Here is a 115,343-nt window from a genome sequence, read left to right on the forward strand (position 1 = left end):
TTGCGGCGCAGATCATCACCCGCTACTCCAACCTGACGGACGTCGTCTGGAACGGCCAGAGCAAAGTCATCCTCAACAACCGGATCGTACCGTAAGCGGCTGACGAGGTGATTAGCTGAAGCTGCTTTGGCTTTACGAGCAACGCCCCGCTCCCCGAATCCGGGGAGCGGGGCGTTTTAACTTGCACGACCACGGTGACGCTCTGGATACCCGCTTTCGCGGGTATGACTGTTGTGGTGTTTGATAGCTGGATCAACTGCTGGCGATCGCGTTGAATGATTTGGCCGACCAGGCATGACTTTGCAGCATTTGCCGGCTTCTATTCATTGCGTGCGGGAACCAGTACTTCCCGGTTACCGTTGGTCTGCATGGCTGAAACCAGACCGGCGCGTTCCATTTCTTCAATCAGCCGCGCCGCCCGGTTGTAACCAATGCGCAAATGCCGCTGTACCAGTGAAATGGAGGCACGGCGGGACTTGAGCACCACTCCCACGGCTTCGTCATAAAGCGGATCGGATTCCCCGCCTTCCTGCGCTGCCATGCTCCCACTGTCGCCCGCCCCGTTATCCTCTTCCAATGCGTTAAGCACGCCATCCACATAACGCGGCTCACCGTGCTCCTTCAGATATTCCACAACCCGGTGCACTTCCTGATCCGCAACGAACGCGCCATGCACTCGTTGCGGATACCCACTGCCCGGCGGCAGATAAAGCATATCGCCCTGCCCCAGCAGCGCTTCCGCCCCCATCTGATCGAGTATCGTGCGGGAATCAACCTTGCTGGATACCTGAAACGCGACCCGCGTCGGAATGTTCGCCTTGATCAGGCCGGTAATCACATCCACCGAGGGCCGCTGGGTGGCGAGCAATAAATGTACACCCGCGGCACGCGCCTTTTGCGCAAGCCTGGCAATCAATTCCTCCACCTTCTTGCCGACCACCATCATCAGATCCGCCAGCTCATCTATCACCACTACAATCAGCGGCATCTCTTCCAGCGGTTCCGGCGCATCGGGCGTAAGGCTGAATGGGTTGGTCAGCGGTTTCTCGTTCTTGATCGCGTCGCGGATCTTCTGATTGTAACCAGCGAGATTACGCACCCCCAACGCAGACATCAGCTTATAGCGCCGCTCCATTTCCGCCACACCCCATCGGAGCGCGCTCGCCGCCTGCCGCATATCTGTTACCACAGGTGCCAGCAGATGCGGAATGCCCTCATATACGGACAACTCAAGCATCTTCGGGTCTACCAGGATCAGGCGCACCTGCTCAGGCGTCGCCTTGTAGATGAGGCTTAGTATCATTGCATTGATCGCCACCGACTTGCCTGATCCCGTCGTTCCCGCCACCAGTACATGCGGCATTCTTGCCAGGTCCGCCACGACCGGATGTCCGCCGATGTCCTTGCCCAGCGCAATCGTCAAAGGCGACGCCATCTCCGCATAGGCCTGCGAACTGAGAATTTCTGATAGCCGCACCACCTGCCGTCTTGGATTGGGAATTTCCAGGCCCATGCTGGTCTTGCCCGGGATCGTTTCAACCACCCGTATGCTCACCACGGATAACGATCGCGCCAGGTCTTTCACCAGGTTGAGTATCTGGTTGCCTTTAACGCCGACGGCGGGCTCTATTTCATAGCGGGTAATGACGGGACCGGGATATGCCGCCACCACTTTAACCTCCACGCCAAAATCAATCAGTTTCCGTTCAATGAGGCGGGAAGTAAATTCGAGCGTGTCGGTGGACAATATCTCCACATCCTTCTTCGGCGGCTCATCCAGGAGACGCAATGGCGGCAACGGCGAATCAGGCAGATCAACGAATAGGGGCGTCTGTTTTTCCTTGATTACCCGAGGCGACTTCGGAATCGCGGTGGCCGGCTGTTCAATGTGTAAAGGTGGGCTCTCGTGGAAACGTTTCTTTCCCACCTCGACGAGCTCCTCGCGTTTGACTGCCGAGGCCAGTCCTGCGCGGCGATCTTGCCAGTTCTCCCATTGCCGTTTGAGGAGCAGGCAACTCCCCTCGATGATGGCGCCCAGTTTTTCAACGAAGCGCAACCACGAAAGGCCGGTAAACAGGCTGAAACCGATTGCAATCAATATGACCAGCGCGAGCGTCGCGCCGGTGAAACCCAGCATCTGGGACAGGTTCTTGCTGATTACCAGGCCCAGCACACCGCCCGGTGTCTGAGGCAAGGTTATCTGGAGCGTATAAAACCGCAGCGCTTCAAGTCCGCTGCTGGCAATCAGCAATACCAGAAAACCCGCGACGGATACAAACAAGGGACGTCGGTCGAAAACTCCTCCATCAAGGCGGTGGTACGACCATGAGACCAGGAAGAGAAAGAATAATACCGACCACCAGGCTGAAGCGCCGAATAAATACAATAACAAGTCTGACAACCATGCGCCCGCAAGCCCGCCGGGGTTTTGGGCTTGAGCGCTCCCGCTGTGCGACCATCCCGGGTCGGCGCGATCATATCCATAAAATATCAGCACCAGATAAAGCACCACGCCCAGCAACGCAAGCCCGGCGGCCTCGCGCAGCAACCGGGCGAGCCGGGGCGGCAGGGGATTGGAGCTTGATTTTTTCGCCATCGGCTTGTTGACAAAGCTCATGGATAGTGCCGGACGACCTCGGGATAAAGAAAAGTTAACTGATTATATAGGGTTAAAGCAGGGGTAAAAAGCGAAACGGCCGCTTCGTGGGCGATACCTGGCACGACAAGCCGGACACGAATTCCTGAAAACCGGGCTAAGCGAGAGCAGTTTGCATGGATTCGCCTATCATTCATAGCATATTTATCCTGGGTAAATCCCATGGATTTCCTCCTCCCCACCTGGAGGTAGAGGGTGTTATTCCCGATTGGCTATCCGGCACGCTTGTGCGTAATTCGTTCGTAGGTTTGCTTCTAACCGTAGCCATTGGGCAACATGAAGAAAGGTCAGACCGCCGGGCCGATTCTTTTAACGGCAGTAAAGAATTACTTGAAACCGATAGATGAGTCGGCCTAACCCCGTCATCGTCCAGGGCGCCTTCCTTGCGGCCTGACCCCAATATTTTCATCGCCGGCACTCCGGACTGCCGTGATGCTTCATAGTCTGACCACTGATATTTCCTTTTTCCAACCGGTCTTGAATGGTGGAGGCGGTCCGGCGGAATGCACTCGTCAATCCTCCCAGTTTTTCCAAGCCAGCGGCACAGACACGCCCAGGCCAGGACGAGCCCGGGCTGACCAGGGCAAGCTTCGGGGCGAAACGAAGGGTGGCGGATACGGCCATCGCGGGTCCATTCGGAAAATGAGACTTCCGCAACCAGTATGGGCTTGACCCACTGAACGTTGCGAGGAATGTCCGTTGCTCTGGCAAAGAGATTGTCGGCCGTCTCTATCTTGTCCAACTCAGATGGCCGGCTGGAGTAAGTGCGGATGCAAAGACTCGATACCATCATAAGCAGCATGCCTTGCATGGATGGTTATAGTTCATCCGGCCCGTGCGGAATCTCTCCGCCGATAAGGCAAACAGACACCAGCTTTGGCCTTTACTGCGCTAAACGCCCCTGAGTATCGGGCCAAGCGCATCTTTCCAAGTCCGTCTCATTGTAGGTGCGAGTTAAGACCATTGCGGGTATGATAAGCCTGCCTGTGGACTTCCCTGATTAGTAGAGACAAAATTTCTCCCCCTCTTTCTCTTCTTCCCTCGTTTCCTTTTCCTGGAGGTAAAACTGCCCTCCTTAACTAATTAACATAGAAAAACTACCGTGAGGGTTACTAACAAACCAATTCTCCTCGTCGAAGACGACCAGGTGGACGTGATGAGGGTTACCCGTGCTCTTAAGGGAATTCATGTGACAAATCAAATCGTGCACTTCGAAAACGGCGAGGATGCGCTAAATTACCTGCGGGATGAGAACAGCGACAAGCCCTGTCTCATTTTGCTGGATTTGAATATGCCCATCATGAACGGCATCGAATTCCTGCGGGCAGTGAAAAAGGACGAGAAACGCAGGGCTATTCCGGTAGTGGTGCTGACCGCCTCCGATGATCAACAGGACAAGCTAAACAGCTTCAACCTCGGCGTTGCCGGGTATGTGGTGAAGCCAGTTGACTACCGCCAATTAGTGGAAGTCATGCGTTCTATTGACACCTACTGGACTATAAGCGCGATGCCATAATCAGGAGCGGTTCGACTTGAACCTCGTTGACCTCAGCAGCAAGGACAGTAACCGAGCTTGGCGCCTTAGGGCGACATAAATGCAGTAAAATCAGTATGAAGTGGAGCATAACCAACCTAAGGATAACCAATGATCAGAGTAAGCTGGCTTTTGCCAGGAATATTTGTGTTGGCCTGCGAGCGGGAAGTGCCGCAGGTTGACGACCCAGACAACATCGTAGTCAATGGCAAAGAGATGAGCCAGGATGCTTTCCTCAACAAATATTGTATCGAAAAAGAAAATCATCCGATCTGTTCCAAGATATTGGATGCAGCGGCTCAGAGTATGATAGAAAGGGCTCGCAATCCTAATGAGGGGCGAATGAATTAGAGTAATCCAGCTTTGTCAGCCGTAGTTGGAGCCGCATGCACTCCAGGATGCTGCAGAGAACCCGGGCCACCTGGCAGCTACACATATTCAAGGTGTACACATGCTGCCCAACACCTTGGAGTCATCCTTTCGCGCAAGGAGCCTTCTTGCCAATCCGTTCAAATCTTTCATTTCTGAGCGCCTCGCGGGGAAGAGCATCAATGCCTTACACTTGGCGGAGAATAATCTTCGGTGCTTGTTGATCGAGCATCTGGATGAGGCGGTGTCGACTCCTCCGCTAGAACACTATGATCTCAAGGTTAACGACAAGATCATTTTGTTCGGTACCCTCGGTGACTTGCGTAAAATCAGCAAGTATCTGTAATGTGTTCAGCATTACATTCCCACTGGCTCCTGCTCGGAAAGAAGTGGTTCCTTAGTCTCCAACCCCCTCAAGCCCTGATCTTGTCCTATATCGGGCTATCCATCCTTGGAACTCTGTTGTTGAAACTGCCAGCTGCTAGCCACGAGCCTATTTCATGCGGGGGCAGTGGCTCGACGGCCGGCGGGATAAAAGTCAGCACTTTTCGCGTGGCATTGCTGGCAACATGGACATTTCTGCGAGGGCAGGAGCGGCCTCTCGTATTTGGTCGCAGCATTCAACTCGATATCATCCGCAAACCATTGGCCATAACGGTGATTTCGTTGTTTTGCGCAGCACCAGCGTGTTCCTGCTGACTATCACAGAAAAGGGAGGTTTCCTTGACCTGGCATTTGAAGCGGTATCGGCAGCTGCCGCAGTGGGACTGTCAAGAGGGATAACGGCTGATTTATCAGTCGCCGGGTAATACATTATCGTTGTGCTAACCTTGATTGGCCGTGTTGGACCACTAACTATCGCATTCACGCTGGCAGATGCGCGCAGCGAAAATATTCAGTATCCAGCCGGTCAGGTGAATAGAGGGTAGCCTTTACTTCTATCCCAGATTGGTTTCTGCGATCAACGACTCTGGCCGGCGCTGTAGCCTCCCCTTGCAACGGTAGCCGATACAGACATAACAAATTCCTCACACCAGGAGGACTTTTTTTTCACATGAGGCATGCTACTTTTAGCTGAGCAATAATTGTTTTGTATCCTTTAACGCTCCTCAGGAGGTTGTAGCATGCACACATCGATTTCCCGGTTACTGCAACTCACCCCACTCATTTCTGCACTCTGCCTGACCGGATTACCGGCGACGGCGAGTGCAGCAAGCGACAGGCTGGCTGATAGTGTAATAGACAGCGTATTGGAAGGGATGGAGGCCCAAAGCCCCATCAACATTCGTTCCCATAACACCTATTTCGGGCAATTATCGCCATTGCATTTTAACTTAAGCTCCAGCACTGATCTGAGCGTCATTAATAATGGGTCACCGAGTGCGGAAAGCACGATAAGAGCCAATATTGATCCCGGTGAAGGATCGCTGACAGTTGACGGGAAAACTTATAGCCTGGCTCAATTTCATTTCCATGAACCTTCTGAGCATCTAGAAAACAACAAGGCTGCCCCAATGGAGATGCATCTGGTGTTTGCCAATGCCGATAACCTTGTAGTAGTCGGCCGATTGGTCAACGAAGGCAGCTTCAACAGTGCACTTGGCCCAATTTTTTCAGACTTGCCAGAAACCATTACGGAGACGAAATCAATAGACAACTTTAATCTGAATTCACTTCTGCCGGACAGGATGGAAACTTTTCGTTATACCGGTTCGCTCACAACCCCCCCCTTCACCGAGGGCGTGCAATGGATCACTTTTGCGCAACCGATGGAAATGTCCGCGACTCAACTTCAGGCTTTCGAAACACTCTTTCCGGATGGGAACGCCCGTCCAGTCCAACCCCTCAACGGACGAATAATACTGACTGATCTACCGGGATTCGTCAGCGCCATGCCTGAGCCGGAGACCTACGCCATGCTGCTGGCCGGGTTGGGGTTGGTCAGCTTCGTCGCGAGCAGACGTCAACGCTTGAAAGCGAATGAGGCTTGGTTCCCGGTTTAACCCTTCTCTTTCTGCCTCCCTTTAGTTCCTCCCCGGGATCGCGCTCCCGCGATCCCCTTCTCTTTTATTTCTCTTTACTTGAACAGTATGGAGGAATAGATGAGATCCTGTTCCATCCTGGGAAAGTTGCAACACGCCCTCATATTTTTACTGCCGTTTCTCTTGCGATGGCAGGCAACCTTGTCATCTCTGATCCCGCGACCCCTCAATCGCCTTGCTGATTCAGTCTCCAAACGCATGATTGCGCTCGTGCAAATACCCAAGTATACTAGTGCAACCTTGTTGCAATAAGGGCTTTTATGTTTAACCTTCAGAAGCAGGCTGAAGAGATGATCCGCAGTATTGGAGAGCGAGTGACCTCAGGCAGGGTGGAGGTGCTTTCCATGCTGCTGGCTGAACAACGGGCTGTAACCCACCACGAAATTGAGGAGCGCTTGCGGGGTAAACACAAATTAAACCGCGTAACGCTCTACCGCGTGCTTGAATGGTTGAACGAAAATGGTTTCGCTCACAAATTGGTGAGCGATGACCGCGTATGGCGTTTTCGTGCAAATACCCATTTTTCGCAATCGGAGCAGCATGCGCATTTTGAATGCCTGCGCTGCACAAAAGTAATCTGTCTTGACGACATAAAGGCAGGGTATAACCTTCCGCTGCCTGCTGGTTATCAGTTCCGGGAAATTGGACTGACGGTCAAAGGACTATGCGCTGCCTGCGCATAGCCGCCGCCATGCTGTCCCCAGTGAATCGTGGTGAAAGTTTCTCGATGATTCTGCGTAAAGCGTTTTTGCTGATTTTAGTATCGGCGTTGACGTTCCTTCCGATCCTCCAGGGAGCACATGCGTTGACGCACGTGGACGATGCCGAGATTACCGGTATGATTTACGCCGGTGGACATGAAGAAGGCGGTGAAATCGATGCCGAGGCAGGTAGCGACGTAGATCGAGTCTGTCTCGATTGCGTGGCACTGGCAGGGCTTACCATTATTTTCATGGCGCTGGTTGTGCTTTCCTTTAATCAGAGGAAATGTCAGATCCTGCCATCTCTAAAATCGGAACCTTTCCCCCTCGATTTTTCTCTCCCCTATCTCGTCCGCGGTCCCCCTCAAGTTTAATCCTCTGCTTGCTCCGATTGGCTGACCTCGGCACTCGTTTGGCGCGTGCCGTCTCCAGCCCTGTCCATCCGCCCATAAAGGGTGGCGGTTATTGATTACTGCGTGGCCTGAATCTGTTGCACAAATTCACCCGGAATACTCAAAGAGTGATATGAATATTTCAATTTGCAATTCCGCATTCCTGTTTCCAGGACGCGCGAAAGCATCGCTGCTCGCCATAGTGATGCTTGTTTTATGCGGCGTGCCGTTTGTTCAAGCCCAGGACGCGGGCAGCCAAAGTGTATTGCCACCAGTTATGGTGACCGCCACGCCATTCCAAGACCGTAGCGAACTTGACATGGCCCAACCGGTTTCTGTGTTGCGCGGCGATGACTTGCGCCGCAAGCGGGAAGCGAACCTCGGAGATACGCTTTCCCGGGAGCTTGGCGTGTCTTCAAGCTCCTTCGGACCGGGAGCGGGCCGTCCGATCATTCGCGGCCTTGACGGTCCCCGCCTACGGGTGCTGGAAAATGGCATTGGCACGCTGGATATTTCTTCCTTGAGCCCGGATCATGCCGTGACCGCCGAATCCTTGAATGCTTCCCAAATTGAAATCCTGCGCGGCCCCGCCACGCTGCTCTACGGAAGCGGTGTATCCGGGGGAGTGGTCAACGTTGTAAATCGCCGCATTCCGAGTGAGTTGTTCAAGTCACCAAGAGGTGACTTTGAAGTACGGGGCAACACCGCGACCGAGGAGCGTGCAGGTGCTTTCAATGCGGTTACAAGCGTAGGGCCTGCATCCTTGAGCGTAGGCGCCTTCAAGCGAAAAACTGGTGACTATCACATTCCCGGGCGCGCGAATATGGACGATCCCAATAGCAGGGCAGGGGTTGTTGAAAATAGCGCAGTGGACTCAGGGGGAATATCCGTAGGGGGGTCCTTTGTTGGCGAGAGGGGCTTTCTAGGCGGGTCGGTGTCCCGCTTGGAAAATAAGTATGGCATACCCACTCCGGAAGGCTCAAAAATCGATCTCAAGCAGACCCGCTACGATTTGTCAGGTGAGTTGGACCAGCCCATCGCTGGCCTTGAGAAACTCAAAGTGCGCATGGGCTACAACGATTACAAACATAACGAGATCGAAGGGAGCGGGGAGATTGCCACGCGATTCAAGAATCAGGGATTGGAAACCCGTGCAGAACTCCTGCATGCCCCCATAGCCGGATGGAGGGGGGTATTTGGAGTGCAATTCCGGGACCGCAACTTTTCCGCCCTGGGGGAAGAGGCGGTGATCCCTGCTACCAAATCTCGTTCCACAGGCATATTTTTGGTCGAAGAACGCAACTGGGATCGCTGGCGCCTGGAAATCGGAGGGCGCGGCGAGTACGCGACCCAGGACCCCACCAGCAACCTCCCTTCGCGCACCTTTGGTCTCTACAACGCTTCCACCGGTATTCTATGGAAATTCATGGATGGCCACGGCCTGGGCTTCACCGCCACTCGGGGACAGCGCGCTCCCGCCACCGAAGAGCTGTACATCAATGGCGCACATCATGCCACGGCCACATTCCAGATGGGCGATAGTGCGTTAAGGAGCGAGACCACCAATAACCTCGATCTTGCATTGAGCAAGACTACGGGAATAGTGAAATGGAAATTCAATGTATTCCATAACTGGATTGGAAATTATATTTTTGCGCATGGTGTCGACGCCAATAATGACGGGATTGCGGATCGCTCCGACGAGACCGGAATGCTGGATCCGGAAGGAGAATTCCTTGTGCAGAACTTTGCACAGGCTGGGGCGAGATTTTATGGGGCCGAAGGCGAAGTCATTGTCGCTCTAAAGCCTGATGAACTCGATTTGCGCTTTTTTGCCGATTACGTGCGCGGGAAACTCAACAATGGAAGCAACGTTCCACGTATCACCCCGCCCCGCTTTGGGCTGGAATTGAACCATAGGACAGGGCCTTGGACAGCGAACATTACGGCGATGCGGGTAATGCAACAAAACCGTGTTGCGGAACTTGAAACCAGTACGCCCGGTTACACGTTATTGAATGTGGAAGCGAGCTACCGTATTAAGGAAACCAGATCGAACGGGATCAAGGTCTTCCTTCAAGGCAGGAATTTACTTAATGAAGAAATGCGTGTTCACACGTCTTTCCTCAAGAATTTCGCCCCGCTACCGGGACGAGCGCTGGTTGTCGGCCTAAGGGGCGAGTTTTAGTTTCCCATTACATTTTTACGGTAGCATTCCTCCACTATTGCTAATAATATATCGTTATACTTAACGCAGTTCATCAACCCGTATTTAAAATCAATCGCTTCAGGTGCACGTTTTCGGTCTTCTTCATTAATTAAAACCATAAGGAGGTAAAAATGTTACGACATGTTCCTATCGCCATCAGGCTAGCTGTCGTTTTGATATTGGTTTCGTCACCCCAGGTATTGGCGCAAACGCACGGTGATGTCGAGCCGAGTGTGATACAGGGTAGATTGGTAGTGGATGAATCGAATTCGGTTCCGGTAGCATTTTCGACTGGCTATAAGATTTTTGAAGGGAATTTGGGCGACCTCTACGGCGGGTCGTTAAAAACGAATGATCCTGGATTTGTTGCTGCCTCCGGGTCCTTTCTATCCGGAGAGCAGCTCTGGTATCAGGCCATTGGCAAGCTAAACTTCTGGAATGGCACCAGCTGGGTTGCAGCGCCCGACAATATATCGTTGAAACTGGAAGACGCGCTAGGAAGCGATACCTTGATAACCGCAGCCGGAGTAATCAATCCGCTAGGTGTGATTGATGCAGCCGATAGCAGTGGTGGTATTCATAGACACCTGGACTTCTCGATATCGGACTCAAATCCTGCAGGTTCCTATCTTGCCACGCTCCAGCTCAGCTCGCGTGATGCTTCAGGCAACTTGCCCTCTCCCTATCTGGACAGCGATCCGTTTCACATCGTCTTCAATCAGGGGCTCAGCGTCCCCGCTTTCGAAGCATCCACCATCGCACTCACTGTTCCCGAGCCTGAAACCTATGCAATGTTTCTGGCAGGCCTAGCCCTGATGGGTTACACGGCAAGGCGGCGGGGGAGGAGGGATTAATTTTCAGCTGAGTGCAAACGAGATTTTCCCCCTCCCATCCGTGTCTGGATCGGAGGGGGGAGGGTTGAAGGATTCCAGCAAGACATTTAGAAAAGATTAGCTTGGCATTAAACGGCTTTGAATTACGTATGTTTGCTCGCTCCCGGCCCGGAATTTCGGCTCTTGGGAGTGCAATCCTTACACCGGCCATAAAGAATAAGGTCATAGCTCTCGACGACGAAATCGGCGGGAACCGGAAGCTCCTTATTCTTGATCGTCTCATGGATATCGAACACTTTGCTGCATGAACTGCATTTGAAGTGGTAATGCTCTCCCAACTTTGTGACCTCATAGCGGTCCGCCTCGCCTGGGAGTTTAACCGGCAAAACCCAGCCTTCGGCCGTCAGATCTTTCAGATTCCGATAGACGGTCGCAATACTTAGCGTGGGCACAACTACCTGTGCTTCTGTAAGGATTTCTTGAGTCGAAAGGGGCCTCCTCGCGTCCGAGATTGCGCCGAGGATCGCATCGCGCTGTCGGGTATTACGTTTCATGCATCAATACCTCGTGGAGCAACACCAGGGAGAATACTAGGGCGTTTGGATGCAGCCAATGTTAGCAATGCGACAGTCTGTTTTCACTATGCTAATGATAATATGATATCATTAGCATTAATGCTACCCTACAACCAGGCCGCGCTGCCTCTATAGTAATGATTTTACAACTGCACACGTGGAAAGTATATGTGGCCCAAGGCGTTAGATAAGCGAGTGTATCTTCTCATTTCATTTCCCAGTCAACCTCTAGGCGAGCCTTATGACGACATCGAGTAAGCATTTGCCGGTGACAGTGCTTTCCGGATTTCTTGGCGCAGGCAAGACGACCCTGCTCAATCACGTTCTGGCGAACCGCGAAGGACTGCGGGTGGCAGTGATCGTGAACGATATGAGCGAAGTAAATATTGATGCATCGCTTATACAAAGAGGTACGGAAAATGCCGGCTCGGCTTTATCCCGTACCGAGGAAAAATTAGTCGAAATGAGTAACGGGTGCATCTGCTGCACTTTGCGCGAGGACCTGCTCATGGAAGTGCGCAAGCTCTGCGACGAGGGCCGTTTCGATTACCTGCTGATTGAGTCGACCGGGATCGGCGAACCCATGCCTGTTGCCGCCACGTTTGAGTTTCGAGATGAAAAAGGCGAGTCGCTTAATGATATAGCCCGCATCGACACAATGGTCACGGTGGTGGATGCGGTGAATCTGTTACGCGATTTTTCCAGTGAAGATCTATTGGCCGAGCGGGGTGAAGTGGCAGGTGATGAAGACAATCGGACGCTCGCTGGCTTGCTGACGGAGCAGGTCGAATTCGCGGATGTAATCGTGGTAAGCAAGATAGACAAGGTCACGGCAAGTCAACTTTATGAAGTCATTGGGGTCGTCAAGGCTTTGAACCCTGTTGCGGAAGTGCTGTATGCCGAGCATGGAGACGTTCCATTGAGGAAGATTCTCGGAACAGGACGGTTCGACCTGGACCGTGCAAGCAAAATGGCAGGCTGGTTCAAAGAACTGGCAGGAGAACATACCCCTGAAACCGAGGAGTTTGGTATCACCAGCTTCATTGCACGCTTGACAGAACCACTGCATCCAGAGCGTTTCGCAGCATTTATGGAGAAACCGTTGCATGGCGTCTTGAGGGCGAAAGGATACGTGTGGCTGGCGAGTCGCCCCGATTGGGCAATATCCTATTCGCGGTGCGGCAACATCGCCACCGTGGAACCGGTAGGACGATGGTGGGCGGCAGTGCCGCGAGAACGTTGGCCAGCCGAGGGAAGTGAAGCGCGCGCGTCCATAGAGGAGAGCTTGCGGCAGCCTTACGGTGATCGCATTAACGAGGTTGTCTTCATCGGCTGCGACATGGATCGGGAACTGGTGGAGAAAACTTTCGCCCAATGCCAGCTCCAGCCTGCGGAGATTCACACGGGCATGAGCTCCTGGCGCGAGTTGCCGGACCAGTTTCCAGATTGGATACCTGTGGAGGGACAGGTTGAAGAAGTGGGAGAGCCCTAATGATGAACTTAAAAAATCCATCACAGCCCATACATGCAATACCTGAAGGTGAGTAATGTCCTGCGCACAACTGGAGTTCTTCCGCCTGCGATTGCAGGATGAGCGGCGCAGATTGCTTGAGAGCGCGCAAAGCACGCTTGAACAGATGCGAGCTATTGCTCGCGGGGCTGATTCCAACGATCGGGCAAGTACCGAGGAAAAGCTTTCCCTGGAGTTCCGGATTAGAGATCGTGAGCGCAAGTTGCTGAAGAAAATCGACGACGCCCTTATGCGCATTGATGAGGGCACGTATGGCTGGTGCGCTGAGACGGGTGAACCTATTGGCATCCCCCGTTTGCTCGCCAGGCCGACCGCTACCCTTTGCATAGAAGCCCAGGAACGTCATGAGTCGAATAAACGTGCTTATGAGCTCTAGAGTAAAGTCAGTGTAATAGAGAACAATGCTGAAGACAGTGATAAATGCGGATGTAGAGCGAATCGAATCTCATGCATTCATTACGAATGAGCCGGCTGAACTCATACACATATTTCATCCCTTTACCCAAATTGCTCTTTGGCGCAGGGGTGTTAACAGCATTATTGAGGCTTATCTTCAGAAAGGACTGACAAATAACCTTCTTGGACCAGGATTTCGTACCATTATTCGTTCGCCATATACACTGGCGCTCGACCTGTTTCCTGATTTTCCTGGCCGTGAGGCATTGCTTGAGGATATTCGTCTCATTGCAGAGATTTACGCCGACTTGCTGGGCTGCGACGAAATCGCGTTACGCCTTGAAATACTTGATTGCGTCATGTGTCCCCGCTTTCATGTTGATCGCACTGGTATCAGGCTGATTTGTACCTACCTCGGGTCTGGAACTGAGTGGATCAATGATGAGCTGGTGGATCGCGGCAAGCTCGGACCGGGATGTCTTGATCTTCCTGACGAAGCTTCTGGCCTGTTTGACGAGAGAACCACGATTGAGTCGCCTAATCTGTTCGATCTTTTGCTTTTTAAAGGTTCCCTATGGCAGGGGAATTCGCATAGAGGCGCAATTCATCGTTCCCCGGCTGTCGCCTCTGGCGAGCACCGTGTTCTGCTTATCATGGATGCCCTCTGGAACTAAACCCAAGATTTAGTCTCCGCTCCTTTAACCCGCTTCGGCGGGTTTTTTATTATTCACAGACTATTTGGAGCAGAAAAAAAATTTTCAGCCAGGCATTGTGCGGTACGTGACAAAGTTTTCAATGCAACGATATCCACGCGCTTTCTTACGCCGGTCATAGAGATCAGTCGTACGCGCACTTTCGTGAGCTGCCATTTGCTGCGCCACTTCCTGCTTTTCCACCACTACGCCAGTATTCAGTTATCCCTGTAGCGCGAAAGAATGATTGCCGATACGGATGAGGACATCTGCATCCGCGGCGCGCGGGTGGATCATCCGGTTATCCATCGGCCTGGCGCATCGGCCGATCGGATAGCTGCCCGGTGCAGCCAAGCGCTGTGCGGAATAGAATGCTTTTGGGCTTCCGTCAACTGGGCGGTACCGCTGGATAATGTTAAGTTTGAACGCTAACGTCCTTTATCATTCGTAATAGCCATTTTGGCTTCCTGGGGCGCCGCCATCGCCAAGTATCCCATCCAGTATTTCGATCCAGTGCTCAACCGGCAAGGACGTCCCGCTTTGTACATGCATGAGGCAACCGATATTGGCGGTGGCTATCCGGGTGGGATCGCCCGATTCCAGTGCTGAAACTTTGTTTTTCAGCAGCTGTTGCGACAGCTGTGGCTGCAGAATCGAGTAAGTTCCGGCCGATCCACAGCAAAGATGAGCGTCAGGTACGTAAGTCAATTCGAAACCAGCGGCGATCAGGATCTTCTCTGCGACGCCTCGGATGCGCATCCCGTGTTGCAGAGTGCAAGGGGAATGAAAGGCAAGCCTGGGTTTTACTGTATTGCTTGCATTGGAAGGCAATCTGGCGAGAAGCGGTACAAGTGCGTGTGTTTCCGCTTCCAGAATTTCGCTGATATCTTTGGTTAATTCGGAAATCCGAGCCGCCTTTTGCGCATAGGCAGGGTCGTGCCTCAGCAAATGACCGTATTCCTTTACGGTGACGCCGCAACCACTGGCGGTCATAATGATGGCTTCCACTCGACCTGCCCCTTCCCCCCCTCCGGCATCTTCCATTTCAACATATGGCCACCATGCATCTATATTGCGGCGCATGTAATCCAGCCCTTCCTGCTGGGCATTGAGATGATAGGACACTGCGCCACAGCAGCCCGCATTCGCGGCCCTGATGAGGGATATGCCGAGCTTGTCTAGTACTCGCGCTGCCGCCGCATTGATATTGGGGGCCAGGGTGGGCTGAACGCAGCCTTGGAGTACGAGCATTTTGCGTTCGTGGCACTCGGGCGGCCATGACTCTGCCGCTCGCGTGCCCTGCACAGGCGCCGGCAGCGTGTCCTTCATACTTTCCGGCAGTAATGGACGGAAAGACTGCCCCATCTTCAACAGTGACGCGAATACGCCGGGTTTGGGTAAAGTCTGACGCAGCGCGTATCGCATGGCACCGGCGGCCAAACCACGTCCCACCTTCTTCTCGACGATGCCACGCCCGATATCGACCAGCCGCCCGTAGCGCACGCCGGAAGGACAAGCTGTCTCGCAGGCACGGCAAGTCAGGCAGCGATCCAGATGTAGCTGGGTCTTTTCCGTGACTGGTTCGCCTTCCAATACCTGTTTCATCAGATAAATGCGGCCGCGCGGACTGTCCAGTTCATCGCCCAGCAACTGGTAAGTCGGGCAAGTGGCGAGACAGAAGCCGCAATGGACACAGGTCCGCAGTATGGCTTCCGCTTCCTGTCCCTCGGGAGAGTCCTTGATGAAATCGGCGAGATTGGTTTGCACTTTATATTCCCGGATACATCCGGCCTAAATTGAATATGCGGTCAGGATCAAATTTTTCCTTCAGCCGCTGGGTGATATTCATCATTGCCGGCGCAAGCGGATGGAAAATGGGCGTGTGTAACCCGTAGCTGCGAAACAGGGTCGCGTGGCCCCCGGCGTCTTGTGCCGCCTTGCGTACAGCTATTTGCACCGCTTCCGTATCGGCGCCTGCATTCGTATCAGCCACGAGCCAGCGCAACGCTCCTCCCCACTCGATCAATTGCTTTCCCGGCAGCAAAAGGGGCGGTATGGTTGATTTGATAGACAAGCGCCAAAGCGGCTTCCCCTGCTGAAAAAAAGCGTGCGTCTGTTCGCGTAGCGATTCCCAGAAGGTCCTGCCTTCAATGATTTCCTCGCCGCCTAATATCGCACGGGCAGCACGCACCGCCGGTACAGCACCGGAGAGCCTGACGGTAAGTTCACCTTCATAAAAGCAGGTTGCCGAAACCGGGAGGGATCTACCCCCCCAAAGGTTCATTTTCTTGATAGCTTCCGCCTCGCTCATCTGAAAGCGCAGCGTAAGCGCCGTCGCCGGCAGGGGCAATACTTTTAGCGAAACCTCCAGCAATAAACCCAGTGTTCCCATCGAGCCCGTCATCAAACGTGAGACATCGTAACCCGCGACATTTTTCATTACCTGGCCGCCAAAACTCAGGTCGTCTCCTTTGCCGTCCAGCATGCGCAGGCCCAGCACAAAGTCACGTACCGCCCCGGCCGACGCGCGACTGGGGCCGGACAGTCCGGATGCCACACAACCACCGAGCGTGGCGTCGGGGCCAAAATGCGGAGGCTCAAACGCCAGCATTTGACCCTGCTTGCGCAATTCTGTTTCAAGATCTGCCAAACGAGTGCCGGAGCGAGCGGTCACCACCAGTTCGGTTGGTTCGTAATCCACTATGCCCGCATAAGCTCTGGCATCAAGAATGCCGGGCGGGCTAACGGGATTAACGGGACTCACGGTATTGAAGGGATTCAGGGGGCCGTTGCCGTAAAAATCCTTGGTGCCGCCGCTGCGTATAAGCAAGGGCGTGTTATTTTCAGCGGCGGCGCGAATTGTGTCGGCAAGTTGATGGACGGTATGTTGCATGGCTTATAATCAGACACTCAACCAGTACGAGCTGCCTAAGATACCCATCAGCTTCAGAATCTTGGGAGCTCAGGGAATTTTTCTTCGCCCCGATGCACGTGCATGGCGCCATGCTCGGCGCAACGGCGCAACACCGGTACCGCTTTTCCGGGATTAAGCAGCCCATCCGGATCGAAGGCTGCCTTTACCGCATGGAACATTTGCAGTTCGGCGGTCTTGAATTGCGAGCACATCTGATCGATTTTCTCGATACCGACCCCATGCTCGCCTGTAATGGTTCCCCCCGCCTGGATGCACATCTGGAGTATCTGTGCGCCAAATTCCTCAGTCAGCTCAAGCTCTCCAGGCCGGTTGGCGTCATAGAGAATCAACGGATGCAAATTACCGTCGCCTGCATGAAAAACATTCATGCAACGCAGGCCGTACTTGCCGGAAAGCGCTTCGATTCCGGTTAGCACCTGCGCGAGATTCTTGCGCGGAATCGTCCCGTCCATGCAATAGTAATCCGGTGAAACACGCCCCGCCGCTGGAAATGCGGCTTTCCGTCCGGCCCAGAATCTGAGCCGCTCGGCCTCATCGCGGGATATTCTGATCTCGGTTGCACCGCTCTTGATCATGATTTCATCGATGCGGTCGATTTCCTCCGCCACTTCCTCTGCCGCGCCATCTGATTCACATAAGAGAATCGCAGCCGCCTCGAGATTGTAGCCCGCGTGAACATACTCCTCTACTGCGCGAGTTGTGATCTGGTCCATCATTTCCATGCCGGCCGGGATGATTCCCGCGCCAATTACGTTGGCTACCGCGTTTCCCGCCTTGCGTATGTCATCAAAGGCGGCAAGCACCACCTGGGCTTTTTGAGGCCTGGGCGTAAGTTTTACCGTAACTTCTGTCACAACGCCCAGCATGCCTTCGCTGCCGGTCATGAGGGCCAGCAGGTCGTAACCTGGTGCGTCCAGACTGTCGCCGCCGATTTCAAGAAGCTCTCCCTCTATGGTCAGCACGCGTAATTTAAGGATGTTGTGAACGGTAAGCCCATACTTCAGGCAATGCACGCCCCCCGAATTCTCAGCCACATTGCCGCCAATGGAACAGGCGATTTGCGAAGAAGGATCGGGCGCGTAATACAGGCCGTACTGCGCCGCCGCTTCGCTGATGGCAAGATTGCGCACGCCGGGTTGTACCCTTGCGGTGCGGGCTGCCGGGTCCAGTTCTAGTATCTGCTTCAACTTGGCGAGCGACAACAATACGCCCTCTGCGTGGGGTAATGCGCCACCCGATAAACCCGTCCCCGCCCCTCGCGCCACCACCGGAACTTTCGCGGCGTGGCAAATCCGCAGGATTCTGGCCACTTCTTCTTCGGTTTGCGGAAGTGCCACTATCATTGGTGTTTGCCGGTAAGCGGATAACCCGTCGCACTCGTACGGTCTCATGTCCTCTTTCTCATGCAGCACCGCTTCAGGCGGCAGAAAAGCTCGCAGGCTTGCGACAAGTTGGGGAGAATTCATAATAATTCCACGTCCATTTTTGTATGGCTCAGCCTTCAGATTTTCCTGCTGAATCCTGAATCTCGTGATTCGCCAATTTTTCGAGCATTCGTACCATTGCCGCGCTGTCCCGCCCTCCGGCGCCATTAGCGGTGCAGGCATTGAGCAGTTCCTGCACTGCAGCAGTGTTGGGCAAACTGATGCCCAACGTCCGCGCATTGGAAAGCGCCAAGCCCAAGTCCTTCTGATGTAGTTCGATGCGAAATCCCGGTTCGAATTCCCGCTTGATCATGCGCTCGCCATGAACCTCGAGAACGCGCGATGCCGCGAATCCACCCATGAGGGCTTGCCGAACCTTTGCCGGATTCGCGCCAGCTTTGGAGGCAAACAATAACCCCTCGCCCACAGCTTCGATAGTGAGCGCAACAATAATTTGATTGGCAATCTTGCAAACCTGGCCTGCGCCATTGGTTCCGATCAAGGTTACGCTTTTGCCCATTAATTCGAGGATGGGTTTCACTTTCTCGAATACCGTCTCGGTGGCGCCGACCATAATGGTAAGGATTGCATTTTTTGCGCCGATATCGCCACCCGACACCGGAGCGTCCACATAATCGCAACCCAGCTTACCGATATCGGCCGCAAATCTTCGGGTTTCGATCGGGGAAATGGAACTCATGTCCATTACGATCTTGCCGCTGCTCAAGCTGGTGTCCAGGGCGGTATTCGCGGTGTTCAACCCCGCATTCCGCCCTTGATTCAACCCCGATTTCAATCCCGACACCACGCCATTCTCACCGAACAGAACCCGTTCCACGTCCGGCGTATCGGGCAGCATGGTAATGATGATATCAGCGTTTTGCGCCACTTCCCCCGGCGAGGAACAAGCGCAGCCTCCCTGCTTGAGCAATTCCTCCGGCACGCCGCTTCGGGAATGAAGAAATAGCGCATGTCCACCGTTGATAAGGTGCCCAGCCATGTGCTTGCCCATGATGCCAAGACCAATGAAACCGATTTTCATTCCCTGTTCACTCATCAATAAGATTATTCCTTCGGTCTAATCTCGGCTATTCTTTCGTCTGCTCGAATCCGATCATGAATTCGAGAAGCGCCGGATTTCCCCTAGTATAAACTTTCGCGATGTTCAGTTGCCGAAATAAGGGTAGTGCACTCTCAAGCTCTTATATGCCAAAGGTCATCGGCAGGATAAGTGGATGTAGCATAAGCCGTCGAGAGATACGCGATGGGTTGCGGCTTAAAGCCTCCACCCATCCTGCGAACGGTTCACCGCTGCCTCGGAGAAATATGGTTACCGTATTTCAAATGCGGGTTCATAAACTTTTTAAAGTGGTCAAAATCAAAATTACTTATCATTTGATAATTTCAGAGGAAATTGAATGAATGAATTGCAATCGCATGGGAATGAGCATCGCTACCTCGTGCATGCCAAGACAAGCACCGGGAATCGTATAAACGTCGATCATGGATCGGGAGAAGCTGGGGGATGAGCGTGCAACCTATTATCATTATCGGAAGTGGCCTGGCAGGCTATACCGTCGCTCGAGAATTTCGCAAGCTGGACACCGAAACGTCCATACTGATCATTTCAGCCGATCATGGCGGTTTCTATTCGAAGCCGATGCTTTCCAATGCCCTGGCTACGGGTAAAACGCCTGCGTCCATATTGAATGCCAGTTCCGAAAAAATGGCCGAGCAACTGAAGATGACGATCCGGCCCTATAGCCGGGTATCGGCCATTGACCCGTCCAGTAAAACAGTAACGTTGCAGGGTGGAGAAAAACTTGTCTATAGTAAACTCGTCCTGGCGATGGGAGCTGATCCGATCCGATTACCTCTGGAAGGCGAGGGCGCGGAGGATATTCTTTCGGTAAATGATCTGGATGACTACCAACGTCTGCGTGATGCGCTGGAAGGAAAAAAGGATGTAACGATCCTGGGTGCCGGCCTGATCGGTTGTGAGTTTGCCAACGATCTGACCATGGCAGGCTACCGTGTACGCGTGATCGATATCAGCCCCCAACCCCTGGGGAGGCTTCTGCCGCAGGCAGGCGGCGCATTCATGCAACGCAAGCTGGAGGCTGCCGGTGTTGTTTTTTACCTGGGGGCAGCAACCCGGTATGTGGAGCGGATCCATGAAAGCCTGCGCCTGACTCTCGCCAATGGAGAAATCATCCAGACGGATATCGTGCTCTCCGCTGTCGGTTTGCGTCCCCGCACTGCACTGGCCCAGGCTGCGGGTATTGCGATAAATCGCGGCATCTCGGTCAACCGCTCTCTGCAAACCTGTTATGAAGACATTTATGCCCTGGGCGATTGCGCCGAAGTGGAAGGCAGAGTGCTGCCGTTCGTGATGCCTATCATGCACGCGGCGCGCGGACTGGCGGCTACGCTTGCCCAAACTTTAACTGCGGTACGCTATCCTGCCATGCCCGTGCTGGTTAAAACACCGTCTTGTCCAGCTGTCGTATCGCCGCCTGACACCTCTTTCCAGGGTGAATGGCTCGTTGAGGAAGATGAAAATGGAGTCAAGGCCCTGTTTAAAAGTGCGGAGGATAAACTGCTGGGCTATGCCCTGCTGGGCGCATCTACCAAGGAAAAAAACGCGCTGGCCGCGCATTTACCGGCAGTAATGGAATAAGGAAAGTATGCGTTTTTCATTATCTCCCACCGAGGAATCATCTGTATCCCGGGAAATGCGGAACCCAGACGAATAATTAGCAATGATGCGACGAGGGAATTACGCCGCCTCATTGCTAATTCTCACTCGATCTGGGTCAGACCCGGAAACGATGAATCTCGTCTTCTCTGTCTGGATCGACAGGGCTGACCCGGAATATTTCTCCTAGTAACCCTTCGATCGCATGCAAGCGGAATAAACGGCCTGATATTCCTCATCCCGTGACTTGGTTTCGTTGAGCCCGTAAAGCGTTCCCCCCGCCACTCCGGTTACGCCACCGATAGCGGCGCCCTTTCCGGCACCTTTTCCGCCGCCCGCGATTGCGCCACCCGCTGCGCCAACCGCTGCGCCAATAGCAGCACCCAGCGCTGCGTTCTTGAGCACTTCCTCGGTTTTGCTGTTTACCTGCTCATTTGCATATCTGTTGCATGCTTCCGTGACCGACTGCGGAGGGTAGGCGGGCTGGGGCGGGTATGCTGCTTGCGGAGTATAAGTCGGGGGTGGCGGCGGGGCAGCTGACACGTTCCGGTTTGACCGTGCAGCGCCCCCGCTGCGTTTGGGAGGTATAGCCTCCTCAACCACCGGATCCGGGATAGTCTTTTCCGCTGCGTCAGCGATTGGGGCTTCGTTGACGGACGTGGACTCAGTTCCCGAATCGCGTCCCGTGACCAGCACCGTCGCGGCAACGGTTGCGCCAACCAGCAGTATTCCAATCGTCGCAAATTTCCAATAATTAATAGATTCATTCGACATCGTATCTCCTTCCGAAATTTATTTTTTTAGCCGGGATCTATTCCGTGGCTACCAAGCCAACTCGCTTTTCCGGCTGCCTATTCAGTGCGACCCCTGCTTGCCGCCTTTCCCCTTGTTATTTGCTATCACCGCTTTTGCCCTTGCTGCCCTTGTTGCTCTTGTCACTTTTGCCCTTTGCCGCAAACTCATGACCCTTATGCTTGCCTTCTTCAAGACTCCGGTCTTTGCCCCGTGTTTCGTGCCCATGGTGGTCTTGATTCCTCGAGTCAGAACGCTCCTGGCCCGTTGTGGCTCCGATAGACCATTGCGCGTTTGAGTTTTCGATTCCCTGCTGACCCATGCGTCCGGACGCCATCCCGCCAGACTTCTCATGTTGACCAGCATCAGCCATTCCGTGATGACCACCATGATGCCCGCCTCCACCACCCTCACGTGCTACTGCCGTATTGCCATATACGAGGACAATACCCACCAGCAATACCGATAAACCTTTGTGCATGTTCGATCTCCTCTTGTGCTTATTAAACTGATTTTATTGATGACAGCTTGCCCGGCAACCGGGTCCTGCGAATGCAGGAACGAAATGCCCTCTTCAAACTTATTTTTCGACTCTCGATCTTTACTTATTTCGCTACCCCTGACTATTGGACTGAAGTACAACATTGCAATGCATGAGCAATCAGGGCAGTCCATCCGGATTACCTATTCGCAATAACGCAGATCGGCTCCGCCCGTTTACCCCGAAGCCGCCAATGTGAGCGGACATATAACATTTTTGTGATTTTTTTGTGAAGTTTATGTAACTATACGACAACCGATTGTGTATTGATGCGTTATATCTTTTACGCACACCAAAATTTGTTTTCTGGCCGGCGGTTCTTTATCAACCGTGATCCTTATCGAGGAAATGGAGACTTTCATGACAAAAATAAAACTTGCCTGCATCGCTCTTATCATGCTTGGAATGGTTCCCACGAGTTCAGTCTGGGCAGGAAGGGGTCAGGGCCACGGTCACAATAATCACGGTCACCACCGCAATCACCATGGGGGCAACCATCATAATAACCATGGTCATGGACACCATCATAACCATGGAGGTCATGGAGGATATGGACTGGCTATAGGGATGGGATTATTAGGCTATGGCCTCGGCTACCTGAATAACAGAGCGCCCGCTTATCCACCACAATATGGCTATCCGTCCCCCGGATACGCGCCGGGTTATGGATATGCGCCGGTTGTCGTACATCCAGCACCGCCGGTGTATATCCAGCAGGGATGGTGATAAAGAGCGCAACCCTTTTTTGACTGGCAACATGCACTATATGGGTATGGAGACGAAAATGGGAAAAATGAAATTGATGTGCGTGGCAGTCATGCTGCTCGGGTCGATTCCATCAGCATCGGCAGGCAGGGGCCACGGTCACCATGGGCACCATGGCCACCACCATCATGGGCATAATCACCACCGTCATGGGGGAGGACTTGGACTGGCGCTAGGAATGGGATTATTAGGTTATGGCTTGGGCCACTATGTCAACAGGGCGCCTTATTACCCACCTTCGTATGGCTACGGGAACCGTTACGGCTATCCTCCTGCCGGCTACGCGCCCAATTACGGATATACGCAGCCTTATGGATATGCCCCTGTTGTTGCGGCGCCTCCCGCTCCGGTTGTTTACATCCAGCAGCGGGAGACCGTGCAGGTCCAGCCGCAAGCTCAAGCTGCCAACTATTGGCACTACTGCCGAAACCCCGAGGGGTATTATCCCTACGTGAAAAAATGCCCGGACGGATGGCTGCAAGTCTCACCCCAGCCGAGTCAATAGGTCGTTGCCATGCACAAACTATTGAGGCTATCACCACTGCTGGCAATATCGTTGGTTGCGTGCACAAGCATACCTACGGGACCCAGCATGACTGTTTTGCCTGGTTCCGGCAGAAGTTTCGATCAATTTCGTCACGACGATTACTCCTGCAGGGAGTTCGCCCACGAGCAAACAGGCGGCTCGTCGCCTGACCGGGCCTCGATATCCAGCGGGGCAACGAGTGCCGCCGTAGGTGCGGGCCTGGGCGCAGCGGCGGGCGCAGCTATGGGAGGCGGACGCGGCGCGGCTATAGGAGCGGGCCTGGGCCTGCTGGCAGGCGCGCTCACGGGAACACGGGCTGCGGAGGCTTCCGGATCGACCAGCCAGCAACGTTACGACATGCGCTATGCCCAATGTATGTACGGGAAAGGGCATCGCGTTCCCATAGGCGGCCAGGTAACGGATGGCGCTTATGGAAACGGTGGCAACCCCAACCCATATACCAACGCTCCTTCTCCAGCTTACTCCCCTCCCCCGACTGGAAGCGGGGGCTCCGTGCAACCACCACGGCCTCCGCCGCCGCCCGGTATTCCCCCTCCACCTCCACCGCGATAATTTTCAGGCAGGGTTTTCTTACGGCTGCACGCGATGGCAAGCTGCTATTTTTTCCCAAGCAGCTTGCCGGGAATTTGCTTTAATGAGGTTATGAGGTGCAACCGCTTCGCTTCAGGCGCATTCCTTTATTTCTGTTGTTTTTTACCGTCCCACGCGGCGGATTTCGACGCGTTGCGCAACAAGATGGTAGAGGAGGTACTCGCCACATCCGGTAGTTCTCCTCCTGGTCCTGAAGTCATGGCGGCGATGGGAAAAGTGGAGCGCCATCGCTTCGTCCCTGCCTTGCTTGCTCCAGTTGCCTATCGCAACCACCCTCTTCCCATCGGTCATGGCCAAACCATTTCACAGCCTCTTATCGTAGCGCGGATGACCGATCTGCTGAAAATCAAGGAAAGCGATAAGGTACTTGAGATCGGTACGGGCTCCGGCTATCAGGCCGCTGTCCTCGGGGAAATAGCGAAAGCCGTCTATAGCATCGAGATCATCGAACCGCTGGGAAAACTTGCGGAAGAGCGGCTGAAATCGCTCGGCTACGGCAACGTCAAAACAAAAGTGGGTGACGGCTATTATGGCTGGCCTGAAGCGGCGCCGTTCGATGCCATCATGGTAACAGCTGCCGCCAGCCATGTTCCGCCCCCTCTGCTCAAGCAGCTAAAGCCGGGCGGCCGGATGGTAATTCCACTCGGGGCCAGTTTCATGACTCAATATCTGATGCTGGTCGAGAAACGGCAGGACGGTTTGATAACGACCCGCCAAATTGTGCCGGTGAGTTTCGTTCCGCTTACTGGTGGACATTAGCGGGCCACAGTCATGACCATTCCGCGTCCGCCCTTTATCGCCATCGGGCTGCTTTCCGCCTGTATGCTGGCATATGAAGTGCTGCTGACGCGTCTGCTCAGCATCATGCTCTGGCACCATTTCGCCTACATGATTATCAGCGCAGCAATGCTGGGGTATGGGGCGAGCGGTACGGCTATTGCATTGCTGAAGGACAAAATTGCTCCGCATGTCGGGTTGGCCTATATCTGTGCTGTCGCCGCCATGGCTTTTCTGATGCCTGCCGCATTTCTGCTGGCCCAACAGGTTCCCTTCAATCCGCTCGAACTGCTGTGGGATCAAACCCACCTGTCGAAGTTGCTCGCCATTTACCTGCTGATGATGTTGCCCTTCTTTTGCGCCGGGCTGGGCATCGGTCTCATCTTGTGGCACTTCGGCAAGGAGGCGGGGGCCATCTATGCTTCCGACATTCTGGGTGCGGGCGTGGGAAGCCTGGGCGTTATCGGCATGCTGTTTCTCGCCCCCCCCGATAAGGTGCTGGTGCTCCTTACTGCATTGGCCCTGCTGGCGGCCTCCATTGCCGTCATGGAATTGAGGATGCGGCCGAAATGGCTCGCGGCCGTTTTTTTTGCGCTGGGTTTGATCGTAGCCGTGGCGCTGCCCGCCAATTGGCTGGAGGCGCACCCCTCACCGTACAAGGATCTAAGCCAGGTACTGAACATAGCGGGGTCGCGGGTGATAGCGGAACGGTACAGCCCGCTGGGCCACATCACCGTGGTGGAGAATACCCGTATTCCCTTCCGTCATGCGCCCGGGATGAGCCTCAACGCCCTGGACGAGCCTCCCCCCCAGCTGGCTGTGTTCGTGGATGGAAATGGACCTTCCGTATTGACACGGTTTGATGGCAGGCTTGCACCGCTGGCCTACCTTGACCAGCTTACCTCGGCCCTGCCTTATCATTTGTTGACACAACCCAAGGTGCTGGTGCTGGGCGCGGGAGCAGGCAGCGACGTGCTGCAGGCGCTTTACCACGACGCAATCCCGATTGACGCAGTGGAGCTTGATCGCAGCGTCATCGATCTGGTCCGGCAGCGCTTCCATGCCTTTGCCGGCGATCTTTACAGCCGGCCCCAAGTACACGTGCATGAAGCCGAGGCGAGAGGTTTCGTTGGTGCGAGCCAGGACCAGTATGATCTTGTCCAGGTGGCGCTCATGGATTCGTTTGGCACCGCCTCCGCAGGGCTCTATGGCCTGAGCGAGAGCTATCTCTACACGGTAGAGGCGCTCCAGACCTACCTCAGCCGCCTCACCCCGGACGGAATGCTGGCAGTGACCCGGTGGTTGACCCTGCCGCCGCGCGATGCATTGAAACTGTTTGCCACGGCGGTGCTTGCGTTGGAGCGGAACGGTGTCTCCAACCCCGCTGCTCGGCTAATCATGGTGCGAGGCTGGAAAACGGTCACGCTGCTGGTGAAAAACAGCGATTTTACATTGCAGGAAATCGAGGCAATCAAGGAGTTCGGCCGCGCGCGTTCTTTTGATGTGGCTTATTATCCCGGGATGTCTCCCGAGGAGGCGAACCGCTATAACATGCTGGAGCATCCGTATTTCTTCGAAGGAGCGGTTGCACTGCTGGGTCCGCAGCGGCAGGTCTTCATAGACCGGTACAAATTCCACATCGAGCCTGCGACCGACGACCGGCCCTATTTTTTCCGTTTCTTCAAGTGGGAGGCGGCCCCGGAATTACTCGCCCTGCGCGAGCACGGAGGCATGCCGCTCCTCGATTGGAGCTACCCCCTGCTGGTCGCAACGCTCGTCCAGGCATTTATTGCCAGCGTTCTTCTGATCCTGGCTCCGTTGGCTGCGTCGCGCGCCCGGCAGGCGCTACCCAGCGCGCCAGTAGCCCTGTACTTTCTTGCTATCGGTCTGGCTTTCATGTTCATGGAAATCGCCTTCATTCAGAAATTCATACTGTTTCTCGCACACCCCCTCTATGCGGTGGCGGTAGTGCTGTGCGCATTTCTGATATTCGCCGCGGCAGGAAGCTGGCTTGCGGGACGATTACAAAAAAGGTCGATGGAAAGCAGGCATCTAACCTTTGCGGTAATGGCGATAGCCGCGTTATCGCTACTTTATCTCGTCGTCCTGCCGGGCTTGTTCCAGACGCTAACCCATTTGCCCGACCCGGCAAAAATAGCTATCTCGATAGCACTGATCGCGCCTCTGGCAATATGCATGGGGATGCCTTTTCCGACCGGAACAATGCGGCTGGCATCAACAGCCCGGGAATCCATTCCCTGGGCGTGGGCAATCAACGGCTTTGCCTCGGTAGTGGGTGCGGTACTCGCCAGCTTGATGGCCATTCACCTGGGCTTTGCCGCAGTGATTCTGCTGGCGGTTCTGATCTACGGTTTGGCTGCCGGGGCATTGAGGAGATTTGCTTAGCAGGACTTTGTCATGTGCCTCAGCCGAATGGCTGTGCACCCCCGTATTGTATAAGCAGTTTTCTCACCGGTGAGGGGATAGCCACCTTCAGCGCCTCATCAGGTGTTATCCATCTACTTTCAACCCTTTCCTGCCCTTTTCCCCCAGTAACGCAGGAAGATGAAGCAACTTGCAGTGGCTGCGGGTGAATGCGTAGCCGGAAGTGAGTAAAGGTATGGTCGAACGGCTGCATCTGCGCCAGCGGCTGCACGTTCATTCCAAAGCGCTGAGTACAATAATCTGTTGAAATGGCGCTCACCGGCATTTCAGGCAGGCACCACAGACTGCCCCAAACGCCGCTTGCCGGGCGTTTTTCCAGAAGAATCATGCCTTGCCTCATCAGTAGCAACAGGACGGTCTCCTTTTCCGGCAGAAGCTTTCGAGGCCGGGGAACAGGCAGCTTGCCCGTCCGGTTTTCCCGCAACGCGATGCAATCGGCTTGCAGCGGGCATATCGGACATTTGGGTTTGCCGCGAGTGCAGACGGTTGCGCCAAGATCCATCAATGCCTGAGTATACGCTTCGATCCCCCCGTCGATTTGGTTCTCGCCCGTCCCGGACGGGGGCGGCAGGAGTTCTTCGGCCTTTCGCCATAGCAGCGTTTCGTTCCGTTTCTCTCCGGGATAACCGTCAATTCCAAAACAGCGGGCAAAAACACGTTTGACGTTGCCATCCAGTATCGCGCGCCGCTCCCCATAAGCGAACACGGCGATTGCGGCAGCGGTTGAGCGTCCTATGCCGGGAAGCTGGCGGATTATTTCCTCATTCCCCGGAAAGCGGCCTTGATGGTCTCCAACAATCACGCGCGCTGCCCGGTGCAGATTTCTTCCACGCGAGTAGTAACCCAAACCGCTCCATTGGGCCAACACATCATCAAGCGGTGCCAAGGCAAGGGTTGTGACGTCCGGAAAACGCTGCAGAAATCTCTGGTAGTAGGGAATAACCGTGCCTACCTGCGTCTGCTGCAACATGATTTCGGAAAGCCAGATCGCATAGGGGTCGCGCGTATTCTGCCAAGGCAGATCGTGCCGGCCATGCTGTTTTTGCCAGCTGATCAGCTTTGCGGAAAAAGAGTTCAAATTCGGATCTCCACGACCAGGCTGATAGTCAGCTGCAGTTTCAAGCTGACTATATTTTATAGGCGGGGAAATTGGAGCGGGTGAAGGGAATCGAACCCTCGTCGTAAGCTTGGGAAGCTTCTGCTCTGCCATTGAGCTACACCCGCCGAGTAGACGGATTATACGATGGAAACTGTCTTATAAACGCTGCCCGATGCGAACGCATATAACTGTTGTCAGCGTTCGCGATTTTATTTTTTCAAGTTCTTGCGGTTGCGCTGCGGCCATAATAATAAATGGAGCGGTGTGCAACGTTGTGCAGATGCTCCTACGCTCCGTTTACAATGCATGCTATAAGCTCATGATACGCAGAAACGGTGCTGACCTATGCGCCACCAAAATAAAGACCGGGAATCATGGCGGAAAATGCGCGTACCTCCCTTGTCGACTATGGAATTGCCGCGCCGTATAATCAGCTGTTAAAGCAAGTTCCCGCTAAGTTAAATTACGTATATCCGCACTGTATCCGCAGGAGGCGGTTTTAAAATGATACAACTCATTGTCAATGGTCAGCCACAGTTCATTCCCGTCGTCCATCGAACGGAATCAATTACGCGGAATCCGGATGACGCCACCCTGAACATCGCGCAATTGCTGGAGCATATGGGCTTGCAGGGAAAGCGTATCGCGGTTGAGCGTAATGGCGAAATCGTCCCCCGCAGCAAGTTCGATCAACCGATTCTCACGGATGGCGACCGTCTCGAAATCGTCGTCGCCGTAGGCGGGGGTTAAAGATGGCCGATAAGCTCATGGACAATCTTGTTATCGCCGGCACAGCTTATTCTTCACGGCTTCTGGTCGGTACGGGCAAATACAAGGATTTTGACGAGACCCGCGCGGCGGTTGATGCCAGCGGCGCGGAAATCATCACGGTCGCTATCCGAAGAACCAACCTTGGACAGAACCCCGAAGAGCCAAACCTGCTGGACGTGCTGCCACCGTCGCAATATACCTTGTTACCCAACACAGCGGGGTGCTACACACTGGAGGATGCGGTGCGCACCTTGCGTCTGGCGCGTGAACTGCTGGATGGCCACACCCTGGTGAAGCTGGAAGTCCTGGGCGATCCCAAGACGCTCTACCCTAACATGGTGGAAACCCTCAAGGCTGCGGAAATCCTGATCAGGGAAGGTTTCCAGGTGATGGTTTATACCTCTGATGATCCTATTGCCGCCAGGCAACTGGAAGAAATGGGTTGTGTGGCCGTGATGCCTCTGGCTTCCTTGATCGGTTCGGGCATGGGCATCCTGAATCCGTGGAATTTACAGATCATTATCGAGAACGCGACTGTTCCGGTAATCGTGGATGCAGGTGTCGGCACAGCTTCGGATGCGGCTATCGCCATGGAGCTGGGTTGCGACGGCGTGCTGATGAATACTGCGATTGCCGCGGCGCAAAATCCGGTATTGATGGCTTCCGCCATGAAAAAGGCGGTTGAGGCGGGCCGCGAAGCCTACCTCGCAGGACGCATGCCCAAAAAATTATATAGCGCGAGCCCCAGTTCGCCAGTCGATGGGACTATTGGCGGCAGTCAAAGACCTAGAGACAGGGGCAAGGCCGCGTAATTTCTTCACCCTCCGGCCCCTCTCTCCTTCCCGGTACTTGATAAATGGCAGAGCACCGCCCCATCCGCAGCTTTGTCCTTCGTCAGGGACGAGTTTCGAATGCTCAGCGCCGCGCCCATGAAATGCTCATGCCGGAATACGGCATTCCATTTACCGGAACGTCCTCGGAAAACCTGTTTGATCTTGATCATATCTTTGATAGACACGCGCCCAGATTTCTTGAAATAGGCTTTGGGATGGGCGAAACGACTGCGGCCATCGCAAAGATGCACCCTCAGAATGATTACCTCGCCGTCGAAGTTCACACCCCGGGGGTAGGCAGCCTGCTCAAGCAAATCGAAGAACTCGGATTGACAAACGTACGTGTTATCCAGCATGACGTTGTGGAGGTACTGCAATACGCGCTCCCGCCCGAATGCCTGGACGGGGTGCATATCTTTTTCCCCGACCCCTGGCCTAAAGCGCGCCATCACAAGCGCCGGCTGATGCAAGCGGATTTCATTTCGCTGCTGTGCCGGCACCTGAAGCGCGGCGGCTACATCCACGCCGCGACCGACTGGGAAGATTACGCCTGCCAAATACTGGACGTATTGAGCAGGGAACCGCAGCTAAGCAACACGGCTATCGATTATGCGCCGCGTCCGGAATACCGTCCTTTGACAAAATTCGAGCAGCGCGGTTTAAGGCTGGGACACGGCGTATGGGATTTGATATTCCGGAAAAAATAGAGCGGGCTTCCGAACCACTCCTATGCCTTGCCTTTCTCCGGAAGAAAGATCTGCAACAGATCGTTCAGGAACCGCCTGCCAGTCAGGGTAGGCACGATGCGATGATGATCACGCGTTATCAGTTGCCGCTGCTCCGCCTCGTCAAGCTGGCGCTGGATACTGTTGATGGGCAGGCCGGTACGCTCCACGAACATTTCCGTGGCAAAGCCTTCCGTCAACCGCAGTGCATTCATCATGAATTCAAAGCCCCGGTCTCTGCGCCCGACTTCATGCTGCTCCAGGATAAACAGGCCGGACTCCGGTGTGCCCGGTACGGCTTTTGCAAGATATTCCCTGGGCTGCTTGTAACGCATCTGGCGCACTATCTTGTCGGCAAAGCTTATCTTGCTATGCGCTCCGGCGCCGATTCCAAGATAATCGCCGTATAGCCAGTAATTCACGTTGTGGCGGCACTCTCTTCCCGGCTGCGCGAATGCGGAAGTTTCGTAATTCGCGTAACCCCTCAGCGCAAGAGTTTGCTCAATCGTCGCCTGCATTTCCGCCGCCAGGTCATCGTCTGGTAACGGTGGCGGATAGCGGTGAAACAGCGTGTTGGGTTCCAGCGTCAGGTGATAAGCGGAAATATGCGAAACATCGCAAGCAATTGCGGTTTCAATATCGCTCCGTGCCTCCTCCAGCGTTTGTTCTGGCAGACCATACATCAGATCGAGATTCACATTGTCAAAATTTTTCCGCGCGATCTCTATCGCCCGGCGTGCATCGCTATCGTCATGTATTCGACCCAGCGATTTGAGATGCCTTGGATTGAAGCTCTGGATGCCGATGGATAGGCGATTAATCCCGGCAGCACGGAAATCCGCGAATTTTTGTACCTCGAACGTTCCGGGATTGGCTTCCAGCGTTATCTCGGCAAAAAGCTCCAATGGCAGCAAGGCCCTGACGGCTGCAAGGATGGCATCGATGGATTGCGCGCTGAACAGGCTGGGCGTGCCCCCGCCGAAAAAAACGCTCACCACTTTGCGCCCCCATACCTGGGGCAATGCGGCCTCAAGATCACGAATAAGCGCGGCCACATATTCAGCTTCCCGCATGCCGCCGCTCTGATCACGCACCTCATGTGAGTTGAAGTCGCAATAGGGGCATTTTTTCATGCACCAGGGGATATGAATATAGAGGCTCAGCGGAGGCAGCGACGTCAGCCTCGGCGCTTGGGAGCCCAATATGGATGCAGGAGAAATGATTGTTGTCATGGTTGTTGGAGAGACAACAACAGGCGAACGAAGTTACCGCTTCAATTTACGAGCGGGATCTATCCTTTATTCGGGCGACAGGCGGGAGTTGGGTCAAAACCATTTCTCTCCAAGCTGTTCGAAAAGTTGCGCCAGTGCCTTCCCCCGATGGCTGATACGATTTTTTTGCTCTATCGGGAGTTCCGCCGCGGTTTTTCCGAGACTTGGGATAAAAAAGTAGGGATCGTAGCCAAACCCGCCTTCGCCGCTCGGCTTCAGGCCGATTTCGCCGTACCAGCTTCCCGTGGCGATAATGGGTTCCGGATCGTCTGCAAGGCGCAGGAGTACGATTACGCAGTAATAATGAGCTTTGCGGTCGCTCTGGTTTCTCAATGCCTCGATCAGCTTCAGATTATTTTTCTCGTCCGATCTGGGCTCGCCCGCGTAACGGGCGGATAGGGTGCCGGGCTTCCCCTTCAGGGCATCAACACAAATGCCGGAATCATCCGCGAGAGAAGGCAGGCCCGTACATGCTGCGGCATGACGCGCTTTGGCAAGGGCGTTTTCAACGAATGTGCAATGAGGCTCGTCAGCCTCGGAAACATTGAATGCGGATTGAGGCAGCACCTGGATTTCCAGCGGCTCCAACAGATGACCTATCTCCCGAAGCTTGCCGGAACTGTTGCTGGCAATGACAATTTTTTGCATGTCAGAGTCCTATCCAGCCAGCGCCATTTTCTGAATCCGGATCAATTCCCGTATTCCGCTCTGCGCCAGATCCACCATGGCGCCCAGATCCTCCCGGCTGAACGGAACGCCTTCCGCGGTCCCTTGCATTTCCACCAGGCCGAAATCGCTTGTCATAACAACATTCATATCGGTATCGCAGCGGGAGTCTTCCAGGTAATCGAGATCCAGCACCGGCACACCCTCGTATATGCCCACTGATACCGCGGCCACATACGCAAGTATTGGTGTCGTTTCTATCTGTTGCTGGCGCAGCAGTTTCTCTACCGCATCGTGCAGCGCCACAAAAGCGCCGGTAATGCTGGCGGTTCGGGTGCCGCCGTCGGCCTGTATCACATCGCAATCGATCTGGATGGTGCGCTCGCCCAGTTTTGTCAGGTCCATTACTGAACGCAATGCGCGCCCGATCAACCGCTGAATTTCCATGGTGCGCCCGGATTGCTTGCCCTTGGCTGCTTCACGCTGCATCCGCTCATTGGTGGAGCGCGGCAGCATGCCATATTCCGCCGTAAGCCAACCCTGCCCTTTACCCCGCAGAAACGGGGGGACCTTCTCGTCCAGACTGGCAGTACACAATATCCGCGTATCACCACACTCGATCAACACAGCGCCTTCCGCGTGCTTGGTGTAATGCCGCGTGATTTGAACGGGACGGAGTTGATCAGGAGTACGTTTGCTGGGGCGCATGATGATAGTTCCCTTGAAGGTGGTCGACTAATGTTCCCTGTGCCAATTGTTACCAGGCAACGGATTGGCAAGGGTATGAGTCGCTGCGCCTTTATTCACGACGACGATATGCGATAATTTGCGGCACTCGTATTTTAACGTATTAAGGACCTGTCAGTGGATGAGTTAGCCACGATCTACAGCATGACCGGCTATGCCGTGGTCGCCAAGGAACTGCCGAAAGGGTCATTGAATCTGGAGCTACGCTCTGTCAATAGCCGCTATCTTGATATTCAGTTTCGCCTGCCCGACGAATTTCGCCTCCTAGAAGGGGCAATGCGCGAGTTTCTGGCGGCGCGGCTGAAGCGGGGAAAAATCGAGTGCCGAGTGAATTTTTCCCGCTTTGCAGGTGCGGAAGACCTGCAGCATATCAATGCAGATCTGTTGCAAAAATTGCTCGAATTGGATCGCACCGTCAGAGCAGTGCTACCCGAGGCGCGTGGTCTGGAGGTGGCGGACATTCTCCGCTGGCCCGGGATGCTGGGTACGGATTCCCTGCCTGCCGAGAATCTGTTCGGGCCTTGCATGGATTTGCTGCGCGGTGCCCTGAATGAGTTGGCTGAGGCACGCGCCCGGGAAGGTCATAAACTCAAACTCATACTACTTGAGCGCCTCGAGGCGATGCGGCGATTGGGAGCTGAGGTAAGTCCACGTATCCCCGCCTTGCTCCTGGCATTCCAGGAAAAGCTCAGGGGCCGCCTGGGCGAAGCGATGATAAATTGCGACGACGAGCGCATTCGGCAGGAGCTTACTTTATTTGCCAGCAAGATCGACGTGGATGAAGAGTTGTCCCGTCTGCAGACTCACTTTGACGAAGTAGAAAGAGTGTTGGAGAAAGGTGGGGCAATCGGCAAACGCCTGGATTTTTTGATGCAGGAGCTTAATCGCGAGGCCAATACGATAGGCGCAAAATCGGTGGATGCAGAGGTATCGAAGATTTCGATCGAACTCAAGGTACTGATCGAGCAGATGCGGGAACAGGCGCAGAATATTGAATGAGGTTTTACAGAGACTCAGGCAGCCTCTCACGATCCCCAGTAATTTCAGGAAAGCCACTATTCATACAGCTTTTTTTCATTTCAGGAAGTTGCATTTCATTTCAGGACAGCTCACAATCCGCTTCTACCCAGCCACTGACAAGGCTCTACCGAACAGGCGTACCGATGCAAGCAAAACCACAAGCTGTCTGTTAAGCCATCTCTATCCCGGCTAGGAAAAAGCAGAAACCTTCACGTTTGGGACGGCATCTAATTGAAGGATACACTTTGAAGGCAGTGAGAAATGAACAACTGGGAGCTTTTGGAAATACGTGAGTCATTGCTACGGGACTTGGCCGAATTTATTGAAGACAATTATTACGGAACGCCAGCGCCCCATGAGTATAGAAGACATGAGCTTGATGTTCGGCTTGGCAAAAAGCTAAAGTTTTCTTCGTCTTATCCACAAATGACGATTAGACAGCGTCGGGCGAGTGACTTGCTACTGCAAGTAGGATTGTGCGGAGCTACTGAATATGCACTCGGCACGATTGAGGACGAAGATCAGCTGAAACATGGGAGGGAACGGCTCGTTAAAATGAAGGGCGACTTAGCCGATCTTATGCGTGATTACGATAATTGTCTTTCGGAAGAAGAGCGTAAGCTTTTGCTTAGGCAAGCGAAAAACAATTCAAACCGGGAGGAGAGTCTTAAAGATAGCGAACGCGATAGCTTGCTAAAACTGGTAATCGGTATGGCCGTAGGCGCTTATTGCTACAATCCTGCTGCATTAAAAAATGATGCTGTTTCTGATATAACTAAAGACTTGGAAGAGCTGGGCATTTCAATTAGTGATGACACAGTACGCAAGTATCTAATACAAGCAGCAGCAAAATTCCCGCAAGCGCGTAAAGCCTAGCATCAAAACCTAATCGTCCACCGACGGTTGAGGTGCGTGGGAGTTGCTCTATTAACTGCCACTTGTAGAAAATTCTTATGAGCGATTCCCTACACCTCGTTTGTCCTAAATGCCAGGCGGTCAATCGCGTACCGACCGCCCGGCTCGACCAGCAACCGAATTGTGGCCAATGCCATCAGCCATTATTCACGGGCCATCCGGTGGAGTTGACTGCCGCGACCTTTGCACGACATCTCGAACGCAACGACATTCCGCTACTAGTGGATTTCTGGGCGCCATGGTGCGGGCCATGCAAGACAATGGCTCCAGCCTTTGTACAAGCTGCCTCAATGCTGGAGCCGCGCTTCCGTCTTGCAAAGGTAAACACCGATGCGGAACAAACGCTAGGGGCGAAATATAGTATCCGCAGCATTCCTACCCTGATTCTTTTCAGGGGCGGGCGCGAGCTGGCGCGGCAGGCCGGCGCCATGACAGTGCAGGATATCGCACGTTGGGCTCGCTCCCATTAGTTGGGTTGGTTGGAGGGGTAGAAGCTGTTACACTTCGTAAAGGCATTCTGTAAGGCGAAGCCGGAAGGAGGCTGAATCGGTACCACTGCGCGGCGAATTCAAACATGACAACAACGCCAGGCAATCTATTCATTATCAGCGCGCCCTCAGGCGCCGGGAAGACCAGCCTCGTCAAAGCGTTACTTCAAACGGGTATCGACCTGAAGTTGTCAATTTCATACACGTCGCGGCCAGCGCGTGATGAAGAAGCCGACGGACGCGATTACCATTTCGTAAGCCGTGAAGTTTTTGAGCAGAAACTGAAACAGGACGAATTTCTGGAAAGCGCCCAAGTCTACGGAAATTTCTATGGTACTTCCAAAAAATGGATTAATGAAACCATCGTGTCAGGACGCGACATTCTGCTGGAAATCGACAGCCAGGGCGCTCGCCAGGTGCGGGATGCGTTTCCCGCGACCGTCGGAATTTTTGTTCTTCCACCCTCTCTGGAGGTGCTGGAAAAGCGCTTGAGGAATCGCGCTCAGGATAGCCCCGAAGCGATCGGCCGCCGTCTGGCTTCCGCGCGAGAGGAAATCGGCCATGTGGGCGAATATGACTATGTTATTATCAATGACGATCTGGACAAGGCTTTGCAGGATTTGAAATGCATCGTACACGCCGAAAGCTTGAGAATGACGAAGCAACTTGTCCGTCATCACAGCCTGATAACGCAACTCGGAGAGGTGCCTGTTCCATGAATGGCATAACTTCGAACATACCTCCCCTGGCTTAAAGCTCCCTAAGCGGCTTTTATTGATAGGGTTGCCTTTATTTGGCTGGGCATTCTATACTGCTACTCTGATACAAGGGCAAAACCATGGCACGCATTACAGTTGACGACTGTTTGAAAAAAATTCCCAATCGTTTCGATATGACACTGGTTGCGACCATTCGGGCAAGACAACTCTCAATCGGGGGCAGCCCGATGGTGGAACCCGCGAGGGATAAGCCTACAGTCATTGCCTTGCGCGAGCTTGCCCAGGGAAAGGTGGGGCTGGAAATTCTCACCACCGTGCCCCTCTGATTTTTATAAGCGGCTGACGCTTTTATAGAGAATCTGGTTGAATGCGCATTAATCAATAAACTGTGAAGCGGCACTAGAAGAAGAAATCGGATTATATAAGATCGTCATGGAGGGGGTTGCCGTCGTCTTGAAAAAACTGGTATTGGCACAACGGAGAAATGAAGGAAATCACGATGCAAGCCCGAGGTCTGCCGGATTCCTCTGCTACCTTGCCCGAGGCGGATTTCCTATTCCGGGAGCTGGCCAGCTATCTTAAGCGCGAGGATGTTTCCGAGCTTCAGAACGCCTATCTTTTCAGCCAGAGCGCCCATTCAGGGCAATTCCGCAAGTCTGGCGAACCTTACATCTCCCATCCGCTGGCGGTAGCCAGCATACTCGGCAAATTGCGTCTGGACACCCAGACCCTGGCTGCCGCGCTATTGCACGATGTAATGGAGGATACGCACGTATCCAAAGCCGAGATCAGCGACAGATTTGGCAAGTCGGTCGCGGAACTGGTGGACGGTGTCTCCAAACTGGACAAGATCGAATTCCAGACCCATGCCGATGCGCAGGCGGAAAATTTCCGCAAGATGCTGCTGGCCATGGCGCGGGACGTACGCGTCATACTTATCAAGTTAGCGGACCGGCTGCACAACATGCGTACGCTCGAAGCGATGCGGCCCGAAAAACGGCGCCGCATCGCACGCGAAACAATGGAAATCTATGCCCCTATCGCCAATCGGCTAGGGCTCAACAATATCTACCACGAGCTGCAGGATCTCAGCTTCCGTTATCTGTTTCCGACACGCTACCGTGTTCTGGCCAACGCAACCAAGGCGGCGCGGGGAAATCGCCGGGAAATGGTGTCGAAAATCCTTGATACCATCAAGCAGCGTTTCAAGGCGGCAGGGCTGGATGCGGAGGTGACCGGGCGTGAAAAGCAGCTTTACAGCATATACAAGAAAATGGTGGAAAAGCACCTTACGTTTTCCGAGATTCTCGACATTTACGGCTTCCGCGTGATTGTCAAAGACGTGCCTTCATGCTACATCGCGCTCGGCGCATTGCACAGTCTCTACAACCCTATTCCCGGGAAATTCAAAGACTATATTGCCATTCCCAAGGCGAACGGCTATCAGTCCCTGCACAATACTTTGTGGGGACCTTATGGCACTCCTATAGAGGTGCAGATCCGCACACCTGAAATGCACCGCATCGCGGAAGCGGGGGTTGCCTCGCACTGGCTGTACAAGAGCACCGATGCGGATCTTAACGACCTGCACATGAAAACCCACCAGTGGTTGCAGAGCCTGCTGGAAACCCTTAGCGACTCCACCGATTCGCTGGAATTCCTCGAACATCTCAAAGTTGATCTGTTTCCCGGCGAAGTCTATGTATTTACGCCCCAGGGCAAGATATTGGCCCTGCCGAAGGAATCCACGGCCGTGGATTTTGCGTACGCAGTGCATACGGATATAGGGGACTGCTGCGTAGCTGCAAGAATAAACGGTGAGAACGCGCCCTTGCGCACGGTTCTCAGAAGCGGCGACCGCGTGGAAATTGTTACCGCATCACACGCTAAACCAAATCCCGCCTGGCTTAATTATGTGGTTACCGGAAAGGCGCGGTCACACATCCGCCGTTTTCTCAAGACGATGCAATATGAAGAATCGGCAAGGCTGGGGGAGCGCTTGCTGAACCAGGCTTTAATGTCCCTCAAGGTCGATCCGCAGACGATAACCGAGGTCCAGTGGGAAAAACTGGCACGCGACAGCGGGGCCAAATCAAAAAAAGATTTACTGGCGGACTTGGGCTTAGGCAAGCATTTGCCTGCCGTACTCGCAAGGCGATTGGCAACTCCGGGAGAATCCGACACCGGCCCGAACGGGACTTCGGATGTCATCACCATACTCGGCACAGAAGGAATGGCAGTGCAATTCGCGAAATGTTGCCGCCCGATTCCAGGGGACCCCATCGTTGGCTTCATCAAGAAAGACCAGGGGTTGGTGATTCATATCCATGATTGCCCGGCGGTTTCCAAAAACAGGAGCAACTCCGACAATTGGCTGGATGTAGCCTGGGGTAAGGATATTAACAGGCAGTTCGAGGTCAGCATCAGGCTGATGGTGGTCAACCAGCGCGGCGTTTTAGCGAGAGTGGCGGCGGCAATCGCCGAGGCAGGGTCCAATATCGACAATGTCGGCATGGAAGGAGATGGCGAGTACACAACCATGAATTTCATGCTGCAACTTCGGAACCGCCATCATCTGGCACAGGTGATACGGCGGTTGAGGCGAATCCCTGAAGTAGCGAAAATCAGCCGTATCAAAGGTTGATCCTTCCCGTACCCGTCCAGCTGAAGCATTGCCACCCTCCGGGTTAGCTACGTTCGTATGCAAGAACCGGTGCCAGCCATTTTTCCGTCTCCTCCAGCGTCCAGCCTTTACGCGTCGCATATTCTTCCACTTGATCCTTGCCTATCTTGCCGACAGCGAAATAATCAGCATCCGGGTGGGAGAAATAGAATCCTGATACCGCCGCGGTAGGCACCATGGCATAAGACTCGGTTATGATTATCCCCGCGTTTTCGGGAGCTTTCAGCATTTCGAACAATGCCCCTTTCTCTGTGTGATCGGGACAGGCAGGGTAGCCCGGCGCGGGACGGATACCGCGATACTCTTCGGCGACCATCTGCTCACTGCTCAGGTTTTCATCTTTGACGAAGCCCCAAAATTCGCGCCGCACGCGCCAATGCATATGTTCGGCAAAAGCTTCCGCCAGACGGTCGGCCAGCGCTTTCAGGATAATCGCGCTGTAATCGTCATTTACTTCCTCGTATGCCTTTATTCTTGCATCTATGCCCATCCCCGCGGTTACCGCAAATGCACCGATGGCGTCGCGAATACCGGTTTCCTTGGGAGCGATAAAATCGGCGAGGCACAAGTTGGGCCGGCCAGCTGGTTTGGTAGTCTGCTGCCGCAAGTTGTGAAAAGTCATTGCCACCCTCGTGCGAGCTTTATCCGCATAGATCTCTACGTCATCGCTGTTTACCGTGTTGGCAGGAAAAAGGCCGAATACCGCATTGGCGGTGAGCCATTTCTGCTCGACAATTTTTTTCAGCATGGCCTGGGCGTCCCGGTAGAGACTGCTCGCAGCCTCTCCCACGACTTCATCTTCCAGAATCGCTGGAAAGCGTCCGGACAGCTCCCATGCCTGAAAAAACGGTGTCCAGTCTATGAAAGGAATCAGTTTTTCCAGGGGATAGTTTCTGAGTGACCTCACGCCGATGAATTCCGGCTCAGGCGGGGTGTAATTCTCCCAGTCGGCTTTAAATGCATTTTTTCGGGCATCGGCGATCGATAGCATGGGCGCCGGCCCCCGCTTGTTTTTATGCTGTGCGCGGACTTTCTCGTATTCCGCCTGGACTTGTTTTACGTAATCCGGCTTCAAATCCTCCGATAGCAAATTACTGCACACGCCCACGGCCCGGCTCGCGTCCGGTACCCAAACGGTAATGCCGCTGTAATGCGGCGCAACCTTCACGGCCGTATGCACTCGGGAAGTGGTTGCGCCGCCAATCAGCAGCGGAATGGTAAAGCCTTCGCGCTCCATTTCTTTTGCCACATAAGCCATTTCTTCCAGCGAAGGCGTAATCAGACCCGATAAGCCAATCATGTCTGCCTGTTCCTGCCGCGCCATCTCAAGAATCTTGGCACTGGGCACCATCACGCCCATATTTACTACTTCATAATTATTGCACTGAAGCACCACCGTGACGATGTTCTTGCCGATGTCATGTACATCGCCCTTGACGGTGGCGATGACGATCTTGCCTTTGGGCCGGGAATCGCCCAGCAATTTCTTTTCCGCCTCGATAAAGGGCAGCAGGTGCGCGACCGCCTGTTTCATCACGCGAGCCGACTTGACTACCTGGGGTAAAAACATCTTGCCCGAGCCGAACAGGTCACCCACCACACCCATGCCGTTCATGAGAGGTCCTTCGATCACCTGGATCGGCCGACCGCCCTCTTCGGCTACTTTCAGTCGCGCCTCCTCGGTATCTTCCACGATATAAGTCGTGATACCTCGTACCAAGGCGTGGGTCAGGCGTTGTTGCAACGGCTCGTCGCGCCAGGCGAGATCTTCGGTATTCTCCTTGCTTTTTCCCTTGAAGCTTTCGGCGAATTCCACCAGCCGCTCGGTAGGAGTGGCCTCTCCACCGTCTTTTGGCTGGCGATTGAGCAGCACGTCCTCCACTCGTTCAAGCAGCTCCTTTGGAATATCCGAATAAACACCCAGTTGGCCAGCGTTCACGATACCCATTGTCATGCCAGCCCGAACCGCGTGATAGAGGAAAGCGGTATGGATCGCTTCCCGCACGGGCTCATTGCCGCGGAAGGAGAACGACACATTGGACACTCCGCCGCTCACCTTCGCGTACGGCAGGGTCTGCTTGATGAGGCGAGTGGCCTCAATGAAATCCACGCCGTAATTATTGTGTTCCTCTATGCCGGTAGCGATCGCGAAAACGTTCGGATCAAAAATGATGTCTTCAGGCGGAAAATCCAGCTGGTTAACAAGAATGTTATAGCAGCGCTTGCAAATCTCCACTTTTCGTTCCAGCGTATCGGCCTGGCCGGTTTCATCGAACGCCATCACAATTACTGCCGCACCATAGCGGCGCGCGAGTTTTGCGTGTTCGATAAACTCCGCTTCGCCCTCCTTCAAGCTGATGGAGTTGATAACAGCCTTGCCCTGCACGCACTTCAGGCCCGCTTCAATTACCGACCATTTGCTAGAATCGATCATGATCGGTACACGGCTGATATCGGGTTCGGCGGCAACGAGGTTCAGGAACGTTACCATCGCCTTCTGCGAATCGAGCATCGCCTCATCCATGTTGATGTCGATGATCTGCGCGCCATTCTCCACCTGGCTGCGGGCAACACTCAACGCATCCGCATAATTGTTATTCAGTATCAGGCGGGCAAAAGCTTTCGAGCCGGTGACATTCGTGCGCTCGCCCACATTCACGAACAGCGAGTCGTCGCTTATGGCAAGTGGCTCCAGGCCCGACAACCGCAGTTTCTTTGGAATATCGGGAACGGTCCGCGGCGCAATATCGCTCACCGCATCAGCGATAGCCTTGATATGGGCAGGGGTCGTACCGCAGCAGCCGCCGACGATATTGACAAAACCCGACTGCGCAAAGTCCTTTATCAAACCGGCAGTGTATTCCGGTGATTCATCGTAGCCTGTTTCGGCCAGGGGATTTGGCAGCCCTGCATTGGGGTGCGCGCTGACATACACCCCGGCGACCCTGGAAAGCTCCTCGATATAGGGACGCATCAATTCCGCTCCCAGTGCACAGTTGAGCCCCACCGACAACGGGCGCGCGTTACTGACGGAGTTCCAGAAAGCCTCCGGCGTTTGCCCGGAAAGCGTGCGTCCTGAAGCATCCGTAATCGTTGCCGAAATCATGATCGGCAAGCGTATCCCGTGCGTCTCGAAATATTGATCTACCGCGAACAGCGCGGCCTTGGCATTCAGCGTATCGAAAATCGTTTCCACCAGCAGAATATCAGCACCGCCATCAACCAGGCCCCGGATGGATTCGGAATAATCCACCACCAACTGATCGAAGGTGATGCCACGAAAACCGGGGTCGTTCACGTCCGGGGAAATCGAGGCGGTCTTGGTGGTCGGCCCCAGCACCCCCGCCACGAAACGCGGCTTATCGGGGGTTTTTGCCTCCATTGCCTGCGTCGCTTCTTTTGCCAGCCTCGCCGCGGCAGAATTGAGTTCGTAGACCATGTCCTGCATGTGATAGTCGGACATCGAAGCGGCGTTCGAATTGAAGGTATTAGTCTCGATGATGTCCGCCCCTGCTTCCAGATAGCCGTCATGGATGGACCGGATGACCTGTGGCTGGGTCAGCGTCAGAAGATCGTTATTGCCCCTGAGATCATGCGGAAAATCCGCAAAACGGGTTCCACGATAATCCGCCTCGTTGAGCTTGTGGCTCTGGATCATGGTGCCCATCGCCCCATCAAGCATCAGGATGCGGCGCGCGAGGAGGTCTTCAAGTAATCTGGTTCGGGTGGTTTCGTTCATGGCACCGCTGCGTTTGAGGTGGAGGCTTGATTCTATCACGCCCGCCCAAAACTGACTCTTTGCTCGATTCGGCAAATGACAACCGGCTACTGAGAGCGCAGTGAGACAGGCTCTCATTCATTATTATCCCGCTCCGGCCTTCAATGACGCGTTGGCCTCTTCCAGCTTATCGAACCGGCTAAATTCGAGCTTCATCCCGAAATGCCCCGCCAAATGTCTCGACATGACTGCAAACGAGATCAGGAAAAGAAATCTGTCCTGCTCAGTCCATCGACTTTGCTTGTTTTTCAATGATGCGCAGAACACGTCTTGCAGATCGAAGCGAACCTTCGATAAAGCCCTGATAGTCGGAAAATGCTTCTCCGCAGACGTGGATATTTTTTATTCCCGATGCATCCGGCTGCAGGGAAAACGCCTCAAGGAACTCGATATGCTTCCAGGACATCACGCCTGGCAACCATCCATGAGCCGCCGCGCCAAAGGGTTTCTTGCCCCAGTCCCGCATTCCGCAGGCGAGCAGGCGGTCCTCCGTGAAATCATGGTGTTCGTATTCCCTCGCAAACTGCACAAACCGCTGCCACAACCGGGGATAGCCTGGCTCTTTTAAGATAACTGCTGTTCCTCCGTTAAAATATAGCTCCGCGGATGCATCAGACTCGAAAAATTTTTTTTCCAGTTTCAAAAACCAGGTCCTGGCTATTTCCTGGCTTTCAAGCTGGGGATCTTCCGATGGTTCCTGCTGTGGCTGGTTGTGACTGGTTTCCCTCGCTCGCAGGTAGTCGGACCAGAAGGTGATTGCCGGGCGGTCTGTATAGACCATTATCAGCCCTTTGGTCCCGTCGTTGCTTTTCATATATAACAACTCTCGAGTCGGTATATCGGAGGCATTGCGGTTAAGCGGCCTGTTATCTTCCCACCACGGCCTGTCGATAACGAAGAAGCACTTCAATAACGGAAGACAAGCCACTGCGTTCACTGCTTCCTTGAGCGTTCCTTGCGGTGGATGGCCATTCCAGGACATTTCCTCGAGTGGACGCTTGGGCAAGGCAAGAATAACCCTCCTTGTCTTGATGACTTTTTCCTCATTCTCGATCAGAACATTGATTTCGCCACCACTGGATTCAAGGCCCAGTACTTTCCTGTCTTTTTGAATGCACAACCCCGGAGTGTTTTTTCTTTCGTCATGCAGCCTCTCCAGAAGCTTCCAGATGATCCGGCTCATTCCTCCGCGAATGCCGCGAAGCGTTCCCGTGCTTCGGATAGCTTTAAGCCAGAAAATTATCCACTCCGCAGCATTCAAATTTTCATGCACGAAGTGATAGTAGCTGCCCCAATCCCTGATCTTGATAACGGCATAGTGGCTCAGCACATCACTGAGTATGTTCCAGAAACCCAAATTCCAAAGCGGATGCCCCCTGAAGCGAGCGTGTTCACGGATGTTCTTGAAATCAGATTCAGTGAGATTCTGAATCCACTCCAGCAATTCTCCTTTCCAGTAGTCACGATAAAAAAACGAGCCGTTTTGCAAGTGATTCCACTGTTGATTGGCGGCATCGGTAAGCCATGGCCCTGGTACTCTGGAACCAGGGTTACTTCCACTTGTGGAGGCTCCGCTTTCGCCGGCAGCGGCTTGCCTTTTAAAAACAGCGTGATTTTCGGAAGGCGCTGACTCGTACTTTTCGTTTTTATCGCCAACCTTTAAAACTTTTACGCCAGATTCAAGGCCTTCAACAAGTTCAAAGATGCGCCTGAGGGCCAGTATCATCAAATCAAAGGGAGTTTTTTGCAGGGCCTCCTCTTCGCGCAGCGTAAATCGCGGCTCCATTGGATCTTCCGATGCGTAGGACGAGAATGGCACCAGATCATCCAGACTTTCTTCTTCGCCCGGGACGGGCTCCCTTATTTTCAGTTCTTCCAGCAGTGCCTGTAATAAAGGCTGATTACGGGGCTCAATTCTCATCGGCCCAAATTCCGCGCGAAAGTATTCAATCTTCGATAGCTTCTCGGCAACCTTACCGTCTTTTTCTACCGATTGTTTTTCTATAGGGCCTTTATAGGGAGACTGCTTGTTGCCTTGCGGCTCGAGAGGGTCGGGTTTGCCGCTGGCAAAGTCCCAGTTGCATGGATCCCAGGTATCCTCGAAACCGGTGGCTTCTCCATTCTTCTCGTCAGTCCTCAGCAATGACCAGGTTTCTATCCGGCCACCAAACCGGTTGGAGGCCTCAAGAAGGAGAATGCTGTTTATTTTGAGCAATTCGCGCTGCTTGATCAGTTCGTTGCAACAGTACAAGCCGGCAATTCCGCCGCCTACAATTACCACATCATATATTTCGGATTCCTGCGTATGAGTTTCATTGTTCGGCATATCTTTCTCCTTAAAATCTCAGTGCCGCAGGTTGAGGAACCGTTGATCTCCGTGCATGTGATTGCACGCTCCAACCACCGCACTTGATGACCCCAGGATAAGCATTGCAATGCCCCGTCCCGGACCGTTGGTCCTTTCTTACTTGCGAACGATGACGCCTTGCCTGACGACACATTTACCAGCTTTATATACAGACCGATTCTTCGGAACCGACACGACCGCCTCAGGGATATGTCCTGCGTCAAGCACCACGAAGTCAGCACTTGCGTTCTCTCGCAATCCATAATTGGCAAATTGAAGCGCTTTTGCGCCTGCCTCTGTAACGACATCGAAAGCGACGCGAAGATCGTCATCTGTATAGAAACCAGAGCGATAGCCGATGATCATCGCGCGGTTCAGCATGTCACCATCCCCGTATGGCCACCAGGAGTCCCGGATATTGTCACTGCCGCTAAAGACCACAACGCCAGCTTTGCGTAATTCCAGGACGGGCGGAAACGAGCGATCACCGGGCGCATTAGTCATGATGGCGACGCCGGCTTCAGCAAGAACTTGCGCAATGTGCCTGACGACATCGGCAGGAACTTCGCCCAGCGCATAAGCATGGCTCGCAGCAACATGCCCTTGCAGACCCAGCGCCCGGGTTCGGGCCGAGATTTCTTCGAGTTCGAATATCCCCAACATCCCCTGGTCGTGAAGGTGAATGTCGATATCAACCCCGCGTCTTTCCGCAATGCCGAACACCACGTCGAGATGTGCTTTGATGTCTCTATCGAATGAGGCGGGGTCCAGCCCGCCGATTACGTCGCAGCCTGCATCGAAAGCCGCATCCAGCAGTTCTGCCGTTCCGGGACACGCAAGGATGCCATTCTGCGGGAAGGCGACAAGCTGAATATCAATAATATCCCGGTATTCTTCACGGACCTCGACTATGGTTTCGAGAGACTTGAGGCCAACGCTCGCGTCCACCATGACGTGACTGCGCATATGGGTAGATCCGTTGGCTATGCAGAGCTCCAGCTGATTACACGCGCGCTCAGCGAGCGGTGCAGCCTGCGCCATGTTCTGACGCTGGAATTCGACACGTTCACGTACGTCAAATCCGGCAGTGCACGGCTTGTGTGGCTTCCAGCCATCCCCGTAAAAGCTGGTATCGAGATGAATGTGACCTTCGACAAAACCCGGCACAACAAGGGCGCCGCCGAGATCGACGATATGATCCGCCGAGATATCCGCGCCGCCCGCCGGTTCGATGGAGATGATCCTGCCGTTTTTTACTGCAATGGACGAAAGCGCTCCATCCAAGAGCCTCGCCCCCCGAAAAATGGTATCGACCTCACGCATCAAAAACCTCTCCGAACAGATTTTTCACGGCTCTTCCGCTTGCGCTGCGCTTGACCTCGTCCTGTCATCGCCTTATAACTCATCAGCCGAATTGTTTACGGGATTTGACAACGCTGTGCAGACATATGAAGCGTACGTCACTGGCAAGCTGACAGCGCATTCTATCTTATGCGGAAGAACACGCGCACCTTGCGCTGCCTGGGAGAACGCCCAATTCGCATCCCCGGTTACAGCAACCGGCCTGTCATATCATCAAATTTCGCGGCGCCTCTCTTCAAGCGCATATCCACCGCTGGCGAGTATTGCCTATCAGGTCTCTGCCTGGCACCCCACCCACCCAAAAACACCTTGACTATCAGGATCGGCAACGCGTACTTTGAATCTACGTAGGTTGAGAAACGTTCTTTTGAGATAATTCACTTCCACATTCTTATTCATTCAATCGCATGCATCCGTTCGAACCACGGGCTACGGATCAAGACAAAAGCTTGCTGATGCCATCCTTCGCTGATAACCGGATGCGGCGGCTGGCGACGGGGATGCTGATAACGATGCTCGCCGTTCTCGTTCTCGCTAATGTATTTCTTTCAGTTCATCCGTCGATGGGCTATCTCCGCGCTTTCGCAGAAGCGGCAGTAGTGGGCGCGCTGGCGGACTGGTTCGCTGTTACCGCACTATTTCGTCAACCGCTGGGCCTGCCTATTCCACACACTGCTATCATTCCCCGCAACAAGGAACGCATTGGCGCATCGCTCGGGCGTTTCGTCGAACTGAATTTTGCCTCTCCCGAAGTGGTTTCGGCAAAGCTGGCGCGCGTGGACCTGTCGGGCAACCTCGCCCAATGGCTTTCGGACTCGACGCGAACCGAGGTCTTAGCCGACCATATGACGCGCCTGATCCCGCAATTGCTTGATTCTATAGAGGAGCATCAGCTGCGGCGCTTTATTTCCGGTGACGTGTCGAAGCGCGTGCAAGGTATTGATCTCGCCCCCTTGATTGGGGAAGCCGTCGCGATGCTCAGCGAAGAGAAACGACACCAAGTGCTACTCGACAAGTTGTTGCGCGAAACGGATGACTACATTACTGCCAATGAACAACGCATCCGCGAGCGCGTGCGTGAGAATACAGCCTGGCTTTGGCAGCGGCTTTCGATAGACAGCGAGGTCGCTGATAACGTTATATTGGTGCTGCGCGAGCTTCTCGCAGAGATCGCTCGCGACTCCAGACACCCGCTGCGCCTCAGGCTCGACTCGGCAATCGAGAAGCTGGTCTCCGAGCTGGCTACTTCACCCGAATACCGCAAGCAGATTGCTGTACATACACGGAAATTACTGAATCAACCCGCACTACACAAATTCGTGGCGACGTTGTGGCGCGATATTCGCATCAGCCTGCACAAGGAAATCGGCAGTGCCGACTCGACCATTAAGGCGTTGCTGCGGGAAGCAACGCAATCGGCGACGCGCGCACTACTGCGCGACACAGGCCTACGCGAACGCCTCAATGACTGGATGCGCAACGTCGTAGTGGAAGCGGTGCAGTCTCACCAACGCGACGTCGGCTCGCTAATAGCGGATACCGTGCGTGGCTGGGACACCGAAACCGTCACTCGCCGGATAGAACAGCAGGTGGGCGAAGACCTGCAGTATATTCGCATCAACGGCACGATGATCGGCGGGTTGGTGGGGTTGGCGATCTACACCATTTCCCGCGCCTTCGGCTAGCTTGAAAGGTGCAGAACTCTGCGAAGGCAGGATCAGAACAAATCAAAGTCGCAGTCCTGATTTTTCACTTTTGAACAGCCCAGTCCCGGACCTAATTTCTATCCAGCTTCCGGTACTGCACCGCTTCGGCAATATGCGTGCTTGTTATCCCGTTGCTCGCCGCGAGGTCCGCAATGGTGCGCGCCACTTTAAGGACGCGATGATAAGCCCGTGCGGAGAAATTCAGGCGGCTTATAGCCTGCTTAAGCAGGTTCTCCCCCAGCGTATCGGGTATGCAGTATTTATCGATATCCTTCACCGCCAGCCTGGCGTTGGCCTTGCCCTGCCGCTCCAGTTGGCGCTGATAAGCTGCTTCAACCCGCTGCCTGATGCTGCTGCTCGGTTCGCCTTGCGCCTGACGCATCAAATCTTCCTCGGGCACGGCTGGCACTTCAATCTGCACATCGATCCGATCAAGCAGCGGGCCGGAAATTTTGCCGCGGTAGCGTGCAACCTGGTCGGGAGTACATCTGCACCTCCCGCTGTGGTGGCCGAGATAACCGCAAAGACAGGGATTCATCGCGGCGACCAGCTGGAACCGGGCGGGAAAATCAGCCTGGCGCGCCGCGCGCGAAATTGTGATGCGCCCGGATTCCAGCGGTTCTCGCAGCACTTCCAGTACCTTGCGTTCGAATTCCGGCAACTCGTCCAGAAACAACACACCGTTCATCGCCAGCGAGATCTCTCCTGGACGTGGATTGCTGCCCCCGCCCACCAGCGCAACGCCGGACGCGGTGTGGTGAGGCGAACGATAGGGCCGGCGTTTCCAGTTGGCAACATTGAAGCCGCCGCTGCTGAGCGATTGCATCGCAGCGGATTCGAGTGCTTCATCCTCGGTCATGGAAGGCAAAATGCCGGGAAGACGCGAGGCCAGCATGGATTTTCCGGTACCCGGCGGGCCAACCATCAGTATGCTATGGCCACCCGCGGCTGCTATTTCAAGCGCGCGTTTTGCATGCGCCTGCCCTTTCACCTCTTCCATGCCAGGGTATAGAGAAGGACTTGCATCCGAATCATCGCCCACCGTTGCCTTGGCATGATTGACGTAAAGCTGCAACGGCTCTCGTCCGGCAAGGTGTGCACAAATCTGAAGCAATGATGTTGCAGCGTAAACAGACGCTTCCCTGACCAGTGCGGCTTCAGCTGCATTTTGCAGAGGCAGCACGAAACTCCGCCCTGAGCGGGATGCGCCGTAAGTCATCGCCAATGCGCCCCGGATTGCACGCAGCTCTCCGGTCAGGGCAAGTTCACCGGCCCATTCATATTGGTCGAGCTTATCGGAGGGGACTTGGCCAGTCGCCGCAAGTATGCCCAGCGCGATAGGCAGATCAAACCGGCCGCTCTCCTTGGGCAGGTCGGCGGGAGCAAGGTTGACCGTAATGCGTCGTGCGGGAAATTCGAACTGCGCGTTTTGCAGCGCCGCTCGCACCCGGTCCTTGCTTTCCTTCACTTCTGTTTCCGGCAGGCCGACGATGGTGAAGCTGGGAAGGCCATTGGCAATGTGGACTTCCACCGTGACGAGTGGAGCCTCCATGCCCGAGATAGCGCGGCTATAGAGAATAGCTAGGGGCATGCAAAGAGTTTTTTTGCCAGAATCAGATCAGGGAGCAATACAAAAATTGCAGGCAGCACAGGATATCGGGATATCTCCCGCACCCTTGAAATCTGGAAAAGCCCGGTATTCCTGAACCTGGGTTATTCCGTCTCCGAGAGGTCATCCAGCGTTTCCGGGGGAATGTCCAGGCTATCCGCTTGCCCCTTCGACGTCGCGGCGGCTTCCAGCGCCTCCACCCTTGTTTCGAGCAATGTGAGTTTCTCGCGCGCGCGCTTCAGTACTTCTTGCTGTACCTCGAACTCTTCGCGCGTAACCAGGTCCAGGCGGTTAAATACTCCTCCCAGCATAACCCGAAGATTCTTTTCCACATCCTTGACAGGGCTCTGCGCCAGCAATTCGTTGACCTTCGTTACGATTTCGTCCAGCACTCTTTGGTTAGCCATGATTTCCTCCATAATTTCTGCTCCATCGCCCGGTCGGGCGAGGAGTGACGCACGCATGCTAAAATCTCATACTTTAGCCAAATAGGCAATCAGCGGACTATTATGGAGCGTTTCCGCCTTTTGGAAAACTGGATCAGGACGCAATTTCCCGATAAAAGCTTTACATTGTCGCCCGCCTCGGCAGATGCGAGTTTCCGCCGTTACTTTCGCGTGACTTTTAGCGATGGGACACTGATCGCCATGGACGCGCCGCCGGAACAGGAAGATTGTGCGCCCTTCCTGCATGTAGCAAATTTATTCACCGCCGCAGGCACGCATGTGCCGGTTGCACTGGGGCAGGATCTGGCTCAAGGCTTCCTGCTGCTTTCCGACCTTGGAGACACAACCTATCTCCAGGCGCTGAATGACGGTTCCGATAATGTCATAGCTGGAGAAAATAGGGACAAGAAGGCCGATCGCTTATATCGCGACGCATTGGCTGCCCTCCTTAAAATCCAGCTTGCAAGCCAGCCTGGCGTATTACCTGATTATGACGAAGCCCTGCTGCTACGGGAACTGAACCTGTTCCCGGACTGGTATCTGGCCAGGCATTTGAAAGTAACGCCCCGCGCCGCTCAGAAAGCAGAGCTTGAATCGATTTTTCAACGCATCGTGCAGAACAACCTGGCCCAGCCCAAGGTGTTCGTGCACCGCGACTTCCATTCGCGTAATCTTATGGTTACCACCCCCAATCCCGGCATTATCGATTTTCAGGATGCGGTTTACGGCCCAATCACCTACGACCTGGTATCGCTGTTCAAGGACGCGTACATAAGCTGGGATGAGGAGCGCGTACTGGACTGGTTGATCCGCTACTGGGAACAAGCCCGAAAACTGAAGTTGCCGGTAGCTTCCGATTTCGCGGATTTTTACCGGGATTTTGAATGGATGGGGGTGCAACGCCATCTCAAGGTGCTGGGAATTTTCGCACGCCTGAATTACCGCGATGGCAAACGCGACTACCTCGCCGCCCTGCCCCTGGTGGAAAGTTATTTACGCAAGGCGTGCGAGCGCTACCGAGAACTTAACCCGCTGCTGACACTGCTCGACGAGTGGAATATCAATGAGCAGCCGGAAGTAAAAGTTGGATACACCTTTTGACGTGGTCCCGTTCAGGGCGATGATTCTCGCCGCGGGCCGCGGCGAGCGTATGCGCCCCCTGACTGACACCTTGCCAAAGCCGTTGCTGCGCGCCGGAGGCAAGGCGCTGATCGAATACCACCTGGAAAATCTCGCGCGCGCCGGTTTTATCAACGTAGTCATCAACCATGCGCATCTCGGACAAATGATCGAAGCCGCGCTTGGCGACGGTACACGTTACGGTGTCACCCTCCATTACTCGCACGAACCGGTCGCGCTGGAAACTGCCGGGGGCATTGCCAAGGCACTACCCATTCTGGAAGATAAGCCGGGAAATACCCAGGGAACCCAGGAAGAATGCCCGTTTCTGGTAATCAACGCGGACATTTATTGCGAACTCGATTTTACCTCCCTGCTGCCGGTCATGCGACAAATGCAATCCAGCGCGGATACGAATCTGGCGCACCTGGTGCTGGTCGACAACCCCGTCCATCATCCGGAAGGTGATTTTTCGCTGGATTCCGATAGAGTGACACTGCCGGGAAAAAACAACCTTACTTTCAGCGGCATCGGCATCTATCGGCCAAGCTTTTTCAAGGATGTCGCACCGGGTTCCGCAGCCAGGCTCGCGCTGCTGCTGCACCAGGCGATCGCAACCGGCAAGGTCGGCGGACAATATTACCGGGGAGCATGGGTGGACGTGGGGACGCCGGAGCGCCTGCGCCTGATCGATCTCCAGCTCAGCCGTGTTGCAGTACATCCAGCCCACGGGATCGGTGGGTCCTAGCTTAAACCATAGTTTGGCTTTGGCTTTGCTTTCTCGCGCAAATACTGTAAGAATCGATACCCATGATACCTGTGAAGTCTTTCAGCGAGCGGCGCCAGGATGTCGCATCCCAAATGCGCAAGGGCATTGCCATCATTCCTACTGCGCCGGAGCGGGTGCGAAACCGGGATGCGCACTATCCTTATCGCTTCGACAGCTATTTTTACTACCTGACGGGTTTCAGCGAGCCGGAGGCAGTTCTCGTGGTCGTGGCGGAATCCGATAAAGGGACCTCAAAAAACATTCTGTTTTGCCGCGAGAAGAATGCCGAACGCGAAATCTGGGACGGTTTCCGTTATGGTCCGGACGCTGCGCGGGAAGCATTCGGGTTTGACGAAACATACCCCATAGGCAAACTCGACGAAATGCTGCCCAGGCTACTTGCCGGCCAGCCCTCCCTATATTGCGCCTTGGGCCACGATACGGAGTGGGACGCGCGCGTGCTCGGCTGGGTCAACCAGGTGCGGCAACAGTCACGCAGCGGCATTACCGCACCCGCCGAGATTCGGGATGTCCGGCTGTTGCTCGATGAGATGCGCCTATTCAAAAGCACGGAAGAGCTTCAAGTCATGCATCGCGCGGCAGAGATTTCCGGCGGCGCACATCGTCGCGCGATGCAGAAAACCCGGCCCGGCATGGGGGAATACGAAGTAGAGGCTGAACTGTTGCACGAGTTCAGGCGGCATGGAGCGCAGGCCCCCGCCTACACGTCAATTGTAGCCGGCGGTGCGAACGCCTGCGTTCTCCATTATGTCGAAAACAATGCCATGCTTAAGGATGGCGACCTGCTGTTGATTGACGCGGGCTGTGAGCTGGACGGCTACGCGGCCGACATTACCCGCACTTTTCCGGTTAATGGAAAATTCAGTCCCGCACAAAGGGATTTGTATCAACTGGTACTTTCGGCGCAGGCAGCAGCGATAGCCGAGGTAAAGCCCGGCAATACCTGGGATGCGCCGCATAATGCCGCTGTGCAGGTACTGGCTCAGGGTTTTGTTGATTTTGGCCTGTGCCATGGAAACGTCGATGAGGTCATCCAGACCGAAGATTACAAGCGCTTCTACATGCACCGCACAGGTCATTGGCTGGGATTGGATGTGCACGACGCAGGCGAGTATAAGTGCAACGGAGAATGGCGCCCCTTGCATCCGGGGATGACCCTGACGGTGGAACCCGGTTGCTATATTCGTCCAGCGGATAATGTTCCTTCTCATTTCTGGAATATCGGAATACGAATCGAAGACGACGTGGTGGTAACGGAGACGGGTTGTGAAGTATTGACCTCGACTGCTCCCAAGACCGTTGCGGAGATCGAAGAACTCATGCAGCATCAACACAATGGATGAAAATAACCGAATCATCATAAAGCGCATATACCGGGACGGTGAAAAAGGCGCGTCGGAAGAAGAGATGCACGCTTTCCGCACGGGTGGCGCGAGCCCGGCCGGTCGCTGGCTGGCTTACCTGATCCTTGTTCCGTTATTTATCATCATGGCGGTTCTCGGCATTTTCTTTTTTACCGCATTTCTTGCGCTATTTGCCGTTGCAGCCATAGGCCTTGGGTTCCGTTTATGGTGGCTGCGCCGCAAATTGCGTAAATCGATGGAGGCGGCGGAGGGGCAATATGTTGTCATCGAGGATGCGGAAATCGTCGAAGAAAGCACGAAGAAGACAGACGAAACCGATACTCACGGCCGGCCGTGAAGCATAAGCGGCAATAAACCGCTAACCGGAGGGGTCCGAGGCAGAACATTACTCAGGAAATCACGCTGAAGCAAAATGAACGTCAATCACCAGGATTACGACCTTATCATCATCGGTGGCGGGCCGGTAGGCATGGCCCTGGCGCTGGCCCTGCGCGGCAGCGGCACATCCGTACTGTTACTCGAAGCCCGCGGACTGCCTGGTAAAACGGAAGACCCCCGGCCTTTGGCATTATCTTACGGCAGCCGGCTCATCCTGCAGCGCCTGGGCGTGTGGAAGGGGTTACCGGGAGTGTCTCCCATCCTTACCATTCATATCTCCAATCGCGGGGGACTGGGCCGAACTGTATTGACCGCCGCCGAAACCGGAGTACCCGCCCTGGGCTATGTGATAAACCATCACGACTTGTTTCGGGCCATGTATAGGGCGCTGAAAAATTGCGACGCGGGTGAGCTGGAATATCTGACCGGGGCGCAGGTAACGCGACTGGAAACCCACGCCGGGCAGGGGCAGGTTGAATTCCAGCATGATGGAGTGACAAAAAAAGCAACGGCCAGGCTGCTGGTAGTGGCAGATGGAGGCCGGCTCATCAGCCAGATTGAAGGCGTGACGCAGCATGTGCAGGATTACCAGCAATGGGCGGTTGTTGCGCGTGTTAAAACAGAGCGCTTTGCGAACATAGCACCGTCCGCAATGGCCGAAGTGGCGAAGCCACCCGTGAAAGCATCCCCCTCCAGGCGCCGGCATTTCTCCCAGGCAAAGCACCTTGCCGATAACGATTCCCCGCATACCCAGCCTGGTGTCGCTTATGAACGCTTTACCCCCGACGGGCCGGTTGCGCTATTACCGTCCGGCGAGTATTTTTCACTGGTTTGGACCGTCTCTCCTTCCGCAGCCGAAGAAATTCTGGCGTTGGATGATGTCTCGTTTCTTGCCCGCTTGCATGGGCACTTCGGCGATCGCCTGGGCAAATTTATCGAGGCCGGCAAACGGTCCGGTTTCCCCCTGGCGCTGAAATATGCCACTCCCATTACAGCTTGCCGTGTTGTGCTGATTGGTAACGCGGCGCAGACCCTGCATCCGGTTGCAGGACAAGGTTTCAATTTGGGACTGCGCGATGCCTGGGAACTGGCTGAGGAAATCATCGCATGGCCCACCGAGGCCGGTACACCGGCAATGCTTGCCCGATATGGCAGCAAGCGCCAGATGGACAGCAGCGTTGGGCGCATATTCACGGACTCCCTGGTGAAATTTTTCTCCAATGATGACCCCGTGCTGGGAACGGTGCGCAGCATGGGCTTAAGCGCCCTGGACTGCCTGCCTCAAGCCAAGCGTTTCGTTGCGCGCCGCATGATGTTTGGCGCACGAGGTTAACCAGACTAAAAAACGCTTCCGAAAGTAAGTCGGTACTATTTGTGCCTTATCGAATGCCATTTTCATTCCATCCAGATTCAGTATATTGTTTGTAAAGGATAAAAAGAAAAACCGCGTAATAAGGGAAAGACACTTGCCGAAATTCCACAACCGTGGACCACGGGCTTCGGGGGTGGGCTCCTGAAGTCATGAGCATTTCCTGTTAAGATTGCACTGTTTTGTCTTATACCTGCTTTGCCGCTTGCATCGGCATTCAATCCAAATATGCGAATCGGTTCTCATATTCTCAAAAACAAGCTTATCGTCGCCCCCATGGCGGGGGTGACTGACCGTCCTTTCCGCCAGTTGTGCAAGAGCCTGGGCGCGGGCATGGCAGTATCGGAAATGGTATCGAGCAATTCGCTGCTGTGGGGCTCCGAAAAGACGCGGCGCCGGGCCAATCATGAAGGCGAAGTGGACCCGATTTCGGTACAGATTGCGGGCGCCGACCCGGCGATGATGGCCGAAGCTGCACGCTACAATGTGGGGCAAGGCGCGCAAATCATAGATATCAATATGGGCTGCCCCGCCAAGAAAATCTGCAATGTAATGGCAGGCTCCGCGCTGCTGCAAGATCAACCGCTGGTAGGCCGGATACTGGATGCGGTAGTGGGAGCGGTAAATGTTCCCGTCACCCTGAAAATCCGCACCGGCTGGGATAAGCAGCACAAGAATGCACTTGCCGTGGCGCGCATAGCCGAGAGCGCGGGAGTACAGGCATTGGCCATCCATGGGCGTACCCGCGCATGCGCTTATACAGGGCATGCAGAATATGACACCATTGCCGCGGTAAAAGCCGCGGTGAATATCCCGGTAGTTGCCAATGGCGATATCACTACCCCGGAAAAAGCAAAACATGTACTTGAATTTACCGGGGCGGACGCAATCATGATCGGTCGCGCCGCCCAGGGCCGGCCCTGGATATTCCGGGAGATAAATTACTACCTTGCCACAGGCACGCACCTCCAACTGCCCGAAGTCGCCGAAATTCACCATGTACTCATCAAGCACCTGCACGACTTATACCAGTTCTATGGTGAATATTCCGGCGTGCGCATTGCCCGCAAGCACATCTCCTGGTACACAAAGGGGCTTGTAGGTTCTGCGGGGTTCCGTCACGCCATGAACCAGTTGCAAAGCACAGACCAGCAATTGTCGGCAGTAAACGAATTTTTCAGTGAACTTGCCGGCTACGGGCGGCGGTTGACTTACGTTGAAGCTGAGGAGTTGGTTGCATGAGCATTATTAACGAAAATGACATAGCCCGGTGCGTGCGCACGGCTGTGGAAGATTATTTCAACGATCTGGACGGCGAAAAGCCTCATGCCATTCATGATATGGTAATACGCAGCGTGGAGAAGCCCCTGATTGAACTGGTATTGAATCACGTGGGCGGCAACCAGACCCGGGCTGCTGAATTACTCGGGATCAATCGCAATACGCTCCGCAATAAAATGAAGCTGTATCAGATCAAGTAGGGTGTCAGCCCGGTCAGTTCAACCGTACAGCTGCAAAACCGTCAAGTGGCGCAAGTGACCAGCGCAAAAGCAATGCTCCGATCCGTTTCCAATAATAATTCCAAATGTCCATCAAACAAGCCCTGATCAGTGTTTCCGACAAAACCGGCATTGTCGAACTTGCGCGAGAGTTGCACCAGCTTGGGGTAGCCCTCCTGTCCACCGGCGGTACGGCAAAATTGCTGAAGGATTCCGGCCTTACGGTCACCGAGGTTGGAGATTACACCGGCTTTCCGGAAATGCTCGATGGTCGGGTAAAAACCCTGCATCCCAAGATACACGCAGGCATCCTGGCGCGCAAAGAACTGCCCGAGCATATGTCAGCCCTGGAGAAAGCGACGATCCCGGTTATTGATTTGGTGGTGGTGAATCTTTACCCTTTCAGCCAGACCATTGCCCGTCCGGAATGCACGCTGGAAGAGGCCATAGAAAACATCGATATCGGTGGTCCCACCATGGTGCGAGCGGCAGCGAAGAATTATAAAAGCGTGGCAGTGGTTACCGACCCTGAAGACTATACGGCTCTATTGGGGGAAATGAAGTCAGCGAGCGGCGCGGTCAGGCAGGAATTCCGCTTCCGCCTTGCTTGCAAGGCTTTTTCCCATACTGCTGCCTACGATAGCGCCATCGGCAATTACCTTACCTCAATGGAGGGCGAAAGCGGAGAACGGCAGTATTTTCCCGAGCGGCTCAATTTTAATTTCAGCATGGCCCAGCATTTGCGTTATGGAGAAAACCCCCATCAGCAGGCGGCTTTCTATCGCGACCTGTCGCCTGCTCCCGGCAGTTTGGCCAGCTATACCCAGTTGCAGGGCAAGGAACTGTCATACAACAACATCGCCGATGCTGATGCCGCATGGGAATGCGTCAAGACATTCGATTTGCCCGCCTGCGTTATCCTCAAGCATGCCAATCCCTGTGGCGTAGCCGTGGCCGATACGCCGCTTGCGGCCTATAAGCTGGCGTTTGCCACAGATCCAACTTCCGCCTTCGGCGGAATCATCGCTTTCAATCGCACACTGGACGCGGCCGCGGCTGAGGCGGTAATCAAGCAATTCGTTGAAGTGATTATCGCGCCCCAGTTAACCGGCGAGGCGCAGCAGGCTTTAGCCGGGAAGGCCAACGTGCGCGTACTGACCTTGCCGGTAGAAGCCGGAAGCAATATGTTTGACTTTCGGCGCGTGGGTGGCGGATTGCTGGTCCAGACACCGGACAATCTCAACGTAACAGCCGCACAACTGAAAGTCGTGACCAAAGTCCAGCCGACAGCGCAACAATTAGAGGACCTCCTGTTCGCTTGGCGCGTAGCGAAATTCGTCAAGTCCAATGCAATCGTATTTTGCGCGAACGGCCAGACGCTGGGTGTCGGCGCAGGGCAAATGAGCCGGGTGGATAGCGCCCGCATTGCGTCGATAAAAGCGCAGAATGCGGGACTTAGCCTCGACGGCTCGGTAGTGGCGTCCGACGCATTTTTCCCGTTTCGCGACGGGTTGGACGTTGTCGTCAAGGCGGGCGCCCGGGCGGTTATCCAGCCCGGTGGCAGCGTGCGCGACGAAGAAGTCATTGCTGCCGCGGATGAGCAGGGGGTAGCAATGGTGGTCACAGGGGCCCGGCATTTCAGACATTGATATGCGAAATTACATTCAGGCAATATCCGGTATTTGGTCGCCTTTCAGGGTTTTTATCAAATAATTGCCAGTTTTCGCCGATGCCCTATAACCGAGATCAGTCAGCGATCGCAGCGGTAAAGCGGTGAGAAGGAGCAATCCAGGTGATAGCAACCAATATGAAATCAAGAAAATGAAGCTATTGAAATTACTTGTAATCGGGGGAGGCGCAAGGGAACATGCCTTGGCGTGGAAACTGCTTCGGTCACCAGGCAACGTAAAAGTCTTTGTCGCCCCTGGCAATGCAGGCACGTCCCTGGAAGACGGGCTGGAGAATCTTCCCATCACGGCCATTCCCGAATTGGTGGACTTTGCCAAAAAGGAATCCATTGCATTCACGATCGTTGGACCGGAAGCCCCGCTCGCGGATGGCATTGTCGACGCCTTCCGCGCCGCCGGGCAAAAAATTCTTGGCCCCACCCGGCAAGCTGCGCGGCTTGAAACGTCCAAGGATTTTGCCAAGTCCTTCATGCAGCGCCACGGAATTCCCACCGCGGCTTACGCCACCTTCACTTCCGCTTCCGAAGCGCATGATTACCTGAACGAGAAGGGTGCGCCCATCGTCATCAAGGCCGACGGACTGGCAGGCGGGAAAGGCGTGGTCGTGGCATCGACGCTGGACGAGGCCCATGCGGCAGTGGATAAGATGATGACGGAGGAGCAGCTGGGCGGTGCCGGAGCCCGCGTTGTAATCGAGGAATTCCTGGAGGGTGAGGAAGTCAGTTTTATTGTAATGGCCGATGGCCGCCACGTGCTACCGCTCGCTACCAGCCAGGATCACAAGCGCCTGAAAGATGGCGACCAGGGACCCATCACAGGCGGCATGGGCGCATATTCGCCCGCACCGGCGGTTACGCCCGCTTTGCATGCGAAAATAATGCGCGAAGTGATCCATGCAGCTATGAATGGCATGGATCAGGAAGGCGAGCCCTACACGGGTTTTTTGTACGCCGGGCTTATGATCATGCCGAACGGCGCCATCAAGGTGCTCGAGTTTAATTGCCGCATGGGCGATCCGGAAACCGAAGCCATCATGTTCCGTCTGAAGAGCAATTTTGTGACTTTGGTGGAGCATACGGTCAACGGAACGCTCGACAAGGTGGAGGCCGAGTGGGACCGGCGCGCCGCCCTGAGCGTCGTGATGGCGGCACACGGCTATCCTGGCTCGCCGCGCAAGGGCGATGTGATCCATGGCCTGCCGAATCCAACGCCCACGGAAACATCTGAAACGCCGGAAGCGGATTTTTATGTGTTTCATGCAGGCACAGCTCTTGGTAGCGAACATGGCAAGGAAATTGTGACGGCAGGGGGACGAGTGCTTTGCGTGACCGTGCTGGGTGACAGCGTAAAAATAGCGCAGCGCCGAGCCTACGAAATCGCCGAGCAAATCCGGTTCGACGGCTGCCAGATGCGGCACGACATAGGGCACTGGGCAATCAACCACCACCGAAGATAGACTTAAAGGCAAGCCTGTCTGGCAACTTGAACCAGGCGGCATCACGGAAAATTGAATGGACACCATTCAGCAGGCTAAGGAATTTTTCACCGGACTTCAGAAGCGCATAGTCGAGCGCCTGGAGGAGGTGGACGGCAAACGCTTTCACCGCGACAAATGGGAACGCCCGGAAGGCGGCGGCGGTTTAAGCTGCGTGATGGAAGAAGGCAACGTGTTCGAGCGCGGCGGGGTGAACTACTCGCACGTATTCGGTGGCGGACTGCCCGCCTCCGCCACCGCGGCCCGACCGGAATTGTCAGGGCGCGGGTTCGAAGCGATGGGTGTATCCATTGTATTGCATCCTCGTAACCCCTACGCGCCCACGGTGCACCTGAATGTGCGTTACCTGGAAGCGCGCAAAGCGGATGCCGAGCCAGTGTGGTGGTTCGGCGGCGGCATGGACCTGACCCCGTATTACGGTTTTGAAGAAGACGCCATACATTTTCACCAGACGTGCAAAGATGCGCTACAGCCTTTTGGAAGCGATCACCATCCACGTTTCAAAAAATGGTGCGACCATTATTTCTACCTGAAGCATCGCAAGGAGCCGCGTGGCATCGGCGGCATTTTTTTTGATGACCTGGGCAAACCCGACTTCGACAGCTGTTTCAACCTGACCAAAAGCGTCGGCGATCACTTCGTGACTGCCTATTTACCGATCCTGGAGCGACGCCTGAATACGCCTTACGGCGAGCGCGAACGTGATTTCCAGGCCTACCGCCGGGGCCGCTATGTGGAATTCAATCTGGTGTGGGACCGTGGGACGCTGTTTGGCCTGCAATCGGGTGGGCGTACCGAATCGATTCTTATGTCGCTGCCACCTATAGTGAAATGGCGTTATGACTGGAAGCCGGAGGTTGGCAGCGCTGAAGATAAGCTTTATACGGATTTTCTGATTGGGAAAGACTGGGTGTGACGGGTTTCAGCACTCCTCCCGCGTCATTGCTCGCGAAATAATTGCGACGGCTTATCAATTGGGCAACGTCATATTATGAAGCCGGTTTTTGTTATAAAATACGCGTAATGGGGACGTAGCTCAGCTGGGAGAGCGTCGCGTTCGCAATGCGAAGGTCGGGAGTTCGATCCTCCTCGTCTCCACCAATAACCCATTCTAAACAGGCCCAACCCGCTAAAGTCCAAAAGATTTGCGGGTTTTTGTTTTTTGCCGTCTAAGCTCATCTGTTGAAAATCGTGGGGGCATAGGGGGCATGATTCCGCAACAAGTGCCCTCAGTGCACCCGTCGTACTTTTGTTTTCAGATCAACCGAGTCTGGCGCCATCCATTTTTAGGGGCCGAGTCAGGGATTAGCGCAAGCCCCTTGGACCCGAAAAGCTAACTATCAATCTAATCCCGAATTCCTAAATCAGATCACCTGCTATCGAAACTAAAACATGGACCTTTAAATCGATTAGTCCGGCAATAAAAAACCCGCCGAAGCGGGTTAGTACATCCTGTGTATCAAATAAACGTTCTAGCTACGCACCTTCCAAGCGGGGAAGTTGCCTGCTGATATTAGTATTAATACTTAATCCACGTTTGCTTGCATTTCATAACCAGCGTTCTGGTAGAGCTTAGCTGGAGCCTCATAATTATTTGCAGTTAAAGCAGTTTGTTCGACTGCGTTAGCCTTGAAATTATCTGTAGGCGCGACGGTCGATAGCAACGCTGTCATCATGCTTGCGACGTATATTACCGCAATAAATTTTCCGTTTTCCTTTTCCATCACATGCTCCAACGTATAAAATTAGAATTTCCACTTCTAACCTTCGTTTTCCACTCCATATTCTCAGTTGTGAGGAATTTGTGAAGTGCGTGTGAATATTATGTGAGTCTTTTTGAAGAGTCAAGTCCTTTTTAGGGGATGCGTTGCAATGCGTCGTGAAGTATTTGAAATACCATGAACGGCAGCGGCTGAACGGTAAAGAGCGGGGGGCTGGCAAGCATTGCCCATCACGCTGCTGTCATTTGACAATTGGGCCGACGAGAGTATTTTCTTGTGTTCTGTGAGCCACAGCAGTTTGGCTCTAAATGGAAGGATCAGCCACCAATAGCCAAGGCGCCGACAACACAACTCCACCAGCTAGTGGGTGACATGCGATGCGCTTCGAGGAGGGCACAAAGTTTCTTACTTGGATTGCTGGTTGTGTAGCCGCCGCACTTCCAGGAGTCGGTTTTCGTCCAACCCATCTCCTCTGCAATAGCAATAGCCTCTGGGTATCGAATGCATAGGTAACCGCTTTGTCTGGCGTGTCGAGATGCCACACGTGCGCAAGCATGAGGTTGGAAATTTTCGCGTACTTCTTGTCAACCGAGAACGATCGATTGGACGCCGCTTTCATTTGAATGGGGACAGCGACGAACGACCGGACTTTGGAGGAAAGATCAGCGTATGCAATCAAATCAACACCGTGATCGCGCGCTGGGAGCGCCACTTCGAGGCCAAGCGCGCAAGAGCTCGCTCATCAGGCGATTGCGACCGAGCAATTCCGTGATCTGTGTGTCCATGGGCACAGGACTAATGTTAGCGTTTGACGTCGCGGTAAAAGCAGTAGGGTCGGACACCTTAATTTCAAGCGACCGTAAGTTCCGACCGATTCGATATGGAAAGGTACAGTAGTTGGAGCCAATCGGGGTCGTCGCGTTTCTGATTACCTCGCGTTTGATCCCAGCAAAGATCTATTGTAGGTATTTAATAGTTCCTGACCGCTATAAACTCCTGGAAGAGCTTGACCCACCGCGAGATCGTGGCGTGATCGAATGCGCTGATGCCCCTTTTTAGCGCCAGTTCTTTCGTCCGCTTTGCAACTTCGACTTTCCATCCTTCGCGTAGTATCAGGTCTTGGGTTTCCGCCCAGGCTTCTACTTGACCGATCAGCGGCTTGCCGTTGCGCAGAACATCCGCAAAAGGTATCTCCGTATTTCTTTCCCAGCGGTCTATTACTTGAGCAAGGAACGAAGCAGGTATTAAATCCTCTACTTCAGAACCGGCAAGGCCGGCATAGGTATCCGTTGATAAAACCCTCTCTTCCGCGCTGTTATACAACCCCGATTTCAATTCCCCGGTGATGCGTTTTCCTCGCTCGTCACCGTCCAGAAGTATTTTGGGCAGCGGTTCGTCTCGGCCTGCGATGATACTTGCGATCACCCCCGCAGTTTTGCTTCCGCCCGATGGGCAAAAGACCAGTTCAAGCTTCGGCGTTATCTTGTTTGCACCGATGAGCAGCGTTTTGATCGCCGAGAGATAATATTGATCCGCCAAGCCCTGGACGATGATGGGTTGGCAGCCGAGCAGCAGGCTCTCGGCGATGTTCAGGTTCAATGCGGAGTGAACAACATAAGCAGCGCCTGCTTGGCGGGGGTCCTTTTCCACAGGCCGAAGGTCTGGCGTCGCCCTGGTAGTGCCATTTTCGGACACGTAAACCTTGCGTGCGCGTCCCAGGTGTTCTGCGTCGATCAAAAACGGCGAATGCGTGGTGTAAAGAATTTTATTGAAGTTCGAGAGATTGTCGAAGAAGGCCGACAGGTTCCTTTGTGCCAGCGGATGCAGCGACAATCCGGGCTCATCCAGCAACAGAATTGCGTTTTGGTGTTCTCCCTCGCTTTCCACCAGGAAGACGAGATAAAAGCTCAGGAACCACTGAAGACCGGTGCTTCTGCTTTCCAGCTCCACTTCCTCCGGGCGGCGGTCATCCGAAACCCATATCCGAAAGTGGCTTCCATCTGCTTCGAAGCGGAATTTGTAATCTCCCTGTTTCCACCAGTTCCTGAACTTTTCTGTCAGGATGGCGCCGGCGGACTGGAGCAATATGGAACGTTCCCTTTTTTTCAGGGCAATTTCAGTGATTTCTTCCGGGGTAGGTTCGCGATGGTTGTTGTGTTCATCCCTGAAGTCCTGGCCGAGTTCCAGAATGTCTTTCGGCTCCAGCTTTACAAACTTGAACAGGACGCGCAGGGTTCGCGCTTTGGCCGCTTCTTTCGGGCCAAGATCGTTTCTTTGAAGATTTTGCACAACATGGGGAAGATAGATTTCAGAATCCAGGTTCCCGAATTCGGAGTAGTAAACGAATTTCGGCAATGCGCCGATTACCATATCCATTACATCCCCGCCGACTTCCGGTGGGGGTCTCGTCATCCCGGAGATTACCAGTTCAAGTGCATCCAGCAGTTTGGCTACCCGGCCGTATACTGCCGTGGCGCTGCTATCGGGCTCCTGGATCAGGAATTGCAAGTCCCGCTTAAACCCGGAAGCCTGCTCCACTGAAAGAAGCGATTCCCCGAGGCTATTATCCATTTCGTGCAATTTTGCGAGAACGGCTCCTTTCAACTCTTCGTCCTGCTCCGGCACTTCCAGATCAGTAATGCTTCTGGTGGTAACAGCGATCAGCTTTTTTACCTCTGCGCTTACCTCTGTGGCGTCGACATCGGCAATTCCTTCGCAGCGGGGGAAAGATATTGCGTACTTTCCGTTGAAGTACCGCTTGACGGACACCAGAGAGGCGTCTTCAATTGAAATTCCTGCCTTGCTGGAAAGCTCTGTTGCGAGTGATCCAGTCTCGAACTCCGCTGTTATGAAGCAGTAGTTTTCCGGGGCCTGGCGTATGGAGCCAAAATGTTTTTTCGGGTAATCAGAGGTTGGTTGAATTTCTCCCTCTACCGCCGGGTTCAGCTTCCAAAGCGGAATCAGAAGGTTTGTTTTGCCCGATTCATTCACGCCAATCAGGGCAGTAACGTTATCCACGTCGACCCAACCGCTATCCTCGACGGAGCGAAAATTTGTGACCATGAATCGAGTAAGGTGCATAAGCTTTTTTCCGTCCTGCTTTTTTTTCAGGGGTTGAGAAGGCTTGTCACATTCTTGCTACCGTTCCCGCATTAGACCACGGCACGTTATAGCGCACCCCGAGGAAACGAAGATAGGGTCCTTCGTGCATCCCCGGTTCTTTAAGCAATATACGTGCCCTTTGTTTTAGGCCTTTGATTATCCCACACATTAGCCGGCAGGACTTTTGCTGACTTGCCATATGTAATACTTCTCGACAACCGAGCCGGGTTCAAATCCTTCGCGTGTTGAGATCGAGTATACCGCCGGGAACGCGTACAACGTGGCAAGATTGTGCTCAAAAACCGAGAGCACAACCTCGGATGAGACCAGAAAACCAGGAGGGAGGACCGGGGAATTACCCCAAGGCTCGAGTCAATGACATTGAGCCGTTATCTCATCCAAAGAAGAGGCCGATGCCCTTACAACACAGAAACCGTACGAGCATCGGCCAATTAGTGTTAGTTCTGAGTTCTGCGTGTTGCAACTAGAAGATATTTCTTCTCTGTCGCTCTACTCAGGGTTTTAAGATCGGTTTTATTCTTTCCGTCCGTCCTTTGACATAAAGAACCAGACAGCGATGGCGCCTACACCTAGCACGAGAATTGCCATTTCCATGATAGTCTCCTTAAGGATATAAACGTTCAAGAACATGACCACCTCGCTGCCCGCTGGGGCACTTCTTTCCATAGGGTCAGCAAACCGTCCTCAAAAATAAACCATCCTCAGCGAACAGAACGGCATGTCCGCAAAAACTTTGACTACGATTGGAAAAAAAAATTCACACAATGTGATTGTGTTGATACTAATTTTTTGACAGATATTTTTCTCCCTGCCAGAAAAAAGGTCGAATGAAAAAGCCGGGTTGAGTAGAAACGGGACCGTGCACGAACAAAAATACCCGAGTTCGCTATCGTTACCTCAGCCAGCGCCGTTCACCAGCGTATAGCTCAAAAAAGAATCGAGGGTAGAAAAGCACCGGAAGGCTGGTTATAGAGGCCCAGGCTCATCAGCGTGGCTGGCTGAACGACGCGAAGGCCATGCTGCAAGCACCAGCGGAACAGTTCACCATTGCGCGAAGGAAGGAGAAAACCGGGCCCTGCGAAAACCTCCGCAGCCCCGATGAGCGCTTTGAGATCTTCATTGCTTTCTCCCACCGCATGCCCCATGAATCCGATCAACGTCGCGTAGCCACTGATGCGGCCGGCGTGTTCAACCAGCATGGCGGTGCCTTGCTCGATCGCGTGACCCAGCTCTTGACCCCGGTCATGGCCATGAATTTTATGGCAGAGATGATTGCAAGCATCGATATCGCCGCCACGGGCCGGACGAACCGCATGGCCAGGAATATCAAGCTGAAGCGCCGGTCCTTGCAGGTTTGCCAGTGGCTCCCGTACATCGAAACCCAGTTTGGTATAGAGGGCCAGCGAGCGGTTATGATATGCAGCTTGCACCAGGCGTACGCCGGCGAACCGTTTCTGTCTTGCACGCTCCAGCACATTTTCCATCAGTCGTCTCCCGAGGGTGCTGTTTTGCACCTCCGGGGAGATCGTCAGCGGACCAACACCCGCTACGACTGCGTTTTCCCACAGGAAATTGCTGCCCACGACCTGTCCCTCGCTCTCGGCAATTACCGAGTACACATCCGAACGGGACAACAGCGATGAAAAGAGATCACGAGCCACCTCAAACGAGGGAAAATCCGACGGGAAATTATGTTGCCCCGAGATCGCCGTGAAGGCGTCGTAGCAGATCTTGCCGCCCGCTTCCATGTCATCCGGGCGGCCGGCTCTTAAGTTGCAATGCATGTTCACCCCCTCGAATTATCGCTTGCAGACCCCTCGTAACGTCGAATAGGGCCGCGATGCGATTGGCCACTCCGCAAAAAGAACCGCGCAAGTCCAGCCAGTTTATTTGTTCCAGAGACTTTCTACAAAGCTTCTTGACGCTCTGACCAGAATGGCCTAAAAATTTATTATGATAGAAAAAAAAATGCATTGAAACTGCCATCTGCAGCGGCTATCAAAAAATGAAGGATGATTATTCCCGGTAAAAACGAGGCACAAATATGTTTACAGCTCCTTACTACCATATCGGAATAGTCGTGCGTAACTTTGAAGAAGCCGTGGACCACTACTCGAGTGTACTGGATGTAAAGTTTACTGAACCAACAGATAACGTGCTGTGTATTGAGAATCCGCAGATGCAGCAAACCGAAAACATAAAAGTTGTCGTCAGCTACTCGAGGAGCCGGCCACCGTATCTGGAATTGATTCAAGCCGCTGGTAACGGGATATTTTCGGAAAAAAATGCCGGGCAGATTCTCTACTTGGGTGTTTGGGAGCCAGATATAGAAAGCAGAATAGATAAATTGAAGCAACAAGGGACAGGTATCGATGCGCTGATACGCCCAGAGTGCGACAAGCCTGCTACCGGCATTATTACCGCACCCGACAAGATGGGCATACGCATCGAATACTTGAGCACGTCATTGCGCCTTGCTACCGAAGCATGGGTGCTCACCGGCAAGTATCGAACCATGCGTTAGCACCGTTATTTGATGTCCGGGTTGAACGCAACGCCCCTGCATTGCGGTAGCGGTAGCGGTAGCAGGTCCTGCGCCTCTTGCTGAAAAGTGCAATACTTTCTGCATGGTCACCGCAACATTTCGTTTCTACGAGGAGTTGAATGATTTCCTTGCGCCCGAACGGCGCAGACAGGAATTTTCCTGCTCATGCGCCCGGGCAGCGACAACCAAGCATATGATCGAGGCCTTGGGCGTGCCCCATACCGAGGTAGAACTGGTGCTGGTCAACGGCGAATCCGTGGGGTTCGACCGGATATTGAAAGATGGCGACCGGGTGGCGGTTTTCCCGGAATTCGAGATGGTCGACGTTACCCCCCTGCTGCGCGTGCGCGAACATCCTTTGCGCGTAACGCGCTTTGTAGCCGACGCCCATCTCGGGGGGCTTGCGCGCCTGCTGCGAATGGCGGGTTTTGATACGCTTTACGATAACAACTATCACGACAGCAAAATCGAGGCTATCGCCGTGCATGAAAAGCGCATCGTACTTACTCGCGACAGGGAACTGCTCATGCGCCGCTCGATCACGCACGGATGCTACGTGCGCACATTGAAACCCCCACAACAGCTGTGCGAGATATTGGATCGCCTGGACCTCGCGGGCAGCATACGGCCTTTCACTTTATGCCTGAGCTGCAACGTACCTTTGCGCGCCATAGAAAAAGCTCAAGTTCTGATGCGCCTGCCGCCCTCCGTGCGCGAGCGTTTCGACCACTTCAGCACTTGCGATCTCTGCCAAGGGGTTTTCTGGAAGGGCTCGCACTGGCAGCGCATGCGGGCTGTATTGGATGATTGTATTCAATCAAATCAATTCTCCCGAAACAGCATGAGGGAGGACAACAGTAGTTGAATACCTGGCCCAAACTGTTGGGTGCGATGAAAACATCTCATCTGCTCGGCCAAGGCATCTTAAAACCGCATCTTATCGTTCCATTCGAATTTTCCCTCGAATGTGGTACGATTAACACCCTTAAGGTTAAGTAGCGGGAAGGTAGCGTCAGGACCCTTTTCGCCTTGACCGGCAATTGAAAAATTCCGGTTCATCCGATCCGGGTCGTTAGCTCAGCTGGTAGAGCAGCGGACTCTTAATCCGTAGGTCGACAGTTCGATCCTGTCACGACCCACCAATAAACAAGCAGTTAGGTAAAATACCAACTGCTTTTTTATTTCATTGCTACTATATTGCTACTTTTATACTCGATTAAAGTAAGCGTTTCCGTAAACGATCTGTTGACCTCGTCTGGGGAATTAAACCAAAAAGCTAAGCGGACACCCTCTCCGCCAAATTAATATAAAAAACACATATACAGGAGTTATTTTTCCTAACCCATCATCTAACCTTCCAATTCCTTCACGGTTACGTGCGCGCCAAGCGCCGCCTTTAACCACCCGCTTCAGCAGGATCTTTGGGGCACTGGCCTGAAGCAAAACTAGTGAGCGTACTAGTACTTTCTACGTCGAGCCATATAACACATGAAGCCGAGGCCAGACAGAAACATGGCGTAAGTTTGGGGCTCAGGGACGGCCGAGATAAGGCCACCAACTGTGATCCCATAATAGTATTCGTAATCTGGCGTCGTAAAGGAAATATCGGTATAGGTGCCCTTCAACTGTAACAGTCCATTCCCTTCTAGCCCGGTTAGGGAATTACCGCTCTGCGTTAACGAGCCGCCGCCCCAATAACCGCCACCTTGACTAAGGATAGTGAATGGCGAGTCGAAGTTGAAAGTAACAGGTGCACTCGGCCGACCAACACTCCAAATAGCGATCAAAGGATCAATTACCGCCTGAGAGAAATGAAAGTTATTCACTTCCTCATCACCGCCTGTCATACGAATTGATCCACTATTCCCCGGAGTATTCGTAACTGCTGAGCCCGTAAAGGAGGTCGGTACGCTATCAAAAATCCTCGCGTCATTGTCGATGGAAAAAAATTGGCCAGTGTAAGTGACCTCGATTGTATTGTTGTTCTGGACAAATGTTCCAGTAGGTGTCCCGGGAGTTCCTTCCCACTTTGTCCAACTGGCTGTGTCGGCTGCGGTCGCCACGCCCAAATTGAGGAATAACATAATCACTAGTGCTGGTTTTCTCATGACTATCCTTTATTTCAAGGTTTTATCTCCGATGAGATTGTTCCAGCCGAAAGAAGATGTCAATAGTCCGAGTGGCGGATGTTTTCCATAAAGAAGCCCCGGCTTCCAAGCTCTTTTGCCAGCTTTGTCCGGTTTCCCCCCGCTGTACCCGTGCAAAGCAGCCATCGACATCTCCGGCCTCGATAACGTCCCCGCCATCCCGCAGGCCGCTCTCTCGTCTCTACCCACTTCTGCAAACGGCATGCCCAATAGCCAGGCACCTTATCCTTGCAAACATAAAGAATTCATCTCGTGGAAGGTGGAGAGCGGTTGACCCGGTCGAGCGAATAATAACGGGAAACGCCAACTGCCACAAAAGCGAAAACACCTGATCGTGGTATTTTTATCTCTTTTGGTATTTCCGCAGACTTTTTTAAGTCGCACTTCAAGGAACGACCCAAACAATCAGCTGAACGCCGCTGGCGAACTGGGATCTAAAAGGACAACCATTGCATTTAAGAAGGTAAGACCATGAAAGCCATATCCGCTGCTCTAATCGTATGCGCGTTGACCAGCCAGGCTAGCGCGTACGACCGCAATCGGAGTATAGGGGAAGAGTGGCAGCGGCAACGCGAAACCGCCGAGTTCCAAAGAATAGAGGAGGCGGCAAGGCAGCGTGAAGGTGAACATAATAATCGGATGCAGCAGCTCGATCGACAGCAGAAGATCCACCAGCAGGAAAACGAATGGCGGCAAAGACAGCTTGAACTGGAGCAATACCGCCTGTGGCCCTGGAAGCGTTAAACGTGCGGGAAAGCTTTTCATGTGTCCAGGTGCGATATTCAAGGAGCCACGGTAACTATAGATTGAAAACTGCGCTCTCACGCTCCAGCCCTCGTGCCATGAACCATATGAACCTACTCAAGGAAGCACCTCAAGTCGAACTTTCAACGATATGGCTCGACAGATTCAGCCAGAAGTGGGAACAAGGAAATTTTCTGAAAGCCACGACTTGAAAACCGGCATCGGCCAGGGCTTTCCAAATTTCTTCCCGTGTAACAGTTTGCTTTCCACAATTTTTCAATCAGCAGTTTCGTAATCCAATTCTTCGGCGTCACAAAGAGCAAGAAAACGCCGTGGCCCGCGAGGCGGGATCGCAATTGCGAAAGCGCGCTGACCAATTCCTCCCGCGGGACATACTCCAGCATTGAGGCCGATACCATGAGATCATAATTGCTCCATTCCCCAGGGAGACTTTCCAGGTTAAGCACGTTGGCTTCCTGCAATTGCACATTGGCAATATTCTGCTTGGCCAGGCAGGCACGAAAAACTTGCCAACATTGCGGGAGTTAGATCAAACGCTTGGAAAGCCTGAAAATGGAGCCCACGATGCTGGAGGGCTTTCAAGCGCAAAACTGGCGAAGCCGGTTCCGCAGCCGGAATCGAGTATGCGAAGACCCTCCCTGAGGCGCTCGAAGGATTTGAAGAAGGCTTCGAGCCCTTGGGATACCGGAAAAAAGAGCTGAATGAAAGATAGGCGTCCAGCTTGTCCGTGTAGAGTTTTTTGATATCGTAATCCATGTTCTTTCCTTCTTCCGATACGAAACTCGCAACACTCTCCGGAGAGCTGCCGTTATCTGAGCTTGCGCACGAGAATATCGCTCTACTCACTAGCGCGGGCGTCAATAGCTCATCCGGGAGCCTCTTTAAACGCTCACGAGGAGTGTGCTAAGCTTTGCCGATCTTTTTTTGTAAAAAAAAGCTCGGTAACCTTGCCTTTAAGTTCCGGACCCTTTGCACAACTTTTACACAAATGATTTTAGCGGGAAAAATAACCTTTTCCCAAAGCCGTGCATCTTTGGCTCCGCCCACCGTTAATACGCGTTATGGTCGAATGGCGGCAGCGCTGGTCCTGGCTCTCACTCTGCCGCAGGTCACCTACGGTGACGACAGGCCGGAGCCTATGATCTTCGATCTGGTTGATCCACTGGGGGCAAAAAAAGGCGAGGTCGAGATCAATACCCTACTGGATTTTTCGCCCCGAACCGGGCAGCTGGAATGGTCGCCAGAGATCGAATATGCGTTCGCGGATGACTACGCGGTGGAATTTGAGCTGCCGCTGGAGAACACGTTCGCGAAAGAGTACAAGGTTTCCCTCCAGGGCACGTTCGGCAAGCTTGACAAAGGGCGGATGATCCATGGCTGGCAGGCCATCGGGCGCCGCAAAAATGAAGCAAAAGCCTATGCCGCCGAAGCGCTATACCTGAACGATTACAAGTTTTCCAGCAAGTGGAGCATGATGAACATGCTGGGCGTAAGGCACACCGGCATCGCCAAATCGGGGGATTTTATCGGTTTGCTGAATAACAGCCTGTTTTACAGCTTTAAGGAAAATTTTTCATTCGGAATCGAAGTTAATAGTGAAATCGGCCAGCGCAGGTGGCGATACCGTGTGACGCCGCAGGTTCAATACAACTTTGGCGCCAATGGCAAGGGTGCAATAATCCATTTTGGTGGCGGCCCTTCGCAGCTGGATAGAGAACGTACCGAATGGCTGCTTACCTCCCGGCTTATCTACAGTTTTTAGACGCTCTTGCCGGGCAAATGTTGGTAACTGAAGGCTTGGGAAAATTGCAAAAAAAGTACGCCTGGCAGCGCTGGTTCCACCGATTTACGTTACCCAAGTCATGCTGGTCGCTTGTTCGCCTTTTGACTCCTTAACGACGGGCTCATCGCCTACTACCGGGCTCGCGATAAAGTCATGTTTTCCTCTCTGCCCAACTTTGTAATCCTGGATCTCGAGACTACGGGGGATTCGCCCCTGTACGATCGTATTACCGAGATTGCCCTTGTTCGCTTTGAAAACGGAATAGAAACCGAACGATGGGAAACCCTGGTTAATCCGCGCATCAGCATCCCACCTTTTATTTCGCGGTTGACTGGCATCACTAATGAGATGGTAAGCGGTGCGCCTACTTTTGAAGAGGTTGCTCACAAGCTGTATGGCTACATTGAAGGTGCGGTTCTCGCGGCGCATAACGTCCGGTTTGATCACGGCTTTCTCAAGAGCGAATACAAACGTATCGGCGCGGTGCTTCGCCAGAAGGTCATGTGCACGGTAAAGCTGTCTCGCCGGTTATATCCCGAGCATAGAAGCCACGGGCTCGATGCAATCATGCGCCGCCATGGCCTTGTCACGTACGCACGTCACCGGGCTATGGGCGATGTGGAGCTGGTGATGGCTTATCTTGAATCAGCCAAACATGAATTAGGGGAAGCCCGAGTGCTGGAGACGGTAGCGTCATTGCTGAAAGGCCCCAGCCTGCCTGCCGGTCTTGACAGTGCGTTCATCAATGAAATTCCTGACAGTCCCGGGGTTTATCTATTTTACGGTGAAAACGATCTGCCTCTCTATATTGGTAAGAGCGTCGCCCTGAGATCACGCGTCATGTCGCATTTCAACGGGGATCATTCATCCAGCAGGGAAATGCGCATAGGACAGCAGGTAACTCGCGTTGAATGCATAGAAACCGCCGGGGAACTGGGTGCGCTTTTGCTGGAATCCAGGCTGATCAAGGAACGCCAGCCGGTACACAACCGCCGTTTGCGTACGGCTAAAAACCTGTTCTCGCTGAGCCTTGCGCGTGGCCTGAATCAGATCCCGCTCGTTAAGATCGTCACCGAAGATGACATTGATCCCACCTTGTTCGAACATTTATTCGGGCTCTTCCGTTCAAGAAAGGCCGCTGTCGAAGCGCTTCGCGGGATCGCTCTGGAGAACAGATTATGTCCGCGCATAATCGGAATAGAAACCGGCAAAGGCGCGTGTTTTGCTCACCAGCTTCAACGCTGTGACGGGGTATGCGCGGGCAAGGAATCCCCTGATCTTCATTATTTACGCCTCAAACAGGCGCTTATTCCGCACCGGCTGAAGAGCTGGCCCTATCCGGGTACAATAGGCATTCGGGAACATGACGAGGTCAGCGGTCGCAGTCAGCTACATATTTTTGATAGCTGGCGCCACTTGGGAACGGTGGAAGACGAGGGAGAGTTAGAGGAGGTCTTACAGGTACGTGCATCCTTGAGCTTTGATCTGGACATCTATAATGTGTTGCAGAAGAACCTGAGGAAATACCCTGAGATCGTTTCCCTGGGATTCTCGTCGGCACATCATCGTGTTGATCTTTGCTCGGGTGTCGTTCCATAAAAAACCAAAAAACAATGAAGGACTGGAGGGATTGGAGAAAGCATCAGCGCGCTGAACTGATGGTGGCCAGGGAGTGCGTTGCCGACGGAGATCACCGCTGCTGGAGTACTGCGATAACCCGTTCGCTAGAACAGGGCTTTCCCTTGTTACAAAAAAGCACGGTGGGATTCTGCTGGCCGCATCGTGGTGAATATGATCCCCGTCCCGTGATGAATTTCATTGCGGAGCGTGGTGCGACGCTTGCGCTGCCTGAAGTGGAGAATAAAAACGAGCCGCTGCGTTTCCGCAAATGGTGGCGGGAGGCGCCGATGAAAAGCGGTGCTTATGGTATCCCGGTCCCCGATAACACCGATCTTGTAACGGTTGATGCACTCATAATTCCGATGATTGGGTTTGATGAGATGGGTTTTCGGATTGGGTACGGCGGCGGCTATTTTGATCGAACCCTGGTTGCGATCGTCCCGCGTCCCCTGGCTATCGGCGTGGGGTTTGAAATTTTGCGCCTGAATAGCGTGCATCCCCAGCGGCATGACATCCCGATGGATTTCATTGTGACCGAAGCCGGAATTTATCGGGTCACGGTAACCGGTCTGGAATTGATTTCTGCTGAAAAGTGCGCGGCGGAGAATGCCTGAGGGCCCATCTTCTTCGACTCACAGGCTTATTCGAGATCCACTTGTCAGCCGCCAGCGGCTAATCTTGCTCACCCCAGCGCGGCATGAGCTTATGCGTTATCCCAAGATGATCCAGTATGCGGGCAACCACAAAATCCACCATATCCTGCACAGTCTGGGGATGGTGATAAAAGCCGGGATTGGGAGGCAGGATAATTACGCCGCTGCGCGCAAGTTTCAGCATATTTTCCAGATGGATAGTGGAAAACGGCGTTTCGCGTGGAACAAGGATGAGTTTTCGATTCTCTTTCAGCATTACGTCCGCTGAACGCTCGATCAGCTTTTGGCTCAGCCCTGCAGCAATCGCGGCGAGCGTTCCCATGGTGCACGGGCAAACCACCATCGCATCCGCCGGGTTGGAGCCCGAGGCGACGGGCGCGAACCAGTCTTCCCGTCCGAATACTCGCAATTGCCCTTCGGCGGCATTGAAACGCCGGCTGAACATTTCTTCCGCTTCCCTTGGGCGGGAGGGCAACACCAGTTGCATCTCCTGGTGCGCGACAAGTTGTGCCGCCTGGGAATACAGCAGGTAGACCCGGTGGCCACCCGCCAGCAATAATTCCAGCAGGCGCACGCCGTAAGGCATGCCTGAGGCGCCGGTATAGGCAAGCGTAATGGTTTTTGCTGAATTCATGGTCGACTCGACATTTATCGCTGCGCACCCAACCCGATTCTATGCATCCAATTCCCTGTGCCGCACCAAGACCTGGTTGTTTTCAGTGAAATGCCTTGCCAGCCGCTCCACGAAATAAACGGAGCGATGACGTCCACCGGTGCATCCGATAGCTACGGTAAGATAATTGCGGTTGTCGCGAATGAAACAGGGTAGCCAGTCATCCACGAACCGCCGGATATCCTCGAACATTTGATTGACGGTGATATTCGCCTCAAGGAATTCAATTACCCCGCCATCCTTTCCTGTGAGCGGCCGCAGGAGTGCTTCATAGTGCGGGTTGGGAAGGCAGCGAACATCGAATACCATGTCGGAATCCAGCGGAACACCATGCTTGAATCCAAACGACTGGAACAGGAGGGTCAACCGTGCATGATTTAGCCCGATGAAATCCCGTATCCACGCACGCAGTGAACTCGCGCTCAAATCGCTGGTGTCAATGCGATTCGCAAGATCGTGTATCTCACGCAATATTTCGCGTTCCATCTCTATGCACTCGGGCAAGGTCGAGTGATTATCGCTCAGGGGATGGCGGCGGCGAGTTTCGGAAAAGCGTTTTACCAGCGTATCGGTTTTAGTTTCAAGAAATAGCAGGTGCACGTCCATTTCCCGCCGACGCAGATCAGCCAGCCGCTGCGGCAACAGATGCAAGGTCTCGCGGCTCCTGGCGTCGATACTGACGGCCACGCGTTGATGTCCGGATTCCTTGAGATAGACTGTAACCTCTGGCAGCAGGTTGGCTGGAAGGTTGTCCACGCAATAGAAGCCGTTATCCTCCAGAACGGTAAGCGCGATACTTTTACCGGAACCGGAAAGACCACTGATCACGATCAGTTGCATTTTTCGGAACGCCGGGAAGGAGCGCGTCCTTGAAACGCTCCCGCTTTGCGCCTGCTGCTCACCGCTCGATTCCCGAGGTTTGCTTATTCTTGTCCATTCTCCATTTCCTGTTGGTGCCGGGCGAAAAACTCCTGCGCGCTATCGATACCGCGCAATTGCAGAACATAATTACGTACCGCCGCCTCTACAAGAACGGCCAGGTTCCGGCCAGCAGCTACCGGGATGATGACTTTTCGGATATTGACGTCGAGAATGTTTTCGGTAACATCATTAATCGGCAGGCGCTCCATGGTATTGAGGTCCGCGCTGCTGGGTTTTTGCAAATGCACGATAAGCTTCATGTTTTTTTTTCGCCGTACCGCGGTCTCGCCAAAAATAGTGCGGATATTCAGCATCCCCAGCCCGCGCACTTCAAGAAAATCCCGCAGCATGGGAGGGCAGCATCCTTCCAGCGTTTCCGGAGCGATGCGATAAAGCTCCACGACGTCGTCCGCAACCAGTCCATGGCCCCGACTCACGAGTTCCAATGCCAGTTCGCTTTTGCCCACGCTGCTTTCGCCGGTAATCATTACCCCAAGCCCCAGAACATCCAGCAGGACCCCGTGACGACTACAGGATGGGGCAAGGACGCGCCCGAGATAGGGCCGCAGCACCCAGATCACTTCCAGGCTGGAGTGCGGGGAACAGAAAAGGGGAATGTGATCGGAATCTGCCAGGTTTTTTATAGAGTGGGGTACCGAAGCACCGCCGGCGACGATAATGCACAACAGGCTGCTTTGCGAAAGCCGTCGCAAATGCTGTTCAAGGGAGGCGGGGTCGAGCGAGTTGAGATACTCGGCTTCGGTTTCGCTGAGCACCTGTATCCAGTTGGGATGAATGAAATTGAGGTGACCGATCATCCCTTGCGTCGACTGGGCAATGGATTCATTGTCGAGATGCCTGTCGCCACCATCCCTGCCTGCTTCCCAGGTCAGGCTCAGCTTTTGATGTTTATCCTCGAACAGCTGCGCGGCGTTGATTCCGGATATCTGGATGGGATTACCTCCTGATTAATGAGACAAGGGAGGCTCGTCCTCCTGCCCCCATTCTGATCGCTACCAAGCCGCTCTTACTCAGGCTGCTCTATTTCCTGGTTCTTGAGCGCGCCACCACGATAACTTACATTTTTCTCCTTGTGCCTGACGAGCTGACGGTCAAGCTTATCCACCAGATTATCTATGGAAGCGTACATGTCAGCGCTTTCTGCCTCTACAAAAATATCCTTGCCCCGCATACGTACATTGGCTTCAGCCTTCTGCCTGAGTTTTTCAACCGATAGCGTCACGCTGACGTCAATGACCTGGTCAAAATGGTGCGCGAGCTTGCTCAGCTTTGAAGAAACATAGTCGCGCAGAGCCTGCGTGACTTCAACGTGGTGGCCGGTTAGATTGATATTCATTGCTCCTCCCTGGTTTAGGATTAAAAGGATTTCCTGAGATTAACGGGAGGGATTTGCATGGACTCCCGATACTTTGCCACGGTACGACGGGCAACCACAATGCCCTGCTGTCCCAGGACTTCTGAAATCTGGCTATCGCTCAGGGGCTTCTTCGAGTTCTCGGCATTTACCATTTGCTTGATCAGCGCGCGGATCGCGGTTGCGGAACAGGCGCCGCCGGTATCGGTTGCTACATGGCTACCAAAAAAATACTTCAGTTCGAATATACCACGGGGCGTCCGCATGAATTTCTGCGTGGTCACCCGCGAAATGGTGGATTCGTGCAAGTCCAGCGTATCGGCAATTTCCCGCAAGACCATGGGACGCATTGCAACCGCGCCGTGCTCAAAAAACTGACGCTGGCGCTCGACCACCGCCGAAGATACCTTGAGGATAGTGCTGAAACGCTGATGCACGTTCTTGATGAGCCACTTCGCTTCATGTAATTGGCTGGACAGCCGGCGCGCGGAATCATCATGACAACGTTTCAAGATGTCCGCATAGAGCCGGTTGATCTTGAGGCGGGGCATTGCTTCGGGATTAAGGTTGGCTACCCAGGCACCGCCGATCTTTGTCACAATTACGTCGGGTATGATGTAGCGGGCAACCGCAGAACTGAATGCAGTGCCCGGCCTCGGGTTCAGGCGGGTAATCGTGTACTGGATCGAACGCAGACAGTCATCATCGCAATGCAGCAGCTTTTTGATGGTGCAAAAATCGCGTGACGCCAGGCTGTCGAGGTGATTGTTCACAAGCAGCAACGCCTGCTCCCGGTAGGGGGTATATTCGGGCAGGGCGCGCAGTTGCATGACCAGGCACTCTCGCAAGTTACGCGCACCGATACCAGGAGGATCCAGATGTTGCAAGTGCTCCAGGGCAATATTAAGATCGTCGATGTCTATTGCGAGCTCGGGCGGCAACAGCTCAACAAGTTCTTCAAGGTCCTGGACAAGATAGCCGTCATCATCGAGGCTGTCGATCAGCAAGCCGACGATCTTCTTGTCGCGCTCCGGGATCTGGCTAAGACATAGCTGCGAGTTGAGATGCTGGCGCAAATTGGGGGGCTCTGCCGCCTGCTGGGGAAAATCGCGCTCGTCATCATCATCCCGCCCGTTGTGAAATGCCCCGTCATCCGCGAACCAGTCCGGCTCGTCAGCTGCTTTTTTTATGTAGGGATCGTCTTCGACCGGGAGCAGCTTGGCGCCATCATCCGGAATCTCGATCAGGTCCGACAGCGGCTCAGCCAGGCTATCAAGGGTGGTATTCCGGTAGTCGGCGGTATCGTTACCTGGATGGTCATCCAGTTCCAGCAGGGGATTTTCTTGAACTATGCGTTCGATTTCCTGGCTTAGCTCAACCGTAGAAAGCTGCAACAACCGTATGGAGTATTGTAATTGCGGGGTAAGCGTCAGATGCTGCGACAGCTTGAACTGGAGGGTAGGTTTCATATTTTGGAAAAACCAGGTAAACCAGATCCAAATGAATCGAATCTCTCTTCAAAGCCGGAAATGTTCTCCCAGATATACTTTTCTCACACTTTCATTATAAATGATTTCATCGGGATTACCGCTGGCCAGTACCTTGCCGTCGCTGATAATATAGGCATGATCGCAGATGCCCAGCGTTTCCCTGACATTATGGTCGGTAATGAGCACGCCGATGTCGCGTTCCTTGAGAAACCTTATTATCTTCTGGATATCCAGCACGGCAATCGGGTCCACGCCCGCAAACGGTTCATCCAGGAGGATAAAGCGTGGCAGCGTTGCCAGTGCGCGGGCAATTTCAACACGGCGCCGCTCGCCGCCGGACAAGCTGATAGCCGGACTGGCGCGTATGTGGCTGATGTGGAGATCATGCAGTAGATCGTCGAGATGCTGCTGCATTTCATCAGCGGTATAATTCTTCAGTTCCAGCACTGCCCGAATATTGTCAGACACGGAAAGCCGCCTGAAAATGGAAGCTTCCTGGGGCAAATAGCTCAAACCCAGGCGTGCGCGTAAATGCATGGGCATCTGGCTCAAATCCTGATCGTCCAGATAGATATTGCCGCCATCCAGCGGTACCAGGCCCACCATCATGTAGAAACAGGTGGTCTTGCCCGCGCCGTTGGGACCCAACAGACCAACAACCTCTCCGCTACGAACAGAAATCGAAACATCCTGCACCACGGTCCGGGACTTGTAACGTTTTTTTAAGTTATTAGCTTTGAACTCACTCATTTTCTGAAGCCCGGAACCTCGGAATAAGTGCCAGGCTCAAGCACCGCAGCGTTGCGGGGCGGAACTCTAACAATAGAGAAGCCAGGAATTCGATCGATGATGCCGCCGGACCAAAGCACCTTCTGCCTGCGTGCGTGGCCGGGGTTTGTCATGGATTCTCGGCATCCGGTTTCGGCTCTTTTTTCTTCGGCTGGATAACAGCCCTCACTCTCCCCTCGGTATGCGTTTGAGTGCTTGCGTTATTGTTGCTCGTTACCTGGAAAAACTCGTTGATCGCATCGTAGGAAATATAATCGCCGTGTACTTCATCCTGCCCGCGCCGTAATCTCGCTTTCTTGAAGAGCTGTACCTTATCAGCTTTGCCGTCATACTCCATGCGCTCACTCCAGCCCTCGACGTACTCGTCCCTGCCATCGCGCTTTTGCCGGAAACTGGCGAGGTTACCGAAAGCAGTGGCTTGCTGAAATCCGTTCGCGTCTTCTTTCACCGTCATTTTGTCAGCCCGGATTACCAAGGTACCTTGGGTGAGCACTACGTTGCCGGTGAATGTGGCGAGCTTGTTGGCGTCCTGAACCGTAGCGCGGTCCGCCTCCAGATGCACCGGTTTATCTTTATCGGCTCGCTCAGCCAAGACCGATCCGGTAAACAGCACATTTAAAAAAAATATGATAAAAAAGGATTTCATTCGGCCTCGGTTAGAGCGGCTACCGCCGCTTGTCATGGACAACCCTTACCTGTGACAACAACCGGGTGACATTGGTGCGATTGTTCATCTCCATGCCGACCGCTTTCATGGTGGCATTCGTTTCGCTAATCACCACGGGCTTGTTGGTTTTGGCGATGTCGTCATCCGGTATGAGATGCAACAAGCTGGTCGTCATGATTGTTTCGCCACGGCCTTTACCCGCATTCCGAAGCACTTTAACGTTACCTATAAGATAGATATTTTCACCCTTCGCGGACATCCTTGCCTCGTCCGCTGTTATTTGCACCGCCGGCTTACCGGACTCGGTACCGATAAAATGGGGTTTTTCCACATCAGTGGTATCGTCTTCCGGATAATGCACCATGCTCTTGCCTATGAGCATGTGGCGGGCGGCTCCATCTTCCCCCATGCGGGCAGCCGAGAAGTTTTCCACCACGTAATCGGGCGCACGGCGCGATCCGTTGTCTTCGTGGGCCGGGGACGGTGCCCGTGCCGGCTGGTTCTGCCAAAACGACAACGCCGCCAGCAAGACGAGTATGAGGAGGAGGATTGCGGGAAGCAGGCGGCTGATCATTTGAGATAGGTCGCCAAATGCATATCCAGCGTATCCTGGGCATGCATTATCATTTCACAAACCTCTCGCACCGCTCCGCGCCCGCCTTCAAGGCGAGTGACATAGTGTGCATGCTTTTTCACCAGGGCGGGTGCGGCAGGTACAGTAATGGCCAGACCGCACCGCAGCATCACGGGCAAATCTATCAGGTCATCGCCCATGTAGGCACAGGCGGACGCCTCGATTTCGAGTTCCTTCAACAAGGCCTCGAATGCAGGCAGCTTACTCTTTGCACCTTGATAAACAGTCGCCACACCCCAGTCTTTTGCCTTCAAATCCACGCAACGCGACTGCCTGCCAGTGATAAGGGCAACTTTGACTCCGCATGCCTTCAGCATTTTCAGACCATGACCGTCATGGCTATTGAATGCCTTGATTTCTTCACCACCATCTGTGAGGTAGAGGCTTCCATCGGTAAGCACCCCGTCCACATCGAAGATAACCGTATGAATCTTCCTGGCCCTTTCGAATATATCCTGCATTGATATTAACGGCTCATGTCCGGTGATTTAATAAACGGTGATTTAAATACAATTAATTTTTGCTGGTACGGAACAGGTAATGCGGCGCTGCTACAGATCAGCGAAACTGTTGGAGCGGAACAGGAACAAGCGCCGTGGTGCTGGCGAAGCGCACCAGCACCAGTGGCGTGCAATTTGGACGTGTAGAAAATTACTGGCGCGAAGTGATTAGTTTTTAGGCAAAGGAAATACGACGGACTCAACCACGCCGCTCAGTTCCTCTACTACCACTTCCTTTCCCGCTTGCCCTGCACCTATCTGCCGTAGCCGCGAGATCACTTCCTGCACCAGCACTTCCGGGGCAGAGGCGCCGGCAGTGATACCGATCTGGTCCTTTCCTTCCAGCCACCTTTCCTGCAACTGCTCCGCACGATCTATCATATAGGCGTCCACGCCGGCATTCCTTGCAACTTCGCACAAGCGGTTGGAGTTGGAACTATTGGGCGAGCCGACCACAATTACCAGATCGCACTGCTTGACCATCATTTTCACCGCATCCTGGCGGTTTTGCGTAGCGTAGCAAATGTCGTCTTTTTTCGGTCCGGTAATTTTTGGAAAGCGCTTTTTCAAGGCCTTGATCACCCGTGTTGCATCGTCTACCGACAGCGTTGTTTGCGTGACATATGCCAAGTGGGTCGGATCTTGAACCTTCAGATTGTCGACATCCTCCTCTGTTTCGACCAGATACATACAGGGACCGTCTCCCTCGGCCTGGCCCATCGTGCCTTCCACTTCCGGATGCCCGGCATGGCCGATCATGATGATTTCCCGTCCCTGCTCCCGCATTTTTGCCACTTCGATATGAACCTTGGTCACGAGTGGGCAAGTGGCGTCGAATACCTTGAACTGTTGCGCCTCGGCTTCCCGCCGCACTTCATGGGAAACTCCGTGCGCGCTGAAGATCAAAATGCTGCCAACGGGCACCTCGTCGAGATTTTCGACAAACACCGCTCCTTTTTTTTCCAGATTCTCCACCACGAACCGGTTATGTACTACCTCGTGGCGCACATAAATCGGCGCCCCATGCATACTCAGCGCCCGCTCGACAATTTCGATCGCACGATCTACCCCGGCACAAAAACCACGAGGGTTTGCAAGCAATACCTTGATCATCAGTCATTCTCCATAAAAACTTTCATTCAGGCACCCAGACTATTCACGGTGCTGTTCGTGGTTCAGTGCGCTCTGCATATACATATATAGCGACCACATGCGCGATAGCGCAGATAACCAGTGGCGATGGCAAAAGCCGTGGACCGTTATTCTAGAGCATTCATATATTTCCTCAAGGAATCTCTAGTCAGGGTTTCCCATTGAGTCCCTCATAGCTACCCCTCATGAGCTACTCCGCGTTGCCGCATCGGCCCCTGTACCGGAAACATCCTTTTGCTGGCGTGACCGGACACTGTCCAATTGGGCGCAAACCGTTTTTGCTGCTCGCAGCATTCGAACAGTCTGGCGATGCAAGAGATCAGGGTGCACAAAAAACAAGTGGCTGTTCCTGACTGCGCTCACTTGCGGAAAGCGGCGCGACAGGTTCCGCGCTCCAGTTTCAGCAAATTCGTCGGAGGCACTGCTGATAATAGCTTGAGGATCGGCTTCCACTAAATTTTCCGGCGATATTACCGGCGTTAAAGAAGGAGCGGATCTAAACACATTCACTCCGCCACAAATACCGATGATATCGCTGATAAGATGATTACCATTCACCGTCATCAGCGGCTGATGCCAAATTACCTGGAATACGCTGATTTTACGACGATCGCTATAGGTGTGCTTGATTCCTTGCAATTCTTCTTCATAGTCGCTCGCGGCTGACTCTGCCTGCATTGATGTTCCCGCCAGCTTCCCGGCCGTCCGCAACAATCGCGGAACATCTCCCAGTTTATTCGCTTCAGTAGCGAAAACAGTGATGCCCAGTTTCTCCAGTTTCTCGATATCCTTACGGGCGTTCCCGCTATGCCACGCGACCACCAGATCAGGCTTGAGCGCGACAATTCTCTCCAGATCAAGATTGGACGCGTCGCCGACATCCTGAACCGTTCTGGCAGCATCGGGGTAGTCGCTATAGCGACTGACGCCTACCAGTTTGCTCCCTGCTCCGGCCGCGAATATCAGCTCGGTGATGTGCGGAGAAAGGGAGACGATACGCTTTGCAAAATGGTCCAGGCGAACACTGTGTCCACGATCATCGGTGAGCTTGATCGGAAAAGCAGGCAAAGCTGCGGCCGCTACGTTGATAACGCCAGCAATGCCAATAGAAGTCCCCAGCAGTGATGCCGGAAATACAAACAACAGTATTAAAACGCTACGCCTTATCTTGTTGAGAGGCATGGGCGGTAGGCAGGCATTCCCGAGCGGGTGTTTGTGGATTCGCGTTATGGAGATTTTTTGATGGAAAAAGCGGAAAACTATGCTTCCTGATAACGCTCCGCCAGGGCGGCGCGTCGTTCGTATGCTTCCCGTGCTATGCGGACGTCTTCGAGGAAAAACGGCAGTTCCCTGATCAGCATCGCCTGAGGTCCATCCACGAGTGCCTTGCCTGGCACCGGATGAAAATCCACCAGTATCATATTGGCGCCCGCAATCACCCCTTGGGTGGTCACATGCATGATATCGAGTATGCCGTCCGGCGAGGAAGCGCGCAGGCCTACTGAATGGGAAGGGTCTATGCATACCGGCATGCGGGTGAGACGCTTGACCACTGGCACATGGGCAAAATCCACGAAGTTGCGATGAGGATCCGCCATGTTGGTCTTCATGCCGCGCAGGCCAAAGACAACCTTGCGATTACCCTCGGACGCGAGATATTCCGCGGCGTTCAGCGACTCATCCAATGTGATCCCAAAGCCGCGCTTGAGCAACACCGGGAAATCCTGCTGGCGTCCTACGATTTTCAGCAGCTCGAAATTTTGTGTATTGCGCGTGCCGATCTGCAACATGACACCCGTGGAATTGCCTGTCCGGTAAAGGGCTTCGCAAATTTCCTCCACATGGGATTCATGCGTGATTTCCATGGCTATCACTTTGATGCCATATTTCCCGGCCAGGTCGAATACATAAGGCAGGCAAGCCTTGCCGTGACCCTGGAATGAATATGGGCTGGTACGCGGCTTGTACGCGCCCATGCGGGTGCATACCTGGCCATTGTCGCGGAGCGCCTGCATCATCAACTCGACATGCTCCAGCGTATCCACCGCGCACAGCCCGGCGAAAACGTTCAGGGTATCCTGACCGAAGCGAACACCGTTATAGTCGAAGTGAGTGGGCCGGTGATCGTCTTTATGCCGCCCGAGAACGCGATACTCCTCCGAGATCCGCACAACCTGCTCGACACACGGCAAGTTTTGCATTTCCTCGATTGGCAAGGGCTTGGTATTGCCGATCAGATATACCTCGGTAAGAGTCTGCTCGACGCCGACTTCGGTATGCACACGCGTGGAAATACCAGGGAGATTGGCGAGATGCGCCATTAACTGCTTGTATTCGGCGCTGTCCGGCCGAGTATCCGGATTCAGGACAAGGATCATTGAAAATAGTACCGGGGCATCGACAAAAGCGCACTGAAGGCAGGCACGCGGAAATGCGGGATTCTAACTGAAAAAACCGATGCTTGCCATTCAATTGAATATCGCGTTTAATCGGTTTCGGGTCTTCCTTTTACCTCTTTGAAGTCTTGCCGGACCCGGCAACAGGCCTGCAACCGCAAGGCGATTCAAGATAAACCAGGCCCCCCATCTGCCGTGACAGACCCGAACGTAAATTTCCCGAATCGCGATTTGGCTACCCATCCCGCAATTTTTCTGATGGGACCCACTGCAAGCGGTAAAAGCAGCATTGCGCTGGAAATCTCCCGGCATTTCCCGGTGGAAATCGTCAGTGTCGATTCGGCCCAAGTGTACCGGCATATGAACATAGGTACCGCCAAGCCCGATGCGGAAACCATGGCGCGGGTCCCTCACCATCTCATCAACCTGATTGAGCCGCAAGAGCATTATTCCGCTGCCCAATTCCTGAGAGACGCCCTTGCGATAATGAGCGAGGTCACGGAACGGGGCAATATTCCCCTGTTGACGGGCGGCACGATGCTCTATTTTAAAACATTGCTGGACGGGCTTTCAACGCTGCCGTCCGCGAACAGCAGCTTGCGCGGGGCGATTGAAGCCAAAGCGGAAGAAAGAGGCTGGCCCGCATTGCACAACGAACTGTCGCAGCTGGACCCGGCCAGCGCGGCAAGAATCAAGCCCACCGATAGTCAGCGCATCCAGCGTGCGCTGGAAGTGTGCTACCTCACAGGCAGGCCCATGTCGGAAATCCTGAAGGAGCCGCGATATGTGTCTTTTCCTTATCGGGCAATCAAGATCGCCCTCATTCCCTCTGATCGCGGAATACTGCACCAACGCATCGCCCAGCGCTTCGAGCAAATGCTAAAACGGGGATTAATCGATGAAGTCCGCGCAATCCGTGATAAATTCTGTCTGAACGACCAGAGCCCTTCCATGCGCTGCGTCGGTTACCGGCAAGTATGGATGTATCTGGAAAAGCAGATCGATTCGGGAAAAATGCGGGAGATGGCGTTGGCCGCGACACGGCAATTAGCAAAGCGGCAGCTCACCTGGTTGCGTTCCATGAAAGGAATGCAGGAATTCGATTGCCTGGACGAAAATTTGCCGGAACAGGTGCTCAAGTACCTTCTGGATGCTGGATTGAAACGCCCAGTGGCTTCATAATCACGATGATTTATTTGATCAGTCTGGTTGGCATTCTTTAAATAAATTCTGGTTAGGAAAACGAAATGAACGATAGGCATAGATTTGTTGTTTTGGCCGTAGCCCTTGCCGGCGCCTTGTCCATTGCCGGGTGCGGAAAATCCGAGAAGGTGCATGAATCCTGGGAAGCGCCTCCAGCACAGGAGCAAGTGGATGACGGCACCCTCAACAGCACGGTAAAGGCAGCGCTACTTGCCGATCCGGAAGTGAGGCATCTTGATGTCAGGGTCGAGGCAAGCGCCGGCACGGTTATGCTTAGCGGTATTGCGGACAATCAGTCTCAGATGGATCGGGTGAACATGCTTACCTGGATGGTTGACGGTGTCAAGAAAGTGGACAATAAAATGAGCGTCAGAAGCGCCCCTGCGCCAGCGGAAAGTTGATCGGGCGACTCCCCATGGAGCATAGAGGCAACGTGGCACAGCTGTCGCAAACCTACGCAGGAAAATTATTTTGATCTCTTCTCTGCTTTTGACGCTGGTTCTGATTGTCGGCGTTATTCTTTTCGTCCCGCCGGTACGCCGCGCACTCATTTCGAACCGCGTACTGAAAATTTTTCGAAAGATACTGCCGAAGGTTTCGCAAACCGAGCAGGAAGCGCTGGATGCGGGAACCGTATGGTGGGACGGAGATCTGTTCAGCGGCAGGCCCAACTGGAACAAGCTGCTGACCTATCCGAAACCGAAGCTAAGCGCGGAGGAAAAAGCGTTCCTTGCAGGCCCTGTCGAACAATTATGCGCGATGCTGGACGAATGGCGTATTACGCGCGAACTGTATGACCTGCCACCCGAGGTCTGGCAATTCATCAAGGACAACGGTTTCTTCGGAATGATCATTCCGAAGCAATATGGCGGCCGCGGTTTTTCGGCGCTGGCACATTCCGAAGTGGTCATGAAAATCAGTTCGCGCAGCGGTACGGCAGCGGTATCGGTGATGGTACCCAATTCGCTCGGGCCATCGGAACTGCTGCTGCAATACGGTACTGAAGAGCAGAAGGATCATTATCTGCCGCGCCTGGCAAAGGGACTCGAAGTACCCTGCTTCGCCCTCACGGGACCGGATGCAGGATCGGATGCGGGTGCGATACCCGATTACGGGATTGTCTGTCATGGCGAATTCAACGGCGATGAACATGTGCTGGGCATGCGAGTCACGTGGGAAAAACGCTATATTACCCTGGGGCCGGTCGCGACTCTGCTTGGGCTTGCATTCAAGGTGCATGATCCGGACGGGTTGTTGGGCGATGAAAAGGATCTGGGAATTACGCTGGCGCTGATTCCCACCAATACGCCGGGCGTGAATATCGGCCGCCGCCATTTCCCCCTCGATGCCGCCTTTCAGAACGGCCCCAATTCCGGGAACGATGTATTCATCCCGATGGAATGGGTAATCGGAGGGCTCGAAGGGGTGGGAGGCGGCTGGCGCATGCTGATGAACTGTCTTGCCGTCGGACGTTCGATTTCCCTGCCCGCGACCAGCACCGGGGCGGCCAAGCTGGCTGCCCGCACCACGGGCGCATACGGCAGAGTGCGAGTGCAGTTCAAGACTTCTATCGGACGCTTTGAAGGCGTTGAGGAAGCGCTTGCCCGCATTGGGGGCAACACATACATGATGGACGCGGCGCGCGTGATGACGGCCGGGGCTGTGGATTTGGGCGAAAAGCCAGCGGTCATCTCGGCCATTGTCAAATATCATCTCACCGAGCGTGGGCGCCAGGCGATAAACGATGCGATGGACGTACATGGCGGCAAAGGCATTTGCCTTGGGCCCGGCAACTATCTGGGACGCCACTACCAGCAGATCCCGGTCAGCATCACGGTAGAAGGCGCCAATATTCTTACCCGCAACATGATCATTTTTGGCCAGGGGGCGATACGCTGCCACCCCTACCTGTTAAAGGAAATTCACGCCGCCAGTGACACTGATGCGACGCGCGCCTCTGTGCAATTTGACCAGGCGTTCAGCGGACACGTTATTTTCACGCTCGGCAATGGCTTGCGCACCCTGCTGCACGGATTGACCGGCGGCACGCTCGGGAGCGCTCCGGGTAGCGTCGGCCCTGAAACGCAGCGTTATTACAGTCAGCTCATGCGTTTTTCCGCTGCTTTCGCCTTTCTTGCCGACATCTCCCTTCTGATTTTGGGGGGCGCGCTCAAGCGCAAGGAAAGAATATCCGCCCGCCTTGGCGATATCCTCAGCCTGCTCTATTTATGCTCGGCCACGCTGAAACGCTATAAGGACGATGGCCGGCCCGCAGCCGATTCACCGCTACTGCATTGGTCGATGCAAGATGCGCTCTACCGCATGCAGCAGGCATTCGAGGGATTGCTGGATAATTTTCCGGCCAGCGGGATCGCAAGGCGGGTGCTTCGTTTCATGGTGTTCCCACTGGGCAAGCCTTTTTCCCAGCCTTCGGATAAGCTGGGCCATGAGGTAGCCACGTTGATGCTGTCACCCGGGGAAGCGCGTGATCGCCTGACTGCCGGAATTTATGTGCCTGCATCGGCTGATGAACCGCTGGGCAGGCTGGAACAGGCGCTACAGTGTGCAATGGTTTGCGAAGCGGTGGAAGCCAAGTTGCGCGCCGCCGTCAAAACCGGACGAATTCCGGCTCAAGGTGATGAAAGGATTGCGGCCGCCCTCAAGCAGAGAGTCATCACGACTGCTGAACTGGAGTTAATGGGAGAGATGAAGTCATTGCGCCGCGGCGTCATCATGGTGGATGATTTCCCTCGGGATTTTGGCCCGGAGCCCGGCGATGAGGCGGCAAGTGCGCCGGATGCAGCACCGGAGCAAGCCAATGCGTGTACCGCGTCCGCGTAAACGCGCCATGCGAATAACCTTATCGGGTCAAAAATAACAAGATACGGAATACATCATGCAAACCGGACAACACAACTTGACCGACATTATTCCGGTGGAGACTGCCGGAACGCTCGACGGCTTGTTCCGCGAGCGAGTGCGCCGCTCGCCTCATAAAGTAGCCTACCGCGACTACGACCGTTCCAGCGGCAAATGGCGCGACCTCACCTGGTCACAAATGGATGACCGTATCGAGCACTGGCAGGCTGCGCTCTCCCGCGAGAGTCTCGCTCCCGGAGACCGGGTGGCTGTCATGCTGAGAAACTGTCCTGAGTGGGTGATGTTCGAGCACGCCGCGCTGAGGCTGGGGCTTGTGGTGGTACCTCTTTATACAGCCGATCGGCCCGAGAACGCAGCCTATATCTTGCGCGACGCCGGCGCGAAAGTATTATTGGTGGAAGAACTGGCGCAATGGCAGGCATTTTCGGAAGTGCGGGATCAGATAGGCAATCTGGTACGCGTCGTTACCTTCCAGGGAATCCCGGAAAAAAAAGACGACGGGCTCGTGCTCGCGCTGCATGAATGGCTACCGGAAGAGTTGCCGGAAAGACTGCCGGGAGAAGCCGGAACGACGCCCGACTTCAAGCGCGATACCCATCAGCTGGCCACTATCATATATACCTCGGGCACATCGGGCCGGTCCAAGGGAGTCATGCTGAGCCATCATAATATCCTCACCAATGCCTATAGCTGCCTGCAAGTCGTGCCGATCAGGCAGGACGACCTGCTGCTTTCATTTCTGCCCTTGTCGCATACTTTTGAGCGAACTGCCGGTTGCTATGTGCCTATCATGCAGGGAGCCACGGTCGCCTATGCCCGTTCGGTCCACCAGTTGCAGGAGGACTTGCTGATCATACGGCCCACGATCCTGGTTTCAGTGCCACGAATATACGAGCGGGTATATGCCGGCATCCAGGCCAGGCTCGCGGAAGGGCCCCCTTTAAACAGGAGACTGTTCGAACTCGCGGTCGAAATCGGTTATAACCGCTTTGAGTATCAGCAGCATCGGGCGCCTCGGCATGTTTCCCACATGTTGTGGCCCTTCCTGGAAATAATGGTGGCGAAGAAGGTAATGGGCAAACTCGGCGGCCGGCTACGCTGCGCCATGAGTGGCGGGGCGGCATTGTCGGGCGACGTTTCCCGCGTGTTCATCGGTTTGGGGCTGCCCATCCTGCAAGGCTACGGCATGACTGAAAGTAGTCCAGTGGTCTGCTGTAATACTCCCGAGGATAATGTTCCGACCAGCGTGGGACGTCCCATTCCAGGAGTGGAAGTAAAGCTCGGCGAACATAATGCCTTGCTGATTCGCGGTCCTAACGTGATGCTCGGCTACTGGAACAATCCGGAGGCCACCAAGGCAGTCATGATGCCTGAGGGTTGGCTCAATTCCGGTGATATTGCGCATATTGATGCGCATGGCAGGGTAACCATCACGGGGCGCCTGAAGGAAATCATCGTTATGTCCACCGGAACGAAAATCCCGCCCGCGAATATGGAAGCAGCCATTCTGCGCGACTCACTGTTCGAACAGGTCATGGTGATTGGCGAAGGCCGTTCATATTTGAGTGCGCTGGTAGTCCTGAACTCCAGTAAATGGGAGGCCATATCGGGTCAATATGGTCTTGACCGCGACTGGCGCCGCCTGTTAGGAAACCAGAAGCTCGAAAAAATCCTGCTTGAACGGATCGCGCATCAGATAAAGGAATTTCCCGGCTATGCCAAAATATACCGCGCGGGGCTGGCAAGAGAACCGTGGACTGTCGAAAACCATATGCTGACACCGACACTGAAACTCCGGCGAAACCAGGTACTGAGCCAATATTCCACTGAAGTGGACAGGCTTTACGAGGGTCACTGAGAGGATGATGGGTTGCGCTTTGCTCCACTCCATCCTACAAAACCACGAATGGCAAAGCCACGAGGCGTAGATGAATGCTGACGCAGAAATTCAAACATCACTGCCCGAAGGATGCGATCCAATACTGCGCCTGGTGCCTATGCCGACGGATACCAACTATGCAGGGGACGTGTTCGGGGGCTGGATCATGGCGCAGGTGGACATTGCCGGCAGTCTTCCAGCCATTCGCCGGGCTCGCGGGCGGGTAGCGACGGTAGCGGTTAATTCCTTCGTATTCAAACAGCCTGTATTCGTGGGAGATGTCGTGAGCTTTTATGCAAACATCGTCAAGATCGGGCGCACATCGATTACGGTGGATGTCGTGGTTTATGCCCAGCGGGGATTGCGCCAGGGAGACCATGAAATATGTTACCGGGTGACCGAGGCGGTATTGACTTACGTGGCGGTGGACGAGAATCGCAGACCCCGTGTTGTTCCGCCCGAATAGGTAAAACGGGCCCGAGATCGAACTGGAGGCAGACTTGAACAATCATAAATTTGTCGTGCGCAAGGCGGCCGTGCTGGGTGCGGGGGTAATGGGAGCGCAAATCGCGGCGCATCTGATTAATGCCAATATCGAAACACTGTTATTCGAGTTGCCCGCAGAGAAGGGCGATCCCAATGACAATGTCATCAAGGCCATAGAGAATCTGAAAAAACAGGACCCGGCGCCGTTGTCGGTACCAGCCAGGGCAGCCTCTATTCAGCCTGCAAATTACGAGCAAAACCTTGAATTGCTCAAGGATTGCGATATCGTGATCGAGGCGATCGCCGAGCGTATGGATTTGAAAAGGGCGTTGTACGAAAAAATAGCGCCGTACCTGGCCGAGCATGCCATTTTTGCCAGTAACACGTCGGGACTTTCCATCAATAAACTGGCACAGGCGTTTCCGGAGAACTTGCGTCACCGCTTTTGCGGTATTCATTTTTTTAACCCGCCGCGTTACATGCATCTCGCTGAGCTGATTGCCTGCACGGAAAGCGATGCGGCGATGCTGAATGACCTGGAAGCGTTTCTGGTTACTTGTCTTGGCAAAGGGGTGATTCGCGCAAAGGATACGCCTAATTTTATTGCCAACCGGATAGGCGTATTTTCCATGCTCGCCACCATGCATCATGCCAGGGAATACGGACTCGGGTTCGACGTGGTGGATGCTTTAACCGGGCCTCTCATTGGGCGCCCAAAAAGTGCGACTTTCCGCACCGCGGATGTGGTGGGGCTCGATATTCTCGCGCATGTGATCGAAACCATGCGCGACACTCTGGCGAACGACCCATGGCATAAGTACTATGCAGTGCCCGGTTGGCTGCAGGGCTTGATAGAGACAGGCGCCTTGGGGCAGAAAACAAAGCGCGGAGTATATCGGAAGGCGGGCAAGGAAATTCACGTGCTGGATCTTGCCAGGAAGGAATATGTCCTCTCCGCGGGTGTCGCTGACGATGACATGAAGGAATTGCTCAGGCAAAAAAATCCAGCGGGTAAGCTTGGCGCGCTACGCGCGAATCCACACCCGCAAGCCCAATTCCTTTGGGCAATATTCCGCGATTTGTTTCATTATTGCGCTGTTCATCTGAATGCAATCGCAGATAATGCACGCGACCTCGATTTTGCGATGCGCTGGGGTTTCGGCTGGAATGAGGGGCCATTCGAAACCTGGCAGGCCGCGGGGTGGAGCGATATTACGGGATGGATAAACGAAGATATCGCCGCAGGCAAAAGCATGAGCGACGTATCGCTGCCGGACTGGGTGCGGGAAATGGGGCAAAGTGCGAGCCAAGCCGCCGATCGGGACATACAAGGGGTTCACAGGACCCAGGGTTCTTATTCGCCATCCGCCAACAGTTTCCGGCACCGTTCAACGTTGCCTGTGTACAGGCGACAGTTATTTCCCGACAAATTGCTGGGCGAGCAGGCGCAGTACGGCACAACCCTATTCGAGACCGATGCAGTGCGCATGTGGCATATCCCCGGCAAGTCCGGCAGCGCTGGAACAGCCGACGACGGCGTTGCGATTCTCAGCTTTAAAAGCAAGATGCACACTATCGGCAGCGATGTGCTGGACGGAGTGCAACAAGCCCTGGATGAGGCGGAGCGAAACTGGCGCGCGCTGGTGATCTGGCAGACCGAACCGCCCTTTTCCGCTGGTGCCAATCTGCAAAAAGCAACAGAGCGCCTCAAAAGCGGCGAACCTCCTTCCGCCCTCACTGTTCTGGCAAAAAAACTCAGGAAAACTGCACAGTCAGCTGTGCTTAAGGCCGCACGCAGCCTTAATCTTGCCGATGCCCTGATGGCGGGTAAACTTGCGGAAGTCGAGGCAATGGTCGCGCAATTTCAGCAGACTTCGCAGGACCTCAGGTATTCGATGATTCCTACGGTGGCGGCGGTGGATGGGCTTGCGCTCGGAGGCGGCTGCGAGTTTGTGATGCACTGCGACAGGACAGTCGCCACCCTTGAAAGCTACATCGGCCTGGTGGAAACCGGGGTGGGATTGATACCGGCTGGCGGCGGCTGCAAGGAACTTGCCCTAAGGGCCGCGCAGGAGACAATAGACGGCGATCCTTTTCCCTTATTGAAAAATTATTTTCAGAGTGTCGCAACCGCGCAATTGGCAAAGAGCGGCGAGCAAGCCAAGGAACTGGGGTATCTGCGCCGTGCAGACCAGATAGTGATGAACCGGTTCGAGCTGCTTTATGTCGCCAAGGCGAATGCTATCGCGCTGGCCGAAGCGGGGTACCGTCCCCCTCTGAAAGCACGAAGTATTCCGGTTGCCGGTTCTACGGGGATCGCCACCATCAAAGGCATGCTGGTGAATATGCGCGAAGGCAACTTCATCTCTGAGCATGATTACCTGATCGGGTCAAAACTCGCACACGTGATGTGCGGTGGAGAGTTGACCCCCGGCAGCCTGGTCGATGAAAACTGGTTCCTGGAACTGGAACGTGCTGCGTTTATAGAACTGCTGGCGACCGAGAAGACGCAGGCGCGCGTGGAACATACCCTGAAGACAGGGAAGCCGTTGAGGAACTAGGTGAGGCCTTGAATTCAGGCTGTCCTTCCGTTTTGGTTCGTGCGGCGGCCGTATCAGGGGATGCAGGGTCTATAAAGGATAAAAACGGTCTCCGATAAAGAATCAATTGTTGCGCACGATTCGTCAATGCATCACTCTAATTACTCTGACGCCGAGCCAACGGATTACCGGTGGCCAACCAGGCAGCGCTAAAGGGAAACAGACATGACAACCAGACAGACTCAGGAAGCTTACATTGTTGCCGCGGTACGAACGCCGGTGGGCAAGGCACCCCGCGGGATGTTCAAAACCGTACGCCCGGACGACATGCTGGCGCATGTGTTGAGAGCGGCGGTGGGACAGTGCGGCGAGCTCGACCCCGCAGCGATTGACGACGTCATCGCCGGTTGTGCCATGCCGGAAGCGGAACAGGGTTTGAACGTAGCCCGTATTGCGCTTTTGCTCGCCGGGTTGCCAAACAGCGTTCCCGGAATGACGGTCAATCGTTTTTGCGCTTCCGGCTTGCAAACAGTGGCGCTCGCCGCTGACCGCATCCGGCTCGGCAACGCCGATGTAATCATCGCGGCGGGAACCGAGAGCATGAGCATGGTTCCGATGACAGGCAACAAGATGGCGTTGGACCCGGCAATATTCCTGCGCGATGAAAACGTCGCCATTGCCTACGGCATGGGCATCACGGGGGAAAAAGTAGCCCAGCGGTGGCAGGTCAGCCGTGAGGCTCAGGATGAATTCGCGGTAGCCAGCCATGCAAAGGCGCTTAGTGCTATAGAAACGGGGGAATTCAAGGATGAAATAGCGCCTTATACCGTGGAAGAAAAGCGTCCCCATCTCGCTTCACATGAGGTGCGTACCGTATCCACGGTACGAGACACCGACGAGGGCCCGCGTCCAGGTACAAATCCAGCCACTCTCGCTACGCTGAAACCGGTATTTGCCGCCAATGGTTCGGTGACGGCGGGTAATAGCTCGCAGATGTCCGATGGCGCAGGCGCCGTGATCGTAGCCAGCGAAGCGGCACTGAAACGTTTCAATCTCACGCCCATTGGCCGTTTTCTTGGATATTCCGTCGCTGGCGTACCGCCGGAGATCATGGGAATAGGCCCCATCAAGGCGATACCTAAAGTGCTCGAACAGGTCGGCCTGAAACAGGACGACCTCGAGTGGATCGAACTGAACGAAGCCTTCGCCGCCCAGAGCCTGGCAGTAATCAACGACCTGGGGTTGGATCGGGAGAAGATCAATCCCCTGGGGGGTGCGATTGCGCTAGGGCATCCCCTGGGTGCAACCGGCGCAATTCGCGTTGCGACGCTGCTGCATGGCCTGCGCCGGCACAATCAGAAATATGGGATGGTCACCATGTGCGTGGGCACCGGGATGGGCGCCGCGGGTGTGTTTGAAGCGCTATGATTATTTCCCGAAATAGACGTAGGCTTTCTGCGCCACGCTGGATTCCTTGAAACGCTTGCGCTCTTCCAGGTCAAGTTTCTTGTCCCACCAGATGGCGCGCGCTTCTTTCTGATCCTCCGCCAGCTTCGGATTTTTTTCGAACAATTCACGCATGAACTTGGTGTGTTCGGACTCGTATAATTTCATAGTGATGTCTCCTCATCTCTCTCGTGTAGCGATACTGAAACTTTACCATAAACAGAGCCTTAGCAGCAACACGGCTTCCCGGACGGGCAGCTCTCCCGCAGAGCCCAGGTGGCTGCCATAGGCTACAAAAACAAACATCAATCAGAAAGAATTGCTTTGATGTAATTTTTTGACAAACTTCGTAAACGGCAGGCCCAGTTCTGCTTCAAGCTCGGCAGCGCGCGACTGCAAATCTTCCCAAACGCGCTTGCCTGGGCTGTGCTTGAAGGCAAAAACGATCAGGTTGCCGTGCACTTCAACCATCAAAGTCGCAACGCGCCCGGTAAAAGCTTCCTCGACACGGCTTATATAATCCCGAAAACCTTTATCCCTGCTGAGAAGATTGACCACAAGGACGCCATTTCTTTTCAATGCCTCGCGGGCACGGTTATAGAAATCCTGGCTGCAAAGCGACGAAACCTGCCGGCAATCATCAAAACCGTCAACCATCAGCACATCCGCGCTGCGCGGATGGCCCGCAACGTATTCGCCGCCTTCGGCAATAATGACTTGCAGTCGTTGGTCATCAGCCGGCAGAAAAAAGTAATTGCGTGCCGCGGAGACGACTTCGGGATTGATTTCAATCGCAGTGGTTTTAATCTTCGGCAACCGGTGATAAATGAATTTCGCCAACGATCCGCCGCCGAGGCCAATCATCAGAATATTTTCAGGTTTCGAATGGAACAACATAAAGCCCATCATGCACTGCGTATAGGCGAGTTCGAGCTCCAGCGGTGCGGCCAACCTCATGGCACTCTGCACATTGCTCCCGCCCAGATGGAGTACGCGTACTCCACCCTGCTCGCTCAGTTGAACTACTGAGTCGGCCTGACTGGACCGTTTCTGAAATCCCTGCCCCGAACTCATGCGACCTTCCATCTGCCTTTGAACACAATTCAGTGATCTTTACAAATCATTATTTTTAGCCTAATTTTAAAAAACGCGGCTGGCGTTGACTAGGCGAAAATATTGCAAAGCCCGTTATCATCCACGAGAACAAGGGACGATGCACGTGATAAATTTTCTGCAGGCGCTTGGCCGAGATTGGGCATTAGACGTGACCAAACTAAAGATAATTTTAGCGCCGCTTCTTGCAGCTTGTCTTCTATCCGCATGCGCGGTCATTGGTTTAAAAGAAAAAACCGGGACTCACGGAGCGAAGTTTACGGGAGATCATGCGGCACTCGCGCGTTGCGTTACCGGCAAGCTGCAAACGGATAGCCGGTGGATGATCCGCGCCCTGCAATATGACGTGCGGAGATATCCGGACCTTGGGGCAACAGAAATTTACGCCTATCCGGCAGGCTCATTGCCGGGCACATATCCGCGCAACTCCCCGTCCAACCCGGATGCAGTTATCAGCTACGCTCCGCCCGTGGCCAAAATTCATTCGTCCAGGCGGAATGGGGACACCAATAGTGATGTCAGTCCGGGTTATTCCTTTGCCCTTACGATCAAAAGGACTGACAATGCAACGGTATTCGCGACACTGAATGGCAAGAAATACGAAGGCGATATAGCCTGGGAGAAGCTGAAAGATTGCTCAGCTCCCTGAAGCCCCGAACTACCCGGGCTCTCGCCATTTCCTCCTGGCTGTCATCTTTCCTTCGCCTCAAAAGTTGAAGAGGCAAAAATTTCTTCTTGCCATAAAACCAAACAAAAAAGTATCGCCAGGATCGGGCAATGTATTTTGGGTGCGCTCCGCGTTAGAATGGCGCACTCCATAGCTGCCGGCACTTTTATTGGACTTTGGCGTCACAATCCAAACAGCAGGCAGCAGGGTAAAAGCATATTGGAGTTGAGACACCGAGCAGGCGCATGAGCGGCATGGTTCGAGATAGATTAGATTGAATTAATGGTGAGTAAATGATGCGCTTATCGATACCGATGGCGATAGCAGGACCGATAACAGCAGGACTTCTATTGGCATTGCTGAATCTTCCGGCTTTCGCTGGAGACTTTGAGGATGGCATGCAGTTCGTCCTCGCCAAGAACTACGCTAAAGCGGTAGAGTCTTTCAGAAAAGCCGCGGATAAAGGTAACGCGGATGCCCAATTCAATCTGGGCGTTCTGTATGCAAAGGGCCGCGGCGTTCCACAGGACTATGAACAGGCCGCGAAATGGTATCGAAAGGCGGCGGAGCAGGGAGATGTCCCGGCGCAATCCATGCTGGGCTTCATGTACCTGAAAGGCCAGGGAGTCGAGCAGGACTACCAGCAGGCCATGTTCTGGTATTTCAGGGCTGCGGACAAGGGATATGCTGTCGCGCAGTACAATCTTGGGGTCATGTACGCGAAAGGCCAGGGGGTGGCAAAGGACTATGAGCAGGCCCTCTCCTGGTATCTTAAAGCCGCTGAACAGGGGCACGCCCCCGCCCAGTCCATTCTCGGGTTCATGTACCTCAAAGGCCAGGGAGTTGACCAGGACGATCAGCAAGCCGCGTCCTGGTATCTGAAAGCCGCTGAACAGGGATATGCCGATGCGCAATACGCGATTGGCGTATTGTATGCAAAAGGCCGGGGCGTGGAACACAATGATCAGCAAGCGGTATCCTGGTACCGCAAAGCCGCTGAACAGGGAAACGTGGACGCACAGTTTAATCTCGCCATGATGTATGCCGCCGGCGAGGGGACTGAACAGGACTACAAGCAGGCCGCCTCCTGGTTTCGTAAAGCCGCCGACCAGGGATATGCAAGAGCCCAGTTCAAACTCGGTGTCGCGTATGCGAAGGGCCGTGGGATAACTGAGGATAATTACGAGGCCGCAGCTTGGTATCAAAAGGCCGCAGAGCAGGGATATGCGCCCGCGCAATTCAATCTCGGCGTGATGTATGCCACAGGCAAGGGCGTTTTACAGGACGAGCAGCAGGCCGTGGCCTGGTATCGCGCAGCAGCCGAGCAAGGAGATCCGGACGCGCAGTACAACCTGGGCGTAAGGTACGACGAGGGCCGAGGCGTAGCAAAGGACGAGCAGCAGGCCTTGTCCTGGTATCTCAAGGCGGCGGAACAGGGGTACGCGAGAGCCCAATACAGCCTGGGCGTGAAATATGATAATGGCGAGGGGGTGCCGCAGGATTACGCGCAAGCCCTGTCGTGGTATAGCAAGGCAGCCGAACGGGGCCATCCCGGGGCGCAAACCAATCTGGGGGTGCTATATTACAAAGGCAGCGGCGTTGAACAGGATTACGTAGAGGCCGACAAGTGGTTCAGCATTGCCAGCGCGGCAGACTATGAGGATGCGAAAGAGAACCGCGATTTAATGGAAAAGCTGATGACACCCGTACAAATTGCCGACGCGCAGCGGCAAGCGGAGGAATGGGCAAGAGCGCATCAGCCGTGATGGGTTTTTGCCTCATCCGTTTAGAGCGCGTGTGACAAAGAAGGGCGGATGATAGAAACGGCGGGATGGGCTTTGGGAAAGCGAGGACCGGTTATGGTTTCAAACGTGGCTACCCTTTGATGCCTATTTGGACGGTTGCGTACTCCTCTTCTCCTTGGCGATCGGGTTCTGCAAGGTGTAGCCTTTTTCTTTCATTTTGTATCCGCCATATGCGCCCGCTCCTCCCGCCACCACATACCAGCAGCCCGAGAGCATCGGAAGGATGGTCAGGAGCATAACCAGGGAAATTATTCTCTTCATTTTCATCGCAATTTTTCTGAAAGACGGAAAAAACAAATAGCCGTGGAATTTATCCTATGAGACAGAAGGTTGTCAATTTTGTCATCCAGGATGCTTATTTTCCGTTAAGGACTCAGCAGAGAGGAGAAATCAGGGGAAAGACGACACCGTCCGAGGCAATCAATGCAATCTCGGGCATACTGAATCATTCGGACCGGAATAAATTCTGGAGGAAACATCATGGTTGAAACACCGATCTCTGTCGCATGGTTCAGGCGGTTGACCGTAATAGCCCTGGTCATGCTCCTGGCCGCCTGCCAGTCTAATGAAACACGACGTTTTGGCGGCATCCTCGGCAGCGTCGCCGGCTCTATCGGGGGAAGCTATCTTGGCAGCTATCTCGGCGGCGGTACAGCGGGCCGCATACTGGGCGCAGTCGCCGGGGGCGTAGGTGGATATTACCTTGGCTCCGAAATCGGAGGTCATCTTGGCAAGGACGACCAGCGACGAATGGCCGAGACTTCGCAGCAGGCATACGAAACCAACCAGACGCAAACCTTCACCAATCCCGATAGCGGCGTGAGGGGTAAAGCAGAAATCGTCGGATCAGCGGAAGGCCGGGAATGCAAGATTATCAGGCAAACGGTTGTGCTCAAAGACGGAAAAACGGTTACCGAGGATGTGAAAAGCTGCAAGGAGTAGAGGTGAGCGACCAGATGGAGTCGCCACTGCTATATCTGATCAGCTGGCCGCCTCCCTCCTGTCGAGACAAAATTCGATAAAAGGTGTTCGGCCCCCATTTTCTGCAGCTCGCTTAGAGGCGTCTCGCTAACCGCGGATATCAGGCCCCGTACCAAAGCACTGCAATGAAATGGCATGTGGTACCGGCTATAACAAACAGATGCCAGATAAAGTGCCCGTAAAGCAGCCGCGAATCCGTTGCGAAAAAGACTACGCCGACTGTATAAGACAAGCCACCTGCCACCAGCCAGGAGAGCCCGGCGGGTGGTATCCTGGCAGATAGCGGTTCAATCGCAACCACGACAAGCCACCCCATCAGTAGATAAAGGCCGGTTGAGAGCACAGGATGCGGCCTCTTGGCGAATACCTTCAGCGCCACCCCCGCTATGGCAAGAGACCAGACCACCCCAAAAAGTGTCCAACCCCATGCACCACGCAGCACGCCAAGCGTAAATGGTGTGTACGTACCAGCGATAAGAAGAAAGATCGCGGAATGCTCGAAAGTCCGAAAAATCAGCTTGGTCTTGCCTGCCGGAAAGGCGTGATAGAGGGTGGAGGAAAGGTAGAGGAGTATGGTGGTCGCCGAGAAGAGGCATGTGCCGATCAGGAATCCAGTGTTCGCGTGGCTTGCTGCGTGCATGATGAGAAAAGGACCGCCGACGAATGCGGCAATCAGCGCTATACCGTGGCTGATGCTGTTCGCGATTTCTTCCCCTCGCGATTGCTCACGTATGGGGCCAGCAAGCAAAATGCGCATGCCAGTTCCTTTCTGTTTCGTGCTTTTGACTACGCCCTAAATTTTAAGGTACTAAGATTGTTCAGATGTATCAAGAGATAGATAGTCTGAAAGCAGCATCGATCTGAAAAATCAAATCCTGATCCTGCACGCTACTCCGTGCATATCAATTTTCATTTTTATCTCCCTCTGAAAATTCAACATCTATAGTTTTTGAGTGGTAGCTTTTAGGAGGTCCTTCGAGTGAGGAATGGGTCAACGCGCGCCCTTTTTTCTCGTTCTCCCAGAAACGACCGCTTGCAAGAGCCTCGCGTGAGCGCCATGATTGCCATGCCCGAGCTCTAAAATATCCGCGCTCAGGATCCGGTGTACCTTAAATTGACGCCGATCTGTCACCTTGGTAGTCGCCTTGGCTTAGAGGAATAAACAGATAATCGTATTAGCAAACGCAAGTCCGCAGATTCCGATTGTGCCATAGCGAATGCGTCGGGAAGTTTCCCCGTCAAATATCAAGGTCAAGCCGGTAATTACCACACCCATCATAAGAATCCAACCCGCCCAGAAGGAAGTGACCTGGCACCAGTTTTCATCCGGAGTTTCCCACGGTGTACTGGCAGCCGATGCAGGAAATACCGGGCTAGCAACCAGAGCCAGGCAAATTGCCAGAACAATCATGGCAAAGTGCACAGAATCATGTTTGACTATCATTTGTCCCCCCATAAGTTATATACATTACCCTCATTATTATTCCTTTTCTTAGGTTTGGATTCCAAGAACTATGCAGCGCACATAGTTCATCCAATTTTGACCGCTACTATATAGCCGTCCCAATGTATCGGGCTTTCCGCTTCTACTAATAGCTTTCAGCAGTTTGGGCGTTTTTATGGAAGGCGCACCAACACCCCGCTTCCTTTTTATCCGTATTGAACAAGCAGGCTAACAGCTTTTTTTGTTAATCTGCGTCGCGCCTGCACCATAATTTACCTCGACAACTTCCCCTTCGATTGCCTTGGCTTCAATGCCAAAGCTCCTCGATGTCCCGATGCAGTCTACACCAGCAGTAAGATTTTCTGAATCCTTTAGGCCATTCTACTGAAACTCGTCATTATCCTAGCTTATCCGAGGGAGTCGTTTCGAGAAATGGTTTTGGGAGGTAGAAACATGGCAAATGGGGTTTTTCTTTCCACAATCTACCTCTAATAAACGACCGTTTTAAGGAAATCACCGAAGCCTACGGAGCACCGAAGCCTACGGAGGATCAACGCTCTTTCCGATCTGTTTCCCCCAAGCTTTGCATGAGTTAGTCGTGGTGATCTTACAAGCGGTATGGCTCCCGCTAATCTGAGACTCTGTCATCCTTACATCCTAAATACCCACACAGAGGCTCAGGTGTACCTTGGTACAGTGGCGAATACTGCTGAGGTCGATAATAATAACGAGTTATGGTACGGCTTTCTCGTACCATACCGTGGCATTCGGGGTTCTCCGGATTTTAATCGTAGTACCTCCGGCTTTATGACGTCCTGTTGTACCGTTAGGGATGGCTTCTCACGGAGCGTCGGCACCCGACCAGTCTTTTAATAGGTAACGGAGCTCCGTCGATGTTAAAAGTTAAAACTTTTCTTGGTGGCCGTAGATCTCGCCAACACATTTATTTGCTTTCTTATGCCACCTCCTACATATCCTGGGTGACATACAGCGACGCCACCTACTGTAGAGCTTTGAGTGACGACTGAGCTGCGAAAGTGCGGTACAAAAACAAGAGGGTACAAAGAATGAACGAGGCCGCACCGCGTGTACTCGACCTATTAACGTATATTGAGCAAGTCGAGAAACTAAAAACTAAACCGGCGTTCTCGGTTCCAACCGAGTATTTTTGTGCTTACCAGCACGAGCTCAGGGGGCTTCCGGAACTGCAATTTAACCTTTAGGCGGACGGCGGCGATGTGTGGCTACGCGTGCCCAGGTTACAGGAAATTCCTGCACCTGAGATCGATGAGAAGCTAAAGCCATGGGTCACGTTACCTAAGAGTCCAGAAAAAACTCCTGAGCTAAAGAGCGAGTGTCCGACGTACGACGGCAAACGTGAAACCGGTCATGAGCAGCTTGATAGCCATCCGGAAGTCAAAGAGCTATTCGACTGGTATGTCGAAAACCAGTGGGAGCCTTGGGCAGCAGCGGAATGGCCACGCCGTAAGGCCATCACTCGCTACAATCAATTGTTCTCACTGCAGCAAGCCATTTTGGCGGACGGCGCAGAAACGCCTCTTGAACTTGTATGGGGTATTGGTTATGCCGCCTGGAAGAAGGACGGGTTCGCGACAGCCGTAAAGCACCCGCTTCTGGTTCAGTCCTGTGAAATTTCTCTAAATGAAAGGACCTTCGAGCTCGAGATCCGGCCGCGCGACGTCGAGCCTCGTTTAGAAGCGGACTGCTATGCCGAGATGGAGTTGGCTGGTGTCCCGCAACTCGATTCTTTCTGGAAAAGTACGAGCGCCGCCCGCGCGGACCGGATCAACCCATTTGAGATATCGACTTTCGAGGGCTTGCTGAAGGCAGCTGTCGGTTACCTGGATCCGTCTGGAGCTTACGAGGATCGCTTCGATGACGTCACCCCATCAATACCGAGTGACAAGCTCAAGATTACGAATACATGGGTCCTATTTGGACGTAAACGCTCGGCCGACATCTTTCTCGAAGACATTCGGCGCTTAAAGAAGAGCGTAGAAGCAGCGACAAGTATGCCAAGCGTCATTCGAAGCTTTGTCGAGCATGGTGATTCTACTGTACGGGTTAGGCCCGAGCAGCCGTTTCGAGGGCTCTCATCAAGCGGCAGCCAATCGTGCACCTCGGAGCTTTACTTCCCAATGCCTTACAACGACGAGCAGGTTTCCATCGTCCAGAAGTTGGAGAGTAATGACGGAGTTGTAGTGCAAGGCCCGCCGGGAACTGGCAAGACCCATACCATTGCGAATGTCATTTGCCATTACCTTGCCCAAGGCAAGCGTGTTCTGGTGACCTCGAAGGGCGAGTCCGCACTGGCCGTGCTCCGAGATAAGCTACCTGAACGTATTCGGCCGCTTAGCGTTGCGCTGCTTTCGGACGAGCGCGATGGCATGAAGCAGTTCGAGCACTCAATTCAAACCATCGCATCGGGCGTGGCGTCCATGAATCCGCTGCGTGCTGACGCTGCCATTGCGACTGCAGAGGTGAAGCTAAATCAGCTCCACGCGAAGATTGCGAATGTGGATCAAACGGTAGCCACGTACGCCGCCAAGCACATGAGCAACTACTCTTTTCAGGGAAAAGAGGTGTCCCCCGAGGAGATGGCAAAGCTCGTTCTGGAAAATGCTCAAGGACATCAGTGGTTTGATGATGAGCCAGCAGCAGCCGTAGAAGGCAAATTGCCTTTTGACGATACTGACATCAATGCCCTACGGCAGGCTCGGCTGAAAGTTGGCGGTGATCTCGGCTACTTGGCGTCGTCCCTGCCCGCCCCGGACGAGTTCCCTGCATGGTCGGATCTTCTCGCGCTGCACTTCGACCTGAGAAAGGCGCGAGCTATTGATGCAAACGTCACGCAGGGGAACATACTAGGATTAGTGGATACGCGGCTGGAAACCTTCGAGAAGGCCCAGAAGCTGGTCGTGTTTTTAGACGACCGTGCTGCACTAAAGGCGAAGATCGCTGGAATACATCAGCCATGGATTGACGCCTTGGGGGGGCATATAGCGGACATGCGGCCGAACGATCCTCTATTAAGCGCTCTGCTTCAGCTATGCCAAGACATCGGGGCGCTGGAAAGCGCTCGGCGTGAACTACTTGTCAAAGCCATAGAAATTCCGGCTGAAGCTGAATTACAAGAAGATTTCAATGAGGCAATCTCGCGGCTGGTCAAGGGTAAGACCGCATTTGCCCTGCCCTTTGGAAAAAGCGAGACGCGAAAACTTCTTCAATCAGTCACGATACTCGGTATTTCGCCAGCTTCCAGCGAAGACTGGGAACTCGTCCATCGTAAGATAGTCTGGCGCAACAATGCTCGAAGAGCGGTGGCACGTTGGAATGCAATGTCTGTAGAGCTTGGGCTAGAATCCGCCGGCGGAACCGTAGAGGCGGGTTTCAAAATGGTTGTGCAAGCTCAAAGCTATATCGAGGACGTCCACCGACTTATCGTTGACTTCGACGCCAAACTTCACGAGAGACTTCAAGAAGTATTTGGCAAGAAAGTGGCGGACAAAATGTGGGACGGGCAAGAGCCCTTTCTTATGGCGGTATCGGGCAGTCTCCACGCGCATGTTGACAAGGGGCGGCTAGCGTACGCGACGAAGCGCGTCCAAGAGTTGCTGCGCAAGCTTGACGGCCGAACTGGTTGTATCGTAGATAATTTTTATAGTTTCCTAGCGGAGTCACTTGGGTGCAGTTTGGCCGAGGAATCAATCCTGCAAAGTACTTGGCATCTTCTTCAAGCCGATTTGTTGAGATTGACGAGCTTCCGCCCAGCATTCGACGAAATCAACAGAATGGCTGCTGTGCTGGAAGCTGCTGGCGCTAAAAAATGGGCCTCACGTGTTCGCACGTTGCCCGCCATGCCCGACTGTGATCCGACAATTCCAGCTACATGGCTCGACGCGTGGAACTGGCGTCAAGCCGTGCTTTTTCTTGAACGCATAGACGACCACCAAAAGCTTCGTGATTTATTCGAAGAGCGTCAAACCCTGACAAGCGCATTAGCGCGTACGTATCAAGATCTCGTCGCGGAAAAGACTTGGCTGGGTGTCTTCAATAACTCCCCGGATCGGGTGCGTCAATCGCTGCAAAAATACTTGACAGCCGTTCGCGCTATTGGAAAAGGGACAGGATCTAAGGCTGGAATGTATCGCAGGGACGCGAGATATGCGATGGCAGATGCGTACTCTGCAGTTCCTTGTTGGGTTCTCCCGGAGTGGAGAATTGCTGAGACAATACCTGCGGAGATTGGGCTGTTCGATCTTGTGGTGATTGATGAAGCATCGCAATCAGATATTTGGGCTTTGCCAGCTTTGCTACGCGGGAAGAAGCTGCTCGTAGTTGGAGATCACAAGCAAGTCTCGCCTTCTGCTGTTGGCCTTGCGACTCAAGCAATTCAAGGTCTTCGGACCCGATACTTAAGCGATCAGCCACACGGCCCGTATATGACCCCCGAACGGTCAATCTATGACTTGGCTCAAGTAGTCTTCGCCGGTAATTCGGTCATGCTTAAGGAACATTTCCGTTGCGTGCCGGCCATTATCGAATTCTCGAACCGTGAGTTCTACGAAGGCGACATTAAAGCCCTGCGGTTGCCCAAAGCCAACGAGCGACTCGATCCGCCGCTTGTCGATGTTTATGTAAAGGGAGGCTTTCGGAAGGGTGACGTAAACCCGGCAGAGGCGAAGGCGATTGTAGATGAGATTGAGACAATTATCGCTAACGACCAGTTCACTGGGCGGAGTATCGGAGTGGTGACACTGCTCGGCACCGCACAGGCGGCTCACATTCAGGAACTGGTTACAAGCCGTATTTCACCGATTGACCTGGTCACAAGAAGGATTGCAGTTGGCCCCCCGCCGGTGTTTCAAGGTCGTGAGCGGGACATCATGCTGGTATCAATGGTACTGGGACCAGATGATCGTGCTGCACAGAACAGACCCGATATGTATCAACGCTTCAACGTTGCTCTATCTCGAGCCCGTGACCGAATGTATTTGTTCAGGTCAGTGATGGAAACGACATTTAGAGAGGACACACTGAATTCACGCCTTATCCGCCACTTCCGGCAGCCGTTTCGACAGGATGCTGAAAAAGTGCAAGCGCTGCGTGAGAAATGCGAATCGGGCTTCGAGTTCGAGATGTTCGATGAACTCCTCAAGCGAGGGTATCGAGTTCAGCCTCAGGTTCCTTGCGGCGGATATCGGATCGACTTTGTCGTTGAGGGAAACGAAGGTCGGCGCCTCGCAATCGAATGCGACGGCGACAAGTTCCATGAACCGGGTCAATGGGCCGATGACATGGCACGCCAGCGCGTTCTCGAGCGTGCAGGGTGGACCTTCTGGCGATGCTTTGCTTCGAGCTTCGTGCGCCGGAGAGGAGAGGTCATGGGTGATCTGCTAAAGACGCTATCGCGGCTGTGTATTGAGCCGCTGGGGGCGGAGTCAGTTGACAATACAGTGTGGGTGCATACTAAGGAAGCGGACCCATTTAACGTCGAAGAAAAGCAGGAGGTCGGATAATAATGTCGCGGTCCCTGATGCGACATACCATCGCCGAACTGGAACAACTGTTCGACGCGTTGAAAACAGATCCCAAAACGCTTAAAGCGTGGAGGAAGAACTGCAGCACCGGCATATGCCGCGTGCCGTTGCGCTTTTAGCCAAAGTTCAAGAAACTCTGGAGATTTTGAAAGGAGTGAAAGCAGTCTCCGGTACCAATACTGCCTCTGAGCCCACCATTGTTCCGGGTTCAGGCAAACAGGATTTGAATCTGCAGCCCGATCTGTGGTGCGGGCAATCGACTCCAGTACTGCAAATTGCTCCCAAACTTGCAGTAGTTCAGCAGAAAGTTATTCGGCCAGATAATCGCCCTGAATCATCGCTCGAAACTTTGGCCCCCTCACGAGACCGCGGAGACGCTACCGGTGCAAACCGCGGGATGAGCGTTGACGAGGCCTATAAAATCCTAAAGGCGACCTCATCTTCCACTTGGGAGGCCATTGAACAAGCCCGGAGGCAAATAGTGCAACAGGCACACCCAGAGCTGCTCGCGGCGCTTGGCTCGGCACAACGTGCCGATGTTGAAGCAAAGGCTAAAAGGGCTAACGCGGCTTCTGCGGTTCTTCGTCAGTCAAGAATCGCAAGCTTCAGCGGCGTATGAACAACAGAAATTAGCTAAGTAGACAAGAACTTTGAGATAGGAGTTGGAGCAAATCAGATCAATCTGGATGATATTTTGGTTTCGATGAATGCTCCACCATGTTGTTTGAACTTATGATCGGTGGACCGTCTTGGCAATAGCAAGCAAGAAGAGTCGTTGGAACTGGGGGTCAGAAGGCGACGTCCATACATTCTGGAATTTCGGTAAGGGGATGAAAACCCGTAAACGCTAAAACCTCATGGATATTGGCGCCCTAAACACGAATCGAACGTGTGACCTACCCCTTAGGAGAAGGACGTTTCCCCCATTTATCTCTGTTGATCTTTATTCTGTAAATGTAGCATCCTTAACTCTAACAGCAGGTTAGATAAGTCTGGCCTCGTTGTGGCGTTGATAGTTGTTCCGCTATCTACTGCAATCCCGGTTACAAATCGGTTACAAAATTCGGTCCATGGCGAAGGTGAAATTTACAGCGGGAAGGCTTCAAAGCTTTCAATGCCGACCGGGAACGGCGCAAGCCTTTCTTTGGTGCGAGGAAGTGCACGGGCTAGGGGTACGTGCAACGGCTAACTCGCCTCGAAAGCGTTACATTTTCCAATCGAAGGTAAAAGGGCAATCAATCCGCGTCACAATCGGAGATGTAAGCGCTTGGAGCATTGCCAAGGCACAAGCGGAAGCGCGCCGCCTTCAAGTTCTTATTGACCAAGGGCAAGACCCTCGTCAAGTGGAAGCGGACAGGGAAGCGGCGGAAGAAGCCAAAGCCGCCGCAATGAAATCGGAGAAAGAAAGTCAATCTGTAACGGTCGTTGATGCGTGGAATGCCTATACGGCTGAGCGAAGGGCCTCAAAGAAAGACGGCAAACCGGAGTGGGGCGAAAGGCACCTCGGGCATCTGCGATATTTTTTGCAGGAAGGGGGAGTAAAACGTACTCGCGGTTCGCCGACCGAACGAGCCGGAGGTAACCCGTCCAGGCATCCTGGTGCCTTTTATGACAATGCGTCTTGCCGATATTGATGCGAGGGTGGTTGCAGCTTGGATAGAAAAAGAGGCCGCCCTTGCGCCTGCTACTACCGCCAAGGCGTTCAGCGTTCTCCGAGCCTTCCTTACTTGGTGCGTCAAGAAGAATGAATATTGCGGCGCAGTAAAGTCCAATCCCTGCCTGTCCGATGAGGTAAAAAAGCAGGTGCCCATATCCAAAGTCAAGAAGAATGACAGTTTGAGGAAGGCACAAATTCAACCGTGGTTCGAAGCAGTTAGACGGATCGGAAACCCTGTTATCGCCGGATATTTACAAGCCCTGCTGCTAACTGGTGCGAGACGCAATGAGCTCGCGGCCTTGCGTTGGCAAGATGTGGATTTTCAGTGGAAAAGCTTAACCATCCGCGACAAGGTAGAAGGAGAGCGAGCAATTCCGCTAACGCCTTATGTTGAGCATTTGATATCAGCACTACCGCGCCGCAACGAATTCGTTTTTAGTAGTCCTACAGCAGCATCAGGAAGACTTGAGGAACCACGTAATCCTCACAACAAGGCGTTGAATACGGCTGCACTTCCCGCGCTTTCTCTGCACGGTTTGCGCAGGTCTTTTAGCACGTTGGCTGAATGGGTTGAGGTACCTGCCGGCATAGTTGCACAGATCATGGGGCATAAGCCTAGCGCCATCGCCGAAAAGCATTACATACAACGTGAGCTTGACTTGCTGCACTTGTGGCACGTGAAGATAGAGGCGTGGATTGTTTGGGACGAAGAGATTATAGCGCTGTCGGCCGATGACGCGCTGAGGGCGGACAATGATTTGGATGAGCATGAAACTACACTGGTAGCTGGTGCAGTTGAATGGCTAAGAGAGCTTCTCGCTGACGGACCGGTCGCAAGCAACGACGTCAAGCTGGAGGCAAAGGAAGCGGGGTATTCCTTGGCAACACTCCGCCGAGCGCAAGCAATACTGAAGATCAAGCCGCACCGTGGTCCAGGGGTTTGCGGGGGGATCAATTGGTATTGGGGGATGCCGGGGGGCAACAAGCAAGCGTCAAATGAACTGAAGACGGAGGACTAGTAAACGCTCAGGCCCGCTCAACTTGCTCAGACAAGTTGCTCACTGAGCAACTTGCCTAAGCCGATGAAACATAATGGACGAAGCTAAGTTGCTCAAGCTGCCCTTGATTCGACTGGTTGCGCAGCTTGCACAACGACCCATGAGCACGTTGAGCAGCTTGGGTGAAACCTGCATGGATAAAAGGTTTGCCGAAGATGCTCACTGAGCAACTTGGGTGAGCAAGTTGCGACGACGAAGCTGACAAACCAAGCCAGAGGCGCTTAACAAGCGCTTAGCATTCAAATTGCGCCTCACAAACACCCCTTCCATCGTGTCCATGTTGCAACCTCTTGTGCCTGGGCGGGACGGGCGGTAAGCTGAGGCTGTGCTGGGCTATGAGTTGCGACAGAGGTAGGGCGGGTCAAAACTCCACGACGATGAGGTGGAACCCGATTGCTTAGCCTAAAAATGATGCGCGCGAAATTGGCGGGGGGGTCTACTACACTTGGCCCACCCTAGATTCAGAGTAGTGTAAATTTAGTGTTGGTAACAGCTGTACGAGAGACTGGGATGGAATTTAAACCTCAACTATTTGAGGATCCTCCACCAGATGCAGGACGCGGAAATTGCTGGAGTAGTTCCAGTTGTACCCCAAGGGGACTCCGAGACATAAACCGGGTTGAATGCCGATCTCCGTTGCAGCGTGGAGGTTGACTCACTCTAAACACACCGACCCGGCAAATAAGGGCATCGGAGGCAAACGATTACGGTAACAGGGGCAATCCCAAGTCCTTGAGGAAGGTGTTGTGCTTCTCGGCGACCGCCTTGATTTTCTTGTCCAGCGAGACGAGCTCCAAATGTACAGCCGCGAGATCAATTTCGTCTTCGGCTTCTGCGGTGCTGACGTAGCGCGAAATATTCAGGTTGAAATCGTTCTTCTCGATTTCTTCCATGCTCACCCGCCGCGAGTAACGTACCTCTTCCTTACGGTATTGGTAGGTGCCGATGATCTTGTCGATGTGCTCAGGCAACAACTGGTTCTGTCGCTTGCCCTTCTCGTAGTGCTCCGATGCATTGATGAAGAGTAAATCATCCGGCTTCTTGCATTTCTTCAGCACTAGGATGCACACCGGGATGCCGGTGGAGAAAAATAAGTTTGTGGGCAGCCCGATCACGCTGTCAACATGGCAGTCCTTGAGCAGCTTGGTACGTATGCGCGCCTCGGCACCGCCCCGGAACAGCACGCCGTATGGCAGGATAATCGCCATCACCCCATCCTGCTTCAGGAAATGGAATCCGTGCAGCAGGAAGGCAAAGTCCGCCGCTGATCTGGGCGCCAGACCATAGTTCTTGAAGCGGACGTCCTCACCCATTGCCTCAGAAGACTCCCAGCGATAGCTGAAAGGCGGGTTCGCCACCACCGCGTCGAATGTCGGCATCTTGGCCGGGTTCGTCTCGCGCAGCATGTCCCACTCGTTGAGCAGGGTGTCACCGTGGAAGATTTCGAACTCCGAGTCCTTCACACCGTGAAGCAACATGTTCATGCGGGCTAGGTTGTAGGTCGTGATGTTCTTTTCCTGGCCGTAAATCTTGCCGATACCGTCTGGCCCCATTCGGTGGCGTACGTTCAAGAGCAGTGAGCCCGAGCCGCAGGCAAAGTCCATGACGCTGTCGAGATGGCGGCGTGGACCAGTGGCAGGTTCTTGCCCGTCCAGCGTGACGATGGCGGAAAGGATGCTGGAAATGGGTTGCGGCGTATAGAACTCGCCGGCCTTCTTGCCTGATCCCGCGGCGAATTGGCCGATCAGATATTCATAAGCGTCCCCTAAGGTGTCGCTATCGGTGGAAAACTGGGCGAGGCCCTTTGCAATTTCGCTGATGATCTTGCACAGGCGGACATTGCGATCAGGGTAGGTTTTGCCTAGCTTGTCGGACGCTAGATTAATTTCAGAGAACAAGCCCCGGAAGGTACTGGCGAAGGACTCGGTCTCGATGTGATCAAATGCTTGTTGTAGCGTGTCCAGCAGATATTGGCTTTGCTCACGCGCCATCTGGACAATGCTACCCCACATGTACTGGGGTTTGATCACATAGTGCACCTTGCGGCGCATCTGTTTTTCGAACTCTGGTACATCCTCCAGATTGCTTTCATACCAGAGTTGCAGCGGTGTGGATACTGAGCTATCGAGTTGTTGAGGGTAGTCCGGTCCTAACTCCTTCTTCGCGGCGACCTCGTAGTTGTCGGACAGATAGCGCAGGAACAAAAAGGCCAGCATATAGTCGCGGAAATCATCCGCGTTCATTGCGCCTCGCAGCTGGTCCGCAATAGCCCAGAGGATTCTACCCAATTTTTGCTTTCCAAATTCGGTCACGGGTTTTCTTCCTGTTTGGATTCATTCGCCAGCAATGCGGGGTTGAATGGGTAGAAATTAAGAAAGTCAGAAAGAACTTTCTCGAAGTACTCCTTATTTTCAGGAAGCATCTCCACAGGGTCGTAAAAGGAGTAATTTCCGTGGTTCATAATCTGAACCAGCCGCACGTAAAGGGTCTCATCTGGATCATGCGCCTCCTGCTTCGTGATACAGACAGAGAATTTCTCGTAGCCATGAAAGATGGAGGATTTTTCGAGCAGACTACGTAAAGCATTGAAGTGGTGCGTATATAGCTCCCCGGACTCCTTCGCTCGACAGACATCTTCCAACAACGCCAAATGATGAAAGAAGGGCGTATCGCCCGTGTAGGAGAGGTAATAATTCCCTGTTTTTCGTGACCGTGAGAGATAGTGCGGGGAAAACTTTCTTCTGTCGATCACGCGGAGTTCATTCCACAGCACATTGAAGAACAATGGATGGTGCGTGGATATCCCTGTCTTGATTACATGATCCTTCCTAGCAAGAAACTTGGCCAAATGGTTGCCAACAGTGATAGCGTTATGCTCGTCCAGAGAGGAAATAGGATCGTCGATAACGATATACTTTACCCATTGATAGACCGCTGCCCCATCCATTGCCATCTGCATGATCGCAAGGAAGAAGCACCAGATGAACATCGTTTCCTCGCCGCGTGAGATCTTGATCGGACGATCTGGGTTGTCCCGGCAGTAAAAACGAACTACCCAACCCTCGGTATCGATCTGGAAATCAAAATCTGCATATCGTGACAAAAGCGGGCGGATACGGTTATCCATATCCATCTCATCCAAGCCATCGAAAAATCGTGAACGTGCATTAAGTACTAGTTTTCGATCGTGATCGTTATCCAGGTCATTGTCCCAACTGAACAGATCCTCTGTGTAGGCATTGAAGTACAGGGTATCACGCGCTTCGTCCTGCCTCCCAAGGTCTTTGAACGCCATCGACAGCTGGGTCTTGCCCACGCCGTTATAGGCATACAGCAATACGAAGCGCTTGCCGGAATCGGTATCAGCACCATCAAGCACAGTACGCAAGTATGTAGCCAGCGAGGGCAGGTCTGCAAAGGTGCAATTAATCATGTTGCGTCTATATCCACTGTCGGAAACAGGCTCTGCATCAGACCCTGCTTGTGTTGTCGGAGCAAGGTGATCTTACGGATCTGTCTGGCGATCAGGTCGTCGAGGTACGCAAAACAGTCCGAAATCCTTAGCTGCTCAGCGCGGCCCGGGAAAGATATCGCAAGTTGTTTAATAGTGTCCGCATTCAAGTTTTTTACGCCGCTACCAGCTGCCAAGCTCTGGAAATAGACTTGGCTAGTGCTCGAGCAAAGCACGTAATATAGAAATTCCGGGGAAACTTGCTCCCGAATGTCCGTGATTGCTAACCATCCATCGTGAATGCAGGAAACAATCTTGGAGATGTAGGGCCGACCAAAACTCATCGAGTTGGAGAGAATAAGGTCACCAGGATGGATCTGCCTTGTGTTTCCAAGAGCAGCGGGAATGACCTTCTCCTCCGTTTTTTCAATGAATTTGGATTCCTTGTCAACATCGCCAATCTTTAACCAATTAAGGCCATCCTCCTCATGTGTTAAATAACTATCAATCGGACGCGGTGAACCACCTCGAACAACGGTCGATTTCTCACCTAGTTTAGCAACAGCCCATCTCCCGGCATTTTGAAACTCGGGAAAACGCAGGCGGGGAACGGTTTCGCCCTCGCGGGGGAAAAGCTGCTGCATCAGACCCTTTTTGTAGGTCTTGAGGGTGTCCAGTTTTTGGATTTCCCCCATGATCAGTTCGTCAATCGAAGATAAGCATCCGGCGATTCGTTGCTGCTCTGATAATCCGTTCCCATCCGCGTCGCTCGATGGCACGGGAACGAGCAAAGATGAATACTCTGTCCCGTTGATTCCAGGCTGTCCACTTCGCGCAGACGCCACATCAACCCAACTCCAGTATTGATTTGTGGTAAGAAAGTTGGCTAGAAAGATAGAATTAACCTTCTTTGGTTCTGGCTTAATTCTTATCAGAAAACCTGCGAACACAAGTCTGCCATCTTCCTTTCTGTATCTATACGACTTGCCAACACTTGCTCCGGTGCGAGCGAGAACAATGTCACCCAGCTCTAGATAGTTATCATCTATTGCAGCAATATCCACCGAAACTTTTGTCTTGGAGAGAAAACGACCGCCCTCGTTAATGTCGGTGATCCTGAAGTAAGTCGGAAGATTTTTTGAATAGGGAACAGCTGGCGCATTCACCCCATATTCTGGATTTCGCGCCAACAAACTCCCCATTGGCACGGCCGTCCACCCCTCCCTATCCCGAAACTCAGGAAACCGTAGCCGCGGCACCAGCGCCCACTTTTTGTTGTTCTCTTTGCTCATCGCGCTAGTGTCCTTATTGTTCATACATACGCGCTCAGCCCCGAAATCTCGCGCCCTTGGGCGAGCTTATGCAGCAACGGCATCAGGTCTTCCACCAGCGCCAGTTCTTTCTGGGTACGTGCCTTCCATCCCAGTCCCAATGGAGCCATTAGCTCGCCCAGGGCTTCGCCATCGAAGATGCGGCGGCGTAACACTCCATCCACAAATGCTTGCAGCGCTTCTGCAGCCAGCCCGTGCCTAGCGGCAATATCGGTGAGTTCGCGGGATTTCTTCTCGTCCTTGAAACGCTCGTAACCGCCACGGATAGCGGCTTCATCCAGCGCTTCGCCCACCGGCAGTCCGCGAATGTATTCGGCAATGTCCTCCCGCTCGTCGATGAATTTGGCGTCGGACTGGATCAGGCCGATGAGCTGCTCGCGGTTGAGGGTGAGCTTGCCGGGCTTCTGCTGGGTCATGCGGGCGATCAGCCCTATGATGTAGTCGTAGTCGATCACCGCCGAGGAAAAGAGCACGAACTCAAAATCAAGCTGCTGCACTTCGGACTTGGCTTGGTCACCTTGCTTGTCCTGCTGTTCCTTGAGCTGCTGGGCGGTT

Annotated in this window: 104 protein-coding genes, 3 tRNA genes and 2 pseudogenes (1 of these 109 running past the window's edge); 63 read left to right on the forward strand and 46 right to left on the reverse strand. The window is 53.8% G+C overall.

Translation table 11 applies throughout. The annotated features are described in order from the left end of the window. Window positions 1-95 (forward strand): annotated as a pseudogene (locus BMZ14_RS15655) (methane monooxygenase/ammonia monooxygenase subunit C); the annotation flags it as partial. A 224-nt stretch (window positions 96-319) separates the two neighbouring features. Here BMZ14_RS15655 and BMZ14_RS12015 read toward each other — a convergent pair. Then, entirely contained in the window at window positions 320-2,617 is a 2,298-nt protein-coding gene (locus tag BMZ14_RS12015) for a DNA translocase FtsK (protein WP_074797930.1), read from the reverse strand. 155 nt (window positions 2,618-2,772) lie between these two features. On the opposite strand from BMZ14_RS12015, the gene BMZ14_RS15510 reads away from it, so the two are divergent. Continuing rightward, the gene (locus tag BMZ14_RS15510) at window positions 2,773-3,003 is read left to right on the forward strand and encodes a carotenoid oxygenase family protein (protein WP_143071986.1); all 231 of its coding nucleotides are present in this window, start codon (window positions 2,773-2,775) and stop codon (window positions 3,001-3,003) included. A gap of 260 nt (window positions 3,004-3,263) precedes the next feature. On the opposite strand, the pseudogene BMZ14_RS15660 reads toward BMZ14_RS15510, so the two are convergent. Further along, window positions 3,264-3,467 (reverse strand): annotated as a pseudogene (locus BMZ14_RS15660) (hypothetical protein); the annotation flags it as partial. 291 nt (window positions 3,468-3,758) lie between these two features. Between BMZ14_RS15660 and BMZ14_RS12025 the strand changes: the two are divergent. The 8 genes from BMZ14_RS12025 to BMZ14_RS12065 all read left to right on the forward strand — a co-directional run bounded on the left by BMZ14_RS12025 (window position 3,759) and on the right by BMZ14_RS12065 (window position 10,757). After that, window positions 3,759-4,172, forward strand: coding sequence for a response regulator (locus tag BMZ14_RS12025; protein ID WP_074797936.1), 414 nt, complete (start codon window positions 3,759-3,761; stop codon window positions 4,170-4,172). Window positions 4,173-4,301: 129 nt separating this feature from the next. Next, complete coding sequence (locus BMZ14_RS12030; RefSeq protein WP_074797938.1) at window positions 4,302-4,541, forward strand: hypothetical protein; 240 nt, start codon at window positions 4,302-4,304, stop codon at window positions 4,539-4,541. Window positions 4,542-4,641: 100 nt separating this feature from the next. Then, entirely contained in the window at window positions 4,642-4,905 is a 264-nt protein-coding gene (locus BMZ14_RS12035) for a TrkA C-terminal domain-containing protein (RefSeq protein WP_143071987.1), read from the forward strand. 778 nt (window positions 4,906-5,683) lie between these two features. After that, window positions 5,684-6,562, forward strand: a complete 879-nt coding sequence (locus BMZ14_RS12045) for a carbonic anhydrase (protein ID WP_074797943.1) — start codon at window positions 5,684-5,686, stop codon at window positions 6,560-6,562. A 299-nt stretch (window positions 6,563-6,861) separates the two neighbouring features. Beyond that, on the forward strand, window positions 6,862-7,284 hold the full coding sequence (locus tag BMZ14_RS12050) for a Fur family transcriptional regulator (RefSeq protein WP_074797946.1): 423 nt from the start codon (window positions 6,862-6,864) through the stop codon (window positions 7,282-7,284). Window positions 7,285-7,328: 44 nt separating this feature from the next. Next, window positions 7,329-7,676 carry a hypothetical protein gene (locus BMZ14_RS12055; protein WP_177186980.1) on the forward strand — a complete coding sequence of 116 codons (348 nt, stop codon included), beginning with the start codon at window positions 7,329-7,331 and terminating at the stop codon, window positions 7,674-7,676. A gap of 151 nt (window positions 7,677-7,827) precedes the next feature. Next, entirely contained in the window at window positions 7,828-9,882 is a 2,055-nt protein-coding gene (locus tag BMZ14_RS12060; protein ID WP_083396780.1) for a TonB-dependent receptor, read from the forward strand. 152 nt (window positions 9,883-10,034) lie between these two features. Next, window positions 10,035-10,757, forward strand: a complete 723-nt coding sequence (locus BMZ14_RS12065; RefSeq protein ID WP_074797952.1) for a PEP-CTERM sorting domain-containing protein — start codon at window positions 10,035-10,037, stop codon at window positions 10,755-10,757. Between the two features lie 122 nt (window positions 10,758-10,879). Here BMZ14_RS12065 and BMZ14_RS12070 read toward each other — a convergent pair whose 3' ends face one another. Next, entirely contained in the window at window positions 10,880-11,290 is a 411-nt protein-coding gene (locus BMZ14_RS12070) for a Fur family transcriptional regulator (protein ID WP_074797954.1), read from the reverse strand. A gap of 262 nt (window positions 11,291-11,552) precedes the next feature. Here BMZ14_RS12070 and BMZ14_RS12075 point away from each other — a divergent pair, with 262 nt between their 5' ends. Genes BMZ14_RS12075 through BMZ14_RS12085 form a run of 3 tightly spaced genes read left to right on the forward strand, consistent with a single transcriptional unit; the run spans window position 11,553 to window position 13,912 of the window. After that, complete coding sequence (locus BMZ14_RS12075) at window positions 11,553-12,803, forward strand: GTP-binding protein (protein WP_074797956.1); 1,251 nt, start codon at window positions 11,553-11,555, stop codon at window positions 12,801-12,803. Between the two features lie 55 nt (window positions 12,804-12,858). After that, on the forward strand, window positions 12,859-13,218 hold the full coding sequence (gene dksA / locus BMZ14_RS12080; protein ID WP_074797958.1) for an RNA polymerase-binding protein DksA: 360 nt from the start codon (window positions 12,859-12,861) through the stop codon (window positions 13,216-13,218). 25 nt (window positions 13,219-13,243) lie between these two features. After that, complete coding sequence (locus tag BMZ14_RS12085) at window positions 13,244-13,912, forward strand: DUF1826 domain-containing protein (protein WP_218145034.1); 669 nt, start codon at window positions 13,244-13,246, stop codon at window positions 13,910-13,912. A 459-nt stretch (window positions 13,913-14,371) separates the two neighbouring features. Here the strand turns inward: BMZ14_RS12085 and glcF are convergent, their stop codons facing one another. Genes glcF through BMZ14_RS12110 form a run of 4 tightly spaced genes read right to left on the reverse strand, consistent with a single transcriptional unit; the run spans window position 14,372 to window position 19,346 of the window. Continuing rightward, window positions 14,372-15,697, reverse strand: coding sequence for a glycolate oxidase subunit GlcF (gene glcF, locus BMZ14_RS12095; protein WP_074797962.1), 1,326 nt, complete (start codon window positions 15,695-15,697; stop codon window positions 14,372-14,374). A 1-nt stretch (window position 15,698) separates the two neighbouring features. Next, window positions 15,699-16,823, reverse strand: coding sequence for a glycolate oxidase subunit GlcE (glcE, locus tag BMZ14_RS12100; RefSeq protein ID WP_074797964.1), 1,125 nt, complete (start codon window positions 16,821-16,823; stop codon window positions 15,699-15,701). Window positions 16,824-16,876: 53 nt separating this feature from the next. Then, window positions 16,877-18,331 (reverse strand): FAD-linked oxidase C-terminal domain-containing protein, encoded by a 1,455-nt coding sequence (locus BMZ14_RS12105; protein WP_074797966.1) that lies wholly within the window; start codon window positions 18,329-18,331, stop codon window positions 16,877-16,879. Window positions 18,332-18,359: 28 nt separating this feature from the next. After that, the gene (locus tag BMZ14_RS12110) at window positions 18,360-19,346 is read right to left on the reverse strand and encodes an NAD(P)-binding domain-containing protein (RefSeq protein WP_256208606.1); all 987 of its coding nucleotides are present in this window, start codon (window positions 19,344-19,346) and stop codon (window positions 18,360-18,362) included. Window positions 19,347-19,814: 468 nt separating this feature from the next. Here BMZ14_RS12110 and BMZ14_RS12115 point away from each other — a divergent pair, with 468 nt between their 5' ends. Next, entirely contained in the window at window positions 19,815-20,969 is a 1,155-nt protein-coding gene (locus BMZ14_RS12115; protein ID WP_074797971.1) for an NAD(P)/FAD-dependent oxidoreductase, read from the forward strand. Between the two features lie 204 nt (window positions 20,970-21,173). Here the strand turns inward: BMZ14_RS12115 and BMZ14_RS12120 are convergent, their stop codons facing one another. Next, on the reverse strand, window positions 21,174-21,761 hold the full coding sequence (locus BMZ14_RS12120; RefSeq protein ID WP_074797973.1) for a hypothetical protein: 588 nt from the start codon (window positions 21,759-21,761) through the stop codon (window positions 21,174-21,176). A 115-nt stretch (window positions 21,762-21,876) separates the two neighbouring features. Further along, window positions 21,877-22,260: a hypothetical protein gene (locus BMZ14_RS12125; RefSeq protein WP_074797975.1), complete on the reverse strand. Its 384-nt coding sequence runs from the start codon at window positions 22,258-22,260 to the stop codon at window positions 21,877-21,879. Window positions 22,261-22,680: 420 nt separating this feature from the next. Between BMZ14_RS12125 and BMZ14_RS14675 the strand changes: the two genes are divergently transcribed. The 5 genes from BMZ14_RS14675 (at window position 22,681) to BMZ14_RS12150 (ending at window position 27,406) form a co-directional block, all read left to right on the forward strand. Further along, window positions 22,681-23,046, forward strand: coding sequence for a hypothetical protein (locus tag BMZ14_RS14675; protein WP_177186981.1), 366 nt, complete (start codon window positions 22,681-22,683; stop codon window positions 23,044-23,046). A gap of 58 nt (window positions 23,047-23,104) precedes the next feature. After that, on the forward strand, window positions 23,105-23,590 hold the full coding sequence (locus tag BMZ14_RS12135) for a hypothetical protein (protein ID WP_074798187.1): 486 nt from the start codon (window positions 23,105-23,107) through the stop codon (window positions 23,588-23,590). Between the two features lie 87 nt (window positions 23,591-23,677). Beyond that, window positions 23,678-24,184 carry a YMGG-like glycine zipper-containing protein gene (locus BMZ14_RS12140; protein ID WP_143071989.1) on the forward strand — a complete coding sequence of 169 codons (507 nt, stop codon included), beginning with the start codon at window positions 23,678-23,680 and terminating at the stop codon, window positions 24,182-24,184. Between the two features lie 90 nt (window positions 24,185-24,274). Next, a complete protein-coding gene (locus BMZ14_RS12145; protein ID WP_143071990.1) occupies window positions 24,275-24,982 on the forward strand; it encodes a protein-L-isoaspartate(D-aspartate) O-methyltransferase in 708 nt (235 codons plus the stop codon). A 12-nt stretch (window positions 24,983-24,994) separates the two neighbouring features. Further along, window positions 24,995-27,406, forward strand: coding sequence for a spermine/spermidine synthase domain-containing protein (locus BMZ14_RS12150; RefSeq protein ID WP_083396781.1), 2,412 nt, complete (start codon window positions 24,995-24,997; stop codon window positions 27,404-27,406). 19 nt (window positions 27,407-27,425) lie between these two features. Here BMZ14_RS12150 and mutY read toward each other — a convergent pair whose 3' ends face one another. Both mutY and BMZ14_RS12160 read right to left on the reverse strand, forming a co-directional pair. After that, window positions 27,426-28,523: an A/G-specific adenine glycosylase gene (gene mutY, locus BMZ14_RS12155; protein ID WP_074797981.1), complete on the reverse strand. Its 1,098-nt coding sequence runs from the start codon at window positions 28,521-28,523 to the stop codon at window positions 27,426-27,428. Window positions 28,524-28,595: 72 nt separating this feature from the next. Continuing rightward, window positions 28,596-28,669: transfer RNA gene (locus BMZ14_RS12160), tRNA-Gly, on the reverse strand. Window positions 28,670-29,048: 379 nt separating this feature from the next. On the opposite strand from BMZ14_RS12160, the gene thiS reads away from it, so the two are divergent. The 3 genes from thiS to trmB are packed head-to-tail and all read left to right on the forward strand — an operon-like array spanning window position 29,049 to window position 30,855. Beyond that, a complete protein-coding gene (thiS, locus tag BMZ14_RS12165; RefSeq protein ID WP_074797983.1) occupies window positions 29,049-29,294 on the forward strand; it encodes a sulfur carrier protein ThiS in 246 nt (81 codons plus the stop codon). Window positions 29,295-29,311: 17 nt separating this feature from the next. Next, window positions 29,312-30,127 carry a thiazole synthase gene (locus BMZ14_RS12170; RefSeq protein ID WP_074798193.1) on the forward strand — a complete coding sequence of 272 codons (816 nt, stop codon included), beginning with the start codon at window positions 29,312-29,314 and terminating at the stop codon, window positions 30,125-30,127. Between the two features lie 44 nt (window positions 30,128-30,171). After that, window positions 30,172-30,855 carry a tRNA (guanosine(46)-N7)-methyltransferase TrmB gene (gene trmB, locus BMZ14_RS12175; RefSeq protein WP_074797985.1) on the forward strand — a complete coding sequence of 228 codons (684 nt, stop codon included), beginning with the start codon at window positions 30,172-30,174 and terminating at the stop codon, window positions 30,853-30,855. A gap of 20 nt (window positions 30,856-30,875) precedes the next feature. On the opposite strand, the gene hemW is transcribed toward trmB, so the two are convergent. The 3 genes from hemW to rph all read right to left on the reverse strand — a co-directional run bounded on the left by hemW (window position 30,876) and on the right by rph (window position 33,518). Beyond that, on the reverse strand, window positions 30,876-32,105 hold the full coding sequence (gene hemW, locus BMZ14_RS12180) for a radical SAM family heme chaperone HemW (protein WP_074797986.1): 1,230 nt from the start codon (window positions 32,103-32,105) through the stop codon (window positions 30,876-30,878). A 93-nt stretch (window positions 32,106-32,198) separates the two neighbouring features. Then, the gene (gene rdgB / locus BMZ14_RS12185) at window positions 32,199-32,792 is read right to left on the reverse strand and encodes an RdgB/HAM1 family non-canonical purine NTP pyrophosphatase (RefSeq protein ID WP_074797988.1); all 594 of its coding nucleotides are present in this window, start codon (window positions 32,790-32,792) and stop codon (window positions 32,199-32,201) included. A gap of 9 nt (window positions 32,793-32,801) precedes the next feature. Continuing rightward, a complete protein-coding gene (gene rph, locus BMZ14_RS12190; protein WP_074797992.1) occupies window positions 32,802-33,518 on the reverse strand; it encodes a ribonuclease PH in 717 nt (238 codons plus the stop codon). Between the two features lie 183 nt (window positions 33,519-33,701). On the opposite strand from rph, the gene BMZ14_RS12195 reads away from it, so the two are divergent. The 6 genes from BMZ14_RS12195 to BMZ14_RS12220 all read left to right on the forward strand — a co-directional run bounded on the left by BMZ14_RS12195 (window position 33,702) and on the right by BMZ14_RS12220 (window position 39,343). Continuing rightward, complete coding sequence (locus BMZ14_RS12195) at window positions 33,702-34,556, forward strand: YicC/YloC family endoribonuclease (RefSeq protein WP_074797993.1); 855 nt, start codon at window positions 33,702-33,704, stop codon at window positions 34,554-34,556. A 282-nt stretch (window positions 34,557-34,838) separates the two neighbouring features. Continuing rightward, window positions 34,839-35,453, forward strand: a complete 615-nt coding sequence (locus BMZ14_RS12200) for a hypothetical protein (protein WP_074797996.1) — start codon at window positions 34,839-34,841, stop codon at window positions 35,451-35,453. A gap of 77 nt (window positions 35,454-35,530) precedes the next feature. Beyond that, window positions 35,531-35,962, forward strand: coding sequence for a thioredoxin TrxC (trxC, locus tag BMZ14_RS12205; protein ID WP_074797998.1), 432 nt, complete (start codon window positions 35,531-35,533; stop codon window positions 35,960-35,962). Between the two features lie 104 nt (window positions 35,963-36,066). Continuing rightward, window positions 36,067-36,699: a guanylate kinase gene (gmk, locus tag BMZ14_RS12210; RefSeq protein WP_074798000.1), complete on the forward strand. Its 633-nt coding sequence runs from the start codon at window positions 36,067-36,069 to the stop codon at window positions 36,697-36,699. A 119-nt stretch (window positions 36,700-36,818) separates the two neighbouring features. Continuing rightward, window positions 36,819-37,025 (forward strand): DNA-directed RNA polymerase subunit omega, encoded by a 207-nt coding sequence (gene rpoZ, locus BMZ14_RS12215; RefSeq protein WP_074798002.1) that lies wholly within the window; start codon window positions 36,819-36,821, stop codon window positions 37,023-37,025. Between the two features lie 173 nt (window positions 37,026-37,198). Further along, on the forward strand, window positions 37,199-39,343 hold the full coding sequence (locus BMZ14_RS12220; protein WP_143071997.1) for a RelA/SpoT family protein: 2,145 nt from the start codon (window positions 37,199-37,201) through the stop codon (window positions 39,341-39,343). 43 nt (window positions 39,344-39,386) lie between these two features. On the opposite strand, the gene metH is transcribed toward BMZ14_RS12220, so the two are convergent. From metH to BMZ14_RS12235, 3 genes are all read right to left on the reverse strand, one after another. Beyond that, window positions 39,387-43,121, reverse strand: a complete 3,735-nt coding sequence (gene metH, locus BMZ14_RS12225) for a methionine synthase (protein WP_074798195.1) — start codon at window positions 43,119-43,121, stop codon at window positions 39,387-39,389. 262 nt (window positions 43,122-43,383) lie between these two features. Then, a complete protein-coding gene (locus BMZ14_RS12230) occupies window positions 43,384-45,486 on the reverse strand; it encodes an FAD-dependent oxidoreductase (RefSeq protein WP_074798006.1) in 2,103 nt (700 codons plus the stop codon). 138 nt (window positions 45,487-45,624) lie between these two features. Then, window positions 45,625-46,830 (reverse strand): amidohydrolase family protein, encoded by a 1,206-nt coding sequence (locus tag BMZ14_RS12235; protein ID WP_074798008.1) that lies wholly within the window; start codon window positions 46,828-46,830, stop codon window positions 45,625-45,627. 494 nt (window positions 46,831-47,324) lie between these two features. On the opposite strand from BMZ14_RS12235, the gene BMZ14_RS12240 reads away from it, so the two are divergent. Continuing rightward, complete coding sequence (locus BMZ14_RS12240) at window positions 47,325-48,554, forward strand: DUF445 domain-containing protein (RefSeq protein WP_218145035.1); 1,230 nt, start codon at window positions 47,325-47,327, stop codon at window positions 48,552-48,554. A 91-nt stretch (window positions 48,555-48,645) separates the two neighbouring features. Here the strand turns inward: BMZ14_RS12240 and BMZ14_RS12245 are convergent, their stop codons facing one another. Together BMZ14_RS12245 and BMZ14_RS12250 are read right to left on the reverse strand one after the other, a co-directional pair. Then, on the reverse strand, window positions 48,646-50,166 hold the full coding sequence (locus tag BMZ14_RS12245; RefSeq protein WP_074798010.1) for a YifB family Mg chelatase-like AAA ATPase: 1,521 nt from the start codon (window positions 50,164-50,166) through the stop codon (window positions 48,646-48,648). A gap of 122 nt (window positions 50,167-50,288) precedes the next feature. Further along, window positions 50,289-50,591 carry an accessory factor UbiK family protein gene (locus BMZ14_RS12250; protein WP_074798199.1) on the reverse strand — a complete coding sequence of 101 codons (303 nt, stop codon included), beginning with the start codon at window positions 50,589-50,591 and terminating at the stop codon, window positions 50,289-50,291. Window positions 50,592-50,693: 102 nt separating this feature from the next. On the opposite strand from BMZ14_RS12250, the gene BMZ14_RS12255 reads away from it, so the two are divergent. The 11 genes from BMZ14_RS12255 to BMZ14_RS12305 all read left to right on the forward strand — a co-directional run bounded on the left by BMZ14_RS12255 (window position 50,694) and on the right by BMZ14_RS12305 (window position 61,433). Next, the gene (locus tag BMZ14_RS12255; protein WP_074798012.1) at window positions 50,694-51,731 is read left to right on the forward strand and encodes an aminoglycoside phosphotransferase family protein; all 1,038 of its coding nucleotides are present in this window, start codon (window positions 50,694-50,696) and stop codon (window positions 51,729-51,731) included. 19 nt (window positions 51,732-51,750) lie between these two features. After that, window positions 51,751-52,497, forward strand: a complete 747-nt coding sequence (gene murU, locus BMZ14_RS12260; RefSeq protein ID WP_074798201.1) for an N-acetylmuramate alpha-1-phosphate uridylyltransferase MurU — start codon at window positions 51,751-51,753, stop codon at window positions 52,495-52,497. A gap of 62 nt (window positions 52,498-52,559) precedes the next feature. Then, entirely contained in the window at window positions 52,560-53,882 is a 1,323-nt protein-coding gene (gene pepP / locus BMZ14_RS12265) for a Xaa-Pro aminopeptidase (protein ID WP_074798014.1), read from the forward strand. After that, entirely contained in the window at window positions 53,875-54,240 is a 366-nt protein-coding gene (locus BMZ14_RS12270; RefSeq protein ID WP_074798016.1) for a hypothetical protein, read from the forward strand. The genes pepP and BMZ14_RS12270 overlap by 8 nt, the downstream gene beginning before the upstream one ends. 75 nt (window positions 54,241-54,315) lie before the next feature. Continuing rightward, window positions 54,316-55,614: an FAD-dependent monooxygenase gene (locus tag BMZ14_RS12275; protein ID WP_074798018.1), complete on the forward strand. Its 1,299-nt coding sequence runs from the start codon at window positions 54,316-54,318 to the stop codon at window positions 55,612-55,614. A 264-nt stretch (window positions 55,615-55,878) separates the two neighbouring features. Beyond that, window positions 55,879-56,892, forward strand: a complete 1,014-nt coding sequence (gene dusB / locus BMZ14_RS12280) for a tRNA dihydrouridine synthase DusB (protein ID WP_074798020.1) — start codon at window positions 55,879-55,881, stop codon at window positions 56,890-56,892. Then, window positions 56,889-57,131 carry a helix-turn-helix domain-containing protein gene (locus BMZ14_RS12285; RefSeq protein ID WP_074798022.1) on the forward strand — a complete coding sequence of 81 codons (243 nt, stop codon included), beginning with the start codon at window positions 56,889-56,891 and terminating at the stop codon, window positions 57,129-57,131. Before dusB ends, BMZ14_RS12285 begins: the two co-directional genes overlap by 4 nt. Before the next feature lie 104 nt (window positions 57,132-57,235). Beyond that, complete coding sequence (purH, locus tag BMZ14_RS12290; protein WP_074798024.1) at window positions 57,236-58,798, forward strand: bifunctional phosphoribosylaminoimidazolecarboxamide formyltransferase/IMP cyclohydrolase; 1,563 nt, start codon at window positions 57,236-57,238, stop codon at window positions 58,796-58,798. A gap of 181 nt (window positions 58,799-58,979) precedes the next feature. Beyond that, complete coding sequence (gene purD, locus BMZ14_RS12295) at window positions 58,980-60,293, forward strand: phosphoribosylamine--glycine ligase (RefSeq protein ID WP_074798203.1); 1,314 nt, start codon at window positions 58,980-58,982, stop codon at window positions 60,291-60,293. A gap of 55 nt (window positions 60,294-60,348) precedes the next feature. Next, on the forward strand, window positions 60,349-61,248 hold the full coding sequence (gene hemF, locus BMZ14_RS12300) for an oxygen-dependent coproporphyrinogen oxidase (protein WP_074798026.1): 900 nt from the start codon (window positions 60,349-60,351) through the stop codon (window positions 61,246-61,248). Between the two features lie 109 nt (window positions 61,249-61,357). Continuing rightward, window positions 61,358-61,433 (forward strand) — tRNA-Ala (locus BMZ14_RS12305). A gap of 425 nt (window positions 61,434-61,858) precedes the next feature. Here BMZ14_RS12305 and BMZ14_RS12310 read toward each other — a convergent pair. From BMZ14_RS12310 to BMZ14_RS12325, 3 genes are all read right to left on the reverse strand, one after another. After that, window positions 61,859-62,056, reverse strand: a complete 198-nt coding sequence (locus BMZ14_RS12310) for a hypothetical protein (protein WP_074798028.1) — start codon at window positions 62,054-62,056, stop codon at window positions 61,859-61,861. Between the two features lie 966 nt (window positions 62,057-63,022). Continuing rightward, complete coding sequence (locus tag BMZ14_RS12320) at window positions 63,023-65,116, reverse strand: AAA family ATPase (RefSeq protein ID WP_218145036.1); 2,094 nt, start codon at window positions 65,114-65,116, stop codon at window positions 63,023-63,025. Between the two features lie 986 nt (window positions 65,117-66,102). Further along, a complete protein-coding gene (locus BMZ14_RS12325; RefSeq protein WP_074798033.1) occupies window positions 66,103-66,960 on the reverse strand; it encodes a GNAT family N-acetyltransferase in 858 nt (285 codons plus the stop codon). Between the two features lie 260 nt (window positions 66,961-67,220). Between BMZ14_RS12325 and BMZ14_RS12330 the strand changes: the two genes are divergently transcribed. From BMZ14_RS12330 to BMZ14_RS12340, 3 genes are all read left to right on the forward strand, one after another. Next, the gene (locus BMZ14_RS12330) at window positions 67,221-67,700 is read left to right on the forward strand and encodes a VOC family protein (protein ID WP_074798036.1); all 480 of its coding nucleotides are present in this window, start codon (window positions 67,221-67,223) and stop codon (window positions 67,698-67,700) included. A gap of 103 nt (window positions 67,701-67,803) precedes the next feature. Next, window positions 67,804-68,586 carry a Mut7-C RNAse domain-containing protein gene (locus BMZ14_RS12335; RefSeq protein WP_074798038.1) on the forward strand — a complete coding sequence of 261 codons (783 nt, stop codon included), beginning with the start codon at window positions 67,804-67,806 and terminating at the stop codon, window positions 68,584-68,586. Window positions 68,587-68,787: 201 nt separating this feature from the next. Then, window positions 68,788-68,863: transfer RNA gene (locus BMZ14_RS12340), tRNA-Lys, on the forward strand. A 315-nt stretch (window positions 68,864-69,178) separates the two neighbouring features. On the opposite strand, the gene BMZ14_RS15515 is transcribed toward BMZ14_RS12340, so the two are convergent. Beyond that, window positions 69,179-69,829: a PEP-CTERM sorting domain-containing protein gene (locus BMZ14_RS15515; protein ID WP_074798040.1), complete on the reverse strand. Its 651-nt coding sequence runs from the start codon at window positions 69,827-69,829 to the stop codon at window positions 69,179-69,181. Between the two features lie 510 nt (window positions 69,830-70,339). Between BMZ14_RS15515 and BMZ14_RS14895 the strand changes: the two genes are divergently transcribed. Continuing rightward, window positions 70,340-70,612: a hypothetical protein gene (locus BMZ14_RS14895; RefSeq protein WP_143071991.1), complete on the forward strand. Its 273-nt coding sequence runs from the start codon at window positions 70,340-70,342 to the stop codon at window positions 70,610-70,612. A gap of 459 nt (window positions 70,613-71,071) precedes the next feature. Here BMZ14_RS14895 and BMZ14_RS14900 read toward each other — a convergent pair whose 3' ends face one another. Then, window positions 71,072-71,389, reverse strand: coding sequence for a hypothetical protein (locus BMZ14_RS14900; protein WP_143071992.1), 318 nt, complete (start codon window positions 71,387-71,389; stop codon window positions 71,072-71,074). Window positions 71,390-71,666: 277 nt separating this feature from the next. On the opposite strand from BMZ14_RS14900, the gene BMZ14_RS12370 reads away from it, so the two are divergent. The 3 genes from BMZ14_RS12370 (at window position 71,667) to BMZ14_RS12380 (ending at window position 74,650) form a co-directional block, all read left to right on the forward strand. Beyond that, complete coding sequence (locus BMZ14_RS12370) at window positions 71,667-72,395, forward strand: hypothetical protein (RefSeq protein WP_256208608.1); 729 nt, start codon at window positions 71,667-71,669, stop codon at window positions 72,393-72,395. Between the two features lie 174 nt (window positions 72,396-72,569). Beyond that, window positions 72,570-74,015, forward strand: coding sequence for an exonuclease domain-containing protein (locus BMZ14_RS12375; RefSeq protein WP_074798049.1), 1,446 nt, complete (start codon window positions 72,570-72,572; stop codon window positions 74,013-74,015). Window positions 74,016-74,029: 14 nt separating this feature from the next. Then, on the forward strand, window positions 74,030-74,650 hold the full coding sequence (locus BMZ14_RS12380) for a 5-formyltetrahydrofolate cyclo-ligase (RefSeq protein ID WP_074798051.1): 621 nt from the start codon (window positions 74,030-74,032) through the stop codon (window positions 74,648-74,650). A 58-nt stretch (window positions 74,651-74,708) separates the two neighbouring features. Here the strand turns inward: BMZ14_RS12380 and BMZ14_RS12385 are convergent, their stop codons facing one another. The 12 genes from BMZ14_RS12385 to BMZ14_RS12440 all read right to left on the reverse strand — a co-directional run bounded on the left by BMZ14_RS12385 (window position 74,709) and on the right by BMZ14_RS12440 (window position 85,268). Then, window positions 74,709-75,323 carry a flavin prenyltransferase UbiX gene (locus tag BMZ14_RS12385; RefSeq protein WP_074798053.1) on the reverse strand — a complete coding sequence of 205 codons (615 nt, stop codon included), beginning with the start codon at window positions 75,321-75,323 and terminating at the stop codon, window positions 74,709-74,711. Window positions 75,324-75,362: 39 nt separating this feature from the next. Then, on the reverse strand, window positions 75,363-76,202 hold the full coding sequence (gene rapZ / locus BMZ14_RS12390; protein ID WP_074798055.1) for an RNase adapter RapZ: 840 nt from the start codon (window positions 76,200-76,202) through the stop codon (window positions 75,363-75,365). Between the two features lie 83 nt (window positions 76,203-76,285). Beyond that, a complete protein-coding gene (gene hprK, locus BMZ14_RS12395; RefSeq protein ID WP_074798057.1) occupies window positions 76,286-77,230 on the reverse strand; it encodes an HPr(Ser) kinase/phosphatase in 945 nt (314 codons plus the stop codon). 80 nt (window positions 77,231-77,310) lie between these two features. Next, window positions 77,311-77,640, reverse strand: coding sequence for a ribosome hibernation-promoting factor, HPF/YfiA family (gene hpf, locus BMZ14_RS12400; protein WP_074798059.1), 330 nt, complete (start codon window positions 77,638-77,640; stop codon window positions 77,311-77,313). Window positions 77,641-77,660: 20 nt separating this feature from the next. After that, window positions 77,661-79,127, reverse strand: coding sequence for an RNA polymerase factor sigma-54 (locus BMZ14_RS12405; protein WP_074798061.1), 1,467 nt, complete (start codon window positions 79,125-79,127; stop codon window positions 77,661-77,663). A 48-nt stretch (window positions 79,128-79,175) separates the two neighbouring features. After that, complete coding sequence (lptB, locus tag BMZ14_RS12410; protein WP_074798063.1) at window positions 79,176-79,898, reverse strand: LPS export ABC transporter ATP-binding protein; 723 nt, start codon at window positions 79,896-79,898, stop codon at window positions 79,176-79,178. 148 nt (window positions 79,899-80,046) lie between these two features. Then, window positions 80,047-80,583, reverse strand: coding sequence for a lipopolysaccharide transport periplasmic protein LptA (gene lptA, locus BMZ14_RS12415; protein ID WP_074798066.1), 537 nt, complete (start codon window positions 80,581-80,583; stop codon window positions 80,047-80,049). A 19-nt stretch (window positions 80,584-80,602) separates the two neighbouring features. Continuing rightward, window positions 80,603-81,178: an LPS export ABC transporter periplasmic protein LptC gene (gene lptC / locus BMZ14_RS12420; RefSeq protein WP_074798068.1), complete on the reverse strand. Its 576-nt coding sequence runs from the start codon at window positions 81,176-81,178 to the stop codon at window positions 80,603-80,605. Continuing rightward, on the reverse strand, window positions 81,175-81,699 hold the full coding sequence (locus BMZ14_RS12425; RefSeq protein ID WP_074798070.1) for a KdsC family phosphatase: 525 nt from the start codon (window positions 81,697-81,699) through the stop codon (window positions 81,175-81,177). The genes lptC and BMZ14_RS12425 overlap by 4 nt, the downstream gene beginning before the upstream one ends. A gap of 207 nt (window positions 81,700-81,906) precedes the next feature. Further along, window positions 81,907-82,851 (reverse strand): 4-hydroxy-3-methylbut-2-enyl diphosphate reductase, encoded by a 945-nt coding sequence (gene ispH / locus BMZ14_RS12430; RefSeq protein ID WP_074798072.1) that lies wholly within the window; start codon window positions 82,849-82,851, stop codon window positions 81,907-81,909. 222 nt (window positions 82,852-83,073) lie between these two features. Continuing rightward, window positions 83,074-84,072, reverse strand: a complete 999-nt coding sequence (locus tag BMZ14_RS12435; protein WP_074798074.1) for a cobalamin-binding protein — start codon at window positions 84,070-84,072, stop codon at window positions 83,074-83,076. Between the two features lie 77 nt (window positions 84,073-84,149). Continuing rightward, window positions 84,150-85,268 (reverse strand): 3-deoxy-7-phosphoheptulonate synthase, encoded by a 1,119-nt coding sequence (locus tag BMZ14_RS12440; RefSeq protein WP_074798075.1) that lies wholly within the window; start codon window positions 85,266-85,268, stop codon window positions 84,150-84,152. A gap of 276 nt (window positions 85,269-85,544) precedes the next feature. Here BMZ14_RS12440 and miaA point away from each other — a divergent pair, with 276 nt between their 5' ends. From miaA to BMZ14_RS12475, 7 genes are all read left to right on the forward strand, one after another. Beyond that, window positions 85,545-86,468 (forward strand): tRNA (adenosine(37)-N6)-dimethylallyltransferase MiaA, encoded by a 924-nt coding sequence (gene miaA, locus BMZ14_RS12445; protein WP_218145038.1) that lies wholly within the window; start codon window positions 85,545-85,547, stop codon window positions 86,466-86,468. A 65-nt stretch (window positions 86,469-86,533) separates the two neighbouring features. Next, window positions 86,534-86,890, forward strand: coding sequence for a BON domain-containing protein (locus BMZ14_RS12450; RefSeq protein WP_074798079.1), 357 nt, complete (start codon window positions 86,534-86,536; stop codon window positions 86,888-86,890). Between the two features lie 70 nt (window positions 86,891-86,960). Further along, window positions 86,961-89,330 carry an acyl-CoA dehydrogenase gene (locus BMZ14_RS12455; protein WP_074798081.1) on the forward strand — a complete coding sequence of 790 codons (2,370 nt, stop codon included), beginning with the start codon at window positions 86,961-86,963 and terminating at the stop codon, window positions 89,328-89,330. A gap of 55 nt (window positions 89,331-89,385) precedes the next feature. After that, the gene (locus BMZ14_RS12460; RefSeq protein ID WP_074798083.1) at window positions 89,386-91,227 is read left to right on the forward strand and encodes an AMP-dependent synthetase/ligase; all 1,842 of its coding nucleotides are present in this window, start codon (window positions 89,386-89,388) and stop codon (window positions 91,225-91,227) included. 70 nt (window positions 91,228-91,297) lie between these two features. Further along, a complete protein-coding gene (locus BMZ14_RS12465) occupies window positions 91,298-91,714 on the forward strand; it encodes an acyl-CoA thioesterase (RefSeq protein WP_074798084.1) in 417 nt (138 codons plus the stop codon). A 34-nt stretch (window positions 91,715-91,748) separates the two neighbouring features. Further along, window positions 91,749-94,295: a 3-hydroxyacyl-CoA dehydrogenase/enoyl-CoA hydratase family protein gene (locus tag BMZ14_RS12470; RefSeq protein WP_074798086.1), complete on the forward strand. Its 2,547-nt coding sequence runs from the start codon at window positions 91,749-91,751 to the stop codon at window positions 94,293-94,295. A gap of 204 nt (window positions 94,296-94,499) precedes the next feature. Beyond that, window positions 94,500-95,702, forward strand: a complete 1,203-nt coding sequence (locus BMZ14_RS12475) for an acetyl-CoA C-acyltransferase (protein WP_074798088.1) — start codon at window positions 94,500-94,502, stop codon at window positions 95,700-95,702. Here BMZ14_RS12475 and BMZ14_RS12480 read toward each other — a convergent pair whose 3' ends face one another. Both BMZ14_RS12480 and BMZ14_RS12485 read right to left on the reverse strand, forming a co-directional pair. Then, window positions 95,703-95,888 carry a DUF3460 family protein gene (locus BMZ14_RS12480; protein WP_074798090.1) on the reverse strand — a complete coding sequence of 62 codons (186 nt, stop codon included), beginning with the start codon at window positions 95,886-95,888 and terminating at the stop codon, window positions 95,703-95,705. A gap of 141 nt (window positions 95,889-96,029) precedes the next feature. Beyond that, the gene (locus BMZ14_RS12485) at window positions 96,030-96,794 is read right to left on the reverse strand and encodes a polyamine aminopropyltransferase (protein WP_074798092.1); all 765 of its coding nucleotides are present in this window, start codon (window positions 96,792-96,794) and stop codon (window positions 96,030-96,032) included. A 145-nt stretch (window positions 96,795-96,939) separates the two neighbouring features. On the opposite strand from BMZ14_RS12485, the gene BMZ14_RS12490 reads away from it, so the two are divergent. Then, entirely contained in the window at window positions 96,940-97,482 is a 543-nt protein-coding gene (locus BMZ14_RS12490; RefSeq protein ID WP_143071993.1) for a hypothetical protein, read from the forward strand. 57 nt (window positions 97,483-97,539) lie between these two features. On the opposite strand, the gene BMZ14_RS15175 is transcribed toward BMZ14_RS12490, so the two are convergent. Then, the gene (locus tag BMZ14_RS15175) at window positions 97,540-97,734 is read right to left on the reverse strand and encodes a hypothetical protein (RefSeq protein WP_177186983.1); all 195 of its coding nucleotides are present in this window, start codon (window positions 97,732-97,734) and stop codon (window positions 97,540-97,542) included. A gap of 59 nt (window positions 97,735-97,793) precedes the next feature. Here BMZ14_RS15175 and BMZ14_RS12495 point away from each other — a divergent pair, with 59 nt between their 5' ends. Continuing rightward, window positions 97,794-99,266 (forward strand): SEL1-like repeat protein, encoded by a 1,473-nt coding sequence (locus tag BMZ14_RS12495; RefSeq protein ID WP_256208609.1) that lies wholly within the window; start codon window positions 97,794-97,796, stop codon window positions 99,264-99,266. A 123-nt stretch (window positions 99,267-99,389) separates the two neighbouring features. Here the strand turns inward: BMZ14_RS12495 and BMZ14_RS15180 are convergent, their stop codons facing one another. After that, on the reverse strand, window positions 99,390-99,566 hold the full coding sequence (locus BMZ14_RS15180; RefSeq protein ID WP_256208610.1) for a hypothetical protein: 177 nt from the start codon (window positions 99,564-99,566) through the stop codon (window positions 99,390-99,392). A gap of 219 nt (window positions 99,567-99,785) precedes the next feature. Here BMZ14_RS15180 and BMZ14_RS12505 point away from each other — a divergent pair, with 219 nt between their 5' ends. Then, the gene (locus tag BMZ14_RS12505) at window positions 99,786-100,247 is read left to right on the forward strand and encodes a glycine zipper 2TM domain-containing protein (RefSeq protein WP_074798098.1); all 462 of its coding nucleotides are present in this window, start codon (window positions 99,786-99,788) and stop codon (window positions 100,245-100,247) included. Window positions 100,248-100,386: 139 nt separating this feature from the next. Here BMZ14_RS12505 and trhA read toward each other — a convergent pair whose 3' ends face one another. Next, the gene (trhA, locus tag BMZ14_RS12510; protein WP_074798100.1) at window positions 100,387-101,043 is read right to left on the reverse strand and encodes a PAQR family membrane homeostasis protein TrhA; all 657 of its coding nucleotides are present in this window, start codon (window positions 101,041-101,043) and stop codon (window positions 100,387-100,389) included. A 393-nt stretch (window positions 101,044-101,436) separates the two neighbouring features. Then, complete coding sequence (locus BMZ14_RS12515; protein ID WP_177186984.1) at window positions 101,437-101,730, reverse strand: TrbC/VirB2 family protein; 294 nt, start codon at window positions 101,728-101,730, stop codon at window positions 101,437-101,439. A gap of 1,238 nt (window positions 101,731-102,968) precedes the next feature. Between BMZ14_RS12515 and BMZ14_RS12520 the strand changes: the two genes are divergently transcribed. The 6 genes from BMZ14_RS12520 (at window position 102,969) to BMZ14_RS15525 (ending at window position 110,172) form a co-directional block, all read left to right on the forward strand. Beyond that, on the forward strand, window positions 102,969-107,270 hold the full coding sequence (locus tag BMZ14_RS12520) for an AAA domain-containing protein (RefSeq protein ID WP_177186985.1): 4,302 nt from the start codon (window positions 102,969-102,971) through the stop codon (window positions 107,268-107,270). Window positions 107,271-107,272: 2 nt separating this feature from the next. Further along, window positions 107,273-107,410, forward strand: coding sequence for a hypothetical protein (locus BMZ14_RS15185; RefSeq protein WP_177186986.1), 138 nt, complete (start codon window positions 107,273-107,275; stop codon window positions 107,408-107,410). 35 nt (window positions 107,411-107,445) lie between these two features. Next, window positions 107,446-107,910, forward strand: a complete 465-nt coding sequence (locus BMZ14_RS12525; protein ID WP_143071994.1) for a J domain-containing protein — start codon at window positions 107,446-107,448, stop codon at window positions 107,908-107,910. 451 nt (window positions 107,911-108,361) lie between these two features. Then, entirely contained in the window at window positions 108,362-108,925 is a 564-nt protein-coding gene (locus BMZ14_RS15520; protein WP_074798108.1) for an Arm DNA-binding domain-containing protein, read from the forward strand. After that, a complete protein-coding gene (locus tag BMZ14_RS12535; RefSeq protein ID WP_256208611.1) occupies window positions 108,900-109,967 on the forward strand; it encodes a tyrosine-type recombinase/integrase in 1,068 nt (355 codons plus the stop codon). Before BMZ14_RS15520 ends, BMZ14_RS12535 begins: the two co-directional genes overlap by 26 nt. 73 nt (window positions 109,968-110,040) lie before the next feature. Beyond that, on the forward strand, window positions 110,041-110,172 hold the full coding sequence (locus tag BMZ14_RS15525) for a hypothetical protein (RefSeq protein ID WP_256208612.1): 132 nt from the start codon (window positions 110,041-110,043) through the stop codon (window positions 110,170-110,172). Between the two features lie 538 nt (window positions 110,173-110,710). Here the strand turns inward: BMZ14_RS15525 and BMZ14_RS12540 are convergent. The 4 genes in view from BMZ14_RS12540 to BMZ14_RS12555 are tightly spaced (at most 20 nt apart) and all read right to left on the reverse strand, a layout consistent with a single transcriptional unit that may run on beyond the window. Further along, window positions 110,711-112,318 (reverse strand): type I restriction-modification system subunit M, encoded by a 1,608-nt coding sequence (locus BMZ14_RS12540; protein ID WP_074798112.1) that lies wholly within the window; start codon window positions 112,316-112,318, stop codon window positions 110,711-110,713. Next, window positions 112,315-113,439 carry an AAA family ATPase gene (locus BMZ14_RS12545; protein ID WP_074798114.1) on the reverse strand — a complete coding sequence of 375 codons (1,125 nt, stop codon included), beginning with the start codon at window positions 113,437-113,439 and terminating at the stop codon, window positions 112,315-112,317. The genes BMZ14_RS12540 and BMZ14_RS12545 overlap by 4 nt, the downstream gene beginning before the upstream one ends. Further along, entirely contained in the window at window positions 113,436-114,749 is a 1,314-nt protein-coding gene (locus BMZ14_RS12550) for a restriction endonuclease subunit S (RefSeq protein WP_218145037.1), read from the reverse strand. The genes BMZ14_RS12545 and BMZ14_RS12550 overlap by 4 nt, the downstream gene beginning before the upstream one ends. A 20-nt stretch (window positions 114,750-114,769) precedes the next feature. Beyond that, a protein-coding gene (locus tag BMZ14_RS12555) for a type I restriction endonuclease subunit R (RefSeq protein WP_074798209.1) crosses the window boundary here: on the reverse strand, window positions 114,770-115,343 show its 3' portion. 2,396 nt of this gene lie beyond the right edge of the window; the window shows 574 of its 2,970 coding nt (coding positions 2,397-2,970); the start codon falls outside the window, past its right edge — the gene reads right to left on this strand; its stop codon occupies window positions 114,770-114,772.

The sequence above is a fragment of the Nitrosospira briensis genome (assembly GCF_900115125.1).
In the GTDB taxonomy this organism is placed as follows: Bacteria; Pseudomonadota; Gammaproteobacteria; order Burkholderiales; family Nitrosomonadaceae; genus Nitrosospira; species Nitrosospira briensis_A.

Coding starts and splice junctions, on each gene's coding strand:
- BMZ14_RS12105 (WP_074797966.1), bottom strand. CDS start 18,331: ATGAATTCTCCCCAACTTGTCGCAAGCCTGCGAGCTTTTCTGCCGCCT.
- BMZ14_RS12380 (WP_074798051.1), top strand. CDS start 74,030: ATGAAGGACTGGAGGGATTGGAGAAAGCATCAGCGCGCTGAACTGATG.
- BMZ14_RS12060 (WP_083396780.1), top strand. CDS start 7,828: ATGAATATTTCAATTTGCAATTCCGCATTCCTGTTTCCAGGACGCGCG.
- BMZ14_RS12115 (WP_074797971.1), top strand. CDS start 19,815: ATGAGCGTGCAACCTATTATCATTATCGGAAGTGGCCTGGCAGGCTAT.
- pepP (WP_074798014.1), top strand. CDS start 52,560: ATGATACCTGTGAAGTCTTTCAGCGAGCGGCGCCAGGATGTCGCATCC.
- BMZ14_RS12035 (WP_143071987.1), top strand. CDS start 4,642: ATGCTGCCCAACACCTTGGAGTCATCCTTTCGCGCAAGGAGCCTTCTT.
- BMZ14_RS12505 (WP_074798098.1), top strand. CDS start 99,786: ATGGTTGAAACACCGATCTCTGTCGCATGGTTCAGGCGGTTGACCGTA.
- BMZ14_RS15520 (WP_074798108.1), top strand. CDS start 108,362: ATGGCGAAGGTGAAATTTACAGCGGGAAGGCTTCAAAGCTTTCAATGC.
- dusB (WP_074798020.1), top strand. CDS start 55,879: ATGCGAATCGGTTCTCATATTCTCAAAAACAAGCTTATCGTCGCCCCC.
- BMZ14_RS14900 (WP_143071992.1), bottom strand. CDS start 71,389: ATGGATTACGATATCAAAAAACTCTACACGGACAAGCTGGACGCCTAT.
- BMZ14_RS12495 (WP_256208609.1), top strand. CDS start 97,794: ATGATGCGCTTATCGATACCGATGGCGATAGCAGGACCGATAACAGCA.
- BMZ14_RS12065 (WP_074797952.1), top strand. CDS start 10,035: ATGTTACGACATGTTCCTATCGCCATCAGGCTAGCTGTCGTTTTGATA.
- BMZ14_RS12110 (WP_256208606.1), bottom strand. CDS start 19,346: ATGAGTGAACAGGGAATGAAAATCGGTTTCATTGGTCTTGGCATCATG.
- BMZ14_RS12275 (WP_074798018.1), top strand. CDS start 54,316: ATGAACGTCAATCACCAGGATTACGACCTTATCATCATCGGTGGCGGG.
- rapZ (WP_074798055.1), bottom strand. CDS start 76,202: ATGCAACTGATCGTGATCAGTGGTCTTTCCGGTTCCGGTAAAAGTATC.
- BMZ14_RS12135 (WP_074798187.1), top strand. CDS start 23,105: ATGGGAAAAATGAAATTGATGTGCGTGGCAGTCATGCTGCTCGGGTCG.
- BMZ14_RS12050 (WP_074797946.1), top strand. CDS start 6,862: ATGTTTAACCTTCAGAAGCAGGCTGAAGAGATGATCCGCAGTATTGGA.
- BMZ14_RS12480 (WP_074798090.1), bottom strand. CDS start 95,888: ATGAAATTATACGAGTCCGAACACACCAAGTTCATGCGTGAATTGTTC.
- lptA (WP_074798066.1), bottom strand. CDS start 80,583: ATGAAATCCTTTTTTATCATATTTTTTTTAAATGTGCTGTTTACCGGA.
- hpf (WP_074798059.1), bottom strand. CDS start 77,640: ATGAATATCAATCTAACCGGCCACCACGTTGAAGTCACGCAGGCTCTG.
- BMZ14_RS12435 (WP_074798074.1), bottom strand. CDS start 84,072: ATGCCTCTCAACAAGATAAGGCGTAGCGTTTTAATACTGTTGTTTGTA.
- BMZ14_RS12015 (WP_074797930.1), bottom strand. CDS start 2,617: ATGAGCTTTGTCAACAAGCCGATGGCGAAAAAATCAAGCTCCAATCCC.
- BMZ14_RS15525 (WP_256208612.1), top strand. CDS start 110,041: ATGGACGAAGCTAAGTTGCTCAAGCTGCCCTTGATTCGACTGGTTGCG.
- BMZ14_RS12545 (WP_074798114.1), bottom strand. CDS start 113,439: ATGATTAATTGCACCTTTGCAGACCTGCCCTCGCTGGCTACATACTTG.
- BMZ14_RS12550 (WP_218145037.1), bottom strand. CDS start 114,749: ATGAGCAAAGAGAACAACAAAAAGTGGGCGCTGGTGCCGCGGCTACGG.
- BMZ14_RS12325 (WP_074798033.1), bottom strand. CDS start 66,960: ATGCATTGCAACTTAAGAGCCGGCCGCCCGGATGACATGGAAGCGGGC.
- BMZ14_RS12535 (WP_256208611.1), top strand. CDS start 108,900: ATGACAATGCGTCTTGCCGATATTGATGCGAGGGTGGTTGCAGCTTGG.
- BMZ14_RS12460 (WP_074798083.1), top strand. CDS start 89,386: ATGCAAACCGGACAACACAACTTGACCGACATTATTCCGGTGGAGACT.
- murU (WP_074798201.1), top strand. CDS start 51,751: ATGATTCTCGCCGCGGGCCGCGGCGAGCGTATGCGCCCCCTGACTGAC.
- BMZ14_RS15185 (WP_177186986.1), top strand. CDS start 107,273: ATGTCGCGGTCCCTGATGCGACATACCATCGCCGAACTGGAACAACTG.
- BMZ14_RS12330 (WP_074798036.1), top strand. CDS start 67,221: ATGTTTACAGCTCCTTACTACCATATCGGAATAGTCGTGCGTAACTTT.
- gmk (WP_074798000.1), top strand. CDS start 36,067: ATGACAACAACGCCAGGCAATCTATTCATTATCAGCGCGCCCTCAGGC.
- BMZ14_RS12085 (WP_218145034.1), top strand. CDS start 13,244: ATGCTGAAGACAGTGATAAATGCGGATGTAGAGCGAATCGAATCTCAT.
- BMZ14_RS12055 (WP_177186980.1), top strand. CDS start 7,329: ATGATTCTGCGTAAAGCGTTTTTGCTGATTTTAGTATCGGCGTTGACG.
- rdgB (WP_074797988.1), bottom strand. CDS start 32,792: ATGCAAAAAATTGTCATTGCCAGCAACAGTTCCGGCAAGCTTCGGGAG.
- miaA (WP_218145038.1), top strand. CDS start 85,545: ATGGGACCCACTGCAAGCGGTAAAAGCAGCATTGCGCTGGAAATCTCC.
- BMZ14_RS15180 (WP_256208610.1), bottom strand. CDS start 99,566: ATGAAGAGAATAATTTCCCTGGTTATGCTCCTGACCATCCTTCCGATG.
- BMZ14_RS12485 (WP_074798092.1), bottom strand. CDS start 96,794: ATGAGTTCGGGGCAGGGATTTCAGAAACGGTCCAGTCAGGCCGACTCA.
- BMZ14_RS12125 (WP_074797975.1), bottom strand. CDS start 22,260: ATGCACAAAGGTTTATCGGTATTGCTGGTGGGTATTGTCCTCGTATAT.
- dksA (WP_074797958.1), top strand. CDS start 12,859: ATGTCCTGCGCACAACTGGAGTTCTTCCGCCTGCGATTGCAGGATGAG.
- rph (WP_074797992.1), bottom strand. CDS start 33,518: ATGCGCCCCAGCAAACGTACTCCTGATCAACTCCGTCCCGTTCAAATC.
- BMZ14_RS12375 (WP_074798049.1), top strand. CDS start 72,570: ATGTTTTCCTCTCTGCCCAACTTTGTAATCCTGGATCTCGAGACTACG.
- trxC (WP_074797998.1), top strand. CDS start 35,531: ATGAGCGATTCCCTACACCTCGTTTGTCCTAAATGCCAGGCGGTCAAT.
- BMZ14_RS12310 (WP_074798028.1), bottom strand. CDS start 62,056: ATGGAAAAGGAAAACGGAAAATTTATTGCGGTAATATACGTCGCAAGC.
- metH (WP_074798195.1), bottom strand. CDS start 43,121: ATGAACGAAACCACCCGAACCAGATTACTTGAAGACCTCCTCGCGCGC.
- trhA (WP_074798100.1), bottom strand. CDS start 101,043: ATGCGCATTTTGCTTGCTGGCCCCATACGTGAGCAATCGCGAGGGGAA.
- BMZ14_RS12240 (WP_218145035.1), top strand. CDS start 47,325: ATGCCATCCTTCGCTGATAACCGGATGCGGCGGCTGGCGACGGGGATG.
- BMZ14_RS12230 (WP_074798006.1), bottom strand. CDS start 45,486: ATGCCGAACAATGAAACTCATACGCAGGAATCCGAAATATATGATGTG.
- BMZ14_RS12425 (WP_074798070.1), bottom strand. CDS start 81,699: ATGCAGGATATATTCGAAAGGGCCAGGAAGATTCATACGGTTATCTTC.
- BMZ14_RS14895 (WP_143071991.1), top strand. CDS start 70,340: ATGAAAGCCATATCCGCTGCTCTAATCGTATGCGCGTTGACCAGCCAG.
- trmB (WP_074797985.1), top strand. CDS start 30,172: ATGGCAGAGCACCGCCCCATCCGCAGCTTTGTCCTTCGTCAGGGACGA.
- lptC (WP_074798068.1), bottom strand. CDS start 81,178: ATGATCAGCCGCCTGCTTCCCGCAATCCTCCTCCTCATACTCGTCTTG.
- BMZ14_RS12235 (WP_074798008.1), bottom strand. CDS start 46,830: ATGCGTGAGGTCGATACCATTTTTCGGGGGGCGAGGCTCTTGGATGGA.
- BMZ14_RS12045 (WP_074797943.1), top strand. CDS start 5,684: ATGCACACATCGATTTCCCGGTTACTGCAACTCACCCCACTCATTTCT.
- BMZ14_RS12475 (WP_074798088.1), top strand. CDS start 94,500: ATGACAACCAGACAGACTCAGGAAGCTTACATTGTTGCCGCGGTACGA.
- BMZ14_RS12405 (WP_074798061.1), bottom strand. CDS start 79,127: ATGAAACCTACCCTCCAGTTCAAGCTGTCGCAGCATCTGACGCTTACC.
- BMZ14_RS12150 (WP_083396781.1), top strand. CDS start 24,995: ATGACCATTCCGCGTCCGCCCTTTATCGCCATCGGGCTGCTTTCCGCC.
- BMZ14_RS12120 (WP_074797973.1), bottom strand. CDS start 21,761: ATGTCGAATGAATCTATTAATTATTGGAAATTTGCGACGATTGGAATA.
- hemW (WP_074797986.1), bottom strand. CDS start 32,105: ATGACAACAATCATTTCTCCTGCATCCATATTGGGCTCCCAAGCGCCG.
- BMZ14_RS14675 (WP_177186981.1), top strand. CDS start 22,681: ATGACAAAAATAAAACTTGCCTGCATCGCTCTTATCATGCTTGGAATG.
- BMZ14_RS12200 (WP_074797996.1), top strand. CDS start 34,839: ATGAACAACTGGGAGCTTTTGGAAATACGTGAGTCATTGCTACGGGAC.
- BMZ14_RS12320 (WP_218145036.1), bottom strand. CDS start 65,116: ATGGTCACAAATTTTCGCTCCGTCGAGGATAGCGGTTGGGTCGACGTG.
- BMZ14_RS12170 (WP_074798193.1), top strand. CDS start 29,312: ATGGACAATCTTGTTATCGCCGGCACAGCTTATTCTTCACGGCTTCTG.
- glcE (WP_074797964.1), bottom strand. CDS start 16,823: ATGCAACATACCGTCCATCAACTTGCCGACACAATTCGCGCCGCCGCT.
- BMZ14_RS12465 (WP_074798084.1), top strand. CDS start 91,298: ATGAATGCTGACGCAGAAATTCAAACATCACTGCCCGAAGGATGCGAT.
- BMZ14_RS12075 (WP_074797956.1), top strand. CDS start 11,553: ATGACGACATCGAGTAAGCATTTGCCGGTGACAGTGCTTTCCGGATTT.
- BMZ14_RS12270 (WP_074798016.1), top strand. CDS start 53,875: ATGGATGAAAATAACCGAATCATCATAAAGCGCATATACCGGGACGGT.
- hemF (WP_074798026.1), top strand. CDS start 60,349: ATGGACACCATTCAGCAGGCTAAGGAATTTTTCACCGGACTTCAGAAG.
- BMZ14_RS12285 (WP_074798022.1), top strand. CDS start 56,889: ATGAGCATTATTAACGAAAATGACATAGCCCGGTGCGTGCGCACGGCT.
- BMZ14_RS12385 (WP_074798053.1), bottom strand. CDS start 75,323: ATGAATTCAGCAAAAACCATTACGCTTGCCTATACCGGCGCCTCAGGC.
- BMZ14_RS12255 (WP_074798012.1), top strand. CDS start 50,694: ATGGAGCGTTTCCGCCTTTTGGAAAACTGGATCAGGACGCAATTTCCC.
- BMZ14_RS12220 (WP_143071997.1), top strand. CDS start 37,199: ATGCAAGCCCGAGGTCTGCCGGATTCCTCTGCTACCTTGCCCGAGGCG.
- BMZ14_RS15510 (WP_143071986.1), top strand. CDS start 2,773: ATGGATTCGCCTATCATTCATAGCATATTTATCCTGGGTAAATCCCAT.
- BMZ14_RS12250 (WP_074798199.1), bottom strand. CDS start 50,591: ATGGCTAACCAAAGAGTGCTGGACGAAATCGTAACGAAGGTCAACGAA.
- BMZ14_RS12450 (WP_074798079.1), top strand. CDS start 86,534: ATGAACGATAGGCATAGATTTGTTGTTTTGGCCGTAGCCCTTGCCGGC.
- BMZ14_RS12515 (WP_177186984.1), bottom strand. CDS start 101,730: ATGATAGTCAAACATGATTCTGTGCACTTTGCCATGATTGTTCTGGCA.
- BMZ14_RS12145 (WP_143071990.1), top strand. CDS start 24,275: ATGAGGTGCAACCGCTTCGCTTCAGGCGCATTCCTTTATTTCTGTTGT.
- BMZ14_RS12030 (WP_074797938.1), top strand. CDS start 4,302: ATGATCAGAGTAAGCTGGCTTTTGCCAGGAATATTTGTGTTGGCCTGC.
- ispH (WP_074798072.1), bottom strand. CDS start 82,851: ATGATCAAGGTATTGCTTGCAAACCCTCGTGGTTTTTGTGCCGGGGTA.
- lptB (WP_074798063.1), bottom strand. CDS start 79,898: ATGAGTGAGTTCAAAGCTAATAACTTAAAAAAACGTTACAAGTCCCGG.
- BMZ14_RS12070 (WP_074797954.1), bottom strand. CDS start 11,290: ATGAAACGTAATACCCGACAGCGCGATGCGATCCTCGGCGCAATCTCG.
- purH (WP_074798024.1), top strand. CDS start 57,236: ATGTCCATCAAACAAGCCCTGATCAGTGTTTCCGACAAAACCGGCATT.
- BMZ14_RS12335 (WP_074798038.1), top strand. CDS start 67,804: ATGGTCACCGCAACATTTCGTTTCTACGAGGAGTTGAATGATTTCCTT.
- thiS (WP_074797983.1), top strand. CDS start 29,049: ATGATACAACTCATTGTCAATGGTCAGCCACAGTTCATTCCCGTCGTC.
- BMZ14_RS12195 (WP_074797993.1), top strand. CDS start 33,702: ATGACCGGCTATGCCGTGGTCGCCAAGGAACTGCCGAAAGGGTCATTG.
- rpoZ (WP_074798002.1), top strand. CDS start 36,819: ATGGCACGCATTACAGTTGACGACTGTTTGAAAAAAATTCCCAATCGT.
- BMZ14_RS15515 (WP_074798040.1), bottom strand. CDS start 69,829: ATGAGAAAACCAGCACTAGTGATTATGTTATTCCTCAATTTGGGCGTG.
- BMZ14_RS12245 (WP_074798010.1), bottom strand. CDS start 50,166: ATGCCCCTAGCTATTCTCTATAGCCGCGCTATCTCGGGCATGGAGGCT.
- BMZ14_RS12440 (WP_074798075.1), bottom strand. CDS start 85,268: ATGATCCTTGTCCTGAATCCGGATACTCGGCCGGACAGCGCCGAATAC.
- BMZ14_RS12140 (WP_143071989.1), top strand. CDS start 23,678: ATGACTGTTTTGCCTGGTTCCGGCAGAAGTTTCGATCAATTTCGTCAC.